This window comes from Synechococcus sp. BIOS-U3-1 (assembly GCF_014279975.1).
Taxonomy (GTDB): Bacteria; Cyanobacteriota; Cyanobacteriia; order PCC-6307; family Cyanobiaceae; genus Synechococcus_C.
Genome location: NZ_CP047936.1, coordinates 113183 through 226815 on the forward strand (window position 1 = coordinate 113183; position 113633 = coordinate 226815).

Below are 113633 nucleotides of genomic sequence, written 5' to 3' on the forward strand. Positions count from 1 at the left end.
GGCGGTCCCGCAGATCCTTGATGAAGCTGGCACCCCCCAGCAGCTTTGTAAGCAGCACCCAACCGTGCTGGGTCTGTTCAGTCGCCGTTTTCTACCGGGATGGCTCAAGCCCAACTGGCTGAAGCGTTATGACCGCTGGTACGTGATGGCGGATCAGAACTACCAGGAGGTGTTTGAAGCGCCCTATCTCAGCGGTTGTTGCATGTTGATCCGCAGTGAAGCCTTCAGCCGTGCAGGCGGCTTTGATGAGCGTTATTTCCTCTATCTCGAGGATGCCGACATCACCCGCAGCCTCGCTCGCGATGGTCAGTGTGTGCACTTGCCGGTCGCCGGCGTGGTGCATGGCTGGGGTCGTGGCAACTACAGCAACCTGGGCCTGATGGCCGTGAATCTCACCAGTGCCTGGCATTACTTCCGTAAGTGGGGCTGGGCGCTCTGGTGATTGAGGTTGTTCTTCCCACTTACAACGGTGCTGCCTATCTCAGGCAACAGATCGCCTCGATCGATCAGCAGACGCTTCGTCCCCAGCGGCTGCTGTTGCGCGACGACGGCTCCAGCGATGGCACTGCGGAGTTGCTCGCTTGCCTCAAGCGTGAGTACGGCGATTGGCTGGAGCTGCTGCCAGCGGACGGCAACCTTGGCTGCACTGCCAATGTGAACAGGCTGCTGGAAGCCACAAAAGCTGCTTATGTGGCGCTTGCCGATCAGGACGACGTTTGGCTGCCTCACAAATTGGAAGCCTCCCTGGCCCTGTTGCAGCAGTTGGAGCGGAGCCGAGGAGATAAGACACCTCTCTTGGTGCACAGCGATCTGGAGTTGGTCGACGGCGAAGGGGCGTCGCTTGGAAGCACTTATCTGCAACGTCAGCGACTGGATCCGTTGCGCACCGCACCGGAGCATCTGGTGCTTACCAATGTGGTGACCGGTTGCACCGTGCTGCTCAATCGTGCACTGCTGAAAAAGGCTTTGCCGATACCTGCGGAGGCCCTGATGCACGACTGGTGGCTGGCTCTGGTGGCCAGTCGTATCGGTGAGATTGGCTTGCTTCCCGAGCCAACGGTGCGGTATCGCCAGCACGGCACCAATGTGCTGGGAGCTCAGGGTCTTGGTCTGAGCTATTGGATGCAAAGGCTGCGGAATTTGTTTGCTGACCCCTCTGCGGGCGGGCATACCCGGGCTGCCTTGCGACAGGCGGAGTTGTTTGAACAGCGTTATGGCCAGCCACTGTCAGCCTTGCCGGCTTTGTTGCAGCTGCCGCGCAGGCGTCGATGGTGGGCTTTGCTGAAGCTTTCATCCGAGCAACGTCCGAGCAAACATGGTCCTTTGCGGACGCTGGGGTTATACGGTCTCCTGGCTTGGCTACCACGATGAAATTCCGCAACCTGATCAGTCGATTGCGCACGTCGTCTCAGGTGTTCCGCGCCGATCCAGGAGCGTTGATGCGGGTGCCCCGCTTTCTATGGCGTGCCCTGCGTGAAGGGCCTGCTGTTAGTGCCGCACGTCTGCGGGAGTTAAGCGACCCTTCACGCTTTGCGCCCGGTTATCAAAGCTGGCTTCAGGAATTTCATGTTCCATCACAGCAGGAAAGTGAAGCGATGGAGGCCTGGGCTCGGGATTGGCTGCATGCACCCAGGATTGCGGTGCTGATGCCAGTTTTTAACCCTAAACCTGAATGGTTGCAACAGGCGATTGATTCAGTGCGTGAGCAGATTTATCCCCATTGGCAGCTTTGTATTGCTGATGACTGCTCCACGGATCCGCAGATTCATCAAATTCTGGAAGCTGCAGCGGCGTCCGATCCACGCATTCAGGTTGTCTTCCGTAACGACAATGGCCATATTTCTGCGTGCTCAAATTCGGCGCTTGACCTGGTTGATTGCCCATGGATGGCTCTGCTGGATCACGACGACTTGCTATCAGTCGATGCTCTGGCCTGGATAGCTCGCGCTATTCATGATCACCCACAGGCTCGCTTGTTTTACTCGGATGAGGATAAAGTTGGTAAAAATGGTGAAAATGTAGATCCCTATTTTAAGTCTGATTGGGACCCTCTTCTGATGGAATCCCAGAACATGTTTTGCCACTTAGGGGTTTTCGAAACCGAACTTGTGCGCAAGCTCGGAGGATTTCGTATTGGCTTTGAGGGTGCACAAGATCATGATCTCGTGTTGCGATGTACTGAGACAGTTCAGAGATCGCAGATTGTTCATATTCCGCGAATTCTTTATCACTGGCGTGTTCATTCGCAAAGTACGGCGTCCGGTTCCAATGCCAAGCCCTACAGCGATGATGCTGGGATCAAGGCTGTTGAAGGCTATCTTCAGCGGCAGGGTCTTCCTGTCCAATCAGTTGAGCGCATCGCAGCAGGAATGCATCCCAAGTTTTCTCTTCCTGTTGATGGACCTTGTGTGAGTGTGATCATTCCCACTCGCAATGGACTCAATGTTTTAAGGCCGTGCCTTCTGAGTTTGATTGAGCAGACTGACTACGCCAACCTTGAGATTTTGGTTGTCGATAATGGTTCTGATGATTCGGAGACGTTGATCTTTCTGCAAGATCTCGAGCAGCAAGGCTCGATCCGTGTTTTGAGAGATCCAAGTCCATTTAATTATTCCGCACTCAACAACAGCGCTGTTGAAAAGGCGACTGGGGACTGGATTTGCTTATTAAATAACGATATTGAAGTCATCAATGCTGATTGGTTGTCGCACTTGCTGTCTTACGCAATGCGGCCCGGGGTTGGAGCTGTGGGAGCGCGCTTGTTGTATCCCAACCGCACGATTCAGCATGGTGGTGTTCTCCTCGGTGTGGGTGGTGTCGCAGGACATGCCCACCATGGTCTTGCAGAGGATGCTTACGGATATTTCAGTCGTGCTCAATTGGTTCAGGAGGTTTCCGCTGTTACGGCAGCCTGTCTACTAGTCAGCAAGACAAACTACCAAGCTGTAGGCGGACTTGACGCGGACAATCTCAGTGTGGCATTCAATGATGTTGATTTCTGCCTCAAGCTGATTGAGAAAGGACTGCATAATGTCTATGCACCATCGGCTGTTTTGCTACATCACGAATCAGTGAGTCGTGGCTATGAAGACACCCCGGAGAAGCAGGCTCGATTCTCATCTGAAGTGGCCTGGATGCAGCAGCGATGGGAAAATTACCTAACTTGTGATCCTGCTTATAACCCTAATCTCGCTTTAGATGGAGAACCTTTCAGGCTTGCGAAGCAGCCTCGTTTGCAGGGCTGGCCTGTTGCACAACCGCTGCAATCTTGAGTTGTTAGAGGGGCCAAATCGCCCGGTCATGGCATTGGGGAAGATCCAGCCAAGGATGTCGCATCTGCAACAGGCGACTGAGTCGGCGTTCCTGCTGAGTTGTACTTTCAGCCCGCATTGAGTTTTCGTGGCTGGTGTAAGTCGCCAGAACCTGAGGGCACAGCACACCGTGCCAGCCTCGGTCGATCAGCGAGCACCAGAAATCAAAGTCTTCCCAGCCGCCTGGGATGTGGGTGTAGCCCCCTACCGCTTTCCATGCTTCATGCCGCACCAAGGCCATGGCATCGATGTAGTTGCCGCCGCGAAACTGTTGCTGCTGCCAGGGGATATCGCTTACCAGCACCCTTTGGTCATCGCTTCCCTGTTCTGGCTTCACGCGCACAAGGCTATGTATGACCGCGCAATGGCAATCGGCTTGCAGAGCAAGATGCCCACAGTGTTTTACAGCGTTGCTGTCGAGAGAATTGTCGGCATCCAGCACAAAGCACCAGGCGCTGCTTGCCGCTTCAAAAGCAGTGTTTCGCGCTGAGGCTAGTCCGCCATTCTCGCTGTGTTGAATCAGCAGGCAGCGACCCAGATGCGAATGATGGTTGTCCATCCACGACTGCACGACGGCGGCGCTGTTGTCGCTCGAGGCGTCGTCGACAACGATTAATTCGATGCGTGCGGCGTCGGTCTGCTCCAGCACACTGTTCAACGCATCGAGGATTCTGGAGCTGTAGTTGTAGAGGCTGACACAAACGCTGATGCCATCAATCAGGGGCTCAGCACCGCTCGTATACAGCAGGTTGGAGCTGGGCTTAGGGGTGTCACTGACCGTGGTTGATGGGCAGCCTTGGCGATACCAGTTCAGTTCTTGAAGCAGCTCTTTAGCGCCGATGGGTTCTTGCAAGATCAGGATCGGTGCGGTCTGTCGTTGGTTGGACTGCACCAGTACTTGCCATGCCTGCCATATGTCTTCCTCCGGCGTCGGCTGCTGTCGCACGATCTCCAGGCCAGCATTTAGACAGCCCTGAAGCCATTGCGCCATCAGCCAGGCTGTTTTTGGATTATTGGATTCAAGACTGTTGAAGCCTGGAATACTCAGCAGTGGGGCCTGCAGGTTTCGGTTGAAACCTGGGTTGGTGTTGCTCAGGCACAGTGTCGAACCCAGATCTTTCAATCGCCTCGGCTCGGCGAGTCCAAGTTCGGTTGCGCAGGATTCCCAGGTTGTCGTTGAAGCTCTCAAGTAGTGGTTCACCGCTCGCGATGGTGTGACCCAGGAGGCGTTAATTCCAAACTGGCGTAGGAATTGCACGCGTTTGCGATCGGGGTCCCAAACCCGCTCCAGTTGAGCGAGGTGCAACAGTTCTTTCGAGCCCTCAGCACCGATGAGCACATCAGCAAGGTTGAGGGCAATCGGGCTGACGCCCTGGCTGCCCATCACCTGGGCTTCAAAGACTTTGCTTGGATCGGAGTCGATCGGACAGTGCTGAATCCAGGCGTGAACGGGCCACTGATTGAGGTCCCCGCCGCGCACCTGAATCGTGATGTTGTCATGGCTTGCTCTCCAGCTTTCAGCGGCAGGAACAGGGCCAGCCAGGGCGGCGATGTGTTCGAGTTCAAAGCTGCGAAACCCATGCGTTTCCCACGAGTGCAGTTGGTGTTCTGCTGCCGGCCCCTGGCTGCCGCACATCACTTCCGCTAGTCGGCCCCATGGGTGATCGGCAACACGATTCGCGGGGGGGAGACCGCGCTTAATTTGCAGGTTGCGTTTGAGTTGGCTACGCCGGCGTGGCAATGGGGCTAGCGCCGGAGGGTCCAGCTGTTTGCTCAGCCACTGCTCCAGGCTTTGTCGATTGGTTGGTTCTAGAGCCAGCTTTGCAAGACGTCGATAGAGCTTTTTCACCGTGCCGGCAACAGGAGCAGGCAGTTGGCTTTGCTGACTACGGCGGTGCTCTGGTCTTATGGCCTTCAAGGCCTGCTGTTGCTGCTCTTTGGAACTCAACGGCGCAAGGTTGCGGACTTGCCTGAGCGCTTTGTCTGGATCAAACCAGTGGCTGTAGCTCAGCACTTGCATGGGAAGATCAGCGCCATCACGCAGCACCTGCGCGTTGTGATGCCACCAGAGGCGCTGAGCCCGCCATCCATCCATCCCGGTGATGGACTGATCCCGACGCACGAGAGACACCATCACCTCAGCAGGATCCCGGATCGCCAGCAGCAGCTGCAGAGGGATGTTCAGGCTTTCGCAGGCTTGCTTCCACAGTGGCAGCAGCAGACTGCTGCGTGGATCCTTGATCGCCCATGGACCTGTCTGAGCCTCCGCTTCTGAGTGCAGAAGTGTCTTGAGATCACCCAAGGCTCGCTGCCCTCGGTTGCTGTCCAGCCACCCTTGCGGCAGTGGCTGCATCCCTCGCGGTGAGGGCCACCAGCGCTCCAGATCGATCAGCAGCTCTTCTTGTAGAGCGGTCACGTCGGCACGTTCGAAGTAGCCCTCGGGGTTATGAGTATCACCGTCCAGCAAGGGTCCCGGCATTGCGATGCCACAGGCTGGCAACAACGACCCCAGCAGGGACGTGCCGCTGCGATGCATGCCGACGACCAGGATGAGAGGTGCTCGCTGATTCATCGTTGCCTCAGCTGTTCAGCGATCAATTCGGCCCAATGGCTGGTGGTGAGGGGGCCGGGATGATTATCAAATGGCTCGAGGTTGTCGCGGGTCCAGAGGCCGCCGCCGCCACGCAGATCCAGAACGGCTACACCCCGTTGCCGGTAGTGGTTGATCACGGCACTGTCGTGATCACCCTGCAGCCAGAGCACCATGGGGGTGGCCTTTAGAACTGCGGTTTCCTGGAGAATGGCATCAACCAGTGCCGTGGTGACCTTGATTTGTTGCTCGCGTCTTGGATCTTCTTCGAGATGATCGTCAAATAAGGGGATCTGGCTCACGGCCAGCGTTCCGTCGATCAAAGATGCTCTGGGATGGGTGTAAGCCTTCGCTAGGGCAGGCTTGCGTTTCAGCTGTTGTTGAAAGGTTCCGCAGCTGGGATTGAAGGTTCTCAGCCGAGAGGGTGCTGCCACGTTGCGCTTGAGGTAGTAATCCGCATGTCCCAGCAGGACGTGTCCTCCCTTCAGTTGCTTTCGCAGCTCTGCCGGGATCAGAGTTTGCTTGTTGTTGGCGTCGCGCAGCATCAGCCATTGATGCACCGTGCCGAATCCACCACCGGCGTAGTTGGCCACGGGTTGATGAGGCAACAGGCTCTGCAGCTGCCAGGCCAGTGAGGCGTTATCCGACAGTCCTGCCCCCAGTACAAAGCTGTCGCCAAGCACCAACACTGCGGGTGCTGTTCCGCTGGAAGCTCCAGCAGCTCGGCTCAACCGTTCACCCTTTGAGCCTGTGCTCAGTGTCCACTGATATCGGTTCACTGCCCCAACGATGCCCATGCGTTGAACGTCCTCGGGCAGCTGAATTGTGGCGGTGTTGATGCTGTTTTTTCTGTACCAGTATCCGAGTGTTGGCTCTGGCACGTAGGGGGATTGCGGAGACCAGCTGGTCTTGCGTTCACAAGCGCTCTTGGCTTTCGGTGCCTGGATTGTGCGTCCGTTTTTGAGTTGACGGGCCAGTCGTACCAGGGCCAGCGGTTCGCCCTTGTGTTGTGCAACCAAGGCTGCAATCACTTCAGCGATGGCCAGCAGGCTGGCCAGGATCAGCAGGTTGACGACCAGAAGTTTGCGCATCTGAGTGGCGTCAGAACAGGCTGTAAATGAAGGGAGCCACAACTGTGCCCTGGGTGAATACCAGAAGTGCTCCCATCAAGACGAGCGTGAGGATCAAGGGCACGAGCCAGTACTTTCTGCGAGCTGCCATGAAGGCCCACAGATCTCCGAGCAGATCAAACAGTGCGGCCATTCTCTGCGGAGCCCAGCTCAGAAAGGTTGTTTGAGATTAGTCCGCCTTCCCTGGACCACTTCGCGATAACTGTCAGTTGATGCATCCCAACGCTTGCGCAGCGGGTCGTGGCCTAGGCATCGCATGATCAGAGCAATCGGTTGCAGCACAAAGACGAACACAACTCCAAGGATCAGATGGCTGTTGATGAACCCAAGCACGTTGCCGAGAGCCATCCAGCCTCGATAAACAAGGCTGAGCCGTTGCGGTGCAACCACGCCCAGCAAGATCAGGAGCACGCCGATGCCCACTGGCCACAGTGGTGCTGAATGGCTGTGTAGAGCAGGTAGAAGCACGCAGAAGAACAGAGGAATCAACACACCCAATAGCAATCCGAATTGCCTTAGCTGCTTGCGTTTCGGGGTTGGTTTGGATGCCATCAATCGAGTTCGAACTCCGTCATCCAGTTGTTGTCACTGTGTTGTTCCGGTTGGTCTGTTTTCAGTAAAAGCTGATTTTCAAGCACCAGGACATCCATTTCGGTGCGCATAAAGCAGCGATAGGCATCCTCGGGAGTGCAGACGATCGGTTCCCCGCGAACGTTGAAACTGGTGTTCACCAGCGTGGGGCAACCCGTGCGGCGATGAAAGGCGGAAAGTAACCCATGGAATCGTGGGTTGGTTTTGGCATGCACGGTTTGCACCCGGGCCGAATAGTCGACATGGGTAATTGCCGGTAAAGAAGATCGCGGCACATTTAGTTTGTCGATCCCGAACAATTGATTCTGTTCTTCCGTCATCGGAATACAGAGTTTGTTGTTTACTGGGGCAACGATCAGCATGTATGGACTGGCTTGATTCAGCTCGAATTGATCATTCACATGGTTGTCCAGCACTGATGGTGCAAAAGGACGGAAGCTTTCGCGATATTTGATTTTCAGGTTCATCACGCTTTGCATCGCCTGGCTGCGTGGATCGCCCAGGATTGAGCGGGCGCCAAGTGAGCGAGGACCGAACTCCATGCGTCCGTTGAGCCAGCCAACAACCTTGCCTTGCTCGAGCAGATCAGCAACGGTCTCGAACAGTGTGGTGTCGTCGAAAGTGTTGAAGGGAATTCCCTTGCTATTCAGATGGCTACAGACCTGGTCATTGCTGAAGCAAGGTCCCAGATAGGTGCCCTGCATCGCGTCATCTCCTGTGCAATGGCGTGGTTGCTTGAAGTGCTCGTGCCATGTCACCAGTGCCGCTCCCAGGGCTGATCCAGCGTCTCCACTTGCTGGTTGAATCCAGATGTCGTCGAACGGACCTTCTCTCAGCAAGCGGCCATTGGCAACACAATTCAGTGCCACTCCACCGGCAAGGCAGAGGCTCTTGGCTCCGGTCTCCTTGTGAATGCTGGTTGCCAGGGCGAGCACAATGTCTTCGGTGACCAGCTGAATTGAAGCGGCCAGATCCATGTGAAATGGTGTTAATTCACTTTCCGGTTTGCGTGGTGGTTGGCCGAATAATGCATGGAACCGGTTGCTGGTCATGCGGAATCCACGGTGAAACTTGAAAAAATCAAGATTCAGTCTGAAGGTTCCATCGTCTTTGACATCGATGAGATTGTCGTAAATCAGATCGACATATCTTGGAGTTCCGTAAGGGGCTAGGCCCATCAATTTGTATTCCCCTGAATTCACCTTGAAGCCGCAGTAGGAGGTGAAGGCCGAATAGAGCAGGCCGAGAGAATGTGGGAAGGAAATCTCCCAGAGGGGATTCAGTTGGTCTCCATGTCCCATCCAGGCGGAGGTGGTCGCCCACTCCCCCACACCGTCCATGCAGAGAATGGCTGATGATTCGAATGGGCTGGGAAAAAATGCGGCTGAGGCGTGCGAAAGATGGTGTTCTGAGAAAAGAAGAGGCGGAATTGTGGCGTCCTGTCCTGCAATCTCTTGCAGGTTCTTTTTCATGATCTGCTTCAGGAAAAGCTTTTCATGCAGCCACGTCTGCATCGCCGCCACGAAAGAGCGCCCGCCACGGGGGGAGGCGCCGATGTAAGTCTCAAGCAGACGCTCAAACGTGAGCAGCGGCTTTTCGTAATAGGTCACTGCCTCCAGCTCGCTGATGCTGAGTCCGGCCTGATCGAGGCAGAAGCGAATCGCGTGGTGTGGGAAGCGTGCGTCGTGTTTTTTGCGGCTAAAGCGTTCCTCTTGAGCAGCACAGATGACGCGCCCATCGATCAGCAGAGCCGCCGCGCTGTCGTGGAAGTAAGCAGAAATCCCCAGGATGGCCTTCATGACGATCGCAGCAGGATCTTGAGTCGTTGCGGCACCTTACCGCTCAGATCACTCTCCCAGAAACTCAAGGATTTCCCTGTCTTTCAGGTTTTGTGAAGCTCCAGCGCAGACCTCGTTGATCGGCTGGTCAGCAGCGATCGCTCGCAGGCATGTCTGCAGTGTTCCCACCTGGTTTTCCAATTGATCAATCCGTTCCATCAGGTTGCGGATCACGTTGGCTTCGGCGTCTGGTAGAGCCGAGTGGGCCAGAGGGTTGATGCGTACACCGCTCTGATGGATCACCCGCCCAGGGATGCCGACAACGGTGCAGTCGGCGTCAACATCACGCACAACCACGGAGCCCGCGCCGATTCGCGTGTTGGTTCCGATTTTCAGAGCACCGAGCACCTTGGCCCCGGCACCCACCACCACATTGTCTTCAAGGGTTGGATGGCGTTTGCCGCTTTTTTTGCCGGTGCCGCCGAGTGTGACCCCTTGGTAAAGCAAGCAGTGGTCTCCAATTTCCGCTGTTTCACCAATCACCACACCCATGCCATGGTCGATGAAGACTCCTCTGCCGATGCTTGCTCCGGGGTGGATCTCAATGCCTGTGAGACCACGGCCCAGTTGACTCAGCAACCTGGACGGCAGTTTGAGCGGCAGACGCGAGTGCCACATGCGGTGGCTGAGACGGTGCAGGGTGAGTGCCTGAAAGCCTGGATAGCAAAGCAGGATCTCCAGCGGGCCGCGCGCCGCCGGGTCACGTTCGCGAATGATCGCCAGGTCGGCTCGGATGTGATTGAACATGCCTCGGAGCCGCGCCCTCAGCGCTTGAAGGCGTCATTTTGGCAGTTGGCAGTCTTTAGTCGCTTTGCAGACCGATCTCCTTGCGCAGTAGTTCGATCGTGTCTCCACTGAGGTAGCTCTGGGAGCAATGCACCTGGGGCATGCGCATCAACTGGGACCGGTTTTGGCGCAGGCTTTGTTCCACAAGAGGCAGGCTGGGGCGATCGCAGAGCACGTGGCTTGAGGCCCTGAGCAGGGCGAGCAGGCGACTGCCGACATCAGGTGTGGCTGTCATCAGCAGGAGCTCGTTGCCGCGCATGCTGTGAAGGATCACTTCTGCGGCCCGCAGAATGCCAGGACTGATGCTCACAAGCCCCACACAACTTCCCTGACGCAGTTCCTTGAGCATGGCGAGCTCTTCTCTGAAGTCATTGAGATCCACGGCCACGGCGCGGACTCCATGACGCTTGGCCAGCTCCTCCACCGGTTGCAGGAAATAACGGCTGGTCACAACGGTGCCATTGCTGGCGCTTTCCAGAACACTTTCCAGCTCCTCCATCGGCACCACTTCAACCGGTACATCGAGGCTGGGTTCGAGTTCTTCGGCGATCAACATCGAGGCACCGATGTCTTCCCTTGGTGTGCTGACCAGGACCCTGGCACCGCAACGCAGACGCCAGTCAATCTCCCGGGTGAGTAGATCCCTGGTTTGCTGCAGGGTGCAGCCCGCATTCAGCAGGCCATCCACACACTTGCGAACTTCACGGTCCACATCGGTGACACCGCGGTTGCGCGGATTCGTTGGGGTGCGCATTTCCCGTGGCTTCTGCTGATCGCGCACATAAATGCCTGATCCCGCCATGGCTTCCACCACACCGTCGGTTTCAAGTTGGCGGTAGACCTTGCTGATCGTGTTGCGGTGCAGGCCGGTCTGCATGGCCAGCTGACGCGTGCTGGGCAGACGGTGACCCGGTGGGTAGTGCCGAGCTGCGATCGCGAAGCAAATCTGGTTGTAAAGCTGGGTCGACGCCGGGATGTCGCTTTCCTGTTGGATGTGGAATCGCACGCCGGTGGGCCAGATCAAGATGCGGCCACCTTAAGGAGTGAACGGCTCGGTGACAATTCCCTGGTTGGTCCGTGTCCATGTGCCGATTGCTGCGAGTGCTCTGATTTCAGGTGTCTCGAGCGTCACGAGGATCTTCCATGTCCCTTCTCCTCCCCGTTGTGGGCGTTCAACCGCAGCTTGCCGGGCTCAGGGCTGGACATCTGGGACAGCACAGTCATGATTTCGTCACGATTTGCCGTTGATTGCGTTTCCTTTTTTGTTGTTTGACGCCAATGGTCGTCAAGGATTGGTGGGCTTATTGGCTCGCGAGTATGTCATCGACAATGACATCGAAGATGTCATTGTTTTGTTGACGTTCTGTTTTGATGAATCACTCGGCAAGTTTTAAAGAGTGGGTGCCGAATGACATTGTTTGTTGATTGGCTTCGTTAGCCGTTTCCCGCAGGCTTGCTGATCTGCCTGGCCGCGGCGCGCGGGGGTGCCGTGATCGTGCGCACGGCTTTGTTCGCAGCCTCTTCCTTTTCGTCTTGCTTTGCCAGGGGCGTTTTGCGCGGTGTGAGGAACATGATCATGTTGCGTCCTTCACGTTTGGGGGGTTGCTGGATCTCTGCAGGCTCCTCCAGATCCTTGGCCATGCGCCTTAGCAGAACCTCAGCAAGAGCTGTGTGTTGAATCTCGCGGCCGCGGAAGATCACGGTGCATTTCACTTTGTCGCCGGCCTTGAGAAAGCGCTGGGCCTGACCAATCCGCACGTCGTAATCGTGTTGATCAATTTTGTATCGCATCTTGACTTCTTTAACTTCGGTCTGATGCGATTTTTTCTTAGCTTCCTTGGCCTTTTTCTCTTGTTCGAACTTGTACTTGCCGTAATCCATGATCCGGCAAACAGGTGGATCAGCTTTTTCGCTGACCAGAACAAGATCCAGTTCCCGTTCTTTGGCCACTGATAACGCTTCTTCCCGGTCAATCACTCCCAGTTGAGTGCCGTCTGCATCCACCACACGAAGCTGTGGGTAGTTGATGCGATCGTTGATGTTGGGGAGCTCCCTGACAGGAGCACGGCGGTCAAAACGAGGACGTGGTGGCATTCAGTGATGAAGAGGCTGCCGGAGAAAAATCTGGGCCCGGCGGGGTTTCTGTCTTCACACTAGACCGGCTTCGATCTGCTGACTGGCATCGTTGAAGGGATCGGTATCACTGAGCCAGTGAGGCTGATGCTGACGTCTGAACCAGGTGCGCTGGCGCTTGGCGAACTGTTGCGTGCGCTTGGTGGTCTGCGCGATGGCGCTGGTTCGATCGAGATGCCCCCCAAGCACCTGAAGTGCTTCCCCGTAGCCAATGGTTTGCAGTAGTGGCAGGTCAGCTCCGTATTGCTGCTTCAGTTGTTGGGTTTCTTCAATCAGTCCCTGGGCATACAACTCTTCGGTGCGCTGGCTGATGCGCTGGCGTAGATCGGCTGGATTGAGCCCGAGTTCGAGCACGCGCCACGGAGGAGGACTGGCACTGGTCTGCGAGCTCATCGCTCTGCCAGTGGCGTAAAGCACTTCCAGTGCTCGTTGGGTGCGGACTGCATCGGCTGCGGAGATCCGTGCGCCTGCCTCAGGGTCTGCGTCCATCAGCAGTTGATGACAAGCCGCCTGACCTAGCTGCGCCAGTTGCTTTCGCAGTGCCGGCTGAGGTGCGACCGAGGGTGGTTTCAGCCCAGCGGTGAGTGCCTTGAGATAAAGGCCGCTGCCACCCACCAGGAAAGCGGCACCTCGCTCGTTCAGGCTGCGGTTCACCATGGCAAGTGCCTCGTCCTGAAATTCGCGCAGGGTGATCGGTTGATCAGGTCGGCGCAGGTCAACGAGGTGATGTGGCACCCGTGCTCTCTGCTTTGCGGTCGGTTTGGCAGTGCCTACATCCATGCCCTCATAGAGCTGCCGCGAATCAATGTTCAAAATCTCGAGCTCGTAGCGTTCCGCCAGCTCGAGGGCCAGAGCCGTTTTGCCACTGGCGGTGGGTCCCAGCAGCACCACCACCAGTGGTGGGAGCTGCGCTGATCCTGGCGCTGCCGGTGGGCTGGGGTCAGACATGGAGCGGAGTAGGGGGTGGACCCCCCGAAAAAATGACGTCTCAGAGGCCTCTGCAAGCGCCTCTGGCATGCCGGTGGTAGATTCAGCCTGACAGGAAGCCTGGTCGACTCAGATCGCATGAGCGAAGCCGCGAAAGTACAGGCGGCCTATGGCGCCGAACAAATTCAGGTGCTGGAGGGTCTTGAACCCGTCCGCAAGCGCCCCGGGATGTACATCGGCACCACCGGGCCGAGGGGTTTGCATCACCTGGTCTATGAGGTGGTGGACAATTCGGTTGATGAAGCCTTAGCAGGTCACTGCACCGAGATTCAGGTGGTGCTTGGCGAGGACGGGTCCGCCTTCATCTCCGATAACGGTCGTGGCATTCCCACTGACGTTCACCCCCGTACCGGCAAGAGTGCACTGGAAACGGTGCTGACCGTGCTGCACGCCGGTGGCAAGTTCGGTGCCGGCGGATACAAGGTTTCAGGCGGTCTTCACGGTGTTGGCGTGTCGGTTGTCAATGCTTTGAGCGAATGGGTGGAAGTCACCGTTCGCCGTCAGGGCAAGGTGCATCGCCAGCGCTTTGAGCGTGGAGCTCCCATCGGCAGTCTTGTTTCTGAAGATCAGCCAGCTAGTGAGAATGGTCTCACTGGCACCAGCGTGCAGTTCAAGCCCGACATTCAAATTTTCACTGTCGGCATCGAATTTGATTACGCGACCCTGTCTGCTCGCCTGCGCGAACTTGCTTATCTCAACGGAGGCGTGAGGATTGTCTTCCGCGACGAGCGGGAGACTGCCCGCGATTTAGACGGCAATCCCCGAGAAGAAATCTATTTCTACGAGGGCGGCATCAAAGAATATGTCGCTTATATGAATGCTGAAAAAGATGCACTACACCCTGAAATCATTTATGTGAATGCCGAAAAGGATGGTGTCTCGATTGAAGCAGCACTGCAGTGGTGCGTTGATGCTTATTCCGACAGTATTCTTGGATTCGCCAACAACATCCGCACAGTGGATGGCGGCACCCATATTGAAGGCTTGAAGACCGTTCTCACTCGCACGCTGAATACTTTTGCGCGTAAGCGCGGTAAAAGAAAAGAGGCGGATGGCAATCTTGCCGGAGAGAATATTCGTGAGGGACTGACAGCAGTGCTGTCTGTGAAGGTGCCTGAGCCTGAATTTGAAGGCCAGACCAAAACCAAATTGGGTAATACGGAAGTTCGTGGCATCGTCGACAATCTTGTCGGTGAGGCTCTCAGTCAGTACCTGGAGTTCAATCCAGGGGTGATCGATATGATCCTTGAGAAGGCCATTCAGGCCTTTAACGCCGCAGAAGCTGCCCGCCGCGCTCGTGAATTGGTGCGGCGCAAGAGCGTCTTGGAAAGTTCAACATTGCCTGGAAAATTGGCAGATTGCAGTTCTCGCGATCCTGCTGAATCCGAGATCTACATTGTTGAGGGGGATTCGGCTGGTGGTTCCGCCAAGCAGGGCCGTGATCGTCGTTTCCAGGCAATCCTGCCATTGAGAGGCAAGATTCTCAATATTGAAAAGACTGACGACGCCAAGATCTACAAAAATACTGAAATCCAAGCTTTGATCACAGCTCTTGGCCTGGGGATTAAAGGGGAAGATTTTGACGCTAAGAATCTGCGTTATCACCGGGTTGTGATCATGACAGATGCAGATGTTGATGGTGCGCACATTCGTACTTTGATCTTGACATTTTTCTATCGATATCAGAAAGAGTTGGTCGAAGGTGGATATATTTATATTGCATGCCCTCCTTTATACAAAGTTGAGCGGGGTAAAAAGCATTCATATTGTTACAATGAGCAGCAATTGCAAAAAACGTTGGACGGATTTGGTGAAAAAGCTAATTACAACATCCAGCGATTCAAAGGTTTGGGCGAAATGATGCCCAAGCAACTTTGGGAAACCACGATGGATCCTTCCACTCGCACCATGAAGCGAGTGGAAGTTCAAGATGCGTTGGAAGCGGATCGCATTTTTACAATTTTGATGGGCGACAAAGTGGCCCCGCGGCGGGAATTCATCGAAACCCATAGTGCTGAGCTCGACATGGCAGAACTCGATATCTGATGAATCACTCCGCAACGGTGATGCTGCGTTGGAGCTGGTTGCTTGGCGTGTCCTTAATCGGTCCTGTCGCTTTACCGGCAGGCGGGGCAGAACGGCGTTTGCCGCAGATTCGTCGCCAGCAGGGCAGCGGCCCTCTACTGAGTGGCAGCGACTGTGTACTGCATTCCAGTCCGCTTGTTGCAGCTCCTGCTTTGCGGCGACTGGAGATCGGAACACCGTTGCAATTGTTGCGTCGATGGCGCAGTGATGACGGCAGGGACTGGATTCAGGTGAAGGTCACCTCTGGACCTGCGCTTACTGATGCTGTAGAGCGGCAGAGAGGTTGGATTCATCACTGAGTCCAGTTTCTATGAGGCGTTGATGGTTGGGCTGGGTGCCATTCCTGGCGCCTGGTTGCGCTTGAGAGTCGTCAATCACTTTGAACCCCTGGTTCCCAGGAAGCACTGGGGAACCTTTGCGGTGAATCTGGTGGCTGCATTCGCCCTGGGCCTGGTGCTCGGTTTGGAGCGAACGGGGCGTTGCGACAACTCCACAGGTGTTTCCGCGCTGATTTTGTTGGTGGGTACAGGATTTTTTGGAAGCCTGAGCACGTTTTCCACCTTTGCAGTAGAGGTTCTTACCACGTTGCGTGAACGCCGTTGGGGAGAAGCCGTTTTGCTCACAAGTGGTTCGGTGATCGCTGGTCTGCTGGTTGCTGCTGCAGGTTTCAGTCTGGGACTTGTCAATGCCTGAACAGTCGCCGTCTCTGTCCAAGGAGCTTCAGGAGCTTGTTTTGGTTGCCGTGGGTGCTGTGCCAGGAGCTTTGTTGCGCTGGCAGACCAGTGCTGTGTTTCATGACCGAGACGTTCTGGTGAACGTTTTCGGTTCTCTGATCTTGGGCTTGTTGCTGGGCCTACCCTATCGGCCGCGGCTTCAGCTGCTGGTTGGAATTGGTTTCTGCGGTTCGTTGACCACGTTCAGCAGCTGGATGGTCAACAGCGTGAATCTGATTGTTTCGGGCCAGCCGTTCGAGGCCCTTGGATTGATTGGCATGACCTTAGGGCTGGGCCTTGGTGGCGCAGCCCTTGGTTTATGGATCGGCCGCAGCGTCGATGCGCTGAAGCTCAAGCCTTCAGAGCCGCCTCGATAGCGCTGTTGAGTTCAGCCTCTTCAGGGGCAACTCCGCTCTTGTAGCGAGAGAGAACCGTACCGTCCTTGCCGACCAGGAATTTTTCAAAATTCCAGGCCACATCTCCAGCAGGCTCCGCCTGATTAAGCGTGCTGTAGGGCTCGGTGGTGCTGCCTGTGGCATGCACCTTGTCGAACAGTTCGAAGCTGGCTCCGTAGGTGGTTGAGCAGAAGCTCTTGATTTCATCAAGGCTGCCGGGCTCCTGGGCTCCAAAGTCGTTGCAGGGAAATCCCAGAACGCAAAGGCCCTGTGCGCCGTACTTGTCTTGCAGGGCTTGAAGGCCGGCATATTGCTTGGTGAAGCCGCAACGGCTAGCCACGTTCACGATCAGCAGCACTTTTCCGGCGTAGTTACCTAATGACTGATCGGTCCCTGTGGAGGTTTTCACCACAACCTTGGAGATGTTGACGGACATTCGGGGAAAAGAGCTTCGCGGCGACCTTAGCTACGTCGTACTCTCCCCTGATCGAAAGGTGGACTCCTGGATCAGTCACCATCGCGCGGCATTTTCTACGAAGGGATTGATCTGTTCCGAGCAGGTGCCGTTTTTCTTGTGCTCTGGTCTCACGCAGGGCCATTACTCCCTGACACCTGGCCGAATGTTCTGTCTGCCAACTGGTTTCGACCTGGCTTTTGGGGAGTCACAATCTTTTTTGCCATCAGCGGCTTTCTGATCATCGGGCAATTGTTGGATGTGGTGATGGACCGGCGCCAGGAAACCATCAAGGTATTTGTGTTGCGCCGCTGGTTTCGGACAGTTCCTACGTATTGGATTCTTCTCGGTCTATTCAGCTGCACTGGATTTGTCATTTGGTTTGGTTGGCGCTCACTGCTACTGAATGCCCTGTTCATTCAGGGACCAATGATTGGGATTCCTGTGCTGTTGCCTGTTTCATGGAGCCTGGTGATTGAAGAGTGGAGTTATCTCCTCTATGCAGTTTTTGCGGCGTTGCTGCTGTTCTGTCGTCGGCGTTATCAGCTGCCGCGTTCGTTGATGGAGCGATCTTTTCTTGTTCTGCTTCTGTTTCTGCCTTGCCTGTCTGGTGCATTGCGTTGGTCTGTGATGGACCAGGGTGCTTCTGTGCAGATGATCAAGCAAGGGCTTTTCTCGCAAATCGATGCACTGTCTTACGGGGGATTGCTGGCTTGGTGGATGCGTCGGTCGCCAGAGAACTTCGATCGATTGGCTCGCTCTGGGAACGTGGTTTTACCTATTTTGATCATCGTGATTTGCGGGGTATCCACATCAGTTCCCGATTTGTTCCGTAATGTGCTGGATCCCCTTCCAGAAGCATCAAGGCTTTGGGTTGCCTTCGGTTTTTATCCGACGGTTGGTTTCCTCGCCTCGGCTCTGATTGTGTCGAGTTGGAAATTCAGGTATTCCTTTCTTCCCGTTTCAATGCGCCGTGCATTTCGGGAACTCAGCCGTTGCAGTTACTCCGTGTATTTGCTGCATATGCCTCTAGCCAGTCTGCTGATGCAGTTCAATATGCCAATCGTCTTGCGTTTGATCACCTATTTCCTGGGTTCCATCGGCATTGGTAGCCTTTGTTGGCAATGTCTAGAGCGACCTTTCATGCGCCTTCGAACCAAAGTGTGTTGAAGCCGCACTTGCATGAGACTGTGTATAGTTATCTGTGATTTACAGATTCTCCATGATTTCTTTTTGAGAAACTCATGATGCCTGTGCCGATCAGAATTATTTAGATTCAATGTACTGATAATTGGTGTAACAAGATTGCTTCGAATTTGATCCTTGCTGAAGACACTTTCATGAAATCACTGTTCCTGAAGATTCGCAGACGTCTAGCCAAGCAAGATCGCCCGGAGGCAGTCCAGCATGAGGTTTTTTCAAGGCGCGACTTTCTTTTGCGGGATGTCAGGAAATCTGAGATAGGTCTCGAAATTGCTCCTTTTTTTCGCCCGCTTGCTCCGAAGGCGGAGGGTTATCGGGTTGAGACCATCGATATTCTTTCAACAGAGCAACTGCGCCAATGGATTCATGATGATTCTTCTTTGCCCAATGAATTAATCAATCAAATTGAAGAGGTTGACCATGTCGGCTCAGCATCTCGGATTAAAGAAACTATTCAATACAGTGGTGAAAAGAAATATGCTTATATTCTCTCAAGCCACAACTTTGAACATCTCCCTAATCCCATTCAATTCCTGAGAGATTGCAATGATATTTTGTCAGAAAATGGCCAGATTTGTATGGCAGTCCCTGATCTTCGCTGTTGTTTTGATCGTTTCCGAATGCCGACGCAGCTTGATGATTGGATGCAAAGTTTTTATGAGCAGAAGTCGTTGCCAAGCGCTTACGATCGTTTCCGTGCCTGGTATAAGCGTTGCAACAATATTGGTGTTTTAGATCATGCTGAATCTGAAATTGTTTTGCATCCAAATCCACTGAAAAATCTCAATACTGCCTTTGCTGAGCTGCAGGAAACACTTGCTAACGGTCATAGTGAGTACAAAGACTGCCATGTTTCTGCCTTTACGCCATCCTCCTTTATTCTCCTTATTAAAGAATGCATCGAGCTCAACCTCATTCATTTAGATGTTGTTGATATGGTTCCCACCATTGGAGACGAGTTTTTAGTCAGGCTAAAAAAAATGACTGATTTGAATCCACTAAGTTCTGAACAGAGGCGCGATTTGTACTTCAAGATGCTTGCTGAGCTTGGTCTTCCCCCTTCTGGGTCAAAATGATGCATTACAGTAAAAATGATTTAAAACTTTTAGTCATTTTTAAAATACTAATTTCCTGTTCTCACGAACTGAGATGAGAGCAGACTTGTTTATAATCACAACAGCGAGGTTTTGCAGCATCGATGACTGAAAAGCCCGCAGCTCCTCTCAATATTGGGCTCGATGCGGACCTCTTGCTGCATGAGCTCCAAGGGTTGTTGGAGATGGGTAATTATGACGCCGTTAAGCCGTTGTTATCTCCCTTGCAGGAGGTGGATATCGCTGAAGTCATTGGTGGTTTGCCTCGGACACTTCAGGCGCTTGCATTTCGTTTACTCAGCAAGGATGAGGCGATCGAGGTTTATGAGTATCTCGAGCCTCCCGTCCAGCAGAGCTTGTTGGAGTTGCTGCGCTCTGGCGAGGTGCTTGAGCTTGTGGAGGAGATGTCCCCGGATGATCGGGTGCGTCTCTTCGATGAATTGCCCGCGAAGGTTGTGCGGCGGCTGCTTTCGCAGCTGAGTCCTGTTGAACGTCGCGTTACTGCGCAGCTCCTTGGTTACGCCAGTGAGACGGCCGGGCGCCTGATGACCACTGAGTTCATTGACCTCAAGGAGGTTCACAGTGCCGCTCAGGCACTCACGATTGTGCGTCGCCGTGCGCGCGAGACAGAAACGATTTACAGCCTTTATGTCACGGATGCTGGGCGGCACCTCACCGGGATCCTGTCATTGCGTGATCTGGTCACTGCTGAGCCCGAAAATCGCATCGGCGATGTGATGACCAGGGAGGTGGTGAGCGTCAACACCGACACGGATCAGGAGGAGGTGGCTCGAGCGATTCAGCGTTACGACTTTCTGGCTGTGCCGGTCGTGGACCGGGAGCGTCGCCTCGTGGGCATTGTCACCGTGGATGACGTGATTGATGTGATCGAGCAGGAGGCCACACGCGATCTTTACGCGGCAGGTGCGGTGGAGGCTGGTGATGAGGACGATTACTTTCAGAGCAATTTGTTCACCGTCGCTCGACGGCGGGTTGTTTGGCTGTCGGTGTTGGTTGTGGCCAGCTTTGTCACCTCCGAAGTAATTGCGGTCAATGAAGAGGTGCTCAAGGAGGTGGTTCTTCTGGCTGCTTTTATTCCGCTGTTGGCAGGAACTGGCGGCAATGTGGGCGCCCAAAGTTCCACTGTGGTCATTCGTGGTTTGAGCACGCAGAGCATCACTTCACTTGGAGAGTTCAGGGCTGTTGCGCGCGAAGCGACCGCCGGTTTGTTGCTTGGCCTTTTGATGATGCTGTTGGTGGTTCCTTTTGCTTGGTGGCGTGGTCAAAGCCCGCTGGTGGGCTTATCGGTGGGCACCAGTCTGTTGGCGATCACAACCTTGGCCGCGACCGCTGGTGCAGCGTTCCCCCTGTTGTTCAACCGATTGGGTTGGGATCCGGCGCTGATGTCCACACCGTTCATCACCACTTGTACTGATGTGGTGGGCACACTCATCTATCTGAAAACCGCCCAGTGGCTCTTGCTGAACATGCCCCAGCTCGTTGCAGCCACAGGTATTTCTACCCAATTACTCGCTGCCATCCATTTCTGAGAGGAAATTTACGTTTCTTAGGAGTACGCTTTACACAACTCAATGAAGCGTCATGGCTCCTGCTATCGCCGCTGCGCCCGTAGCGACTCCTCTCAAGGTTCTTCCTTCAAAATCACCGTCCTCTAAGGGCTCTGCAGGTAAGACAGTTGCTGTTCGTTCAGCAAGTGCCGATGTTGACCTGGTGCGTTCCTACTTGCGTGACATCGGTCGTGTGCCGCTGCTGAGCCATCAGCAAGAGATCACGCTGGGCCGTCAGGTGCAGGAACTGATGGTGATCGAGGCTCAAGAAGCCGAGCTAAGCGATCAGCGTGGTGGAGAAATGGTGCCTCCAGCTGAACTCGCCAAAGCCGTCGGGCTGAGTGCAGCGCAGCTCAAGCGCAAATTGCAGGCAGGACGCCGCGCTAAGGAGCGGATGGTGGCGGCCAATCTGCGGCTGGTGGTGAGTGTTGCCAAGAAGTACACCAAGCGGAATATGGAACTGCTGGATCTGATCCAGGAGGGAACAATCGGTCTGGTGCGTGGTGTGGAGAAGTTCGACCCAACGCGCGGCTACAAGTTCAGCACCTACGCGTACTGGTGGATCCGTCAGGGGATCACGCGTGCGATAGCGGAGAAGAGCCGGACGATCCGGTTGCCGATTCACATCACGGAGATGCTGAACAAACTGAAGAAAGGCCAGCGTGAATTGAGTCAGGAGCTGGGACGGACGCCATCGGTGACCGAACTGGCGGTTTTTGTGGAGCTGCCTGAAGAAGAGGTGAAGGAACTGATGTGCCGTGCGCGTCAGCCCGTGAGCCTGGAAATGAAGGTGGGCGACGGAGATGACACCGAATTATTGGATCTACTGGCGGGTGATGGCGAACTGCCAAGCGAACAGGTGGAAGGAGAGTGCCTGAAGGGAGATCTGGGAGATCTGCTGAGTCAGCTGCCGGAACTGCAGGAACGTGTGCTGCGGATGCGATATGGGATGGACGGAGAGGACCCGATGAGCCTCACGGGCATCGGTCGAGTGATCGGCATTAGCCGCGATCGTGTTCGCAATCTCGAGCGCGATGGATTGGCCGGACTTCGTCGCCTCAGTGATCAAGTGGAAGCTTATGTCGCCTGCTGAATTGTTTCAGCGGTGACTCAGCCTCAGTGTTGTTCATAAAGTTGAAAACAATCTAAACTTCTTTCAATTAATACTTGTCGAGTATTTTGATAAGAATTTCATTAACTTTGCTTGGGTTTTCGTCGTGTGGACAGTGACCTGAGCTAGCCAGTATTGTTAATGAATTAATGCAATTAAAGCGTCTAGCCCATTTTTGTGCTTCCGCAACAGGTTCCCAAGGATCTTTTTGGCCCCAGATTAGATCTACAGGTTGTTGCAGATTCTCCAATAAATCTGGCGCTAAGTAATCATCAAACAGATTGATGAAGCCTCTAAAAGCTTCTGCTGCTCCAGGTCGTTGCGTGGGCTTGTACAAAAGTTCCACCAGCTGATCGTCAACGTTGTCACCGCTGGGATAGGCCTGTTTCAAAACGCTTTTGATCACCCTTGGGCGTGCAGCATTGCGAAACAAGGTGCTGCTCAGCCAGCGCTGGCTGACCAGTGTCTTCAACAGCGGCCGTATCCAAGCCATCCAAGCTGGTTGGCTTGCCAGCTGCTTGTCGTCCATGAGTCGTTGAGCGCAGTCGATCAGCACCACTCCTTTGCAGCGCTCTTCAAGCAATTGTGCGGCGCGTAATGCCACCACTCCTCCGATCGAGTTGCCGACCAGAAGCACAGGACTTTTCACCACTGCGTTGCAGAAGTCGGCAACCTCTTTCCCCCAAAGATCGAAGCTATAGACAAGGGCTTGACTGCTATCAAGTTGCTCTAAAGCAGGTCGATCCCCTGGAAGTAGTGCCTGAGGCTGGTCACTTGCACCGAAACCGATCAGGTCGAGGGCATACGTGTGGGTTTGTTTCCCCAGAACGGGCAGATTGTGACGCCAGTGATTGCTGCTGGCGCCGAAGCCATGAACCAGTACGACAGCAGGAACACTGCTGTCCTGCGCATCTTCCGGAGTGTCTGCATGACACTGCCAGGCAACCTGAAGGCTGCTGCCATCGGCTTGTTTCCAGGTCCAGATTGAATCAGCTGGCACCAGCGATTGATGCATCGTCGCTGCCATCCTGCTGCTTTTGATTGAACAAGCGTGACTCCAGACCTTTGATCACCACATAAAACGGTGGCACCACACCCAGAGACAGCACAGTGGCAACCACAAGTCCACCGAAAATCACTGTCCCTAGCGACTGCTGACTGTGAGCACCAGCGCCGTTGGCCACCACCAGTGGCAGAAAACCGGCCAAGGCCGCGATCGCTGTCATCAGGATTGGGCGCAGGCGCGACTCTGCTGATTCGATCACCGCTTCAGCAGCGGACTTCCCCTGTTCCAGGCGTTGCTCAGCCACTTCGACGATCAGGATTCCATTTTTGGCTGCGAGACCGATCAGTGTCACAAGCCCGACCTGCGCATAAATGTTGAGGTCGATTGAGCGCATTCCCAGAAAGGCCAGTGCGCCCAGCATTGCCAGCGGAACCGTTGCAAGAATCACTACAGGCGTCACGTAGCTTTCGTACTGAGCTGATAGCACCAAATACACGATCAGAACACCGAGTCCAAACACCAAAACGCTGGCACTGCCAGCAGAGAGCTGCAGAGCAGCCAGACCTGTAAAGGCGGAGCCGATGTTGTTGAAATTTTGTTTATTAAAGATCTCCTGGATTGCTGTGAGTGCCTGACCACTGCTCTTCCCAACTGCCTCGGCACCCTGAATCAGAACCGTTCGGTACAGGTTGTAGTGACTAATAACCGTTGGAGCACTGCTTAGATCAGCACTGGCGAACTGCGAGACCTGAACTAAGTCACCGTCTCGACTGCGAACGTAGATCTCGAGGATGTCTTCAATGCTTTTGCGCTGATCAGCTTGTCCTTGCACATAAATGTTGCGGACCTGGCCGCTCTCGTAGGTCAGCCCTGAGTAGTTGCCACCGGCGAGAACAGCAATGGTGTCCATCGCCTCCTGATAGTCGACGTTAAGTGCTCCCATCACGTCTCGATCGATGGAGAGGCCAATGGCGGGGGAGCTGGGATTGAATTGGGTATAGACCTTTGAGAAATCCCCGCTGGCAGTCGCTGTTTTGATCAGATCGCCAGCCATCGCGGAGAGCTCGTTGAAGTTGTAGGCACCATTGCTGAGGTCATTGAATTGGAAATAGAAGCCGCCTTGGGGTGAAAATCCCGGCACAGCGGCTGGACCGATGGCAAACGCGAGTCCTCCGCTTAGTTCGATCAGTTGGGAATTCAGGCGATCGATGATTGCATCAGCACTGTGCTCACTTCCTTTACGTTCTGACAGCGGTTTGAGTCCGAAGAAGAAAAGACCCTGGTCTGGACTGGAACCGTTAAACCCAGAGCCACTGATGATTGACGCGTTCTCGATGTCGTCTTCTTGGCTGAGAACCTGGGCAATTTGAGTGCCGAGCTTTTTGGTCTCGACCAGGGAGGCACCGTTTTGCAGCTGGAAAACACCCAGCCCGTAACCCTGGTCTTCTTCGGGAATGAAGGCACTGGGGATCGCGCTGAAAGCCAGCAGGGTGATCAGGATTCCTGCTCCTAACCCCGCCATCACGAGCTTTCTCGCCTTGATCAATCGCTCCAGAAGATTGGCGTATCCCTTTTGCAGTTGATCAAATCCTGCGTTGAAGCTGCGGAAAATCCTGGTGAGATTGGCACCGGCGAACCCGCCGATGAGAACCCCAGCGATGTAAGTCCAGTTGCCAAACGAGTTGGCGCTGAACTTACCGAAGGCAAGTCCAACGATCACTCCGGCCACGATCCAGCCCCAGCCTTTGGGTTGCCTCGGCTGCTCCCTGGGAAGGATGAGCCCAGACAGCATGGGTGAAAACGTCAGGGCGTTGAACGCAGAGATCGCGATTGAGAAGGCGATTGTCAGCGCGAATTGTTTGTAGATGATGCCGATGCCGCCCGGGTAGAAGGCCACAGGCACGAATACAGCCATCAGCACCAAAGCTGTTGCAACCAGGGCACCGAACAGTTCTCCCATGCAGTCGAGTGCAGCTTGTCGGGGTGTCATGCCCTTTTCGATATTGCTGGAGACCGCTTCGATCACAACGATGGCGTCGTCGACGACCAGGCCAGTTGCCAGCACCAGACCCAGCAGGGTCAGCTGATTGATCGAAAAGCCGAACACGTTCAGAAAGGCAAAGGTGCCTACCAGCGAGATCGGGATCGCCAGGCTTGGCACGATGGTGGCCCTCCAGTTCTGGAGGAACAGGAACAAGATCACCAGCACCAGCACGATGGCCAGTCCAAGCGCATCGATGACTCCATCGACTGAGGCTTCAATGAACTGACCGATGTTGTAAATCTGACTGACTTGAACGCCCGGCGGAACGCTTGCCGCGAACTGTTCCATCTGCTCCACCACCGCGTTGGAAACGTCGAGTGCATTGCTTGATGGCGTCTGGTAGACCGCCACGGTGAGAGCGGGGTTGCTCTTCTTATCGGTGGCCTGAACCGAGTAAGTGTTGGTGCCGTAGCGCACTTCTCCGACATCACGCAGCTTCAGGAGATTGCCGGTCTCGCTGCGGTTGATGATCAGATTTTCGAACTGCTCAATCGAAATCAGATTGCCGTTGTTTTCAACAAGAATCGGGTAGGTAAAAACCTGATCGCCTGCGGCCGGTGGTCCACCGACTAAGCCCCCAACAGCAACACTGTTCTGCGACTGCACCGCAGAAAGCACATCTTCCGAAGTGAGGCCATTGGCGGCCAACTTGTTGGGATCCACGAACAGCCAGAAGGCCGGATTGGCGCCGCCGTAGACAGTCACCGTCGCTACGCCTTCGACCCTCGACAGCGGGTAATACAGCTGCTCGTAGATCAGTCCATTGAGGTAGCCGGCGTCGTATTGGCCTTCACTCGAACCCACCTCGTAGGCCAGCAAGATGGAAGGATTGCTCTGTTTGACCGAGACGCCCGTTTCTGAAACCTGCGACGGCAATTGCGTCATCGCCAGGGACACCCTGTTTTGCACATTGACTTGGTCGATGTCGATGTCCGTTGTTTCATCGAAATAGACGCTGATCGTGCTGTTCCCCTCCATGTCGCTGTTGGAGGAGAGATAACTGATCCCGGGGACGCCGTTGATTTGCTGTTCCAGTGGATTAGTCACCACTTGCTCGGTCACCTCCGCATTGGCACCGCCGTACACGGCTGAAACCAGAATCAGTGGATTGGCGATGTTCGGCAGGTTGGCGATCGGCAGATTCGGAATGCTGATCAGGCCCACGAGCACGATCAAGATGCTGCAAACAGTCGTCAGCACCGGCCGTTTAATGAACTTGTCGGAAAAGGACATCGCTGGTTCAGTCCTTTGTTGTTGCGGAAGAACTGCTTCCATCGCTGGAGCTGGCGGGCGCCACTTTCACTGGCATGCCACTGCGTAGCCGGCTGGTGTTGCTAATCGCCACAACGTCGGCCTGGTTCAGCCCTGACTTCACGGGGTAGACATTGTTTTGAAGTTGACCCAACTGGACGGGTGTCTGAACCACGATCGGGGTGTTGGAGGGCAGCTTTTCGAGTTTCTGCTTCGCTTCGGCAGAAACGGTCGGAGAGGCCTTGATCTTCGGCAGAGCCCTGCTCAAGGGAATCAACTTGTAGACAAAAGGTTGTTCCGCTTGCATCATCACGGCCTGCACAGGCACTGCGAGCGATTCATTGCGGCCGGTGATGATTGCGCTTTTTACGAATTGACCCGTCTTCAACTTCCCGGTCAAATTTGGGAACTCTGCCTTCACCATCAAGGTGTTGGGGGCACTGGAATTGCCGTTCAATCCGAAATAGGGGGAAATGAAGACGACCGACCCCTCGCCCTGCACCGGTGGATTTCCCTGCGAGACCACCTTCACGGCCTGGCCGATTGCCACATCTCCCGCCTGCGTGGCAGGAATTTCCATCAAGGTCCACAGGGTGGAGTTATTCACGATGCCCGTGATCGCTTGCCCAGTTTTGACGTAATCCCCCAACTTCACTTTGTCGAGGTCGCCGATGACGCCGTCGATGGGCGAGCGAACGAATTTGTAGCCGAGGGTTGCTGCCGCGCTGCGCGCCTGATCACGGGAGGCAATGGCCTGGGTTGCGTACTGATCACGCTTTTTTGCTGAGGCCGCCCCGTTCTGATACAGGAATTCGTATCTCTCAGCATTGAGACTGTCGGTCCTGGCCTGCGCCTTTGCGGCATCGAGAGCAGCGCTTTCCTGAACGTTGTCCAGCACAAGAATCGGTTGCCCTGCTTTGACCTGCTGACCGTCCTTGGCCAGCACCTGGACCACTCGACCATCGGTCTCTGGCATCAGGCCCACATTGGTGGTGGACTCCAGAACGCTGATGGCCTGGATGTTGGGTTCAAAGGTGAATTCGGAGATCGTTGCCGTCTGCACTGTCATCATCCGCGCTGCTTGTTTGGGCTTTCCGCAGCCCGCCAGCAGTGCCGCGGCGGCCAGAGCGCACAACACGATTCTCCGCACAGAATTCCATTCGGATAGGCCGGACGTTACTGGTTTTTTTGAGACCGCACTTCATCAAAGAGCATGCCTGCACATTTCTGTTAGACGGTCATCGCGGGATGCGGAAATTGTTGATTCTGGTGGTCTGGTGTGAAGTGATTAGGTGCTGTTAATCGAGATTGTTTTCGGCTTGATCAGGATGTTTTGCACAGTTTTTCCACAGGACTGCGGGGGCAGATCCAAGCTGCGGAGTGGATTTTGCTTGCAGCAGGGGAAAAGTCCTCAATCCCTTGAGCGGAGTTGCAAAAGTCGGTGCTGCTGGTGAAACGTTGCGTTTGTATGCAGTCAAAAGCCTTTGCAGCAAACGCTTATCACGTTCAGCAGCTTTTGTGCGCTGAAACATCACTGTTTTGACAGCCTCTCGGTTGGCGTGGCCTGATGGGTGAATTGACAGCCAATCGTCTGAGTTGCACGAGACCACTCCTGCGATGCGCTCCCACATCAATGTGGAAAATGTACTTGCGGCCATTGCCGGAATCCTGTTTCAGCAGGGTTGTAAGCAGCAATCAGTGCTGCTTCACGACTTCGGCGGTCTGTTGCTTCGGGAGTTTGGCCCGCTTTGAAGGATCGATCCACAGCACTGCCTGAACTTGCTTCGAGGTCTCTGCTGAGCTGGTGGCAGCAGCATGGACGAAGCGATCCAAAGCAGAAGCCCTGGATGTTCAGGGCAGATGGTCGTTGGCCTGCGGCTGAGGAAGGGCTTGATCCTTACCCGATTTGGGTCGCTGAGGTGATGCTTCAGCAAACCCAGTTACAGGTGGTGCTTCCTTACTGGCAGCGTTGGATGCAGGCCTTTCCCAGGCTTGAGGTGCTTGCCGCGGCGTCGGAGCAGCAGGTGTTGTTGCTCTGGCAGGGTCTTGGTTATTACTCACGGGCACGTCGTTTGCACGCCACATCCCGTTTGCTGCTCGCTGAGTTGCAGAGTCATCAAAGAGATGTGAACGCTCCCACGAAGTTCAGTCATTGGCCTGTCGATCTGGAGATCTGGCTGGCATTGCCCGGCATTGGCCGCAGCACAGCCGGCGGCATTCTGTCTTCGGCCTTCAACAGCCCACTGGCCATCCTTGACGGCAACGTGCGTCGCGTACTGGCCAGGTTGCATGCCCACCCTGAGCCGCCCATGAGGGCGCAGCATCAGTTCTGGGCCTGGAGCGAAAGCTTCATTGATGCCGTTCCAGGCCTGAGTCGTGATCTCAATCAGGCACTGATGGATCTTGGTGCCACGGTCTGTACGCCCCGTCGTCCTGCCTGTGAGGTTTGTCCCTGGGATGCACAGTGTGCTGCTTACGCTTCCGGTTCTCCTCAGCAGTACCCCGTGAAAGAGGCACCCCGCGACATCCCCTTTCAAGTTATTGGTGTGGGTGTGGTCCTGAATGATGCAGGTGAGGTTCTGATTGATCAGCGTCTGAACGAAGGACTGCTGGGCGGTTTATGGGAATTTCCAGGCGGCAAGCAGGAATCTGATGAAGCAATTACCCACACCATCCGCCGCGAATTACGGGAAGAGCTGGCCATTGAAGTCAGTGTCGATGACAAATTGATCACGGTGGATCACGCCTACAGCCACAAAAAGCTGCGCTTTGAAGTTCATCTCTGTCGTTGGATTTCAGGAGATCCCCAACCTCTGGCCAGTCAGCAGGTGCGCTGGGTAAAACCGTCCGATCTCGCTAATTACCCCTTCCCTGCCGCGAATGTGCGCATCATCGCCGCACTGCTTGAACGGACTGCTTGAACGGACTGCTTGAGCGCCTTGCTTGATGGGTGTTCATTGCGGGTTCTGCCAGTAAATCGATGACTGAAAGGTTCTTGAAGCTGAACAGCGATTTCGCTGCCTGACGTTGGCGGAATTTCTGGCCACGCTGCTGATAGCCGTTGCAGGTCTGATGTCTGATTCCGCTCCGCAGGTGCTGTGTCTTGGTGAGGCCCTCGTGGATCGGCTCGGGCCATTGGGGTGTGACCCTGCCTTGGCTGCTCCAGTGGATTGTGATGATCGTCTTGGCGGCGCTCCTGCCAACGTGGCTTGCGCCCTGGCTCGACTCGGAACGCCTGTCGCCTTCATTGGTCGGCTAGGTGCCGATGACATCGGCAATAACTTTCAAGAGATGTTGGGCAATCGCGGCGTTGATCTGCGGGGTCTCCAAATTGATCCTCAACGTCCCAGCCGGGTGGTGCTTGTTCGCCGTGATTCCACTGGCGAAAGGGTCTTTCAGGGATTTGCTGGCGACCGCGGCGAGGGCTTTGCCGATCAGGCTTTGAATCAGACCACTCTTGATCCGATCTGGTGTGCTTTGGCAGCAGAAGCTTGCTGGCTTTTGATCGGCACCATTCCGCTGGCCACAGAGGCCTCTGCGGCAACCTTGCGCTCTGCGGTCAGTCAGGCCGAGCGGGATGGAGTGCGGATTGCCATTGATGTGAACTGGCGCCCCACGTTCTGGGATCCGTCTGCGGACCCGCTCGCAGGTCCTCCCCCGCAGGCGCTGGCTCTGATGCAACCCTTTCTTGAGAAAGCCGGTTTGATCAAATTGGCGAAGGAAGAAGCGGAGTGGCTGTTCAGCAGCAGTGATCCCTCCGAGATCAGCGCTTCGTTGCCTCAGCAGCCCGATGTTCTGGTCACTGACGGCGGACATCCGGTGCGGTGGTTCCTGGCTGGCCATAAGGGTTCGATGACTGTTCTGGCGCCATCTCAGATCGTTGACACCACTGGTGCTGGAGATGCTTTCACGGCTGGACTGCTGCATCAACTGGTGAAACTGACTCCTTCAACTGGCCAGCCACTTCAGCTCAGTGCAGCGGTAGTGGAGCAGCTTGTGCGCTACGCGGCCGCCTGTGGAGCATTGGTCTGTTCCGGTGCTGGGGCGATCGATCCGCAGCCTCTGCCCAGCATGGTGGTGGAGTTTCTTGAGCAACTCGAGTCCTGATTGCGTTGGGCTCTGATCTGATCTTTCGTTCAACAGCTGTTTCAGCCAGCAGCTGACTGATCGTTTCTGTTCAAAGTTGCCAGCCTGCCTCCTTCGCTTCGGTGAGACAGCCTCAGTCGCCAGGCTTCCGGCAGGGCCAGGCTGAGTCGTTCCGACCATTCCACGACCAGCATGGCGCCCATCCCTAGCGCTTCTTCCTCCTCCTGGAGGAAGAGGTCATCGGCCGCTGCTGGTAATTCCAGCCGATAGAGATCGAGGTGAACCAGTGGTGGTTTGCCCTGGGAGTAGTGCTGTGCGAGGGCAAAGGTTGGGCTGGTGATCGGCTCGTCGATGCCCAGAGCAGAGGCAATGCCCTGCACCAGTGAGGTTTTCCCTGCACCAAGAGTTCCCTCGAGCAGCAGTAGTGATGGACGCTCGGGCTGTTGCACGAGATACCTGCCCAGGGCACGCGTGGCCTCCAGGTCCTTCAGGATCCAGCTCCGATCGGTAGATTGCTTAATCAGCGAGCCCGAAGCCTCGGCGTCTCCGCAGATATTCAACTCCACATTCCTTTAGGGAGCACCCAAACCATGGTGGCAGCGCCCACGTCCGCAGCTGAGCTGAAGCTTGGCGTCGATTGCGTCATTGCTGATATCAACCAGGCTGATTTCGGCCGCAAGGAACTCGATATCGCCGAGACCGAAATGCCTGGTCTGATGGCGTTGCGTCAGAAATACGGCAGCGAAAAGCCTTTGAAAGGCGCCCGCATCGCCGGTTCATTGCACATGACCATCCAGACCGCGGTTCTGATTGAAACCCTGGTCGAGCTTGGCGCCGACGTGCGTTGGGCCTCCTGCAATATTTTCTCGACGCAGGACCACGCTGCAGCTGCGATTGCTGCCAAGGGAATCCCCGTGTTTGCTGTTAAGGGCGAAACTCTTGAGGAGTACTGGGAGTACACCCACCGCATCCTCGAGTGGGGTGATGGTGGCTCTCCCAACATGATTTTGGACGACGGTGGTGATGCCACCGGCCTGGTGATGCTGGGAAGCAAGGCCGAGCAGGACATCACCGTTCTCGACAACCCCTCGAATGAGGAAGAGACCTACCTCTTCGCCTCCATCAAGAAGAAGCTGGCTCAGGATTCTAGTTTCTACAGCCGAACCAAAGCCCAGATTCAGGGTGTCACTGAGGAGACCACTACGGGTGTGGCTCGTCTCTACAAGATGCAGAAGAGTGGTGAGCTGCCGTTCCCTGCCATCAACGTCAACGACTCGGTGACCAAGAGCAAATTCGACAACCTTTACGGTTGCCGCGAATCACTCGTTGACAGCATCAAGCGCGCCACCGATGTGATGGTGGCTGGTAAGCAAGCTCTGGTGATCGGCTACGGCGACGTGGGCAAGGGCTCTGCCCAGTCCCTGCGTGGACTGGGTGCCACTGTCTGCATCGCTGAGGTGGATCCCATCTGTGCTCTGCAGGCTGCCATGGAGGGCTATCGCGTTGTCCGCCTCGAGGATGTCGTTGGAGAGATGGACATCTTTGTGACGGCCACCGGCAATTATCAGGTGATCCGCAATGAGCACCTGGTGAAGATGAAGGATGAGGCGATCGTCTGCAACATCGGCCATTTCGATAATGAAATTGATGTCGCCTCACTGAAGAACTATGAGTGGGACAACATCAAGCCCCAGGTTGATCACATCACCTTGCCCAGCGGCAACAAAATCATTTTGCTGGCGGAAGGCCGTCTGGTGAATCTGGGCTGCGCCACGGGTCACCCCAGCTTTGTGATGAGTAACTCCTTCACCAACCAGGTGTTGGCTCAGATTGAGATCTTCACCAAGGGCAAAGAGTACGGGAAGGAGGTCTATGTCCTGCCGAAACATCTCGACGAAATGGTGGCTCGCCTGCACTTGGGTCGCATCGGTGCCCAGCTCACTGAGCTCAGTAAGGATCAAGCTGATTACATCAATGTGCCGGTTCAAGGCCCCTATAAGCCTGATCATTACCGCTATTGATTGTTAGACGAACAAGCTTTCTCACTTGTTCTATTTAGCCAGGTCACTGTTGTGATCTGGCTTTTTTATGAGATGAAGGCATCAATTGCAGCTCTGACGCTCCCAATCTGCGCTTTCAGGGTTGCTTCATGGAAGACTTGCCACGACTTCAGCGCCGTCCATGGGGCTCACCGAATTTGTTTCACAACTGCCCGATTGGATCGGCCAAGCCGTAGAAGCCAATCCCTGGGCAGGTTATGCCGCAATCTTTGCGGCCATGTTCCTGGAGAACCTGTTCCCTCCGATCCCCTCGGAGTTGATCATGCCTCTTGGAGGTTTTTATGTTCAGCAAGGCCAGCTGCAGTTGGTTCCTGTCGTGATCGCGGGTCTGCTGGGCACCGTTCTCGGCGCTTTGCCCTGGTATGGCATTGGCCGCCTGATCAATGAAGAACGGATCGAGCAGTGGCTCACTCGTCATGGTCGCTGGATCGGCATCAGCCCTGAGGAGTTGTCACGAAGCCGTCGTTGGTTCAGTCGCTATGGAACTGCCTTGGTGTTTTGGGGGCGCCTGATTCCAGGCATTCGCACTCTGATTTCAGTGCCTGCTGGTATCGAGCTGATGCCGATCACACCTTTCCTGATCTGGACCACTGCCGGAAGTCTGATTTGGACGTTGTTGCTGACTGTCGCCGGCATGGTTCTTGGCGAGGGTTACAGCAACGTCGAGGTCTGGATCGATCCGGTCAGCAAAGTGATCAAGGTGCTGTTGGTGGTTGCCGTGTTGGCAGGGGGGATCTGGTTGGGACTGCGGATTTGGAGGCGGCGTCAGTCCGCCGATTGATGGCGGACTGACCCAATCAGGCAACCCTCAGAAAGGCACTTCTTCTTCGCTGGGACTTCCGCCGCCGAAACTGCCGCCGGAGTCCTGGTTGTCTCGCTTTGAGCCCAGGAGTTCCAGTCGATCAACCCGTACCACAGGTTTGCTGCGCTCTTCTCCACTGTTCCTGTCGCTCCAGCGGTCCAGCTTGAAACTGCCGATGATGCCCAGAAGGGATCCCTTTTTGACGTAGTCCGCTGCCACCTGAGCTTGTTTTCCCCAGATTTCAAGATTGAACCAGTCGGGCTCGTCATCGCGGCTGCGGCGGTTCACGGCGATGGTGAGGTTCGCCACCATGCTTCCTGATTCGAAATACCTGACTTCTGGATCGCGGCCGGCACGGCCGACCAAAGTCACGGAGTTGACACCCATTGAATCTCTCCTGTTTGTGGGTCAATGATGCGCCACGGTTGTCAAAACTGACGGTTGTCGTGGCTGCCTTTTAGAAGTTCCACCCTCAAACGATTCTGTAACAGATGGGGCCTGAGACTGCCCCTATGATTCGCCGAAATGTGTTCTAGCCAGTGCTGTTCCGCCGTTTCCAGCTGTCCCGCGATATCGGAATCGACCTTGGTACCGCCAACACCCTGATTTATGTCTCGGGTAAGGGGATCGTGCTGCAGGAGCCCTCCGTTGTGGCCCTTGATCTCGAACGCGGCGTGACCATGGCCGTTGGGGATGAGGCCAAGCTGATGCTGGGCCGCACGCCTGGAAATATTCGTGCTGTACGCCCCCTTCGCGATGGTGTGATCGCCGACTTCGATGCGGCTGAGCAGATGCTGAAAACCTTCATTCAGAAAGGTAATGAAGGCCGCGGCATCGTGGCCCCTCGTCTTGTTGTGGGTATCCCCAGTGGGGTCACCGGTGTGGAGCGCCGTGCCGTGCGTGAGGCCGGTCTTGCCGGAGCACGTGAGGTGCACCTGATTGATGAGCCTGTTGCTGCTGCGATCGGCGCCGGTCTGCCGGTCACGGAGCCTGTCGGCACGATGATTGTGGATATCGGCGGCGGTACCACCGAAGTGGCGGTGCTCAGTCTCGGTGGAACCGTGCTCAGTGAATCTGTGCGGGTTGCAGGAGATGAAATCAGTGACTCCATTGGCGTCTACCTCAAGAAAGTGCACAACCTTGTTGTGGGTGAACGCACCGCAGAGGAGATCAAAATCCGCATTGGTTCCGCGTTCCCCGACGACGAGTTCGATCAAACGGTGATGGACGTGCGTGGCCTGCATCTGCTGTCCGGGCTGCCGCGCACCATTCAGCTGCAGGCCGGGGATCTGCGTGAGGCCATCGCTGAGCCTTTGAACGTGATTGTGGAGGCTGTGAAGCGCACTCTCGAGCGCACTCCCCCAGAGCTTGCTGCCGATATCGTCGATCGTGGAATCATGCTGGCCGGTGGCGGAGCGTTGGTTCGTGGCATCAGTGATCTAATTAGCCATGAAACGGGGATCTTCACCCACATCGCAGAGGAGCCACTGCTTTGTGTCGTCAAGGGTTGTGGTCAGGTTCTTGAGGACTACAAGCGCTTGCAAAGGGTGCTCGATACGCCTGAATTTGTACGCTCCGCTGCCGCTCTTTGATCGCCATGGGCTCTTCCCAGAGGCCAAAGGGGTCAAGGCTGCGCTCCATCCAGCGGCTTTGGCCATGGTTGGCGTTGCTGCTAGCTCTTGGCTTGGTGCGACTGAGTAAAGGGGCTGGATTTGCTGATGGCTTCGCCTTCTTGAGTCGGCCCTTCTGGCCGGGCTCCGCTCAGCGCGAGTGGATTGAGACTGCCCAACAGCAGGAGCAACTGTCCAGACTGGAGCTGTTGGAGCAGGACAACGCTCGCCTGAGGGGGCTTTTGTCGCTGGATGAGCAGTCGTCTGGGGACTGGCTTCAGGCTGCGGTGATCTCTCGTACAGCATCAGGCTGGTGGCAGCAGTTGCTTTTGGGCAAAGGCTCGGTCGAGGGGGTGGCCAAGGATGATGCTGTGATCGGACCTGGAGGCCTGGTCGGCAGGGTCCAGAGTGTGACGCCCGCCACCAGCAGAGTTCGTCTGCTCACGGCACCTGGCAGTCGCATCGGCGTCTGGTTGCCCCGCACCCAGCAGCATGGGCTGCTGGTGGGCCTTGGAACAGCCCGGCCACAGTTGCAGTTTCTCGATAAGGACATTCAGGTTCGTCCTGGCGATCTGGTCAGTACCTCTCCTGCGAGCACTCTGCTGCCCCCCAATTTGCCCGTGGCAGTGGTGCAGTCGCTCAATTCCAGATCGGTTCCGGCACCAACCGCTCTCGTGCAGTTGATTGCCCCGCCTGATGCCATCGATTGGGTTCAGGTGAAGGTGCGCTGAGGGAATGACGCGCCTGCACCGACAACCGATCTGCGTAGCCTCCGCTCTTCTGGTGCCGATCCTGCAGATGGCAGCACCGTCTTGGATCAATCTTGATGGTGTTCCGCCCAGCTGGGCCATCCTCTGGTTGCTTCCCTGGTCGTTGGTGGACGGTCCGCTTGCCGGTGCAATCGCTGGAGCTGCGATTGGTCTTGTCCTGGATGGTCTCAGTCTTGGGGATGTCAGTCAGGTCCCTGCCCTTGTCTTGATGGGTTGGTGGTGGGGGCGTCTGGGACGTCGTGGTCCTCCGATTCAGCGCAGTCTCAACCTGGGACTGCTTGCCTGGATCGGCTCGCTGGTCCTGGGTCTGTCCCTATGGATTCAGTGGCTGGTGTTGGGGGCATCCGATGGTCTGATCCAGTCATGGGCGCTCCATTCCACCCTCGCGCAGGCTTTGATCACTGGACTGCTGGCACCGTTGGTTGGATCCTGGCAGCTGCTTCTGTGGCGACGGCGAGCACCAGCATGAATATGTCTTTGCGACGGCGCCGGTTTTTGACCGGCCTGGCTCTTTCAAGTCTCTCGGTGTTGATTTGGGGGTGTCGTCCTGGCTCAGCTCCCGAGGGCACACTCCAGCTCTGGACATTGCAGCTGGCCCCAAAGTTCAATCCCTACATGGACGACGTGCTCGGATCCTGGGATTCGCTCCATCCAGAGGCGCCTGTGCGATGGACCGATCTCCCCTGGGGATCGGTGGAGCGCAAGTTGCTGGCGGCTGTGTTTGCACGGACCGCTCCTGATGTGGTGAACCTCAATCCCCCTTTTGCCGCCAATCTGGCCAGTAAGGGTGGCCTCACCGATCTCAATCCTCTTTTGCCGCCTGGAGCAGAGCAGAACTATCTGCCATCGGTTTGGGAGGCAGCCAGGGATCCTGAGGTGGGTCAGATCGCCATCCCTTGGTATCTGACCGTTCGTCTGAGCCTGGTGAATGGCGACCTCCTGCGCCAAGCCGGTCTCTCTAGGGCACCTCGTCGATGGGATGAGGTGCCTGCTTATGCCCGCAGCATCCGCGAGCGAACCGGTCGTTACGGTCTCTTCGTCACTGTTGTTCCTGACGACTCGGCGGAGCTTTTGGAGTCGCTCGTGCAAATGGGCGTGCGTCTTCTGGATGCACGTCAAAGAGCGGCTTTCAATACGCCGGCCGGCCGCAAGGCCTTTGCGTTCTGGACGGATCTGTATCGCGAAGGTTTGTTGCCTCGGGAAGTCGTGAGTCAGGGGCAGCGGCGGGCCATTGAGCTGTACCAAAGCGGTGAGCTTGCATTGCTGGCCAGTGGTGCTGAGTTTCTGCGCAGCATTCAGACCAATGCCCCTGGCGTGGCTGCGGTGACTTCCCCTCAGCCTCCTTTGACCGGTTCGGACGGCACGGCCAATGTGGCCTTGATGACGCTGGCCGTACCTCGGCAGAGCAAGCAGGCTGTTGATGCTGTTGCACTGGCCTTGTTTCTGACCAACGGAACCAATCAGGCTCGCTTCGCCCGCGAGGCGAGAGTCTTGCCTTCTTCTCTGGAGGCTTTAGCTGCTGTTCGTGCGGAGCTTGAGGCTGAGCAGCCATCCGATGCCGCCGCAGCACAAATCCGCGATGCACGACTTCTATCGGCCAAGACGTTGAATACTGCTCGCGTGCTTGTGCCTGCGACCCCGGGGGTGAAGCGCTTGCAGAGCATCATCTACACCCAGTTGCAGCGGGCCATGTTGGGTCAGATCAGCAGTGATCAGGCCGTGCTTGAAGCGGAGCAGCAATGGAACCTTTATGCGAGTGCTCGTTGGCCCTGAAATCACGGGCTGGCCACTGCTTCAATTCTTAAAAGAAGCCAAAACCTGTTCCCGGTTTGGATCCCAGAGCTCGATCCGTTCTCGTCGAACGGTAAGGTTGCAATTCTTACTCGATGGAGTGTATGCCCGAAGACCCATCCCACCAACTTGATGGCGATGGGTCTCTCCAGGGAGCTCCAGAGTCCGTTAAGGCAACTTTGCTCGTCGTGGACGACGAGCCAGCCGTGCGTCGTGTCCTTGTGATGCGTCTCCAGCTAGCCGGTTACCGGGTTGTCTGTGCAGAAGATGGTGAAGAGGCTTTAGAGGTTTTCCATCGCGAATCTCCTGACTTGGTGGTTCTGGATGTGATGTTGCCGAAGCTCGACGGTTTTGCAGTTTGTCGGCGGCTGCGGGCTGAATCCTGCGTCCCAATCATTTTCCTTTCGGCTCTTGAAGCGATCTCCGAGCGAGTCGCCGGTCTCGATCTGGGTGCAGACGATTACTTGCCCAAACCCTTCAGCCCCAAGGAGCTGGAAGCACGCATTGCCACGATTCTCCGTCGCGTAGGCCGTGGTTCAGCGACTGCTGAGCCTCGGGAACTACCGACAGGCCAGGGGGTTGTTCGAGTTGGCGACCTCGTGGTCGACACCAATCGCCGCCAGGTGACGCGAGGCAGTGAGCGCATTTCACTGACTTACACCGAATTCAGCTTGCTCGAGCTTTTGTTCAGGGAACCGGGCCAGGTTGTTCCTCGTGCTGAAATTCTTGAGCAGCTTTGGGGCTACCCGCCTCGCCGTGCAGCTGACCTGCGGGTGGTTGATGTGTATGTGGCTCGCCTGCGCGGCAAGCTCGAACCAGATCCGCGCAATCCTGAACTGATTCTCACAGTTCGCGGAATCGGTTATTCCTCTCAGCGCATGGGCGACAACGCTCCTGCAGCCTTGGCCAGTTGAGATCGTCCTGCTGACGTTTTCAGGCCGATTTCTCGCTTGCAGGCACCATTGACCGGCAGGATGGCGCCCATGTGTGTTCTTTCCCGTGTCTGAACTGCGCGAGACCCGCTTGGAGAAGGCGAATGCCCTGCGGGAGCTGGGTGTAGAGCCGTATGCCCTCCATTTTGATCCAACTGATCGGATGGCTCAGTTGCAGCACGTCCATGCTGATCTGCCCAAGGGGGAAGAGCGGGACCTCAAGGTGGCGGTCGCTGGTCGAGTGATGGCTCGACGGGTGATGGGCAAACTTGCTTTCTTCTCCCTGTCTGATGAGACCGGCACGATCCAGCTGTTTCTGGAGAAGTCGACTCTGGGTGAGGCGTTTGCCCAGATCACGGCGCTCGTGGATGTAGGCGATCTGATCGGTGTGCGCGGAATTCTGCGTCGAACCGATCGTGGTGAGCTTTCTGTGAAAGTGGCCGAGTGGACCATGCTCACCAAATCGCTGCAGCCGTTGCCTGATAAGTGGCATGGCCTTGCTGATGTGGAAAAGCGCTACCGACAGCGCTATCTCGATCTGATCGTGACCCCCCAGTCGCGGGAAACGTTCCGGAGGCGTGCCTTAACCGTGAGCGCTATTCGGCGCTGGTTGGATGATCGCGAATTCCTGGAGATTGAGACACCTGTTCTCCAGAGTCAGCCTGGTGGTGCTGATGCGCGCCCCTTTGAAACGCATCACAACGCTCTCGACCTCCAGCTCACATTGCGAATCGCCACTGAACTGCACCTCAAGAGGCTGGTTGTGGGCGGCTTTGAGCGTGTGTACGAGCTCGGCAGAATCTTCCGTAACGAAGGCATCAGCACTCGACACAACCCTGAATTCACCACAGTTGAGGTGTACCAGGCCTACTCCGATTACCTGGGAATGATGGAGCTCACTGAACAAATGATCAGTGCTGTCTGCCAGGAGGTCTGCGGTTGTCAAACCATCAACTATCAAGGAGCGGACATTGATCTGACCCCTCCCTGGAGGCGGGCCACCATGCATGAGTTGGTGCAGGACGCCACCGGACTTGATTTCTATGGCTTCAGCACTCGGGAGGACGCTGCAGCGGCCATGGAGGCCAGGGGTCTGCACGTTCCTGCGCTGGCCGATTCCGTGGGACGCCTTCTCAATGAGGCGTTTGAACAGGCTGTGGAGTCAACCTTGATCCAGCCCACATTCGTGATGGACTATCCCCTGGAGATTTCGCCTCTGGCTCGTCCGCATCGCAGCAAGCCCGGGTTGGTCGAACGTTTTGAGCTGTTCATCGTCGGCAGAGAGCATGCCAATGCCTTCAGTGAGCTCACTGATCCTGTCGATCAGCGTCAGCGCTTGGAGACACAGCAGGAACGCAAAGCCGCTGGCGATTTGGAAGCGCAGGGTTTGGATGAGGATTTCGTCAATGCTCTGGAGGTGGGTATGCCTCCGACAGGTGGCCTCGGCATCGGCATTGATCGATTGGTGATGCTGCTCACGGACAGCCCCTCAATCCGCGATGTAATTGCTTTCCCGCTGCTTCGTCCCGAGGCATGAGTGCGAGGGGAGGTTGCCTTGTTCCCTCAGGGTGTATAATGGAACACAGTGGCATGTTCCCTTTCCAATGAGTGGTGAGCGCGTAGGTTTCCGCTTCAAGCACGCCGATGCGGTGGTCAAGCGCAATCCCCAGGGGCGTTCCCGCCGCGGCTGGGTGATGGAGCCGGTTGAACAAACCACCAGCAGAGGCACCAAGATGCCCGCCTATCGGATTCGCTGGCGTGACAGCGAGCGTCCGGAGATCGTGCTTCAGCACATGCTGATTGCCGATCCTGATCCAACCCCACCACCCGAGAACGTGAGTCTCGAGCCTCCTGCTCCAAAGGCCTGATCGCCCGCTGGATCAGCTGAGCCCCTGGCGTCGCCTTAGGTCCTCGAGCTCCTGGTGGGCTTCAAATAAGGCCCAGTCTTCATCCAGGCTGCGATGCCCTCGTTGTTGTGAAGCTTTCTGATTGAGACGGGAAATCTGCTGATCTAGATCTCGGAAATTCCCACCCAGCTCATCCAGCTCGCTCCAGAGATCCCTGCCTTGATCCATCAGGCTGGTCACATGCTGTTCAGCGCGCAATGCCAGGTCATTGGCTCCAGCGTTTCGGGCCTTTCTGGTGCGCTCTCCCCAGGCTTGGACCTGCTCAGCGAGTGAAAGCAGTTGACGTCTCAGGTCTCTGGCCTGGATCTGCATCAGATCGCGGCGACTACTCAGATCGCGCTGTCGATCCTGTAGATGCTGTTCGTGCAGCAGGAGGTCTTGATCGGGATTGGAGCGCAGGAATGCATCCAACCGCTCTTCCAGATTCTGTTCAAGCTGATCCAGCCATGTCGGCGACATCAGTCAGTCCTGCCAGCTTTGCTCACATTCATGGTGATGCTCGGGGCTCGACATGTCTCTGTTTAGTCTGCCGCTTCCAGCCAGTGCAGGGAGAGGTCATCGGCGGGATCATGCCAGCGGCGGCACCAGCGCCAGCCTGCGTCTTTTGCCAGTTCACGGGCCATTTCCATTGTGTACTTGACGCTGTACTCGGTCACAAGCGGTTGTCCGGCGCTGAAGGTCCAGGGCTCACCAGCCACCGACACCGTCTGATGGCATTCGCTGATCAGACCCATGCGGACGCGGCTCTCCATCTCCTGCCAGACGGCCTCATAACGGAATTGATCTGGATTGAAATCGGCGCCCAGATCGCTGTTCAATCTTTGCAGCAGGTTATGGGCGAAGGCGGCGGAGATTCCTGCGGCATCGTTGTAAGCGGCCTCAATTCTGGTCTTTGATTTGGGCTGGTCAAGGCCCAGTAATAGCGGTCCTCCATCGAGCAATCGCCTGAATCGGCGCAGCAGTGCAATGGCCTCATCGCGAGTGAAGTTGCCGAGGGAACTGCCTGGAAAGAACCCCACACGCCTTGCCCCACGGATCAAGGGATGGTTTGGAAGGGCATCAAGCTGACTGTGATCGCAGCAGATTCCTAGCATCGGCACCTGAGGATGTTGGGCCTGAAGTGCTGCCGTTGACTGGACCAGGTGGTCCGCGCTGATATCGAGAGCCACATAGGCGGCAGGGCGCATCGCTTCTAGCAGTGGCCCGACCTTGCGGGCGCTGCCTGCGCCGAATTCGACGATCACCCCTGATCCAATGGCACGGGCCATGTCCGCGGCTGATGACTTCAGCAAGGCGATTTCCGTTCGGGTGAGGCTGTACTCCGGTTGCTGGCAGATCTGATCAAACAGTCGAGACCCCTCCTTGTCGTACAAGAACCACGCTGGTAACTGGCGGGGTTCGCGTTGCAGACCGTCTTGTACGAGTCGATGCATGTCCGCGCTGGGAGGATGCAGATCGATCAGCTGGGGACGCGCAGACGTTTGGGTTGTCATTGGGCCAGGCGCAGACCTGCCGCCATCCAGCGGCTGGCCGGGGTGAAAAAGTTCCGATAAGTGTCGCGGGAATGCCCTCTGGGTGTGAGTTGGCTGCTGCCCCGCAGCACGAACTGGGAGCTCATGAATTTGCCGTTGTATTCGCCCACAGCACCAGCCGCAGCTTGAAAGCCCGGGTAGGGGCGATAGGGGCTTGAGGTCCATTGCCAGAGCTGGCCATGGCTCTGTTGAAGTGATGCGCCATGTTCACAGCTGGCCAGCTCCCATTCCGCTTCACTCGGTAGGCGAGCTCCGGTCCAGCGTGCATAGGCATCCGCTTCGAACCAGCTGAGGTGGCGCACGGGCAAATGATCCTCCAGTGAGCTGCGGCCAGCGAGGGTGAACTCCCACTTCCAGGGACCTTGTCCGTCGCGATCGCGTCGCCAGTAGCGGGGTGCATCCCAGTTGCGCTGACTGCGCACTGCCCAGCCCTCGCTCATCCAGAGCTCAGGACGCTGGTAACCGCCATCGTCGATAAAGCACCGGTAATCACCATTGCTCACCAGTCGAGCAGCAATGCTGAAGGGCTCCAGCCAGGTTCGATGCCGTGGCCTCTCGTTGTCGAAGTGGAAGGCATCACCGCTGTGGCCGACTTCCACTAAGCCCCCACCGCAGTTGAGCCAGGGTCCATGCCTGAGTGAACCGCTTGCTTTGGCGGTTGTGATGGGTTGAGGGTCAAACGGTTCAGACCAGTCGCTGCGATAGGCCGGTTCGAGTGGCTGACGGCTGAATCCATCCAGCAGGTCCATCAGCATCAGTTCCTGATGCTGCTGCTCATGGTGAAGGCCCAGTTCCACCAGGTCCAGCCACGGTGCTTCGCTATTGCGCTCCAAAAGCTGTTCCAGAGCCAGATTCACCCGTTTCCGCCAGGCGGAAACCTCATCCATCGGTGGGCGGCTGAGCAGTCCTCGTTGGGGTCGCGGCTGGCGTGGGCCAACAGCGTCGTAATAGGAGTTGAATAGGTAACTCCAGCGAGGGTCCGCGGGGACATAGTCGGGATGGTGGGGCTTCAGCACGAAGGTTTCGAAGAACCAGGTCGTGTGAGCCAGGTGCCACTTGGGTGGACTGGCATCGGCCATGCCTTGCAGATTGAGGTCTTCGGCATGGAGGGGCTCAATCAGTTCCTCACTGGTACGACGCACCTCCATCAGTCGATTCAGGAGTGAGCCGCAGGCCATGGAGGGAAATCATGCTGGCGGTGACGTTAGTGGGATCCCCCTCGGGTGTCAGCGCAGCACTGCCCCTACCATCGGCCCAAATCGCAGCTCCTTTGTGATCGGCACGTTGCTGGCCGACCGGTATCGCCTGGACCGTTGTCTGTCCTCTGATCCGGACCATCCCCAGGGGACTCTCTGGCGTGCCGCTGACCAGTTGGCTGGCGATGCACCCGTTGCGTTGCGGCAACTCAACGAGCAGGCGACTCAGGATCGCTTTCGCCGTCTGTGGCCGTCGATGCAGTCACTGCTGCATCCCCAGATTCCACGTTTTGGAGGGCTGCTTGAGGAACAGGGTTGCCTATGGCTGGTGCGTGAGTGGCAGGAGGGCTCAAGTCTGAGTCAGATCCAGACTCAACGTCTCCAGCGTCAATTGGTGTTTGGCGCAGGAGAGGTGCTGCTTCTGATGAGGCAGCTGTTGCCACCTCTTGCGGTGCTGCATGGTCAGGAGCTGGTCCATGGCGATCTCAATCCCCGCAATCTGCTGCGGCGCGATCAGGATTGTCTGCCTGTGTTGTTGGATTTTGGGTTGCTGCAGCGCTGCGGTCAGCAGCCTCTGACTGCAGCGACACCGGCCTTTGCGCCTCGCGCCCAGGTTCGGCAGGACCCTGCAGCTGCGTGGATGGATCTGCATGGTCTCGGTGTGTCGGCTCTGACTCTGCTCACCGGCCGTCCCCCTGCGCAGTTGTTGCAGGCTGATGCAGAGGCCTGGCAACTCCCCAACGATCTCGACTTGGAACCTGCTTACCGGCAGGTGTTGGAACGGTTGCTCTCAGAGCAGCCTGAACGCCGTTTTGAGGTGGCTGCTGATGCCCTCCAGGCTTTGCAGGCTGTATCGATGCCTGAAACAACTGGTCCCCAGGCCCGGGCTGAGCGCACCCTGGTTTTGGCTCCAGCGGTGCCTGATGACTCACCGCCCGTGGTGAGTGGCTCTCCAGATTTGCCAAGGATCGTCACTCCGTCAGGGCAGGAATCCCGGCGCCGCCCTTCTGCAGAGCAGCGCCAGCTTGCGGCGGAAGGCCGCTTATGGCCCGTTGTCGGAGCACTGTTGATTTCGGCTCTTGTGGGAACAGCCATCGGTTGGTTTCTGCTCACTCGCGGCAATCCTCCCGCTGGTGCTCCCTCCACGGAGCGCGATGTGATCGGTCGTTCCCCTTCCGCGAGTCTTCCTCCGGCGGAAGTGGATCAACGACAGCAACTGCTCAGTCGTCTGCGAGCTTTGCAGGTCGATCGCAGTTGGTTTCTGCAGTTGGTGGATGCAAGCCTGATGGCTCGTTTCCCGGAGCGTGGCGGTCGCCTGCCCAGTGACTCACTTGAGGATGCCCCTTTAAGGAGTGTCTGGAATGAACTCGCCGAGGAGTGGCTGGCCAGGGTGGAACAACTGCCGCCGGTTCTGCGCAGTCGCCTGGGACAGCTCAAACCTGCTGACTGGCAGAGGCAACGCCAGGCCCTTGTGTCGCAGGGTGTGAACAGCAAGGTGGTGGAGCAACTGGTCAGCGCTTCGGCACAGGCGTTGCTTCCGGGTGTGCCGCCAGGAGTGAAGCCGCCTGAGCCTTTCCGTCAGTTGTGGATCGCCGCAGCATTGCGCAGCCTTGAGGAGGTGCGAATTGAGCAGGTCAAAGCGCGTGCTCAGGCGCCCACGGTGTTGTCTAGTCGTGTGTCCGCGGGCGGTGCGCGCCTGATCTCAATCTCGGTCCCAGCAGCTCGCCGCCTGGTGTTGGGCATCAACGGCACGCCTTTGATGCAAATGACTGTTTACGGAGCCAATGGGGAGGTGGCTGCCGATCGTGGACCACTGCGCGTCGTGACTCTGCCTGTGGAGGCAGGCTCGCCTGTGCAGGTGCTGGTCACCAACGATGGAGTGTCTTCCGGTTTGTTAACGCTCTCCTGCCGTGCCGATGCACCAGCACCAACGCCGCTGCCAGAGGTGGACCTCAACCCGATTCCCGATCCCGCTACTGGGGCGGAGGGCCCTGTCGAGGCGCTTCCAGAACCTTCCGGCCCCCGGCCTGCAGGTGCTGAGGATCCTCCTGTTGAAGAGACCGACATGCCCAGCGCATTGCCCGGTGAATCCACCCCTGAACCCACCTCTTGAACCCATTGCACCGTCGCAGGAGCAATGCAATCAGGACCCTTGAGGCGGCAGTGATTCAGTAGCGGGCAATGGCAGCTCGGGTCTCTTTCTTGATTTGTTTGTCCTTTGCGGCAGCGCGCTTGTCATGCAACTTGCGCCCTTTCCCTAGACCGATGGTGAGCTTGATCCACGATCCCTGCAGATGCATGTTCAGCGGGATCAGCGTCAATCCTTTCTGATCAAGTTGCCCACGTAATTTGTCGATTTCGCGCCGGTGGGCGAGCAACCTTCTCACTCGCAGCGGATCGTGGTTGAAGTACCCGCTTGCATGGGTGTGAGGTGAGATATGCACGTTGTGCAGCTGCATTTCACCGTGGCGGATCAGGCAGAAACCATCCCGGAGATTGGCCTGGCCGGCTCGGATGGATTTCACCTCGGTGCCCACCAGCTCAATGCCAGTTTCCAGCGTTTCCAGGATGTCGTACTGATGCCTGGCCAGCCTGTTGTCGGCCAGTAAGCGGTTGGCCGCGGCTCGAGCCGCCGCGTTTTTCTTGCCTCCACCTTTGGCCATTGCCTGTTTGGCCTCGCGGCCGCTTGATGCTCCGACCCTATCCAGGGCTCGGTACTCTTCCCACATGGCCATTGTTTCCTCTAGCGCCGGATCCCCACGTCCACGCAAGGAGCGTGAGCCCAATCGAGTGGTCGACGCAGTTCGGCAGCCAGGAGACGATCACGATCCAGCGGCGCTGACGTCTCGTGACGACGGCTTAAGGCCCAAGTGTCTGAAGGACTACATCGGTCAGCGTGAGCTCAAGCAGGTGCTTGGCATTGCGGTGCAAGCCGCGCTGGGTCGCGGTGATGCACTCGATCATGTGCTGCTGTACGGCCCGCCCGGTCTTGGCAAAACGACCATGGCCATGGTGTTGGCTGAGGAGCTGGGGGTGAAATGCCGCATCACCAGTGCTCCCGCTTTAGAGCGCCCCCGCGACATCGTTGGTCTGTTGGTGAATCTGCAGCCACGGGAGCTGCTGTTCATTGATGAAATCCATCGACTCAGTCGTGTGGCCGAGGAGTTGCTCTATCCGGCTATGGAGGATCGTCGACTCGACCTCACCGTGGGCAAGGGAAGTACCGCTCGAACTCGTGCACTGGACTTACCGCCGTTCACATTGGTCGGTGCCACAACCCGCGCAGGTGCGCTGAGTTCACCACTGCGCGATCGCTTTGGCTTGATTCAACGGCTTGAGTTCTACGGCTTGGAGGACTTGCAGTCGATTGTGGAGCGAGCCGCTGGTTTGCTCGAGCTCGATCTAACGGCTGATGCTTGCGCTGAGATTGCACTCCGCTGCAGGGGGACGCCTCGTATTGCCAACCGACTGTTGCGCCGGGTGCGAGATGTGGCTTGTGTCCGGGACTGCTCCGGAGCGATCGACCGTGGGTTGGTCGATGAAGCCCTCACCTTGCATCGGGTCGATGGCCGGGGTCTGGATGCGAGTGATCGCAGGCTGCTGGAGCTGCTGCTCCAATCCCATGGAGGCGGTCCCGCCGGACTGGATACGCTTGCGGCGGCCCTTGGAGAAGATCCCACCACCTTGGAGTCAGTGGTTGAACCGTATCTACTGCAGCTCGGCTTCCTGCAGCGCACGCCCCGTGGCCGGGTGGTGACGGCTGCTGGTCGTGACCACCTTTCAGCAGCTTGATACTGACTTTTTTAACTCTCAGCCTTCTCACTGAGCCAGTCGGGCTCGATACGCTGACGGGAGCTTTCAACGACCAACCAGGAGCCGCTTAGATGAGGTGGAAGGAACTCCTGTTTGGCTGGTCCCTGTCTCTGCTCGTTCTTCTGGTCCCTTTCTCGGCAGAAGCCGCCGAGGTGGATGCGCTACCTCAGCTGTTCGATCGTGCTCTTGCTCTCAGCCGTGCCGGAGATCCGCAGCAGGCACTTCCGATCTGGGATCAGGTTCTGGAAATCGCTCCAAACGATGCGGCGGCTTGGAGCAACCGCGGCAATATCCGTTTGATGCTGGGTGATCCAGAGGGAGCCATCGCCGATCAAACCCGCTCCATGGAGTTGGCCCCCAATGATGCTGACCCCCATCTCAATCGCGGTACCGCTGAAGAGGCTTTGCAGCGTTGGTCTGATGCCGCAGCTGATTACGACTGGATTTTAGAAAGAGACCCCAGCGATGCTTCAGCCCTCTACAACCTCGGCAATGTGCGTGGATCCGAGGGTGAATGGCAGGAAGCCCAGCGTCTCTATCGCTTAGCGGCCGATGCAAGGCCAGGATTTGCGATGGCCCGGTCGAGTGATGCTCTAGCTCTTTACCAGCTCAATGATTTGAAAGAAGCAGAACGAAACCTGCGCAATCTGATCCGGCGTTACCCACTGTTCGCCGATGCGCGGGCGGCCTTGAGTGCTTTGCTCTGGAGTGAAGGGTCGCGTGGTGAAGCGGAAAGCCATTGGGCCGCTGCCTCAGGCCTTGATCCCAGTTATCGCGATGCTGCCTGGCTGGCCGAGGTGCGTCGTTGGCCGCCACGACCGATTGCTGATCTACAGCGCTTTCTTGCTTTGGAGGTGTCATGAACCTCACTGCCACCTGGTCCGAGCGACTCGACGCCCTGTTGCCTGACTTGATTGCGTTTCGTCGTCACCTGCATGCTCATCCTGAGCTCAGTGGGGAAGAACACCAAACGGCTGCGCTGATTGCTGGCGATCTGCGTCAAGCCGGTTGGCGCGTTCGCGAAGGCGTTGGACGCACGGGTGTGGTGGCTGATCTTGGCCCCGAGCAGGGGCCGAAACTCGGCTTGCGCTTGGATATGGATGCTCTGCCCATTGAGGAGAAAACAGACTTGCCCTATGCCTCCCTGCGGCAGGGAGTGATGCATGCTTGCGGGCACGACCTGCACAGCACGGTGGGCCTGGGGGTGGCCAGATTGCTGGCGGCTGAGCCGCATCTACCTGTTGGGATGCGCTTGTTGTTTCAGCCAGCGGAGGAAATCGCTCAAGGCGCACGCTGGATGCGCGAGGCAGGAGCCACCGATGGCCTTCAAGCGCTGTTCGGCTTGCATGTTTTCCCCTCCCTTCCTGTAGGCAGCGTGGGTTTGCGTAGCGGCAGCCTCACAGCGGCGGCGGGCGAGCTGGAAATCGAGATCAACGGCCAGGCTGGCCATGGTGCCAGGCCTCATCAGTCGGTGGATGCGATCTGGATCGCCTCGAGGGTGGTCACCGGCCTTCAGGAAGCGATCAGTCGCAGGCTTGATGCTCTGCATCCGGTAGTAGTGAGCTTCGGGCGAATCGAAGGAGGCAAGGCGTTCAACGTGATTGCTGATCGGGTCACCCTGCTGGGTACGGTGCGCTGCCTGTCCAACGATCTGCACGATCATCTGCCCCGTTGGATCGAGGACACGGTGCGAGCTCTTTGCGAGGGTTTCGGTGCCACGGCAACAGTGCGCTACCGCTGTATTGCTCCACCCGTTGATAACGACGCCAGACTCACGGCTCTGCTCGAGCGTTGTGCGATCGAGCAGCTTGGCCCGGATCAAGTCTTGCGATTGGAACAGCCCTCTTTGGGCGCCGAGGATTTTGCTGAGTTGATCAGGGATGTGCCGGGAATGATGTTTCGGCTCGGTGTGGCGGGTTCTGAGGGATGTGCACCGCTTCACAACGGCCATTTCTTACCTGATGAACGCTGCCTGGGGGTCGGTATTCGGGTGCTCACAGCAGCGATGCTGGCTTGGGAGCCGACGCCATGAATCGTCCGCCTCGCACCCATCTGCATGTCTTGTTGTCTTTGGCAGCTCCTTTGCTGGTGTGTCTGGGCGTCTTAGCGCTTGTCCAGAGGGAGGGCACCGAGCGTTGGCAATCTGTTCCTGCCATCCTGGTCGGTTCCGGCTTGGTGATTCACGCAGTGGTGGGTCGTCGTCGTCGGCGGCACAAGCTGCTAGTGGCTTTGCGAAGCAGTCGTTTTCAGGAGGATTGAGTTGATGGCATCCACACCGCAGCAGCCTCAGGGAGGTGAACCTGATCTCAATGCTCTGAAAGAAGCAATCGGTTCAGGTGATCCATTGCAAGCCATGCCGGCTCTCACCCAGTTGCGATTCTGCAGTGATGAGGATGCTGTTCCTCTGTTGGTGCTGGGCAGTGAGCAGGAGGCGTTCATGGTGCGCTCCTTGAGCTGCAGTGGTTTGGGCTACAAACGCACGGAGCAGGGTTGGACCGTGTTGGAGCGGCTGCTGCGCAGTGACGGTGATGCGAATGTGCGTGCCGAAGCGGCCAACGCCCTTGCCAGCTACGGCGTTGTCCGAGCCTGGCCCTTACTCAAGGCAGCATTTGATGCTGACAGTGCATGGCTGGTGCGCTGCAGCATTCTTTCGGCTTTGGCGGAACAGCCTGAGATCGATTTTGGTTGGCTGCTGGATTTGGCCAGTGCCGCGATCAAAGATGGTGACGGAACGGTTCGCGTCAGCGGAGCCGAGATTCTGGGGCGGATTATTCGTGAAAGCGTTAATCAGCCGATTGGTGAGCAAGCCAGAGCTCTGTTGTTACCACTCCAGCAAGACGGAGATCACCGTGTTGTGGCAGCTGCCCTGAACGGATTGCAGCTGAGTTGACGGTCTGTTCTCAACGGCGTTGCTAGTAATTGGACACCACTAGGGGTGCCTTGGATCGTTCGCGATCCTCATGGCTGAGATCACACCCTCTGAACCTGATCCGGGTCATTCCGGCGATAGGGAAGTGACCAATGTGATCCTCGGTCGACTGGCCGGCCCCTGGCAGTTCCTTCGCTGAATGGATCATGCGTGCCTCCTGGGTTCAGTCCCGTCGCGGACAGTCCAACGTTTCCCAGATGCATTTCGCCCGTCAGGGCTTGGTGACCGAGGAGATGGTCTACGTGGCCAGAAGGGAGAACCTCCCCGAGACCTTGGTGATGGAGGAGGTGGCTCGGGGTCGCATGGTCATCCCCGCCAACATCAACCATGAAAACCTTGAGCCCATGGCGATTGGGATCGCCAGCAAGTGCAAGGTGAATGCCAATATCGGCGCTTCCCCGAATGCCTCAGATGCCGAGGAAGAGGTCAAAAAGCTGACTCTGGCGGTGAAATACGGGGCCGACACCGTGATGGACCTGTCCACAGGCGGCGTCAACCTGGATGACGTTCGCACCGCAATCATCAAGGCTTCACCCGTGCCGATCGGCACGGTTCCCGTCTACCAGGCGCTGGAAAGTGTGCATGGCTCCATTGAGCGCCTCTCGGAAGATGACTTCCTCCACATCATCGAGAAGCACTGTCAGCAAGGTGTCGACTACCAGACCATCCACGCTGGCCTGCTGATCGAACACCTGGTGAAGGTGAAAGGCCGGATTACTGGCATCGTCAGTCGCGGCGGGGGCATCCTGGCTCAGTGGATGCTTTATCACCATCGTCAGAACCCCCTCTACACCCGTTTCGACGATATTTGCGAAATTTTCAAGCGCTACGACTGCACATTTTCACTGGGTGATTCACTGCGTCCGGGATGTCAGCACGATGCTTCAGATCCAGCTCAGCTCGCCGAGCTGCACACCCTGGGTGAGCTCACCCGCCGTGCCTGGAAGCATGATTTGCAGGTGATGGTGGAAGGTCCTGGGCATGTGCCGATGGATCAGATTGAGTTCAACGTCAAGAAGCAGATGGAGGAGTGCAATGAGGCACCTTTCTATGTTCTTGGTCCCCTGGTGACGGATATCGCGCCTGGTTACGACCACATCACGTCGGCAATTGGAGCAGCGATGGCTGGCTGGCATGGCACGGCGATGCTCTGCTACGTGACTCCAAAGGAGCACCTTGGTTTGCCCAATGCCGATGATGTACGTGAAGGCTTGATCGCTTACAAGATCGCAGCGCATGCGGCTGACATCGCTCGTCATCGTCCAGGCGCCCGTGATCGCGATGATGAGCTCAGTCGGGCACGTTATGCCTTTGATTGGAACAAGCAGTTCGAGTTGTCCCTCGATCCCGAGCGAGCTAAGCAGTATCACGATGAAACGCTGCCTGCGGACATCTATAAACAGGCTGAATTCTGTTCGATGTGTGGCCCCAAGCACTGCCCGATGCAGACGAAGATCACCGATGAGGATCTTGAAGGTTTGGAGAAGGTGCTGGAAGTGAAAGGTGGTGTTGAATTATCTGGAGTGAAGATGGATAAGGCTGAATGAATGAGTTCTAGGAGCAAATCATCACCAAAAGTCATTCACTCTGCCTTTTGGTGATGATGCATGGGGTGCCAGGTTTAATCGGCTTTCCGTTCGAGTGCCTCTCGGAACCAATCAATCGTAGGTTGAAGACCTTCTTCTAGAGAAATCTTGGGTTCCCAGCTAAGTCCCTGCCTGGCAAGATCAATGACCGGTTGACGTTGGAGTGGATCGTCCTGGGGGAGGGGCTTGTTGATCAATTCCAGGTTGGGATTGATGCGATCGCGTACGAGTTCCGCCAACTGGCGAATGGTGAATTCATTGGGGTTGCCAATGTTGATAGGGCCGGTTTTGTCGCCATTCATTAGTCGGATCATGCCTTCAATCAGGTCATCCACGTAGCAGAAAGATCTGGTTTGACTGCCGTCTCCATACAGCGTTAGTGCTTTTCCTTGGAGAGCTTGAACAATGAAGTTGCTAACAACCCGTCCATCGTCTGGAAGCATGCGAGGCCCATAGGTGTTGAAGATGCGCATCACCCTGATTTCCGTGCCATGCATGCGCTGATAGTCGAAACAAAGGGTTTCGGCAATGCGTTTTCCTTCGTCATAACAGCTGCGAATTCCGATTGTATTGACACAGCCTCGGTAACTTTCTGGTTGAGGATGAATCTCTGGATCCCCGTAAACTTCGCTAGTGCTGGCAAGTAAGAAGCGCGCTCCAACGCGCCTTGCAAGGCCCAGCATGTTGTAAGTCCCCAAAAAACTTGTCTTGGCTGTTTTGATTGGGTTGAACTGATAGTGAATCGGCGAGGCGGGGCATGCCAGATGCCAGATTCGATCAACTTCTAGCTTGATTGGCTCTGTGACATCGTGGCGAATGAGTTCAAAATTGGGATGTCCAATCCAGTTTCTAATATTTTCTTTTCTGCCTGTGAAGTAATTGTCCAGGCAAATCACTTCTTCGCCAGCTTGCATCAAGCGATCAGTCAAGTGGGAGCCGAGGAATCCGGCGCCGCCTGTGATCAGATTGCGAGTGCTGGACAAGGGAAGCCGGGTGCAGGTGAGCTGAAGGTATCAGGCATGGCCTACCGGATGGTTTTCAGCGTCGTGTGAATGGACCCTGGATCAACTGGCTCAGGCCTGCAGCTGCAGTAATCGTCCAGATTGTGAGCACCCTGCGCAGGATGGCGATCGGTAGGGCAATGAGCACGTCAATTCCAGCGTCTTGAAGCAGAAGAGTGGTTGCGGCTTCGTTGACGCCGATGCCACCTGGGCTGTTGCTAATGAGCCCCGCTGTGCCTGACAACAAATAAATGCCAATTCCTTGGAGTGGACTGATCGATGTGGGCGACAAAATCATCACGAGCAGCCAGAGAATCAGGCCTTCCACAGCCCAGAAGATCAGGCTCAAAACCAGTGCGGGTAGGCAGGCGCGCGCCATGGCTCCACGGGGTCGATGCTTCTCCCAGGCCTTGCAGAGGGTTTGCCATCCAGAGCGAAGCATGCGCTGACGGCGAAGGCTGAAGCTGATCAGAATCAATCCAGCGATGATCAGTAACCACCACCAAGAGGGTTCTGCCGGGGGCAGCAGCTGGGCGAGCATGGCCGGTGTGATCACCCCCAGCCAGATCAGCACCGCGGCACCATCACACAGACGCTCAGCGACAAAGACGTGGGTCAGCGGTAAGCGTGGATAGCCAAGTTCGACATGTAACTGCTCGACTCGACTGAGTTCTCCCAGTTTTCCCGGTGTGGCTGTTAGTGCGAATCCTTGAAACCAGCCCAAGGCATCGGCCCAGCTCCAGTGACCGATCTGAACCGAGTGCAGGAGAGCTCGCCAGCGGCAGTAACGCCCGAGGTAGCTGAGAGTGAGAAGCGCATAGATGACCGGTAACCACGCCAACAGCCGAGTGAATGCTGCAACCAGTTGCGATGTCGTTTCGCTTGGAAGACTGAACCAGGTCTGCACTCCAAGACCCAGCAATAACACTGCTAAGCAGGGCAGCAGCCGTTGCAGCCACGAACGGGATTGGCGGTAGGCCCGGGGTTCAGCGGCAAAGCTGCGGTAATGCGGCCGCCCACTGGCCTGGAGAAGTTCGCGATCACCAGAGCTGTCTCCATAGGCCTCTAGCGTTTCTGGGCTCGGCATTTCACCAAGCGCAAATTCCAGTCGTTTGAGTTTTTCTGGTCCTTTGCAGTTCGCGGATAGAAGCGCGAAAGGCTGGTTTGGGCTCACCTCCAAAGGATCCTGGCAGCGGGTCCCAATCAGTTCGATCTTCAGAAACTCCGCGAGGGGGCGGATGAACGGTTCTGGAGAGGCTGTAACAATCATGCAGCGGTCGCCTTGTTGGCGATGCCATTGCAGTCGTTTTAGGGCTTCAGGTCTTAGTTGCGATCGCAGCTGAATGGGCAGTTGTTCTTCCAGAACTCGCTGCCGATGGTTCCGTGGTGTGGCCTGGAGCACGACATCGAGAAGGATCTCCTTCATTCGCCCAGTGCTGCAGCGCTTCAACTGCCAAGCAACCAGATGCGGCAGAAGCTTGGGCATCAGCCGCAGGAGTCCGAATGGGCCTTGCAGAAGAAGCAAACAACAGCGTGTGGCGTCTCCCCGGATCAGGGTCCCATCACAGTCAAATGCGGCGATTGCTGGAGACATCACGGAAACTTACGTATTTGTGTCCGAAGAAGCTTGTGACCACAGGAACGACCACTCCGAAGCTGTGAGCAATCAAGTCAACGAGTGCAGCTACTCCGATGATGGGAAACAGCCAACTGCGGATTCCGATGCTCACTAACCAGGTTTGAAGCACGGCCGCGAGATTGATCAATGCAAATGCTGCGAAGGATCGTTTGACCGATTGTTGGGTTTGCAAGAACACATAACGTCGTGCCAACACGTAAGCAGTCACCATTCCGATTGCGTAAGCCGCGAGTACGGCGAGCTCGAAACGAAGCACCTGAGAAAACCCGATGCGGCTTGTGATGTTGATGAGGGCAGCGATTCCGCCCGTGATCAAGAAAAGAACAAATTGACGTTTTGGTGAAGAGTGTTTTGGGCTGTTCATGGCGCGGCTGCCGCGGCATTGGCCAGAACGCGACGCGCCAGCGATCGGCCGTAACCAATGCTCTCACTGATGCCTCGGTCCTCTGGGTAATAGACGGTCGTGTCTGCGGTGATCACGCCGGGGTACGGCTCCAGAGGTGGAAGTGTGCTTTGAAAGTTGATACGACAGACCGGCTGGGCAAACCGGTATCGGCTGCAATGACTTGCCAGCCGATGTTCATCTTGCAAATCGGGATTGATGGCTTTGAGGCAATTCCAGGCATCGTCGATGAAGGCTTGATTGCTTCGCTGGTAATCAGGATGATCGGCGGGGATATAAAAAGGCACGTAGCTCACATGTGGTGATAGCGGCCGCAGGTTGCTCATTTCGATCACTCCCGGAATGGCAAAACGGTCATCGTTGACATTTGTCCAGAAATTTCCAGTGATCGCGCGGTCGGTTTGTAGCACCACACAGGCACAAGCTACGGACGGTTGGCTGCTGTACTCGCTCACGAGCATGGGGTCACTTCCCCCTGCTTCAAGCATGGGAGCTACCAGGGGTAACGGCACCGTTGAGATCACGTGATCAAAGTGCTGAACACCATTTGGTGTCTGCAACATCGCTCCGCCTTGTGGACTGGGGCGGATCACTTGGACTGGCGAGTTGCAACGGATCTCACCTCCGTTATGTCGGATGGAGGTTTCCAGGGCATCCACTAGTTGTTGAGATCCCCCTTGCAAAAACCCAAGGGTTTCTTTCAGTTTCTTGCGAGATTGCCCCAGGCGACGCACTCGGCTCCAGATCCAAGCTGCAGAAATTTGATCACTAAACTGGAAGAATTTAAAGGCAAAAAGTTTATGCCAAAGCAGCTGATAGCCACGCTCACCAAGCCATTTTCGAAGCCATGTTGTGGCAGTGATCGAATCGAGTTCTCTCCAGTTGCGGATGGTTAGACAGCGTGCTGCGTGGAGCAGGTATCGGAATCTGGTCAGCAGAGGAAGGTGGCGGAACGACAACACCCCACTCACAGAGCCCCAGGGGTAGAGGCGATTGTTGAAAAAGAATCCCATTGTTGTTTGCCGCCATGACAGCTGATCGCTGAGACCGAGCTCTTCCAGAACTTCGAAGAATGCGTGGTCGTTGAGGCAGTGAAAGTGGTAGTAACGCTCTAACTGAACACCTTCAAAGTTAAAGCTGGCGGCCATTCCCCCTAAACGGTCATCGGCTTCGAGCAGAACGGGGGTATGACCTTGGAGGCAAAGTTCATAGGCGACAGCCAGGCCCATGGGGCCGCCACCAATCACAGCGATGGATGACATCAGAACGGCATCTCCAGTTGGGAATAACGCGGATCTTGATAGGTGATCCTCAGCGCATCTGCCAGGGGTGTTGGTGTCACCTGAAAGATGTCTGGCCAGTCGATCACATCAAATTCATCACCAGCTGTCAGGGCTGTGAGCTGGGAGCGGGTGAAGGCAGGTTGGCGGGAGATTAACGCCCAGCATTGGAGCAGAAATCCGAACAGTGGGATCGGCAAGTGAATCATCCAGGTGCGAGCCCGAACAGCCTGCCTGAGTTGGCGCATCAAGCTGATGTAACTCACTTTTTCCAACCCGGTGATGTCATAGCTGCCGTGTAGCTCGGGAGACTCAAGACATCGTTCGATCAAAGCGCAGAAATCTCCGACGTAGAGCGGCTGGCGAATGAACCGACCAGATCCTGGAATTGGAAACACCGGCAGTTTGCGCATGAACCGTGCGAGCCATCCAAGATGCTTCCGGTCAAACCAACCGAACATCAAGGTAGGTCGTAGAACCACAGCATCTGGCCGAGCGTCGCGCACTAACTCCTCTTGTTGTCGTTTCGTACTGGTGTAGAGGTCTGTTGCCACGGAGTTGACGACAGAACTGCTGATGTGAATGAGTCGAGGGATGGGATGACGCTTGAGGGCTTCCAGCACCGTGAGCGTGCTGTGCACGTTGTTGCGCTCGAACTGGCTGCTGTCGGTATTGCCAATCTCAGCTTGGAGCATCACGCAGGCTGAACAACCTTGAAGTTGCAGAGGCCAATCCTGTCCTTCCAGACAACACAGGTCTTCCTCTAAAAAGGTGACCTTTGGGAATAAATTCTGCGCGATCGCAACAGCTTCTCTTTTCTTGTCGACCACAATCAAATGCCAGTTTGGGTGATCGTCTTGCAGGCGGGCGATCAGATTGAGGCCGACGAGTCCGGCACCGCCGGGAATGAAGATCTTCATAAAAGGGCTGAAAAATCAGATCGCCAGACGGCGGGATAGGTCGGATTCGAACACATGGCGTGGATCCAATTGGTCGCGTTCTCGTCTCCAGGCTTCCAGTCCGGGATAAGAGCGGGCAAACATCGTTGCTGATTGTCTGGAATCCTTCGCGAGGTACAGCCGACCGCCGGCATCAGCAACCAGTTGATCTAGCTCGTCGAGTGTTTCCATCAGGCCTGGAACGGCTGCGGGGACGTCTGCCGCCAAGGTCCATCCCGGCATGGGAAAAGACAAAGGTCCTTGATTGCCCTCGCCGAAGCGTTTCAGCACAGTCAAGAAACTGGGAGCACCAATTTTGCGTAGTGCAGCGAGACAACGACCTACAAGATCTCCAGCACTGTCTGGAACAACAAATTGATATTGAAGAAACCCACTAGGTCCATAAATGCGGTTCCAGTTGTTCACTCCGTCGAGAGGATGAAAAAACGGTGTGATGGCTTGTAGCTCCCCTTCTCTTCTTCGCGGTGCTTTGCGGAACCAAGCTTCGTTGAAAGCCCGTACTGTCCAATTGTTGAGCAGACCACCCGGCAGCAGCGATGGAGCGGTCCCCAAAGCCTTGGGGTCATAAAAAAGAGGGTTTTCGCTGGTTGATTTCTGGTCGTTCCATTGATCCAGGTTGGCGTGATCCCCTCGTGTCAGGACGCCTCGACCAGGTCCATGCAAGCTGTCGACCCAGGCCACGCTGTAGCGGTAACGGTCATCGCCCTCAACCATTGCTGTCATGAGGCTTTCAAGATCCCCATAGCGCTGCGTGTCCACGCTGATCAGTGATGTCGTGATCGGGATGAGCTCAAAGCGTGCCTCAACAATCACTCCGGTGAGCCCCATTCCACCGCAAGTGGCCCAGAAAGCAGCTGAGCTGTTTGGGTCGTTAGGGCGAAGCAGCCGTTCATGCCCTTCACCGTCTAGGAGCTTGACCTCCAGTACATGGCTGGCGAAGCTTCCTTCGCGATGATGATTTTTGCCATGAACGTCGGCGGCGATTGCGCCGCCCACAGTGACAAAGCGTGTCCCTGGGGTCACTGGTAAAAAGAAGCCTGCAGGCACAATCACCTGGAGGATGGAGTCAAGACTGGCTCCACTTCCCGCCAATAGGGTGCCGCTCTCGGTGTCCAGTTGGATGTGGTTCAACTGGGCCAGATCAATGACAGTGCCTGCTTCGCACTGTGCGGGATTGCCGTAGGCGCGACCGAGTCCTCGGCTGATCACGCTGCGGGGAGGTGCGTTTTGAAGTAGGTGGCTGATTTGATCAAGCCGTTCCGGTTGCACTACTTCGGCAGTCGTGGCGTCTGTGCATCCCCACCCAGTGAGGGTCTGTTCCTTTGCTGGAAGGCTGCTTGTCATGGAAGGCCGCTGGTCATGGAAGGCGTGTGTAGGAATCAGAGTTTGGAAGCCAATGGAGCTGGTAGACGACGAATCAGTTTCATCACCGGATCCCACCACCATGGGATGTATTCGATGCCTCTGCGTTGCGGCTTGCGAAGGAGATCTTTAGCAATCTTTTCTGGAGCTGTGCAGAGCAAAGGCGGTGCTTTGCCGTCTGTCATCGGGGAGGTGATGAAGCCCGCTTTGAGAATGCGAATTGAGAAGGGATGACCCTGACAGCGCAGAAGCAGACCCTCACAGAACCGGGTTAATCCTGCCTTCGCAGCGCCGTAGTGGTAGTTGGAGGGGCGACCTCGGTCAGCTGCAACGGATGAAAAAATCCAGAGAGCACCCGGTTGTCGTATACGATCTTCGCTCACGATTGCTGTGAGCCAGGGAATTAATCCTGTGTAATTGACTTGTGTGATCAGCTGAGCCTGTGTGCTGTTGACTCGGGCAAGATCTGCATTCCCCATGCATCCAGCCGTGATTAAGTAAAGGTCGAAGGAAGATGGCGGATCGATTGGAGTGGACGAAATGTTCCCAAGATCAACATGTTCGGTCGTGATGTTGATGAGATCATTTTGTGTGCTCAGTTCTTCAGAAAATGCCTGATTACGTTCAGTGTCACGAGCTATTAGGTGAAAACGTAAGCAGCCCTGCCTGGCCAGTTCGCGGATGATTGCTTGAGCAGTTGTACTCGTGCTGCCAAGGATCCATGCTGATTTAAACGTCATGGCAGCATCCCGAATCTGTCTAGTAAGTTAACACTTGTAGTGGTAATTAGCCAGCCTATTAGGGTTAGCTGTATTCCCCTATCGTTGAGTAGTATCTCTTCAGGCTTTTCAGTTGTCTTGTCAGGTGAATCTTGAAAGCGTCTCTCAGACTCTTCTGGGTCGCTCAGCAATTGATAGCGAAAAATTCCTGCAAGAACGAATGGAATGCTCAGGAGCATCCAACTGGTTTCGGCACCGTTGAGGGCGGGGCCGGCGCTCCATAGTGCATAGGCCATGAAGCTGCTGCTGGCGACGATTGATTCGAGCCTCTGCAGTAATGGCAATGAATAGCGTAGAAGAACCTTGCGTGTGATTACACCGCGATCGAGAGCTGTGCGAAGTTCGGCTTTCCGTTTCTCAACCGCTAAAAATAATGCCAACAATCCAACGGTGAGCAAAAACCACGGAGACCAGGTGCCAGAGGCTGCGGCAACACCTGCAATTGCACGCAGAAGGAAGCCCGATGCGATGCAGAAGAGATCAATGAGTGGTTGGCGTTTCAGGCCAAAGCAGTAACCGAGCTGAACGAAGCCATAGAGAACGATGCTGCCAACCACGCCCCAATTAACTGACCATGCAAGCAGCAGGCTGGCGACGCACCAGCCCATTGACAGAATGACAGCAGTCTTGATTGAAAATTTCCCTGATGCAATGGGACGGAATCGTTTGATTGGATGATTGCGGTCGGCATCCAGATCGAGGATATCGTTGAGGAGATAAATTGAACTCGATATAAAGCAGAAGCTTAGGCAGGCAAGTCCGCATGACCACCAAATATCGAATGATTGCTCACGACTAAAAATAGCCGCCGCGAAAACGAGAAGATTTTTACTCCATTGCCTTACTCGACTGGCTGATGTTAAAATTGTTATGGAAGTCATGGAGATTGAGGGTTAATCTGCAGAGCAAAGATCTCGATAAATGTTGTTTTTTGAATTTGACAGTAGAGGTTTAGGGTGAAGCCATTTTGGCATGAGACAAAGTGATGCAGTAAAACATTTTCACTCATGAATTATTTTTTTGTGCCAGCCTTTCGGTTTGATTGCTGTATTGCCTTTAAAGTATTCAAGGGCTATGTCTTTGTGATGAGGACCATCCGGGCAGGTATGCTCAATTCCCTTTTTTATTAGAGATGCTTTTTTGCCAAGGCATTTAAAGTTAGCTCTTCTTGTTTCTTGAAAAGTTCTAGCGTTTTCCCATTGGTCTCTGAAGTCTTGAGCGAAGCTATTAAAATTTAAGGAAGAAAATGCTAGTAATGTCAATACGCCGGGCCCTACGTTTAATAGCTTGACCTGGCTACTTCTTTTCTGAAGACATAGGGCAACAATCATAATGCAAGAAAGTCCAGCCATTAAACTGTGACTCACATATCGAGAAGTATTAGCTTGATCGATTCCAAATCCTGATCGCGAGAAAGTAGTCATTCCAGCAAAAACAATGCTGAAAAGGAATGGCATTAAAGCTGCTCCAGCGATTCTCAAAGGAATTTTTATGGCCTTGTAATTGATTGCCAGAACTACAGCGCTAGTAACGATTAAAAATGCTAATCCCTGCCATGATCCTCCAGTTAATATTTTCAAAAAGTAATGTGGATTGAATTGATAATCTGGATGGTAAGCGGGTTTTTGGTAATCGAGTAAATAATAAGTACTAAGCAATGCGGAAGTGAAGGAAGCTGTAGATATCAATCCAAGCCTCTTACTATTGGTCCAAGAGCATATGCATAAAGCCAGCCCTAATGCAATTCCTTGCCCTGTGCTGAATATTGCAATCCAAGGTATTGCCGCAACCAGAATGTCTTGAAGCGTACTGGCAACAGGACTCATGGCTTTTTCCCCGAATGTTATAACGACTGCTGAGAATAAAGTCAAAGTGTTGATGAACATCCACGGGGTCTGAAATTCCCACCCAAGATTTTCATATTGCCAGGGATTTAAGATTAACGCACTGCCTGCTAATGAAGTGATGAGCCACAATGTCTTTGATTTGAGGATTTTACCTGATAAATATGCCCAAATGCCGCAAGATAAAAGTAAAAGTATTAATGTTTGAATCAGAGCCGTTTGCCCGGGTGGGATATTTAAAACATTCGTCTCGAAGAGCGCCGCAGCCTTGCTGAAAACAATTCTGTGCTCGTTGTGTTGAGAGAGGAGGCTCTGTATTGTTGCTCCTTCTGTTGTTTTTGTTATGGCGAATGTCCAGCTATCTCCATATAGTATTGGTTCATTCCACTGAGAAATTGATAAACATAATATCTCCCAGAGGTTTTTAGCAATAACAAGAGATAGCGCTGTGATGACGCTAATGGCGACCGTTTTGTAAATTATATTTTTACTACTCATGTTTAAGTTTGTAGTGCGTTCGTCAGGATGAATCCCTGATTTTTCTGATCAAGTTGAGCGAAAAAGTGTCTTGCAAGTGGCGCTTTTTCGCTCTTGTGTGATGGCCAAAGACCTCTTGAGCCCTTCAGCTCAGCAGCGCTTTGGATTTGGCAACAACATTGTCCACTGTGAAGCCGAACTTCTCCATGCAAGTACCGCCGGGTGCTGATGCACCGAAACGATTCATCGTGACGCTGTCACCGTCGAGGCCGATGAAACGGTGCCAACCAAAGGATTCTGCTGCCTCTACGACGATGCGCTTGCGAACAGACCCGGGAAGAACTTCTTCTTTGTAAGCATCGCTTTGCTCATCAAACAGTTCGACGCAAGGCATGGAGACGACCCGTACTTTTTTGCCATCAGCGCTGAGCTGTTTGGCGGCTTGCACGCAGAGGTCAAGTTCGGTGCCGGTACCGATCAGGATCAGATCAGGAGTTCCATCACAGTCTTCGAGGATGTAGCCACCAAGTGCCACTTTCTCAATTGAGGAATTGGCTTGATTAGCCATGCCTTGTCTGCTGAGGCAGAGCGCACTCGGACGGTGGCGATTTCCGATGGCCAGTTTGTAAGCGCCACTGGTCTCATTGCCGTCGCCGGGTCGGAACACCAACAGTCCTGGCATGGCCCTCAGTGAAGGGATGGTTTCGATCGGCTGGTGTGTGGGTCCGTCTTCGCCAACACCGATCGAGTCGTGGGTGAGCACGTAGATCACGCCTAGCTCACTCAATGCCGAGAGGCGCATAGAGCCGCGCATGTAATCGGCGAAGACCAGGAAGGTGCCGCCGTAGGGGATCAGTCCACTGTTGTGATATGCGATGCCGTTCAGAACAGCGGCCATCGCATGCTCTCTCACGCCAAAGTGCAGATACCGCTTCTCGGGTGTCTCTGGCTGGTATGAGCCAGTTTCGCCCTTGATGTCGGTGTAATTGGAGTGGGTGAGGTCGGCAGATCCACCAATCAGCTCCGGCAGATTGGGGCCCAAGGCACCCAAGCAGATCTGTGAATGTTTACGGGTGGCGAGGCCTTTGTCGTCTGCTGTGTAGGTGGGAAGATCTTTATCCCAGCCTTGGGGAAGTTCGCCGCGCAGCATGCGCTCAAACTCTGCTGATTCCGTCGGGTACTTGGAGCGGTATGTCGCCAGTGTTTGGTTCCATTCGGCTTCAAGGCTTGCACCGCGATCGATGGCCTGGCGGAACTGGTCGTATGCGTCTTGCGGAACCTCGAAGGGTCCGTAATTCCATCCCAGCTGCTTGCGTGTCAGTTCTGTTTCTTCGTCGCCCAGGGGGGCGCCGTGCACACCGGCGGTGTCGCTCTTGTTGGGTGAGCCGAAACCGATTGTGGTTGTGATCTTGATGATCGAGGGCTTATCGGTGACAGCTTTGGCAGCTTCGATTGCTTTGGAGATGGCATCGACATCGGTGTTGCCATCAGCGACGTGCTGTACGTGCCAGCCGTAGGCCTCATAGCGCTTGAGTACATCCTCTGTGAAGGACACGTTCGTGCGTCCATCAATGGTGATGTGGTTGTCGTCGTAGAGGGCAATCAGCTTGCCTAGCTTCAGGTGGCCGGCCAATGAAGCTGCTTCGGAGGACACACCCTCCTGATTGCAGCCGTCACCCATGATTACGTAGGTGAAGTGATCAACAACAGTGGCTTCCGGCTTGTTGAACTTCGCAGCAAGGTGAGATTCGGCGATGGCCAGGCCCACAGCATTGGAAATACCAGCACCCAGGGGGCCGGTGGTCACTTCAATGCCAGGAGTTTCAAAGGTTTCAGGGTGTCCAGGCGTTTTGGAGCCCCATTGCCTGAACTGTTTGATGTCATCGATCGTCACCGAGTCGTAGCCGGTGAGGTGCAGCAGTGCGTACTGCAACATGCAGCCGTGACCCGCCGACAATACAAATCGATCTCTGTTGAACCACTTGGGGTTCTTGGGGTTGTGGTGCAGGAACTTGTCCCAAAGCGCATAACCCATCGGTGCACAACCCATGGGCAGGCCGGGGTGGCCGCTCTTGGACTTGTTGATTGCATCAACGGCCAGCATGCGAATGCTGTTGATGCAGAGAGTGTCGAGAGAAGCGGGCGCGGCGACCATGGCGTGAGATTCGAGAGCAGTAAGGAGTTGGATCAGTCTGAAACAGCATGGTCAGAGTCACCGAAGGTGAAGCTGACCTCAGGATTCAGTTCATGCGCTGGAAGGCAAGACAGACGTTGTGGCCTCCGAAGCCGAACGAGTTGGATAACACGGTCCCAAGTGTGTGTTCGCGGGCGGAGTTAGGCACCACATCCAGATCACAGTCGGGATCGGGATTGGTGTAATTGATGGTTGGGGGAACAACATTGTGCTGTAGGGCAAGTACGCAGGCCACAGCCTCGATGCCACCAGAGCCACCCAGTAGGTGGCCCGTCATCGATTTAGTTGAGCTCACAGGGATTTTGTCGGCGCGTTGGCCAAGGGCACTTTTAATCGCTGCGGTTTCGTTGCTGTCATTGGCCGGTGTGCTGGTGCCATGGGCATTGACGTAGTCGATGCTGTCAGCACTCAGGCTTCCGTCCTCGAGAGCGAGGCGCATGGCGGCTGCCCCGCCGACACCACCGGGCGTTGGTGAGGTGATGTGGTGCGCATCACAGGTGGTTCCATAGCCCACAATTTCGGCCAGGATTGTTGCGCCACGGGCCTCGGCATGGCTGAGGGTTTCGAGCACCAACAAGCCCGATCCCTCACCGATGACAAAGCCGTCGCGTTCCTTGTCGAACGGTCTGCTTGCGGTGGCTGGATCATCGTTACGGAACGACAGTGCCTTGGCACTGGCGAAACCAGCCACTCCCAGAGGGGTGATGGCTGATTCTGCACCTCCGCAAATCATGGCGTCAGCCTTTCCCATCTGTAGAAGACGGAAAGCATCTCCAATGGAATTAGAGCCGGCGGCACAGGCCGTGGAGACAGCTGAGCTAGGCCCTTTAGCCCCGAGTGCGATCGCCGCCAGGCCTGTGGCCATGTTGGGAATCATCATCGGGACGGTGAATGGACTCACGCGGCCTGGCCCCTTGCCCTCAAGCACATGGGCTTGGGTTTCCATCGTGAGCAGTCCGCCAACGCCGGAGCCGATGCTGACGCCGATCCGCTCGGCGTTGGCTTCGGTGATCTCCAGGCCTGCATGGGCAAGAGCCTGTTTGGCGGCGACAACACCGAATTGGCAGTATCGATCCCAGCGCTTCGATTCTTTGGGCTCAATGAACCCCGTCGGGTCGAAGTCCTTCACTTCAGCTGCAAAACGACAGGCGTGCCGAGAGGCATCAAACAGGGAAATTGATGCCACCCCGCTCTTGCCAGAGGTGAGACCGAACCAATAGTCGGCAACGCTATTGCCGATCGGTGTTACCGCGCCGAGGCCAGTAACCACGACGCGTTGGAGACCCTCCACCATGCTGCCGATCCTCAGGCTTGCTTGTCTTCGATGTACTTGACGGCGTCGCCAACGGTGGTGATGCCTTCGGCAGCTTCGTCTGGAATTTCGATGTCGAAGGCTTCTTCCAGTGCCATCACCAGCTCGACGGTGTCGAGGGAGTCCGCGCCTAGATCATTTTGGAAATTCGATTCGGGCTTGACTTCGCCGGCGTCGACGCTGAGCTGCTCCGCCACGATCGAACGGACTTTTTCGAGGATCGCTTCCTGGGACATGGCCGTGAAGACGGGACGCCGCATCTTACGAGCTGGCCTCAGCCTGTCCAATCTTGGTCCCCGAATAATCCACTGGCGTTAACAACGGTGACGGCCGGGCGTGCGCTCGGCCTCAGTGTCACCAAGCCCCGGTAACTTATTTCCAAGTCACCTGCTTTCAGAGGGATTCATGTCCCACGCTGTCAAGATCTACGACACCTGCATCGGCTGTACTCAGTGTGTTCGGGCCTGCCCTTTGGATGTGCTCGAAATGGTCCCCTGGGATGGCTGCAAGGCTGGCCAGATTGCTTCTTCTCCCCGCACGGAAGACTGCGTGGGTTGTAAGCGTTGTGAAACCGCCTGCCCAACTGATTTCCTGAGCATCCGTGTTTATCTCGGAGACGAGACCACGAGGAGCATGGGCCTCGCGTATTGATCAGCTGAGTTCGTTTTTTAGCCCAATAACCCATAAGCTCTGCCCGGCATCGCCGGGCTTTTTTGTATGTGCGGAATCGTTGCGGTGATTGGCTCCAGAGAGGCAGCACCGCTGCTTCTTGAAGGGCTGCGACAACTGGAATATCGCGGTTACGACTCCGCCGGTATCGCCACAATTGAAACTTCGGTTTCCGATGCAACAACCCAGTTGCACTGCATTCGAGCCAAGGGCAAGCTCGTGAATCTCACCGCAAGGGTCGATCAGCACGGGGCGCCAGGTTTTTGTGGAATCGGCCATACCCGATGGGCGACCCATGGCAAGCCGGAGGTCCATAACGCCCATCCCCACTGCGATGGTGCTGGTGATGTCGCTGTGGTGCAGAACGGCATTATTGAAAACCATCGAGCCCTGCGTGAAGAGCTCACTGGCGTCGGGGTCAGCTTCCGTTCAGACACCGACACCGAGGTGATCCCGCATCTGGTTTCCGCGGAGCTGCAGCAACAGTGTGCAGCTGGCCAGCCTGCCGATGGCAACACTCTGTTGCGTGCTGTGCAGGCCGTGTTGCCAAGGCTTCAGGGTGCCTATGCCTTGGCGGTGTTATGGGCAGAGGTCCCTGGGGCTCTTGTGGTCGCGCGTAAGGCGGCACCCCTGCTGATTGGTTTGGGGGAAGGCGAATTTGTCTGTGCCAGCGATACGCCTGCACTGGCTGGGTTTACGCGCACAATCCTGCCGATGGAGGACGGAGAGGTGGCGTTGCTCAGCCCTCTTGGGATCGAGCTTTACAACGATGTCGGGGAGCGTCAGCAACGCAGTCCGTCGCTGCTCAACGGACAGGAGCATGTGGCTGACAAGCGCCATTACCGCCACTTCATGCTTAAGGAGATCCATGAGCAGCCAGAGACGGCACGTTTGTGGGTGGAAAGGCACCTGCCTTTGAATCTGAAGGCTGCTAATCCCGTGGCATTGCCCTTCGACGATGCGTTTTACGCCGACATTGAGCGCGTTCAGATCCTTGCCTGTGGGACGAGCCGACACGCTGCGCTCGTGGGGGCCCATCTGCTGGAACAGTTTGCGGGGGTGCCAGCAAGTGTGTATTACGCCAGTGAGTTTCGCTATGCCCCCCCGCCGCTGGCTCCCAACACGCTCACGATTGGTGTGACCCAATCCGGTGAAACGGCCGACACCCTGGCAGCTCTGGCCATGGACGCTGAACGAAGAAAGGCTCAAGCGGATCCTGCTTACGCCCCTCGTCAGCTAGGCGTGACCAATCGAGTGGAGAGCTCTTTGGCTCGCCAAGTGCCCTACATCCTTGACATCGGAGCTGGCATCGAAGTGGGCGTTGCAGCCACCAAGACCTTCCTCGGTCAGCTTCTAGCTTTTTATGCCCTGGCCCTGGCCTTTGCAGCCCGGCGCGGCAGTCGAAGCGAGGCCGAGATTGCTGAACTGGTTGATGAACTGCGCGGTCTTCCTCAGCAACTCGATGCGCTGATCGCGCAACACGATCAGCTTTCAGAGGCGATGGCCCATCGTTTTGCTGAAACGCAGGACGTGATCTTTCTTGGTCGGGGCATTAACTACCCGATCGCACTGGAAGGGGCTCTGAAACTCAAGGAAATCAGTTACATCCATGCCGAGGGTTATCCCGCAGGTGAGATGAAACATGGTCCGATCGCCTTGCTCGATACGCATGTTCCTGTGATTTCCATCGCAGTACCAGGCGTGGTGTTCGAAAAAGTGCTCAGCAATGCCCAGGAGGCCAAGGCAAGGGATGCTCAGTTGATTGGTGTTGCCCCCATCTGTGCAGACACGGAATTATTCGATGAACTGCTGCCGGTCCCGGAGGTGAGCGAGTGGATCAGTCCTTTGCTCACAGTGGTGCCGATGCAACTGCTCAGCTATCACATTGCAGCTCATCGAGGCTTGGACGTGGATCAGCCTCGTAACTTGGCGAAGAGCGTCACTGTGGAGTGATCAAGGCCTGGGCTGCAGCAGCTGCTACGACGCTGCGGCCATAGACATCGTCGAATCGCACGATGTCGTCTTCACCTAGATAGGCCCCGCTCTGCACTTCGATCAGCTCCACTGGAATCCGGCCGGGGTTGCTGAGACGGTGCTTGCAGCCCATTGGGATGTAAGTGCTTTGGTTCTCACCGAGCAGTTGTGATTGGTTGTCGCGTTCGACGACCGCTGTGCCTTTCACCACGATCCAATGCTCGGCACGGTGGTGGTGCATCTGCAGTGAGAGGCTGGCACCTGGCTTCACGGAAATGCGCTTCACCTGCCAGCGGCTGTCTTCCACCACGCTTGTGTAGTGGCCCCAGGGGCGATAGATCTTGCGATGCGCCTTGCCTTCCGGGCTGCCATCAGCCTCCAATTGCTTCACGATCGTCTTCACGTTCTGTGCCTGACTTCGGTCGGCGATCAGCACGGCGTCGTCGGTTTCGACCACAACAAGATTCTCAACGCCGAGGCCCACCACAAGTCGGTGTTCGCTGCGCAGGTAGCAGTTGCGGCTTCCCTCACTGATCACCCTGCCGCGCAGCACGTTGCCGTCGTCATCGCGGTCGGCGGTGTCCCAGAGGGCACTCCAGCTGCCGACATCACTCCAGCCTGCAGCCAGGGGAATCACTGATCCGAGCTGGGTCTGTTCCATCACAGCCACATCAATGGCCACGTTGGGACATTTGGCGAAGGCTTCGCGCTCCAGTCGCAGGAAGTCGAGGTCTGCCACATCCTGCTCGAGGGCAGCTCGACAACAGCTCACCACTTCAGGTGTCAGGCGTTCCAGCTCCGAAAGCATGGCGCTCGCCCTGAACAGAAACATGCCGCTGTTCCAGGTGAAGCGTCCGCTGGCCAGGAACTGTTCGGCGGTGGCCTGGTCTGGCTTCTCAACAAAGCGTGCGATCGGTACCGGCATGAGAGTGCCGGTTTGCAGGGATTCGGCGGCCTCGATGTAGCCATAGCCAGTTTCTGGAGCCGTTGGCACGATTCCGAAGGTCACCAGACGGCCTGCCTCGGCTGTGCTGCGGCCGGCTTCGATGGCGCGACGAAAGTGTTCGGCGTCCCGAATCACGTGGTCAGCAGAGAGCACCAGCAGAAGAGGATCCTCTCCGTTGGCTGTGGCTTGCAATGCAGCAACCGCCACCGCTGGAGCTGTGTTGCGCCCCATGGGTTCCAGCAGAATGGCACCAGGTTGAATGTCGATCTGACGCATCTGCTCGGCCACGATGAAACGGTGGTCGTCGTTGCAGATCAGCAGTGGATCTCCTAACGCTCTGATCCCTTCAAGACGTTGCTGGGTCTGCTGAAGAAGGGTTTCATCGCCGTTGCCGCCCAAGGGCCAGTACTGCTTCGGATAACTCGCTCGGGAGAGGGGCCAGAGGCGAGTGCCTGTGCCACCGCAGAGGATCACCGGAATCAGAGGGGTGGTCACGGCAGACACACGCTCGGTGTTTCGCGCCCATTGTTGCGCAGCTATTTCACTGATGTCACTAGGGCAGGAGTCACAGCTCCAGCAGTCCTGGCGGGGGTGTGATTAGCAGCCAGCCTTCTGCTTGATGCACCTCTGGAACGATCTGATCCACAAAGGGAATGAGCAGTTTTCGCCCGTCTGGCCGTGTGATTTCCAGTAGGTCGTTGCCTCCGCTGATCAGATCGCTCACGGTGCCGACCACATTGTTGTTGTTCGAATTCAGACGAGCTTCTAGGCCAACCAGGTCGAGCAGGTGGAACTCTCCCTCCTCAAGCTTGGGTCGATCTGTGCAACTCACGAGAAGCTTCTGGCCCACCAGAGCTTCTGCAGCGCTGCGGCTGTCGACCCCCTTGAAACGCACGACGAACAGACTCCTGCCCGGGAGTTGGCGACCGCTGGTCAGCATCATTTCCTGTGGAGTTGCGCCTTTGTGCTGCAACCAACGAGGCCCTGGCTTGGTGAAACGTTCGGGAAAATCACTGGCTGGGTTCACGCGAAGCTCGCCGTTTAAACCCTGCGCAGCCACCACCGTGCCAACGGCCAGCCAGTCCTCGTCTGCTGATGCAGTTTTGAAATCGGAGTCTGAGGCCACGGATGACAGCTCTTGAGGCGTTTGTCGATAATGGCCTGACGACCGACCTGCGATTTCATGACTTCCGCTGCTCCGATCCTGCCCGGTGCCACGGTGACGGTTGTGGATCAGCGCTCCATCTACAACGGCTACACCGGTTTCGTGCAGCGCATCAGTGGGGACCGGGCCGCGGTGTTGTTTGAAGGAGGTAACTGGGACAAGCTCGTCACCCTGCGCCTCAAAGATCTCAGCGCTGACTGACGCTGATGGAGGTCGCTCTGCGCCAGAGGCTCCGGCGAGTCGTTCTTGATTCAGATACCCGTCCAGGCAGGATCTACAACCTGGTGATTTTCGGGACGATCCTGCTGAGCGTGGCAGGTCTGTTGGTTGAACCGCACCCGATGCGTGTTGCGACCCCTGGTGAAATTCCGTCTTGGGTGGACGAGCTGGAGCGTCTCTGCCTTCTGGTGTTCATGGCGGATTATCTGCTGCATCTGTGGGTTTCACCAAAGCCCTTGGCCTATGCGCGCAGCTTTTACGGGTTGATTGATCTTTCGGCTGTCCTGTTTTTTTTCGTGCCACAGATCCGCAGTGGCCTGGTGCTGTGGATCTTCAAGTTTGCCCGCGTGTTGCGTGTGTTCAAGCTGCTGCGCTTTATGGATGAGGCGCAGATGTTGGGCAGGGCCCTACGTGCCAGTGCCCGCCGCATTGGCGTGTTTCTGTTTTTTGTGGTGATGGCGCAGGTTGTGCTGGGTTATTTGATGGTGGTCATTGAAAGCAGTCACCCCAATACCCAGTTTCAGACCGTTGGACAGGGCGTGTACTGGGCGATTGTCACCATGACCACGGTTGGTTACGGCGATTTTGTGCCACAGACCGTGCTTGGCCGTCTATTAGCAGCGGTGGTGATGTTGCTGGGCTTCGGCATCATCGCCATTCCCACAGGCATCGTCACGGTGGAATCCATTCAACAAGCCCGTCAGGACAGGCGTACTTGTAACAGTTGCGGTCATCGTGACCATCGCCGCGAAGCAAGCCATTGCGATCAGTGCGGGGCTGATCTGGAGGTGTCCGCACCGATATCAGCCAGCTGATCCAGGGCGGCCCTGGCGGCTTGCTGCTCGGCGTCACGCCGTGAGCGGCCCCATCCTTCTGCTGCCAGATGTGGCGGCAAGTTCACGCTGCAACGAAAGCGGCGCGGGTCACCATGCAGTTGGCTCATTTCTTTGCTGGTGTAGGTAGGCAGGCCAAGGCCTTCACCCTGACTCCACTCCTGAAGGGCGGATTTGCAATTGCCGCGGTGCGGGTCTGAGAGCACCGCTTCAGCACTGCTCTGCCAGTGAGGAGTCAGCCATTGATGCACTGCTGTCAGACCGTGAATCCTGTAGACCGCGCCGATCAGTGCCTCGCTGAGTTCTGCGCGGATCGTGACGGCTGCAGTGCTGTCGCCGCTGGCTTTGGGGCCGATCTGCCACCAGTGCTCGATCTCAATCTTGGAGCCCAGCTCGGCTAACCATCGATCGCTCACCAGTTGTGCCCTGAGGCTTGAGCGTTCGCCCACGGGCATGCGCGGATAGGCAGAGGCGATGAATTCACTAGCCGTAAGACGCAGCACCGCATCTCCGAGAAATTCCAGTTGCTCGTGATGAGGGTTCAGACCGCTGGAGGTGTGAGTGAGGGCTTCTTGTAGTAGGGCAAGGTCTTGCTTCCCCAGGGTTTTGGAGGACTGAGTGAGAGTCGCCCAGAGCTGCTCCAGTGGCCGTGATGGTTGGCTCATATTGTTTAGTCAATCGCCACTACGGCAATTCTCACCATCGCCACAGATAGCTTTCAGAATTAGTTTTGGGAAAGGATTTGGTTGAGAGGTTGATTGGACGCTCCGGTTGAGTCAGTAGAGGAGCCGATCCTGGTTTCGGGCGATGCCGCTCAGGTTTCAGAAGATTCTGCTGCAACGCCTCAAGATGCTGAACTTGGATTGGACGCGGATGTCGGCAGTAGCTCCATCAGTGTCGCTGAGTCGGCAGTCGACGCAGCCGATGCAACAGCTGATGATCTGAACAAGGCTCTGGTACATGAGCCTGTGCTGCATGCGGCTGGATGTGCCTGTGCCGCCTGTTCTGGTCGATCAGCTGATTCAACGGGGGGTTCCGGTGCAGGGTCTGGAGGTGACTTGTCAGCCGCCTCGTTAGGAACCCTGGATCAGCTGGCTGATTATCTGGAAACGCAGTTTTGGACCGACTTCTCCGGAGCCAACAGTAACCGTAATTTCAATCTTTCCGATACTGGTACTTTCGCCAAAGATGGAGATCTCACTTACAACACCAGCGGCAATTCTCAGGATTCCGATGGTTTGAGCTCAGGTCGTGCGGACCTAGTGGATGAAGCCTTCAAATTATTTGAAGCCATCCTTGGTATTGACTTCCAGAAAACAACAACCAGTGGAGCTGATTTTCGTTTTGGTGATCAATATAGCGGTGCCTACGCATCGAGTACGCGAAGTGGTAGCACCATAAGTTATTCAAAAATCAATGTTGCTTCCAGTTGGTTCGGCGGGAATACATCATTAGGTGACTATGCATTTCAAACAATTCTCCATGAGATTGGCCATGGTCTTGGTTTAGGCCATCAAGGACTTTATAACGGTTCTGGGGCTTATTCAACGGATGCTGATTTCACGAATGATTCGTGGCAGGCAGCGATGATGTCATACTTCCCTCAGGACAATAATGCATATTTCTATAACTCATCTACAAATACTTCTGTCGATGCCAGCTTTGCCTTTCTGTCCACACCCATGGTGGTGGATTGGATTGCCTTGGATGATCTGTATGGTGCTCAGGGTTATGGCATCAGTAATGCTTTCGTCGACGACACAACCTATGGATTTAATACAACAATCTCAGCAAGTAAAAGTAAGGTTTTTAATGAGCTGAAGGACTTGATTCCCACAACGGCCTTCACGGTGGTGGATGGTGGAGGAGCTGACACGCTTGATTTCAGTGGGTTCTCTTCCACCCAGCTGATTGATCTTCGGCCGTCGGATGAGTCTGCGACCAATGTTTATGCCTCCAATATCGGTGGCAAGACCGGCAACCTCACGTTTGCACCTGGCACTCTGATTGAGACAGCGATTGGTGGCTCCGGTGCCGATACGTTTCGGGGGAATAGTGCCAATAATAGCTTTGATGGCGGCGGCGGCACTGATGCAGTTCTGTATGGCGGTGCGCTCACTGATTACAGCTTGTCGCTGTCAGGCAGCAGCCTGCAGATCACTGATCTGCGCAGCGGTAGTCCGGATGGCACGGATATGCTCAGCAACATTGAATCAGTTGATTTCAATGGAGATACGCGCAGCTGGGCCACATTGCTTGGTCTTGTTAACAGCGCGCCTTCGATCAGTGGACCATCTGGGAGTGTAGGAGACGCAACTTCAGCTGTTTCAGTGAATGAGAACATCACATCAGTGACGACATTCAGTGCGAATGAAAGCGTGACTTGGAGCTTGTCTGGAGGAGCTGATCAGGCGCAATTTAGTATCAATAGCTCTAGCGGCGCGTTGGTATTCGCTAGTGCTCCTGATTACGAATCACCGCAAGATTCAGGCAGTGATAACAGCTATGTGGTGACGGTACGTGCGACGGATACCTCAAGTAATACGTCGGATCAAACGGTCACGGTGAGTGTGCAGGATGTGAATGAATCTTCCGGCGGCGGCGGCGGCGGCGGCGGTGGTGGTGGCGGAGGAGGAGGAGGAGGAGGAGGTAGTAGTACTCCTAGTGGTGGTGGCGCCACCAACGTCGTGCGGTCTATTGAAAACACGGTCATCAACGGTCGCCGGTATTTCAGCAATGGTGCTGAACGATTAGTGGGTCAATCAACGATCAATATTGGTATGTTGGGTGGGAATGATTTTCTTGAAGTTGTCGGTGGTGCGAATAATTTTGCCAATGGTAATAACGGTGAAGATCACATCGTTTTGCGAGGCGGCAAGGGTCGATACCTGGGTGGTGGAGACAATGACAGGATTGAGGTGTTCAGCTCAGGTGCTGGATCCTGGGTGAATGGAAATAATGGGAATGATGTAGTGATTGGTTCTGTCGATGGCATGGTCTACAGGGGAGGTGCCCACAATGATCAACTTTTAGTGAGTGCTGGATTGGTGTGGGGTGATAAGGCTGCAGATACCTTCCACGCTGTAGCTGGCGCAGGAGTAGCGCAAATTCAGGATTACACCATTGGAGAAGATGTGATTCAAGGTGTGGCTGGAGGTGGCTTCACTTGGACTGAGAAGGGTCTGTCCTATGGAGTCGGAGATGACCAGATGCTGCTGCTGTTAGGAGTCTTTGATCAAGTCACAGTGATTTGATTTGACGTATTACTGGCTGACGATTCAAAGTAGATTCTGGAATAGATCATCGCGGATAGAATTAATCTGCGCGAATCGTTCAGTTTGACTGCAAATAAGCTGCATTTTTTCTTTCTCATTATTTATAAAATCTTGTTATTGGCTGAAGCATTTTTTGCTATCTTGGCTGTGAGGATGCAGCGTTGACGAAATGTCTGTAGGAAATGTTTCCGCATCGGACCTGTCTGGCGAAATCCTTGATGGATTCAGGCTCAATAGAGCTGAAGACTTTTCACGGAGTATTCTAGGATTATCGATTGATTCAGAATATTTTTTACCCAATCACCTTTCAGCACGTTGTGGATGTTTTGCCTGCAGGAATGGTCAGTTTCTTAGCAAAGGGATCGGGCAGCCTCCACCTAGAGATGCAGAGCCTTGGGCTACTGAAAGCAGCGATGTAGAGAGTAGTTCTCCTGACTCAAGGCTTTCATCAACTCCTGCTAACACAGGCTTTTACTCGAAAAATGCTTCGCAGATAACAGCGTTGACTCTAGATAGTCTTGCTGCGCTTAATAGTCCGTATATCGCTGGTACTTTTGTCGGAGCAAAATGGGGGTCAATTGATCCAGACTCGGGCACTGCCACTGAGCTGTCTTATTACATCGCTCCAGCCAATGAAACGCTCTCAGATGGAAGTACGTCCGTTGCATCAACATCTGCAGAGCAAAGTGCAATAGCGATAGCAAATGCGGCATTTACTGATGTCGCTAACTTGACTTTTACGGAGATAAGTACTGATTATTCAAGCGCAAACTTTAGGTGGAGTTTCGCTTCAGGGGGTTACCTGGGTCGGGCTGATTTTCCTGGATTACGTGGCAGTGTGACAAGCGATGTCATCACCTACAGCAACCAATATTCAGGCAATTCAGGGGCGATGAATGCTGGAGGTTTTTACTACATAACCCTTCCCCATGAATTGGGTCATGCGCTTGGGCTGGCGCATCCTCACAATGGAGGTGGAGCTTGGAATTACTCACCCTATAACGGAAACTATGGGAGCGAATACTATCCAGGAGTAACGGGCAGCTCGAATGGGGGAGATAACACATTAAATTCCACACCTTACAGTGTGATGACTTATAACGATGCAACTTCTTACTTAACTTCCCCGAATTCACAAGGTGTTGAAAAAAATGTTACTCCTCGCTCTTATGCTAACTATGGATACAACGAGGGAATAGGAGCTTTTGATATTGCGACAATCCAGTACTTGTATGGGCCAAATACTTCAAAGGCTACCGGAGATGACACCTATTTATTGGACACCTCTACTCTTAATGGGTATCAAACGATTTGGGATAATGGCGGTACTGACACGATAAGTGCTGTTAATTCAGGGGCTGCTGTTGTTATCGATCTGAGGAGTGCCACCCTTCTCAACGAAGCCGGCGGTGGCGGTTATCTATCAAGAGTAGATGATCAATATATCGGATACACCATTGCCTATAACACCACAGGAACGGCGCATATTGAAAATGCGATTGGTTCCAGCTCGGCTGACCGCATCACAGGTAATTCAGTAGACAACACACTTGATGGTGGTTCCGGTAACGACACCCTTGATGGTGCTGCTGGTAATGACACACTTGATGGTGGTGACGGCACCGATACTGTCTTGCATGGCGGTGCGCTTAGTGATTACAGCTTTTCTCTGTCAGGCAGCAGTTTGCAGATCACTGATCTGCGCAGTGGCAGTCCTAATGGTACTAATACGCTCACGAATATCGAATTCGTTGATTTCAATGGCGATACGCGTAGTTGGTCAGCTTTGCTTGCTCTCATTGACACTACAGCGCCTTCGATCAGTGGACCATCTGGGAGTGTAGGAGACGCAACTTCAGCTGTTTCAGTGAATGAGAACATCACATCAGTGACGACATTCAGTGCGAATGAAAGCGTGACTTGGAGCTTGTCTGGAGGAGCTGATCAGGCGCAATTTAGTATCAACAGCTCCAGCGGCGCGTTGGTATTCGCTAGTGCTCCTGATTACGAATCACCGCAAGATTCAGGCAGTGATAACAGCTATGTGGTGACGGTACGCGCGACGGATGCCTCAAGTAATACGTCGGATCAAACGGTCACGGTGAGTGTGCAGGATGTGAATGAATCTTCCGGCGGCGGCGGCGGCGGCGGCGGTGGTGGTGGCGGAGGAGGAGGAGGAGGAGGAGGTAGTAGTACTCCTAGTGGTGGTGGCGCCACCAACGTCGTGCGGTCTATTGAAAACACGGTCATCAACGGTCGCCGGTATTTCAGCAATGGTGCTGAACGATTAGTGGGTCAATCAACGATCAATATTGGTATGTTGGGTGGGAATGATTTTCTTGAAGTTGTCGGTGGTGCGAATAATTTTGCCAATGGTAATAACGGTGAAGATCACATCGTTTTGCGAGGCGGCAAGGGTCGATACCTGGGTGGTGGAGACAATGACAGGATTGAGGTGTTCAGCTCAGGTGCTGGATCCTGGGTGAATGGAAATAATGGGAATGATGTAGTGATTGGTTCTGTCGATGGCATGGTCTACAGGGGAGGTGCCCACAATGATCAACTTTTAGTGAGTGCTGGATTGGTGTGGGGTGATAAGGCTGCAGATACCTTCCACGCTGTAGCTGGCGCAGGAGTAGCGCAAATTCAGGATTACACCATTGGAGAAGATGTGATTCAAGGTGTGGCTGGAGGTGGCTTCACTTGGACTGAGAAGGGTCTGTCCTATGGAGTCGGAGATGACCAGATGCTGCTGCTGTTAGGAGTCTTTGATCAAGTCACAGTGATTTGATCAATTTCTCCTGGATAGCAGTCGTTCAGACCGTGTTATCTATAAAAATATTGGAAGTGTAGCAGTATGAATCTAATAATCTGCAGCAAATAAGTGATAATAAGTAATCTTAAATCATTTTTATTTGCTATATATAAGTTTTTGGATTATTTGCTTTTACAGGATCGATGTGATTAAACGTGATTGATTTATGCTGATTCCCTTTTTAGGGATGGAGGTGTTACTGCGCGGGCAGAGTGTTTGAAGCATTTTAGTGTTCAGCTTAGAATGTTCTAGTGCTGTAAGGACCTATTAGATTATTCTTGGATTTTGTGGAATTGCAATCTAAAGTTTGAATTTCGCGAAATAGCGAGAAACGTTTATTAGTCTGGAAATCTGAAATATTGCCCATCAAAACATATTATAGCTCAATGTGTTCAATCATTCCGTAATCTGCTTAGTGCTTTGCATTGATGTAATGAGGCGAAGTCAGCCCGCAATCGATAAGAGCAAAGATTGATTGGGACTGGCTCTTCGCAAGCTTTTGTTGATTACCTGATCAATAATCAGGATAAAATTTTTCTTCGGTAAGGGGCGATCCATAGGTTGTATTTATTTTTCTTTTAAGAGAAGCTCGAACATCATTTTGTTGATACACGGATCTCGCTAAGTCAATAAATCTCTCTCCAAACCTTTTTTGGCGTTCTTCGTTTCTTATATCATCTTCTATTTCCCAAAGTTTTTGATTGACTTGCATCAGTTGTTGAATGAGTATTGGATCAATCTTCGATTCAAGATTGTCTAGAATCGATTCTAGTCCACTAAGTTCCTTTTTGACATTGTCTAGAGCTGATCCTCTCAGATGCTTGGCCTTAATGTTTAAGATGGTAATTTTGTCGATTAGTTCTCCTAGTGAGATAGGTGCAAGGATGTCTTTGGTCTTCTTAGTCATGCTTTCCGATTGAGATTTCAGTCCATGTTCAATTTTAGTTGAATATAATTAGAAATGAAATTTTATCGCTTTTGCCACCCTCTCAAGGACCTTGTCCCAGTCGCCATGCTTGCTCTGGCGGAACAGTCTCATTGAGGGGTACCAGAATGTTGTGTCACCTTCTAGGCCCCACCTCCATTCTGGAACTTTCTTCAGTAGCAGCCAAGTGTTTTTGCCCATTCCTCCTGCCAGGTGTGCAATAGAAGTGTCACTCGTAATGATCAGGTCACAGTTGGATATGATGGCAGCAGTCGATAGGAAATCCCACGTTTCACTAACTTCTTCCTGGCAGTTGACGAAATGATCTTTGAAGGAGCAGGTGTCCAGTTGTTCACTTCCATAGCCCTTCTGGAGAGAGAGCAATGTTGAGTTGGTTTCGCGCGCGATTGTTGAAAAGCTTGTAAGCGGTATTGACCGGCCCATCGAGCTAGTCTTTTCGTGATCTGGATTCCCTTGCCAGTTGATCCCGATGATTGGTCGTTTCTCGCTTGACAGTAATTCAGCCCATTTTAAAATGAGTTCGTCACTGGTTTTGATATACGGCTCAGTAGCGATTGGGTTTTCTGGACTGACTTCTAAATGTTTTGGGATGCTTAGCAGTGGTAACCATTTACCTTGTGTCAGTTTATTTGCTTGTTGTGGAGTCAGTGGATCAGTGTCAATGCCTGAGATTTTGATTAGGTCATGTAGCTTGGGTTGAGCACATATCGAAGTTGGGATGCCCTGATTTCGAAGAACAGTCACGTAACGCATGAACTGTAGTGTGTCACCAAGGCCTTGTTCGCTTACGAGAAGTAACTGCTCGCCTTTTGATAGTGCTTCTCCGCTCCACATTTCACAAGATGGAGCTGCACTGAGAATGCCATTATCTTTCTTGCAACAAAAACGGTATTCGTATCGTAGCCAACCATTTTTATAATCCCCTTTCAGTAGCTCAGCCATTGATAGATTCTTGTTAGTTTCCGGGCAGTCGGATCTGATTTGAATAGAAATCTTGTAGATTTCGATTGCCTTGTCAACATTTCCAAGGTCTTGGTATATTGCTCCCAAGTTTATATGAGCTTCAGAGCTGTCAGGCTTTAGTTCGAGAGACTTGAGAGTTGAAGAAAGAGCCTTGTCAAGATTTCCTTTGTCTTGGTATATAGCCCCTAAGTTCATATGAGCCCCAGAGTTGTCCGGTTTTAGTTCGAGAGACTTGAGAGTTGAAGCAAGTGCATGATCGAGATTTCCAAGTTCTTGGTATATAGACCCTAGGTTCATATGAGCCTCAGGGTTGTCCGGTTTTAGTTCGAGAGACTTCAGTGTCGAAGAAAGGGCTTGATCAAGGTTGCCTATGTCTTTATGGATGTTTCCCAGGTTTAGGTAAGAATTGGGGTTATTGGCTTTTAGCGCTATGGCTTTGGTCGTTGCTTCAAGAGCATTCTCTAATTCTCCTGCTTTCCAAAGTAGATGACCGATCCTTTCTAAATAATTGCTGTTGTTTGGTTTCATGGCTATAGCTTTTTTTGATAAATTAATCGCTTTTTGCAGGTCTTTCTCTTGTAATAATCCTGAGTAGTTGTGAAGAATGTCAGGGTGCTCTTGGCTAATATTTATCGACACTTCGAACAGTTGCGAGGCTCTTTTATGGTTGCCTAGCGCTTTTTCAATCGTCGCAAGGATGCCTAGTAAAAAGCTATTTTCTTGATCAAGTCTTAATCCATTTTTGGCTAATTTTTTTGCTTTCTGGAGATCGCCTTCTTGGTATGCAGTAAGTGCTTTGCTTATTATTTCTTCTGTCTGTGATTCCTTTGGTCGTTGTTTTGACCTGAGATTTTTTGCAGATTTCTTAAAGCCCGCCATTTGCTGTTGGATCTTTTCATGATTTTAAGTTATCCAGAGCCCTTTGCTGCCTCATTATCAAGAATTAATGTTTGATTTCGAATTTGCGTAGAACTTGATCTATGACTCCTAAGCTGCAAGTGCTTTCTGTTCGAGCTGTTGTCCTTGCTGAAGTAACACCTGATTTTCGATTTGTGGATTATTGAGATAGTTGTCTTGTGTGGAAACATTGCTGGTGGTTGTTGTTGTCAAGGTAAATGTGAGCTTTTCATTCCTCTCTTTGAAAGTTCATTGTCTTATTGATCCATAGCCCATTCAGTGCGACATTCATTTGCCAGTGGTGAGCTAGCATACTTTGCCTTCTACGCCTGTGATATGAGGCATAAATATTTTGCTAGTCGTGATGACTGTTCTGGATTTGCAGTCAAGATTTGCCGCCCATAGATATCGTATTTCGAGATTTATCCTCTGACTGGTATTTATTGTGTTGGAAACTGCCTTCAGAATCAACTGTTGGTAGATGTGGTTTTTAGTTTCTCCTGTGATTCTTTTGTTTTGTTGGTGTGAAAGCAGGTCATAAGCCGGGTTCTGTTCTCCCTTGTGAAAGGGGGGCGATCATCTATCTGGGACCGTCGTCTCCGGCGGCCTCTAGCGGCTCACTTATCGGAACGGGACAGATGGCCAGTCGTCGTTCCTTGGCCTTGCTCCCAGCCGGGGTTTACCTAGCCAGCACCTCTCGATGCTGCTGGTGCGCTCTTACCGCACCCTTGCACCCTTGCCTGTGCCGGCGAACCGGCCATCGGCGGTGTGTTTCTGTGGCACTCTCCTCACGGTCACCCGCACTGGGCGTTACCCAGCAAGCCTGGCCATCGGGGAGCCCGGACTTTCCTCAACCGGATCTCAGCACGGGGCTGGTCTTCGGTTGCGATCACCTCTCCTGCTTTCAAACCCCATAATGACTTCTTAGGGGGCTGTAGCTCAGCTGGATAGAGCGACGGTTTCCTAAACCGTAGGTCGTGGGTTCGAGTCCCGCCAGCCCCGTGATTCAGTTTTCCTTGCTTGCAGTGCGAGTGATCTGCGGGTCTGTTGTTCAAGGCTTGGAGCGGTTTTAGATCTGCCCTTTGAGCTGTGATCGAGAGTCGGGCGCTATCCCTGGGAGCGCGCAAACGTCTAGTGGTAGTTAACACTACATTTAGTGGGGTAGCCAGGCTCGACGCCCTCGCTAGCGTTGCATTAGTGAATCCGGCTCCATGACCCAGCTTCACGATCTACGGCTTCAACTTCTTGTGCAGCAGGAAAGCGAGCGCATTGCCGACTCGCAGCCCACTGAACTCGATCTCTCTGTGGTTCAGGCGCGTTGCCTGTGTTGGTTGGCCTTACTGGCTGAAGCGCACGATGATCAAGCCAGTGACGCTGAACGACGCGGCGACACAGAGCAAGCGATGGGTTGGTTTGCGGATTCCATGCGCTTGAGAGACGTGATCCAGGTGGTGACGTCGATCGAAATCCCTTTGCCTGGTCTCACTGAGGGAGATGCTGACAGCCGTTTTGATGGTGGCGGTGATAGTGACGGTGGGTTTTCGTCTGAGCCGCCACTTGCAGCCTGATCAGATGTCATGATGGTTCTCGAGCTCCGGGTTCCTAGTGCCAGAAGAACCCTGCCAATGCCCAGACTGTCAACGCTTCTATAGGGAGCACGATCGGCTGATTCGCGAGAACCCCACCCTCCGGCAGCAACAGGAATTGAGCTGGGCAGCTCTGCAAGCGTTCCGCACTCTCTCTGGTCGGGTGCTTGAGGACTTGCAAAAGCAGCATGGCCCTCGCTCGAGCGAAGGGCAGGTTCATGCCACGCCAGTGGGCAGTGCTGATGAGCCCACGGACGCGCTCCAGCAGGCGATGGCTGATATGGAGAACATCAATGCGCACCTCTTCTCGATTGAGGCGTTGATGGAACGCATCTTTGATGTCCGGGTTCCTGATGATATTGAGCAGAAATTCCGTGAATTGGCTGGTGAGTTGGCGCCTGATCCTCTGAATGCTGATCGGCTGCGGCTAAATCGGATTCTCCACCAAACGCCTGATCTGCCTGATCACAATTGAGAATCTGAACAAGACACTGTTTGGACGCAAACCGTTTGAAGGCCCTGATTGTTGATCAGTGCCTTCTTGTTATCTGACATCTCAGTGGATGTCGCAGGTGATCTCCACGGGCATCGCTTCCACCTTCCAGATTTCCCTGCAGTAATCCCGGATGGAGCGATCAGAAGAGAAGAAACCGGTGCGAGCCACGTTGAGAACACTCATCCGGTTCCAGTGCATCCGATCCGTCCAGGCGCGGCTGACGGCATCCTGGGCTCTCATGTAGGCCGCGAAATCGGCCATGACGAAGAAGGGATCGTTACCGGTGAGATTGTCCAGCAGTGGTCTGAACAGTTCGCCGTCGCCATTGCTGAAGTGACCCATCTCAATCAGACGGATAGCTTCCGCAAGCTCAGGCGTTGATGCGATCACGTCCCAGGGGCGGTAGCCACTCTGTTTGAGTGCAGCGATTTCCTCGACGGTCTTACCGAACAGGAAGAAGTTCTCCGCTCCGACTCGCTCGAGGATCTCCACATTGGCGCCGTCGAGTGTGCCAATGGTGAGAGCCCCATTCATGGCGAACTTCATATTGCCGGTGCCAGAAGCCTCTTTACCGGCAGTAGAGATCTGTTCGGAGAGGTCAGATGCTGGATAGACCTGCTCACCCAGCTTCACGTTGTAATCCGGAAGGAAAACCACCCGCAGGCGCCCGTCCATGTCGGGATCGGCGTTGATTGTTTCGGCAATCCCGTTGATGAACCGAATGATCAGCTTGGCCATGTAGTAGCCAGGTGCTGCTTTGCCGCCAAAGATCACCGTTCGGGGTGCAAGGCCGTCGGCTTGCCCGTTCTTGATGCGTAGGTATTGGGTGATGATCTGCAGCGCGTTGAGGTGCTGACGCTTGTATTCGTGGATGCGCTTCACTTGCACGTCGAACAAGCTGGAGGGGTCGACCAAAACACCTGTGTTGCGGTGGATGTAGCCGGACAACTTGCGCTTGACCGACAGTTTGGTTTTTTCCCAATGCTCAAGAAATTCATGGTCATGTTGACGCTCCTCGAGGCGTCGCAGCTGATCCATGTCGGTGATCCACTCAGGGCCCACGTGCTCATCGAGCAGCGATGAGAGCTCTGGGTTGGAGAGGGCCACCCAGCGACGGGGTGTGACGCCATTGGTCACGTTTGTGAATTTTTCAGGCCAAAGCGCTGCGAATTCCGGCATCAGCTGTTGCTTAACCAGGTCGGAGTGAAGGGCAGCGACGCCGTTCACATGATGAGCACCGATGGTGGCGAGGTGGGCCATGCGCACAGCCTTGCCGCCCTCTTCATCAATGATCGATAGCTTGCGCTGGATGGCGTCGTTGCCCGGGTAGCGCAGGCGTACCTGTTGCAAGAAACGACGATTGATTTCGTAGATCAGTTCGAGGTGCCGCGGCAGCAGGCTGCTGAACAGGTCCAGGTCCCATTTCTCCAGTGCTTCCGGCAGAAGAGTGTGGTTGGTGTAGGCCACAGACCGGTTAGTGATCTCCCAAGCTTTGTCCCATTCCAGGTGGCGATCGTCGATCAGCAGACGCATCAGCTCCGCCACGGCGATGGCGGGGTGGGTGTCATTCAGCTGAACCGTCCAGTGCAGAGCGAAGTCCTCCACCGGCAGGCCTCGGTTATCGAGGCTGCGAAGCATGTCCTGCAGTGAGCAGGACACGAAGAAATGCTGTTGCTTCAAGCGCAGGCGACGTCCCTCATCGGTGCCGTCGTTGGGGTACAGCACCTTGGAGAGGGTTTCGCTACCCACCTTTTCTTCCACGGCGCCGTAGTAATCACCGATGTTGAAGGCATAGAAGTCGAAGCTCTCTGTTGCATCCGCCCGCCACAGACGCAGGCGATCGCAGGTATTAACGCGGTAGCCCAGCACAGGCACGTCATGGGGCACACCGATTGCATGTTCCGAGGGGATCCAGCGAGAGCGATAGTTGCCTTTGTCGTCGATGTAGCTCTCTGTGCGGCCGCCAAAGCCGACGAAGCAGGCTTCATCGGGTTGGGGTAGTTCCCAAGGCCAGCCGCCCTTCAGCCACTTGTCGGTGACCTCCACCTGCCAACCGTCGCGGATGAGTTGATCGAAGATGCCGAACTCGTAACGAATGCCGTAGCCCGTGGCAGGAATTTCAAGGCTGGCAAGTGATTCCATGTAGCAGGCCGCAAGACGGCCAAGCCCGCCGTTGCCCAGGCCAGGTTCTTCCTCTACTTCAAGAATGGGCTGAATCGAATCGATCCCGAAGCGCTTGAGGGCCTCTTCCGCTTCCTTCTGAATCCCCAGATTGAGCAGATTGTTGGCCAGCTGTGGGCCGATCAGAAACTCTGCCGAGAGATAGGCCACTGTTTTCTGTGGCCTGGCACGGATCGCTTCCTTGCTGGCCAGAAAGCGCGTCATCAATCTGTCGCGCACCGCGTAGCTCAGCGCCATGTAGAGGTCATGGGGGCTTGCTGAAGGAGCGAGCTTGCCGAGCGTGAAGAACAAGTGTTCGGTCATTCCGTCAAACACGGAATCGGCATCGAGCCCTGCGCGTTCAGGATCCACGGAGCATCCCGGAGTCGGTAATCGCAGGTCGAGGGGCTCGGAGGTGCTCATCGCTTCTCGGGAGATCAACAGAGGTTGGCTCGGATCGCACCTGGAATGCAGGAAATTCAGCGTTTCCAGTCAGACCGAGTAGCCGTTGCGGCGGAAGTTTGCAGACAATTGGTGCTGTGCAGCTGCACTCTCAGGATCAGCCCATGGCGGGATACCCCTGCTGAAGCTTCAGCGTGAGCATTGCGGCAACCCGTTTAGGGATAAGGTCCCACCGAGAGGAATCCACATTGCTGATGCTCGCTGCTGCGATGCCCCCACTGCTCACGCCGATGCTGGCTGAGGTCTCTGCTCACGACTTGGAGATGGCGGAAACCCTGATCGGGGTAGCCAGATTTGTATTGATTTTCGTGGCAGCCCGCATTCTCGCGGAAGTGCTGGTGCGCCTGCAGTTGCCCACGATCCTCGGTGAGCTGCTGGCTGGTGTGCTGATCGGTGCCTCCGGACTGCATCTGTTGGTCCCCCCAGAAACCCAGGTGGAGCTCAGTCAAGGGCTGGTCGGCCTGGTGAGTGGTCTTGTGAATGTGCCACCGGAAGTGGTTCCGGAGATTTACAGCGAAAGTTTTCCCTCGCTGGAGTCCGTGGCTGAGCTGGGTCTTTATGCCCTGTTGTTCCTCACCGGTCTGGAAAGTGAGCTGGAAGAACTGATCGCTGTCGGCGGCCAAGCGTTCACCGTGGCCGTCGCTGGTGTGGTGCTGCCTTTTGCCTTTGGCACCTGGGGCCTGATGGGAATTTTTCATGTGGATGCGATTCCGGCGATCTTTGCCGGTGCCTCCATGACGGCCACCAGCATCGGCATCACAGCCAGCGTGTTCGGTGAGCTGGGCTTTCTTAAGACCCGTGAGGGTCAAATCGTGATCGGCGCTGCCGTTCTGGATGACATCCTCGGCATCGTGATCCTGGCCATTGTGGTGGCCCTGGCTGGTGGTGGCTCGCTGGAGATCGGCCCGATCGTGAAACTGGTGGCTGCTGCAGCCGTGTTCGTGGTGGCAGCCATCGGTCTCAGCCGCAGCGCCGCGCCGGCCTTTGACTGGTTGATCGACAAGCTGAAGGCTCCTGGGGAAGTGCTGGTGGCCTCATTTGTGATTCTTGCCATCAGTTGTTTCACGGCAACGGCCATCGGTCTGGAGGCGGCCCTGGGCGCATTCGCTGCCGGTCTGATTCTCAGCAGCTCGAAGCACAACCGCGCGATTCAGGAGGCAGTCCTGCCGATCGTGACGCTGTTTGCCACCGTGTTTTTCGTTCTGGTCGGTGCGGGTATGGATCTCTCTGTGATCAATCCCTCCGATCCATCCAGCAAAACGGCTCTGATCATTGCTGGCTTTTTGTTGGTGGTGTCGATCATCGGCAAGATCGCTTCGGGCTGGGCCTTTGTGAGTAAGCAACCCACCCGTCGTCTGGTGGTGGGCCTGGGCATGATGCCTCGCGGCGAAGTCGGCCTGATTTTCCTGGGGCTTGGCACTAGCGCCAAGCTGCTCTCTCCCTCTCTTGAGGCGGCCATTCTGTTGATGGTGATCGGCACAACCTTTCTGGCTCCTGTGCTTCTGCGTCTGGTGATCGGAGATGACAAGCCAGACGATGACGACATGGTTGATGACGAGGTGGCCGCCGATCCGGTTGGTCTGCTGTGAACTTCAGTCTTTCCGCGCCAGTGACAGAAACAGACTCCAGCCGATGGTGATCAGCGCCAGGCTTGAGGCCCAACCAGGTCCCAGAGCCCATCCCAGCAGCAGTTGGATCACCACGCCAACGGTGAGGGAAAGCAGCAGGCTGCTGATCACCAACGCGGCCTGACGCCATGGTGCGCTGAGAGGACTGCTTTCGAGGCTCGCTTCAAAGCGGCTGAGTGGTGTGCTCAGCGGCAGATAAAAGGCAATGGCCCAGAACAAGCCACCGCTGAGTGTGCTGCTCTGCAGAAGCAAGCCTGTGGTCTGATCGAGCATCGCGGCGAAATCGGCCTGGCAGGTCGATGACGAAAAAGGATGCTTAGCATCGCCGCCCAAAGCAAAAGTTGTGGTGAGCGAGGCGCAGCAGCCCTGGTGGCAGTTCCAAGGTCATGCAGTGCACGGTCTCTGCGTAGGACCTGGTCCAGATTCAGGCCATCTTGACCGTCCTGCCGTGCTTCTTGTACATGGTTTTGGCGCTTCCACCGATCACTGGCGCCACAACATTCCAGTGCTGGCTAGCACTCATGAAGTTCATGCCATCGATCTGCTTGGTTTCGGCCGCAGTGCCAAGCCGGAGGGTTTGGCGTATGGCGGTGCTCTTTGGCGTGATCAGCTGGTGGCCTATGTGCGTGAACGCATTGGCCGGCCCACGGTGATCGCGGGCAATTCACTGGGTGGTTTCGCCGCTCTTGCCGCTGGGGCTGAGCTGGGTGATGAAGCGGCTGGTGTTGTGCTGCTGAATGCCGCTGGCCCTTTCAGCGATGAGCAGTCAGCGAAACCCAAAGGCTGGTGGCCGAGTACGCGGCGCTCGATCAGCTCAGCACTGCTGAAGAATCCCGTTCTGCAGAGGCTGCTGTTCGAGAATCTCAGGCGACCAGCCACGATTCGACGCACCCTCAATCAGGTGTACATCGATAAGACCAACGTCGATGACGAGTTAGTCGAAGCCATTCGGCGTCCCTCTCTGGATGCCGGAGCTTTCGGAGTGTTTCGCACGGTGTTCGATATCCCCCGCGGACAGCCGTTGGATGAGTTGTTCGCTTGTCTGAAGTCGCCCTTACTTTTGCTGTGGGGGATCCGCGACCCCTGGATCAATGCTGCAGGTCGTCGGGCTAGCTTCCAGCGCCATGCTCCAGAGGCCACCACTGAGGTGGTTCTTGAAGCCGGTCACTGTCCGCATGATGAGGTTCCTGATCAGGTGAATGCGGCATTACTCGAGTGGTTGTCGACCCTTGCCGGGGAAAACAAGCGGGATCTGCAGCCTTCCCGGTAGTTTCTGGCCAATCTTGAGTGTCCCGGTCCTGTGACCATGACCTTTCGCCAACAGTCCGCTCCCTACGCCCACTGGGAGTTTGTGCATCCCAGCAGTGGGGATCGCTTACGGGTGGTGCCCGAGCGAGGTGGACTGGTCACGGAATGGCTGTGCAACGGCCGTGAAATGCTCTATCTCGATCGGGAGCGCTTCGCTGATCCAGCCAAAAGCCTCAGGGGTGGCATTCCGGTGTTGTTCCCCATCTGCGGCAATCTGCCGAATGATTGCTTGCCGCTTGTTAGTGGTGACTTCACCCTGAAGCAGCACGGATTTGCTCGTGACTTGCCTTGGCAGATCGCGTTGCTGGCTGATCAGAGTGGAGTGATGCTTACGTTGACGGATTGTGCCGATACCCGAAAGGCTTACCCCTTCGGATTCAGGCTCCAGATGGAGATCAGGCCGCTCAGTGCTGCGCTCGAGATCACTATCACCATCAGCAACACCTCTGAATCTGAGAGTGAGCCGATGCCCTTCAGCTTCGGGCTTCACCCCTACTTCAATGTGAGTGATCTCTCCAGCAGCGCAGTGGAAGGTCTGCCTGGCCGTTGCTTCAACCACCTGGAGATGGCTGAAGCGGAGACTGCCGCTCAGTTGAGCCGCCTGGCTCAGGGGGTCGACTTCCTCGCGCACGCCGCCGGACCTGTGACGCTGGTGGATGAACAGGCAGGCACCCGGCTGCAGCTTCAGCATCAGGAGCCAATGGATCTCACGGTGGTTTGGACCGATCCCCCTCGAGCCATGGTTTGCCTTGAGCCCTGGACAGGCCCTCGGCAGGCGCTGATCAGCGGTGACCGAAGGTTGGCGCTGGCCCAAGGCGAGAGCACCACACTGTCTTGCCGCTATAGCGTCATCTGAAGCATGTTTATCCGCAGCCACAGGCTTTGGCCAAGCCCAAGTCCGACGGCCACAGGTAGAACGCTGTCGTGAGCGCAGCCAACGCTGCAGCGGCTGAGGGTGGCCGGAAGATTGTGGTGATAGACGACGATCCCACCGGGTCTCAGACGGTGCATAGCTGCCCTTTGCTGCTGCGCTGGGATGTGCAGACCCTGCGTCTAGGACTACGTCACCCTTCTCCGCTGCTGTTCGTGTTGGCGAATACCCGTGCTCTGTTGCCGGAGGCCGCGGCTGAGCGCAATCGTGAAATCGTTGCTGCGCTCGAGCAAGCTCTTGCAGCGGAGCGGATGAGTGATCAGCAACTGCTGCTGGTCAGCAGGGGTGACTCCACCCTTCGCGGTCATGGGGTGCTTGAGCCCGCTGTTCTGGCTGAGGAGCTTGGTGATCGCTTCGGTCCGGTGCACGCCACCCTGCATGTGCCCGCCTTTCTCCCCGGTGGACGCACCACCGTGAATGGGGTGCACCTGCTTCATGGTCAACCGGTCCATACGACTCCCTTCGCCAGCGACCGCAGCTTTGGTTTCAGCACCAGCTGTCTCGATGCCTGGCTGGAGGAAAAGAGTGACGGTGCCATCCAAGCTGCTTCGGTGCTGCGCTTGCAGGGGCAGCAGCTCGACCGCGCTGCTGTTCAAAGGAAGGGCGAACCCTGCGCTGATGGCTCGAACGGTTTCACTGCGCTGGTGAACTGGCTTGAAGCGTTGGATGGCAATTGTTCTGTGATCGTGGATGCTGAGAGGCAGGAGCAACTGGATGCACTCGGGGCGGCAGTGCAACAGCTGCAGGGCAGGCGTCGCCTCCTGTTTCGATCTGCTGCGAGCCTGATCAATGGGCTGGTTGACGGCGGCAGACAGCCCATCGGTCCGCAGCCTCTGGAGGTTCGTGACCTGGTGAATCTGCGTCGCTGTGATCCAAGCGGCAATTGGCTTCCTGGGCTCGTCTTGGTGGGATCTCATGTTCCTCTGGCAGACCAGCAGCTAAGGGCCTTACTTGGCGAGTCAGGTTGCAGCGGACTCGAGCTGCCGGTGGCCCGTATTGCCAGGGTGCTTGAAGGGAGTACCCCTGATTGGCTGTTGGCTGACCTGGAGCTCGAATGGTTGCAATCGATACAGGAGGTTTTGGGTCGGCAACAGACACCCGTGCTCTACACCAGTCGTGGAGAGCTTCATTTCGGAGAGGGGCAGGCCGCTGATCGTCGTCGTTTGCGCTTTGGCCTGGCTCTTGCCCAGCTCACAGCACGGCTGGTCGCAGCGTTCGCCCCACAGCTTGGCTACTTGATCAGCAAGGGGGGGATCACTACAGGCAGCCTTCTCGCTGATGGCCTGGGGCTGGGGACAGTGCTGCTGGAGGGACAGTTGATGCTGGGGCTTTCGATGGTGCGGCCGTTGCCTGACGATGGCATCTCTGGTGTGGCGGGTCTTCCTGTGATCACATTCCCCGGCAATCTTGGTGATGGCCAAACACTCGCGCAGGCCTGGAGATTGATGGAACAACTTGAAGCTGGCTGAAGATCTCTTGCTGCATTCATGATTCGTATGAGTTCAAGCTATTCATGCTGGAGATCAGACCCTGTGACGGGATGGTGTTTCTTCAGCACTCCCAGGATTTAGGACATTGAATGTAGGAATGGTCAAGCTTATGAACCGAATCGCAGCCCAGTAATTTCATGGTTCTGATGATGTCTGTTTTCAAGATTTCGATGGCACGTGCAACGCCAGGACCGCCTCCAGCAGCAAGGCCGTAGGCATAGGCTCTGCCGATCAGCACTCCTTTGGCCCCCAGGCAATAAGCCTTGACGACGTCACTACCTCGTCGGATTCCACCATCCATCAAGACATCTATCTCCCCGTTCACGGCCTTCACGATTTCAGGCAGAACACGAATGGTTGGTGCAACGCTGTCTAACTGTCGAGCACCATGATTGGACACAACTACTGCATCGACTCCAAGGTCGACTGCTTTGCGTGCATCGTCACCGATATGAACTCCCTTGATAATTAATTTGCCTCCCCAGGCTTCGCGTATCCATTTGAGATCGTCCCAAGTGACAACAGATTGCTCCAGCGCTGGTCCAATCTCGGTGTATCCCATCGGTCCATTCTCAAGGACCACATTGGGGAAATTCATTAACCCTCCATCTCCAAACCATTGACTCAGCCAGCAAGGCTTTGCCAACATCTGCGGCAGAAATGGCAACATCGTCAGAGGGTTCTGAGATAACAGTTCTTTGGTTCCGTTGCGAACATCGAGCTCACGCAAGCCAGAGACCGGTGTATCGATTGTGAGCACAATCGCTGAGAATCCCGCAGATTTTGCGCGTTCAATCGTTTTGAGAGCGACGTCGCGCCCGCCAAGCAGGTAAAGCTGGTACCAGGCAGGACAATCAGTGGCCTGCTTCACATCTTCCAGCCGGCATCCTGACAGTGTCGAAAGGGTATATCCAGTTCCTGCTTTGCCTGCTTCTCTGGCGGCAACGACTTCACCTTGAGGATAAAACATTCTGCTACTGCCCACAGGGCCAAGCAAAAAAGGCAAGTTGAAATTCTGCCCCAAAACTGAAATTTTTAACTCAACTTCAGGTGTTGCAACTGCACACCGAGGTCGGAACAATATTTCATTGTAAGCGCTGCAATTCTGTGCCAATGTCTGTTCTCTATCGGCACCACTATCGATGTAGCCAAAAACCATTTTTGGCAAACGCTTTTTAGCTAAATCTCGAAGATCGGAAACATTGACGACTCGTGGGGCGGAAACATTTTGATTCATCCCAGACAGTCGATAAAATTAATTGCCATTATTTTAACCCTTGACTCGGAATTGGTCATAATCAGATTAAGTTCTGCATATTTGTCACTGCATCAGCTCGTCGAATTGGAGTCCGGCCTTACCGGTAATCTTTGAGCTTTGACATTTTGCCAATTCCAGGGTTGAAGCTGTTGGTTGGGTCGATCTTCTTGTAAAAATTTGACAGATCTGTTTCGGCTTTGTATAAGTGACCAACATTATGTTCAGCAGGATATTTAGCACCTGATTGATCGAGAAGCTCTAAAATTTGCTTTTTTAGTTTGGTTGCATCGACCCCTTTCTTCACAACAAAGTCCCAGTGAAAAACCATGCAAAGGAAATGTGCCATTTGGAATGATTCGGCCATCTGGGAGAGGATGTCCTCAGGAAGAATGTCGTGCCACGTTTCGCAATTGCGGGGCAAGGCCACATCAAGCGGCAGCAGTTCTCCAGAGCCTTCCTTGTTTAAGATCTGGTAACGAGCTGGTGCATTCCCGGCAACATAACGATGGAGTAAAGCTGCTTTCCCTTCGGATTCGCTGCACTCAAAATAAGATCTCTCATCTTGACCTTGCCAGTTTTGTTCAAGCAATGTCTGGGTTTCTTGGATGGATTGGTCACTGGCTAAAATAATCATGTGGTGTTCGTATTGACTGCGAAAAGCTCTCATTCTGGACGGCAGGTGGTCTGGTGCAAGTCGAGCGATGCAATGCAGAGATCGATCAGAAAAGTGATCTGGAAATAGTGAGCTTGACCATTGTGAGACGACTCGATCAACGTTTCTCTTGATTCCGAACAACTTGGGGATAAAGCCTGTGCCGAAATATTTGATTGCAAGAAAGGCATCCTTGCAGTAAAGATCTGCACCATCAAAATAACTACGGTGGAGATACTCGCCCATGTCTGGAAGATGTGTGAAATTCTTGAGAATCTTTTTGCGCAGCTCGGTTAGGTGTTTCGGATTATTTGTTCCTAGATAAAACACTTTTTCCTGCTTGGGCTTCGGGAATGTGTCCAGCCTGACTGCAAATACCGCAAGCTTTCCTGCGCAACCACTCGCTTCGCGTAGGCGTCGTTGATCAGCATTGAATCGTGCCGGGATTGGAGAGGTGATCTCACGGACCCGCTTCTGGTACTCCTGGTCAGATGCCAATCGTTCACAATCTGCCAAGTCTTCTGTGTTGAAATCAGTTTGTTGAAGAGTGGCCAGAATCTCTTCAGGGCATGTGCCAAGTTCGATGCCGAGATGATTCACGAGCTCTAGTGTTCCGTTTTGATTGAGCCGTGCAAATAGTGAGTATTCTGTGTAAGCCGGGCCGCGATTGACCAGATTTCCGCCTGAGTTATTGCAGATGCCTCCAACCACAGATGCGCCAATGCATGATGAGCCGATCACCGAATGAGGTCCTCTCCCAAGTGGCGATAGCTTTTCTTCTAGTTGATACAAACTAGATCCTGCAAATGCGACTACTTGTTCACCTCCTTTTAAGAGAATGACTTTGTTTAGATTCAACGTGTTGATAATCACAACATCTCTGTCGTAGTCATTGCCGTCAGGCGTTGAACCCCCTGTGAGGCCAGTATTCGCGGCCTGAATAATGATGATTTTGTCGAGTTTCACGCATAGGTCTAGGGTTTGCCAAAGCTGCAAAAGGTTGTTTGGCATGACCACTGCGCAGGCCACACCGTGCCCTACACGGATGCCTGTTCTGTAAGGCTTTGTTTGTTCACTGTCGGTCAACACCTGCTGTTGCCCTACAAGGGCAATCAACTCATGCTCCAATTCCTGTAAACGGTCCTGTCTCATTGCGTAGCGGCTTCGGGCTGCAATTGGAAACGCTCATCGACGAATCTATTGGATTGGAGCTTCTTTCATCGTTTTCTTCAATCCCATCGATTGAAGCGGTGAGGGCCCATCCCGTCTGAGAGCGCCCGATGTCTTATCCAGAACGTGTTCGCAGTTACTGATTCAAGCGATTGAACCATTGGATCGATGAATGGATGTACTGCTCGTAGGTTCGTGTGTTGTGATGATGCGTTGGTGGCCCTGCCCACGCCCCAACGGCTGTCGTTTTAATTCGTTGGTGTTGTTTGATTTGATCTTTCAGCTTTCAATTCTCCGTTTGATCGCGAAGGTATGTAGGCAAAGGATATGACTAAAAAGGCGGCCAACCAGATGTAATACTGTGCAAATATAACAGCGTTAAATTGAAGGAATAGCAGCAGTGTGACTGTACTTGCATGCCAGAAATTGACCTTTTCTTTGGCTTGGGCTAGCCAGTTAATTACGATGAGTGCCACCATCAACAGTCTTGTGCCATCAACTCCCGTCAAAATGATTCTGGTTCCTGTCGCCTTGCCATGATCACTGAAATCTCGAGTGGTAGAGAAGAGCATGTTAAGGGTGAATCCTAAGGGCTGATCCAATAAGAAAGGCAGAGAGATAACTAGTGGAATGGCTAGTGCAATGACGCTGTATATGAGGATCTGTTTTCTTTTAAATGTGTTGCCTTTTGCAGCAAGCTTCGCGTTCAGTTCGATGAGAAAGTTGGGCAGCAGAATGATGCCAACATGCTTGATGCTGAGTGATAGACCAAAGAGTAAGGCTGAGAGTTTGGGTTTGTGGTGAAGTTGATTGCCGGCAAGAAGTATTGGCAAAATCGCAATAAATTCCAGGTGCTGAACATTGATGATGTATGAGCTCCATCGCCCTAAAAGCAGAATTCCGCAGGCAACGAGGCCCGAAACTATTTTGTGCTCATGTTTGTAAACGTTGATGATGAGAATGCCGATGCATAAGTGGCAGAATAGATTGATCAGTCTCCAAACTTTGACAAAGTCATCAAATTCCTTGATTCCAAGTCGATCAAAAATGGCGACCGCGTAATAGCTCAGTGGTAAGTATGTGGGGTATTTATCGTTGTCTCGAATTGAATTTCCAATAATTCTTGCGTAGGGGTTGATTCCGTTGGCTAGCTTTTTACCCTCCTCCCAGACGTAATAGATGTCACGGTCGGTTAGTCTCCCGGCCCCTTTGAGGCTCCAGAGTAGATGAACGGCGATGGTCGCGATAAATAGTGCAATTCCTAGTGCTAAAAGGATATTTTTCTGAGAGTTGGTCATTGTTTTAGTTTTTAGCAGGGTGTTAATTGTTGGAGCGGTTTATTGATTTAATGTCAATTAAAGTGTTGATCGGCAAGTGCTTTGTCTGGCGGCTGAAGCAGCTTTGGTCTGTTGAATGTGTCGATCCCATTAAGCTATTGATTGTCTCCCTGGCGCAACATGCTGTCTAAGCTATTTCCTTGAATTGATGATGTTTTGCTCGTTTTCTGTTAGCGCTGGTTACGTCAATTTTCGCCAATGGTGCTTGTCTTGATGATGCAGTTAATTTCAGAAGCGTTGGATGATCGCATCGGCAAAGCCGCTGCAGCTCACAGGATCCACCTGCGGTTCCATTAATCTCGCAAGATCGTAGGTCACTTGTTGATCTGCGATTGCGGCGCTTAGCCCTTGAATGACTAAATTAGCGGCTTTTTGCCAACCTAGAAATTCCAGCATCATCACACCGCTGAGAATTACCGAGCCTGGATTGATGCGGTCCAGACCGGCATGTTTAGGGGCTGTTCCATGTGTGGCCTCAAATACTGCAGCGTTTTCGCCAATGTTTGCCCCAGGAGCCATTCCTAGACCGCCCACCATTGCGGCAGCGGCGTCAGAGATGTAATCGCCGTTGAGATTGAGTGTTGCCAGGATTGAATATTCCTGCGGTCGTGTCTGGATCTGTTGAAAGATGCTGTCAGCAATTCGATCGTCCACCATCACCATCTGCTTCCATTTCCCAGCACCATGACTTGCGCCGATGCTGTCAATTACAGCTTGCACTTCAGCATCAATTGAACCTTTCTTTTCAGGGGTGAGGCTGTCGTAACCGGGCTCAATCATGCGTGCGTTTGCCTGCGCACTCAAGCTCGGATCCTTCTCCAGATTGCCGAGAATCCAGCTTTCTCGTTCAGTGATGCAGACATCACGGAATTCAGTGGTGGCCAGCTCGTAGCCCCAGTCGCGGAAAGCACCTTCCGTGAATTTCATGATGTTGCCTTTGTGCACCAAAGTCACGTGGCGCTTATCGCCCTCCAAGCGCATCGCATGTTGAATTGCCTTGCGGATGTGGCGTTGACTTCCGTGCTTGCTCACTGGCTTGATGCCGATCCCTGCACCTTCCGGAATCTGACGTTTGCCCAGTTTGCCGTTGGCTGGGATCACCACCTCATTGAGGTGTCTGCGCAGCTCCTGGCCAACTGCATCGTCGGCTTCCCACTCCACGCCCATATAGATGTCTTCGGTGTTCTCCCGATAGACGATCACGTCGAGATCCTGAGGACGCTTGTGGGGGCTGGGAGTTCCTGCGTAATAACGGCAGGGACGCACACAGGAGTACAGGTCAAAGATTTGGCGCAGTGCCACATTCAGTGAGCGGATGCCTCCACCAACGGGGGTGGTGAGGGGGCCTTTGATGGCAACGCCGTAGGTGCGGATCGCTTCGAGAGTGTCTTCTGGCAGGTATTGGTAGGTCCCGTAGCGATCACAGGCCTCATCGCCGGCGTAGACCTTGAACCATTCGATTTTTTTGGCGCCCGCATAGGCCTTGGCTACCGCAGCATCCAGCACTTTCTGCGTTGCGGGCCAGATGTCCACGCCTGTTCCATCGCCGCGGATGAAGGGAATGATTGGGTTGTCGGCCACCACGGGCTGACCATTCTCGAAGCGGATCGTCGTCCCCTCTGTGGGGGCTGTGAGCTTCTCGAACTGAGCCATGGCTTGGTTGCCGCAGGGCGACATCACATTGTCGCGAGCCTATGACTTGAAGGGCGATCTCTAAAGTCATTTCGATCCGACCTCCATCACATGCCGAAGTCAGAGGGTGTCTGGGTGGTGGCGGCCTGCTTCAACGAAGAGGATGTGATCACGCGGTTTGTGGAGCGTGTGCTTGCAGTGCCAGGCGTGGACCAGCTGGTGCTCATTGACGACGGATCCTCCGACGCAACCGTGGAACGCATTCGCGCCTGGTTGCAGAGTCATGCTGGTTCGCGTGTGACTTTGCTGGAACTCACACGCAACTTCGGCAAGGAAGCAGCGATGCTTGCCGGCCTTGACCATGTCAACGGCCGTTGCGCTGCTGCCGTGCTCATCGACTCAGATCTTCAGCACCCTCCGGAGCTGATTGAAGAGATGGTGAGTCAGTGGCGTGCCGGAGCTGAAGTGGTCACGGCGGTGCGTGATGACCAGGATCAGGAATCGCGCCTGAAGGTTGCCAGTGCCCACTGGTTTTATCGGGTGTTCAACAAGGTGGTGGATTCGATTGAGCTCCAGGAGGGGGCTGGTGATTACCGCCTGCTTGATGCCGCTGTTCTGGATGCGGTCACCCAGTTGCGCGAGTCCAGTCGATTCTCCAAAGGCCTTCTTCCTTGGACCGGCTATTCAAGTGTGGAGTTGCCTTATCAGCGGGTGAGCCGCGTGGGAGGGCAGACCTCGTGGAGTCCGCTCAAATTGTTCGGTTATGCATTCGATGGGATCTTTTCGTTCTCCGTCCTGCCTCTGAAGATGTGGACAGGGATCGGCATTTTGGTGTCCTCCCTCAGTCTTTTTTATGCGTTGCTGATCATCCTGCGCACAGCCTTGTTTGGAGTTGATGTAGAGGGTTATGCCTCACTGATGGTGGCGGTGCTGTTCATCGGTGGGATTCAGCTGATCGGCATCGGCGTCCTCGGGGAGTATGTCGGTCGGATCTATGTGGAGGCGAAGTCACGTCCCCACTACTTCATACGGCGAGTTCACAAGTCCTGAAGAGCGCGCCATTCACGTTGTCTCCAGGGTGAGGCGGCGAAGGGTTGAGACACGGCAAAACCTTTTGTGGAGAGGTCGATGTCGAGGGGAGCACTGGGGTGGGCCAACAGAAGCGGTGGCGTACATCCTTGTTTAGGTCGTGCGCTGCTCAGATCTCTTAGGGCTGCATTGAGTGGATCTCCTGCCATTTGTCCGGTGAACAGAACTCCGGCGAAGCTCTGATTGCTGGCAACTCCGCAGCGCCGGATGGCCGGCCTAGCTCTGCGGCTGAGCAGTTGGAGCACCAGCCACTTCAGCAGTCCTAAATGACGGATGGCCGTCCCCCAGCAGCGCATGGGCAGGCCAGTGGGTAGAGGTTCCTCGGTTAGGCGCATCCAGGTGATGCCGTTGTCGTCAGCTCTGGCCAGAGCGGCCCTCAGCACGATCGGGACCAAGTGAATGTGCTGATGGCCATCCAGATGAATGGGTGCATCACCGCAGAAGCTGCGGAAGCGTTGGATCTGGGCGTCCACTTCTAGTCCAAGTTGGTCTTCGATCCGGCGGCGAGAAGGATGTCGGCGCGGTACCAGCGAGAGCAACAACCACTGTCCAAAGGATCGCCTCAGATGACCGTGGCAATCCACCAAATCAGGAACCAACGCTGGGTCAGCGCTCGGAGGTCCTTCGGTGAGGCAGAGGTGCAAACAGAGTTGCAGTTGAGGACGAGTGTTTGTCAGTTTCTGCCAGGCATGAAAGCCATCGGTCGCCACAGGCCCATTCACCAGCAGGCTGCTGCTGTCCAGCTGGCCCTGACTGGCGAGTTCAAGAATGGCCTGATTGGTGGCAGGGCTCAGCCCGAGATCATCGGCGTGGCGTCGTGGGGTGACGAGGCAATCCCTCCGCCGCTTGCTGAACCGTGCAGCCCGTGACCAGATCAGGGCATTCAGTGCTGTGGGGGTGAACACCAGGATCGCGACGCGCACGGGCTCGCCCAGTGCGTTTGGCAGGACGAGAGGCAAGACGCCACTCACTGTGAGATTGACTATGTATTGAATGACGAGCCAGCGTCGAGCGAAGCGTTGCCCACCGGTTTCGGGGCGGAAGGTGAAGCGAGCGTGCCCCAAATAGCCGGCCAGTGAGGCGGCCATAAATGCCAATGGATTCGCCAGCCACAGCGGCATCAACAAGCCCAGTGCCAACAACACCAGGGCATGCACAGTTGCGGCTGCCACTCCCACCAGCCCATAGAGGCTGAGTCGGGATCTGAGAGTGCTCGGAATCATGGTCGCAACCGTAACGGTCACTGGCGCTTCGGGTCAGCAGCCTTCAACCTGTGGGCATCGACGATGAACTGGTGAACGCAGGAGAAGCGGTTGATAGCGTGCAGCTCGCCCAGGCTCTGGCTTCAGCCGTGACCCTGGTGAGAGATCGTTTCCCTGCCGCGAGCGTCAATCTCAATCCCTGGCGTGATGATCCCCAGACGCGCCGCTGGCAGGAGGATCAGAGCCTTGACCTGGCCTTTCACTTCCCCGGTTGGAGTCCTCGTCTCGAGTGCCGCAGTCTGCTTCTGCAGTTACGGCTTCAGCAGAAGTCTGATGCAAGTGGATCTTCTTCGGCCCCGGATCTGCTGGGGGTTTTGATGCGAGGTATGACCTACGACGGTGAACGGTGGCGTCTGGTAACGATGGGCAATTGGCAGCCAGAGGGTTCGCACCTGCCTCAGCCTGAGCAGATCCAACAGCTGCGTGGAATCTGTCGGGACTTGTTTGATTTGTTCGCCGATCCGGCAGCGACGGGCACAGCGGCGTAACCCTTCGCAACCCTTCGGTGTCTCAAACCAGGATCGATTTTATGGTTGCCTACACCGATCAAGTGTTCATCCCATGTCCGTAGCTCTGGCTGCTCAGCTCCGTGAAGGCACCAAGAAAGCTCACACGATGGCCGAGAACACCGGTTTCGTTAGCTGCTTCCTCAAGGGTGTCGTCGATAAATCCAGCTATCGCAAGCTCGTTGCTGACCTCTACTTCGTTTACTCCGCTATGGAGGAAGAAGTGGATCAACTCAAGGATCACCCTGTGGTGGGACCCGTGGCGATGGAGCAGCTGAACCGTCGTGAGTCTCTTGAGAAGGATCTTGTTTATTACTTCGGTGAAAACTGGAAAGAAGAGATCCAGCCTTCTCCCTCCGCCGTCTCTTATGTCGGGCGAATCCATGAAGTGGCGAAGGAGTCACCCGAACTGCTTGTGGGTCATCACTACACCCGTTATATGGGTGACCTCTCCGGTGGTCAGATCCTCAAGAACATCGCTCAGAAAGCGATGAACATGGATGGAGATGACGGTCTGCGTTTCTACGTGTTCGACGAAATCGCTGACGAGAAGTCTTTTAAGACGACCTATCGCGCCACCATGGATGAGCTGCCGATCGACCAGGACACCGCGGATCGCATCGTTGAGGAGGCGAACAACGCTTTTCACTTGAACATGCATATGTTCAAGGAGCTTGAGGGAAATCTTGTTGCGGCCATCGGCAAGGTGCTATTTGGCTTTCTGACTCGCCGTCAGCGCAGTGGCAGCACAGAAACTGCTGCTGCTTGATGGGATTGGCTGAGCCTTCCCCTGGGGGCTTCAACTCCATTCGGGTTCTGGTGCCTGGCATCGGAACCCGTTTTCGATGTGGCGGCTTGAATGTTGCTCTACAGACGGCACGTCTGCTTTCAACCCTCTTACCGACCGAGGTGGTCACCTACAGGGAACGAAGTGAGCAGCATCCCTTTCTCAATGATCTGATTCGCGATGAATCAGCACCGGGTCAGGCCCTTTGGGTCGTGAGCTGGGGTTTTGATGTGCCTCGTTCACTAGCGCGTTTGCGAGGACGACCTGTCGTTTATCAGGCGCACAGCAGTGGATATGGATTTGTGTTGCCACCAGGCATACCGGTGGTGGCTGTCAGTCGTAACACCCTTGGCTATTGGGGTGACCGTGCCCCACGCAACCCCCTGTTCTGGGTGCCCAACGCTCTGGAGCCTCAGTGGTTGGAGCGGGGCGCCCGTCCATCGTCATCCGACCGTGATGCAGTCACAGCCCGGCCGATCGATGTGCTGGTACAGAAGCGGAAGAGCAGTCCCTATGTGCTGAACCAGCTGGTGCCAGCACTGAAGGCGCAGGGTCTGAGAGTGGAGGTCCAGAACGGCTGGGTGGAGGACCTGGTTGATCTGTTCAATCGCTCCAAGATCTATCTCTATGACTCGGCCGAGTACTGGCGAGGTCATGGTGTGAGTGAGGGCTTCGGGTTGCCTCCGCTGGAAGCCTTGGCTTGTGGTTGCGTGGTGTTCAGCAGTTTTAATCACGCGTTGGCAGACACCCTGACGCCCGGTGTGACGGCCCATCAGATCGGTCAGGGGACCTTAGAGAATGATCTGGTGCGGATTCGTTCCGCTGTTGATTGCCCAGATCATTGGATTCCAGCGGCGGAAACGCTCGATGCGCTTTTGGCTGAATCCAGTGAGTCCAGTTGGTGTCTGCGCTGGTCTCGAATCCTTGCTCAGTTGAGCGATCTCAGGGCCCATGGAGCTCTGGGCCTCACATCCGACTCAGTGTTGAGCTCACCCTCCACCCGTCGTTTGCGTTGGTTGCAGCGACGGGATCGCCTGCGCGCCAAGGTGGTCAATCGGTTGTCCGGCTGGCCATGGCGTGTTGGCTAAATGTTGGCCGCGAATTAGGTTTTGCTCATCTGAATTGTGCCTTGAACGCTCAAGGTTGAATGCTGGGGGCGTCAATGCCGTTTCAAAGTCAGACCTTGGCAAAGCTGCGCAGGTTGCTGGCTTATCTGCCACGCCGGCGTCATAGGCAGTTAGTGGTGGTGATGGTCGCTGCCTTCTTTCAGGGGGTCGTTGATGTTTTTTTGGTGGCTCTGCTGGCCCGCTTGGTCGGTTTGCTTGCCGGCAACAATCTGCAAGACAAAATTCCTGGAATCAAGGTTTTTGGAGGAGCTTTGCTTGATCAGGCGGGCTGGATTATTGGCCTTCTGATTCTTGTGTTCTGGTTGACGTCTGGTGTCCGCTTCGGTGTTTCGTTGATGCAGAGTCTGCTTAGCGCAGAAATTTGGAACGACCTTGTTAATCGGGTTTATCTCACACTCATGCGTCAGAAATATGAGTTTTTTGTGGGAAGTAAATCTAAGGGAATTGCCCTGCAGTTCAATCGAATTTTTGATAATGTATCAACAGGAGTCATCGCTCCGTTGATCACGAGTGCTGGAAGTCTGATTTCAATACTCGCACTTCTTGTTGGAATTATCATTGTTCTTGGGCTGAAAGCATTTGTTGTTTTCTCTTTGATGGTGATCTCTTATGCCATTGCCTCAAGGATAATCACGCCTTATTTGCGTTTGGCCACTAAACAGCGCATTCGCTATAAAAAACGTATTTCGATCATTTTAAACGAGTCGATTGGCTCGATGCGAGAAGTTCAGCTTTATGGGGCTGAGCTGCATTTTGCTTCTAAATTCTCGAGAGATGGAGGGATTGCTAAAAGGTACGATCGCATTGGTCGACTTTTGCCAGATATTCCACGGCTTGTGATTGAGCCTGCTGGCATTACGATCCTTTTTGCTGTGTTTGTTGGCCCAGCCCTGTTTCAAGGAAATGTTTCGTCTTTTCAGGAGATCTTGCCTGAGATTTCGGCGCTCCTGATTGCTTTGTTGAGGATCTCCGCTCCCTTGCAGGCCTTGTTCCGCGGGGTGAATCGCCTGCGTGGTGGTCTGCCGCAGATCCAGGAGGCTCTTGATCTGCTTGATTTGAATGCTGACCGTCTGCTGCTTGATTCCTCTGGAGTTCCTTCTCCCAGTGGTTTGATTCCACAAAGATTTATTCAGCTTAAAGGAGTTAGTTTCTGTTTCAGCCAGTCTGAAGCTGGTGTGATCCACAATATTGATCTCACCATTCCTAGTGGTTCTCGGATCGCTTTTGTTGGTAAAACGGGCAGTGGCAAAACAACACTTGCTCACTTGATTCTTGGCTTATATCAGCCTTCTGCTGGCACGCTTTGCATCGATGGCATTCCGGTTACGGATCAGGAGCTTCCTGCTTGGCAGGCCAATTGTTCATTCGTTCCTCAGAGCGTCAGGCTTACGAGTGGGAGCGTGAGAGACAACGTAGCTTTCGGTCAAGACTCTGAAGTGATCGATGATGATCGGGTTTGGTCATCTCTTGAGGCCGCTCAGTTCGACGATGTGGTGGCTGGAATGCCCTACGGCCTTTACACAATGGTGGGGGAAGATGGGGCGAAATTGTCGGGTGGCCAAAGGCAAAGATTGGCTCTTGCTCGCGCTTTTTATCGCGATGCCAAGGTGCTTGTTCTTGATGAGGCCACGAGCGCTCTCGATAACAAAACTGAGCAAGATGTCATGCAAGCACTCGACATTGTTGGCAGGCGTTGCACGACAGTTGTGATTGCGCACAGGTTATCCACAGTGAAAAAGTGCGATCGCATCTATGAAATTGAAAATGGCAGGATTGTTGCCAATGGAACCTTCGCAGAGCTCTGTGACCGTTCCGAAAGTTTTCGCGAGATGACTTTATTTGAGGCGACCTGATCCGCTTCATGTCTGATTTTGTTGTCCTCGCAACTGCCGACTGGGACCACCCCCTTTGGACCAACAAACAGCATGTGGCCGTTGCTCTGGCTGATCTGGGGCATCGTGTCCTCTATGTCGATTCGCTTGGAGTCCGTGGACCACGTGTAGATCGTTCCGATATGGGAAGGATTTTGCGGCGGCTCCGACGTGGTCTTCGGCTGCCCAGGAAGGTGCGCTCTGGGGTCTGGGTTGTTTCACCCTTGGTGCTTCCAGGACAGTCTCGCGGCCTCCAGGGTCGATTCAATCGTTGGAGCCTGAACTTCAGCCTGTTTTTGGCTGATTGCGTTTTGGACCTTCGTCGACCTCTGTTGTGGACCTTCAACCCTCAGACACTTGCTTATTTAGGGCTGAAAAGATTTCACGCATTTCAGGCCGCGGTTTACTTCTGCGTTGACCGAATCCAGGCTCAACCAGGCATGCCCGTACAGCAACTGGAAGATGCGGAACGGGATCTCTGCGCGCAGGCCAGTGCACTCTTCACAACCTCGCCCAAGTTGTTGGCAGCTCTTGGGCCGCTGAATGCCGGCAGCCATGGGTTCGGCAATGTTGCAGATGCGGACCATTTCGGACAAGCGCTGACCCCTCCGATCCAACGGCCTGATGACTGGCCTCAAACCAGTGGTCCGGTGTTGGTCTTTATTGGTGCAATCGATTCCTACAAGCTTGATCTGTCCATGCTTGAGGTGTTGATGGAAAGAACGCCGTACTGGACTTACCTCTTGATTGGTCCAGTCGGTGAAGCCGATCCGAGCACGGACGTCAGCAGTTGGCGTCGATTTGAAAATGTCCATTTGCTCGGAACGAGGGATTACAGCGCCCTGCCCGCCTATCTGGCCTACGCCGATGTTGCTTTGCTGCCTCTTCAGCTCAATGAGTACACGCGGCATATGTACCCAATGAAATTTTTTGAGTACTTAGCGGCCGGTCGCCCCGTGGTTGCCACTGCGATTCCCTCTCTTCAAGATCAGTCGGATGTGGCACTGCTCTGCCCTCCCGACGCTGTGTCGTTTGAAGCAGCGATTCGTTGTGCTTTGGCAGGAGAAGGCCCCACTCTTGAACAGCGTCTGCGGCGTGCAGGTCTGCAGACCTACCGCACGCGAACCGAGGCGATGCTCGATTGTTTGGATCGTCACGGTCTGATGCCTGATTTGCCTCTCGCACCTCAGGCTCCTCCACTTCACCGAGTGCGTGTTCAGTTCAGCCGTCGAAAGCTTTCTGCCCAGTTTTGTTTGTTAGGGCTGCGTCTGTTGGAGCTCTTGGGCTGTTCTGAGATGAGCCAGCACATCCTGGGCTCCTTGCTGGCGCATCAGCCCACCAATATCACCCTTTTGAGTGCACTAGCCAGGAAGCGCCTCGCGGTTGGAGATCACAGCGGTGGATCTGCATTGATTGAAAGGATCTGGCATGAGGACGGTGTTGTTGATGTCCTTCATCAGTTGTTGTTCCATCGTCACTCTCGCCCTGGTGGTCGCCATGACCAGCTGCACATGTTTGAGGCACTGGCCTCGAGCACTGCTCTTCCTCTTCATTACGCCGGCTATTGCACGGTGGTCAGCACCTATCTGGCGATGGAATCCAATGATTCAGAGGCGTTAAGCCGTGGTGTTGATGCTCTTGGGAACATCCTGGTCACCTTGCAGGCAGATCCTGATCTATACAGATGTTTGAAGCAAAATCATGAGAACAGGGTTGAGCTGCTGATGTCGGCTCAACTCGCCCGTCTACGGGCTTTGATAGCTCTCCAGGACACGCAAGCGCTCCACTTGGCTGCGATCGAAGTGCTGGCAATGACGTGTCGTTATGACCCTTTCGCGATCGACTGCACCACTGTTGCGCGCAGCATGTGCACAATCATGCGCAGTCTCACGGTCGCGGCAGTCATGGCCTGGCATGCGGAGGATGCCTCCTGTTTTGATCATGTGGTCAATGAGATGGAGCGTCTCAGCAAGGCCTTCCATGCTGAGCGTTTTGATCATGTTTTGAATGAATCTCAGGCAAGCCATCGCCAGTTTGCTGACGCGGTGGTGGCGATGCTCCAGTCCCGCTGCTGGTCTTCAGAAGACGTGGAGGTACGTCCAGAGTTGGAATGGTTGGTGGCTCCTCTGGACTTCGTTGATGTTCTGGATTACCGCTATGAGCGGTCCGACCGAGCCAGGAGCTTTCTTCAGTCGCTTAGGCACTTGTAATGCTTGAGGTCCGGGTTGCTTTCACCATTGATTCCCTGAAGCTCGGAGGTGCTGAACGAGTTCTTTTGCAGTGGGCAAGCTGGTGTCGCCAGGAGGGTTGGCAGGTGCTGATCGTTACTCGACAGGCACCTCAGTCGGATGCTTACCCCTTGCCTGAGGGCATTGAACGCGTGGTGGAGCCGCCCCTGCCTCGACAGCTCAGCTGGTTGGGTTGGTTTGCCTTTCCTTTTCGCGTGCTTGCGTTGCGTCAGTTGCTGCGTCTCCACCGCATTGATCTGGCGGTGGGAGTCACCACACTCCCAGCGGTGAAGCTGCTGCTCGCCACCGTTGGCCTTTCAACTCGAACCGTGGTGTCTGAGCGCAACTACCCACCGGCAAAGCCCATCTCTTTGCCTTGGCGTTGGCTACGTCGCCTGACCTATCCATTAGCTGATCTTCATCTGATACAGACCAGGGAAACAGGGCTCTGGCTCCGCGAGAACTGTGCTGTTCATAGGCAGCAGCTTTTACCGAATTCCGTGACCTGGCCGCTGCCCGATCGCGAGCCCGTACTCGAGCCCTCTGAATTCATTGCACCAAGGCAGCCTCTGATTCTGGCTGCTGGCACCAAGGCACATCAGAAGGGTTTCGATCGCCTCATGCCGGTGTTTGCTGAGTTGGGTCGATGCGATCCTGATCTGCACTTAGCGCTGCTTGGACTGGCGCCGGGGCAATACCACGGATTTGATCAGCAGAGATGGTTGCGCCAGTTGCTCGGCCAGGACTCCGATCTGCAGGAACGCTTGCTGATGCCAGGTGTGAGCGGGAGCATGGCGCGTTGGTACACCAGGGCCACTGTGTTTGTGTTGCCTTCGCGGTATGAAGGCTTCCCGAACGTGTTGCTGGAGGCCATGGCTGCCGGATGTGCCTGCATTGCCAGCGACTGTCTGACTGGTCCGGCAGATTTGATCCTTCACGGAGAGAATGGCTTGCTGTTGTCTTCACAGGCGACATCCGATGACTGGGGTGCGGCCATCGCTGGCTTGCTGGCAGATCCCGGTCAATGCCTTCGCTTGGGTGAGAGGGCTGCGCGGGTGAGGGAGCGTTATGACGCCGCATGTCTGCGCAATGAGTTTCTAGAAGCTCTGCTCCGGTTGCGCCATGGATGATCTTTGGGTTGTGCTCCCTCATCTCGGTGCCGGCGGTGCGCAGAAGGTTGGACTCCTCGCCGCAGAGCACTTTTCGGCTCAGGGTTATCGCGTGAAAGTAGTCACCCTCATTCATGGTCATCCCGTGCGGCATGCCATTCCTCATGGTGTGATCCATCAGGAACTCGGCCCTGAATCCAACTCGCATCCCCTGTTGCGTGATGGTTGGAATCGCTCTTGGATGGCCCGGGCAAGACGTTTTGGTGTTGCTCAGTTCCTTAAAGCGCATCGCTTACTGATCAGAGCTCAACTCCTGCTCCTGAGTCCCTGGTTTGAGTCGAGAATTCGACCTGGCAGTGATGGTCTCGCCTCCACGTTGTTCTCTCGAAGGGCCAGCAGTTTGGGCGCAGAGCGATTGTGCAGTTTGAAAGTGCTGATCGAAGAGGAGCGTCCTCAACGTTTGCTGTCGATGCTCACTAGGACCAATATTTTGTGCTGCTTGGCAGCTTGGGATCTTCCGATTCACTTGGTTGTGTCGGAGCGTAATGACCCTGCACTGCAGCGCCTGGATCGAGTCTGGTCACTGCTCCGGCGGCTTTGTTATCGCCGAGCTGATGTCGTTACAGCCAACACTGATGGTGTGATTCAAGCTCTCAAATTGATGGGGCAATGGCAGCGCCTGGAGCTGCTGCCTAACCCAGTGCCCACCAGTCTTGAAGTGTCGGAGCAGCAGCTGACATCAGACCGGCGCCAGCAAGAGATTCTTGCTCTTGCGCGATTACAGCCTCAAAAAGGCCTTGATCTGTTATTGCGTGCCTTTGCCTTGATAGTTCCCTCCAGTCGCAATGGCTGGAGGCTGACGCTGGTTGGTGAGGGGCCTGAAGGCACTGCACTGAAAAGGCTCAGCGCTGAACTTGGGCTTGATGACGTGGTGTCTTTTGAAGGATTTCGTACTGATACCCAAACCTTTTTTCGTAGGGCCAGCATCTTTGCTCTGCCATCAAGGTTTGAGGGGATGCCGAATGCCCTTTTGGAAGCCATGGCCTTTGGTTTGCCATCTGTGGTGAGCGATGCATCCCCGGGCCCTCTCGAGATGGTGCGTGATGGTGTGGAGGGATTTGTTGTGCCGTCTGAGAATGTCGAAGCCCTAGCCCGCGCTTTGGAGCGGTTCATCCTGGATCAGGGTTTGCGCGAGCGCTGTGGTGCCGAAGCACGATCCACTTTGGCAGCGATGGATTGGAGCGTGCTTGAGCCATGTTGGCGCTCCGTTTTGGCGTTGCCGAAAGAGGGATGAGCAGATCGAAGAGGCCCACTTTGCTTGTGTTTGCTCCAACCCGTCGGGCGACGAGTGAGACCTTCATTCGTGCCAATCTCGCAGGATTGCCCATGCGCTGCATCGCCTATTTCGGCGATGAGTGGTCTCTCCTCAGGCCTTGGCAGTCGCTATACGCCACTGCGATTGTTATGAGCAAGCTGTTGACGCAACTCGGGATGGTTCGTGCTGCTTCTTGGCCCGCAGCACTCGTTGCCTGGTTACTGATCCGTCGAGATCGCCCGGATGCAGTGCAGGCTGAATTTGGTTTTGAGGCGGTGCGTGTGATGGAAGCTTGTGCCTGGAGCGATGTTCCGATGCTGGTGCATTTTCGAGGATCGGATGCATCCTCTCGTCGTCGTTTGGATGTTCTGAAGGAGAGATATTGCCGCTTGATGTCGATTGCTGACGGCGTAATTGTGAAATCGCGACCGATGGCTGACACCTTGATGGCACTAGGGGCTCAAGCGGAGCGCATTTTGATCAGTCCTTCAGGAGCGAACACCGATCTGTTCCATGGCAGTGCTCCGGCGGCCGCTCCCCCGGTGCTGTTGGCTGTTGGGAGGTTTGTGGCCAAAAAAGGTCCTCTACACACCATTCGTTCCTTCTCCCAGCTTTGCGGGGAGCTGGGCGAGCGGGAACCGACGTTGGCCCTATGGATGGTGGGTGATGGTCCGCTGCTGAAGCCGGCGCAAGCTTTGGTGATTGCCCTGGGTCTGCAGGATCGTGTGCATTTCTTCGGCGTTCAACCTCAGGCGACAGTGGCTGAATTGATGCGTGAGGTACGAGCTTTCGTCCAGCACTCGCTGGTGGCTCCAGATGGTGACAGTGAAGGCAACCCTGTGGCCGTGATGGAGGCGCAGCTCAGTGGGTTGCCCGTGGTTGCCACCCGTCATGCGGGCATTCCCGATGTGGTTCTTGAGGGAGAGAGCGGCTATCTGGTGGATGAGGGGGATGAAGCAGCTATGGCTCAAGCAATGGCCAAACTTATTCTGAACCCAGAATTAGCGGCAACGCTTGGAGATTGTGGGCGCCGTCGAATTGAGGAGAGATTCACCATTAGTCATCATCTCAACCAAATCTCTGAGCTCATCCATCAAGTCATCACGCGCAATCGCTAGTGTCAATCATCATTGATTGAATCGATTCGTTGAGGTGGAAAGCTTTGTTGGTGTTTCAGGGCTGCAATCTGTAAATAGCTCCGCTGTCGTCGGTTTTGTTGTGCCTGTAAAGCTGCTCGTGAGAACTGTTAGAAAAAATTGGCTTTAAACTATAAATTGACTTGTCAATATTGAGGATTAAATCTCCAGGTAGAGGAGTGTATTGGGCTCCTCTATCGATTCCATCTTCGATTCGAAGTGAGTTGTCGTCTGGGTCGAATCCAATCAGGCGATCATAATTAATTTTGCCTAGATGTCTTTTTCGCGAAAACCAAGAATTGCTATTATAGATAATATTCACTGGTTCTCCTTTTTGTCTGATTTCTCTCGCTATTTCATTGACTCTGATGTAAGCTCCAAGCCAAGAAGATTGTCGACTTTTAATCCATTGGACTGTCTTGATGAATGATGGTTGGCCTTGATTTGATTCAAGGATTAGAACAATCACAGCTGCAGTTGTGCCGATGGCAGCGGTGATTCGCCATGGAAGTTTTCGATTGATTTGTGGGGCTAATGCGGAGCTCCAGATCCAAACAACGTTCAGGGTTGTCACGAGGTGTACGGGGAGGCTTAGGTATGAGTAGCTTTTAAAGCTCACCAGGATAAAAAGAGCTCCTGCGTAGCTGATTGAAGCGATGTTTAAAGCATCCAATAAGTGGAGTCGTAGACGTCCAAGTCCAGCCATGATTAAACGGCTGGTGGTGAGAAGGATTAAGAACGTGAATCTCCAGTCAAACTCAATACTGCTTTCTGATTTGTCAGAATATGATCCTTGACTAATGTAGGAGCTTGGCAGAAGCGAGAGATAGCTATAGCTGAATATAAAAATTGAAATAAGCGTTAGAAGCCATAATTCAAGACGGTAGTCCTTGAGGAATTTTTTTGTGCTTTTCAGGCTCCATTGATCATGGTTTTTGTCCCAGCCAAGAAACCCGAATGCGATTGAAGCGATTGGGGGAATGATGAATAGTATGGCTGCAATATCTTTGATAAAAATACCAATCAATCCGAACAAAAAAGTGCTATAGAACGATGCATTACTGTTGGTTTTCTGATAGTGAAGGTATGATGAAGCGTAAAGAATGAAGACAAGCGTAAGAAGTCTTTCGCAGTAAATCAGCTGAAAAAATCCCTCTGCAGTTGAAGGATGAATCATTAAAAGCAAAGCCGTAATGATCAGTATTCCCGCACCCTGCTTGTCATCGATGGAGCTCAGTCGCCTGACAAAGCGAGTGGAAAGCACCACGATTGCAATGAGTTCTGCTGCGCTGACAAGCATCCAGACTTTGACGTAGGCGGTGAACCAGCTCAGGACATGAAGATCTTGATGGGCGAGAGGGAAAAAGCGAAAATCTCTTCGCCGCATGGTTTCGCTGATGAACTCGGAATGGAATGAAAAATTATTGAGTAGGTGATCGCTCACTACATCGCTGTACCAACCCACCAGCTCTGGGTAAAGCCAGGTTGTGCCCTGAACCATGGCTACGGTGTAGGCCGCAAAAAGGCTTAAAGCAATGGGTTGCTCTTTTGCAAAATCAAATAAGGCCTGCAAAGGGGGTTTTTGTAATCGTCCTGTTTCGGTGGCTTCGTTTCGTTGAAATTTCGATATCAACCTCACCAGGAGAACCGCGGTTATTGCCAAAAGGATCAGAAAGATGTCGTGTGCTGTCGCCAGGTACTGTCCCAGTAATCGTTGGCTGGCTTCAGTTCCAATAGCAGGAAGATTGTCCCGATTCTTGAGCATCCATCCCCACAATCCCAAGCCAATTAGGCTTAAAGGGATGGTGATGCCACAAATCCATTTCAGAGGTTTAAGGCTGGGGGCATCTGTGGACTTCAAAGATGTCTTGCTCATCGAATGCTGAGTGCTGGCAGGGACTTCACTAGGTCGTCAATAGCTTTGATCTGGATTAAAAAAGGCTTCAGCTGGGACAGTGGCAGAGCGCTCGGTCCATCGCATCGGGCCTGAGCTGGATTCGGATGTACTTCAAGAAATAATCCAGCAAGACCTATGGCCATCGCAGCCCTGGCCAGTTCCACTACTTGGCTGCGTCGACCGCTGGACGTTGCTCCTCCCGGTTCTCGACACTGCAGAGAGTGGGTGACGTCGAAAATCAGTGGCAGCTGATCGCAACTTCGGTTCATCACCCCGAAGCCCAGCATGTCCACCACAAGATTGTCGTAACCGAAATTGCTGCCGCGTTCGCAGATCAGCAGCTTCTCATTGCCGCATTCACGGAATTTCTCCACCACGTTGCCCATCTGGGATGGGCTCAAGAACTGGGGCTTTTTGATATTGATCACTGAGCCGGTGCGGGCCATTGCCCTGACCAGATCTGTCTGACGGGCCAAGAAAGCTGGAAGCTGAATGATGTCGCATACCTCTGCCGCAGGGGCTGCCTGCTCCGGGGTATGAACGTCCGTGATCACAGGGATTCCGTGAGTCTCTTTGACTGCCTGGAGGATCTTGAGACCCTCCTTTAAGCCAGGCCCCCGGTAGGAGTGGATGGATGACCGGTTGGCTTTGTCGAAGGAGGCCTTGAACACCAGAGGGATCTCCAGTTGTCGGCAGATGGCTGCGAACTCACCTGCGACGTCCAAGGTGAAATCCTTGGACTCCAGCACGTTGATGCCACCGATCAATACAAAGGGAGCATCGTTGGCAAAGGTGATTGATCCGAGGGCAACCTGCCTTGCAGGCATGGAGTCTGAGCTGAAGGTGAAAGCTTAGGTCTCATCCCTGGCCCCGCCGTAACCTATGCCCAAGCGATGGAAATCATTGGTGGCGCTGTGTCCAGTTCTGCTCTTGATTGGCAACGACCCGCAACACCAGACTATTACCAACGTCTTCAATGTTTTGATCAAAAGTTGTGCTCAGCAAAGTTCTCCCCTAACAGCGATCACCTCAATGGATGCTCCGCAGCTGAAGACCCCGAAACGACTCGGGCCGCTGATTTTGATCAAGGTGGGTCACACAATCGCCACCTACATTGTTGAAAACAGCTGTTCACAAACCGATTCAGATGAGCAGCAGAAGCAGGTAGGGCGAATGACTTTCCTATAGACAGACCATGACACGCGTTTCTGCGTCAGCTCTCCCGGGTATCCCCCCTGATCTCATTCCTTCTCTGGTGGCGCAGGTGAAAGGAAAGGCTCGTCTTGCTCTTGTCGGCGGCGCGGTGCGTGATGCCCTGCTCCATGACATGCATCAGGCTCCTGGCCAAACGCTGCCTGATCTCGATCTTGTCTACGAGGGGTCTTGTTCCCAGCTTGCTTCTGGTCTTCAGGAGACTCTTGGTCTGGTTCGTGTAACTGATCTGCGTCTGCATGATCAGTTCGGTACCGCTGAACTGGTTCTGGATGGTGTTCTGCTGGATCTAGCAGCTGCTCGCACTGAGATCTATCCCGCTCCAGGACAAAACCCCCTGGTGCATAACAGTTTTTTAGAAAAGGATCTGGCTCGTCGGGATTTCACGGTGAATGCCATGGCGCTGGTGTTGGAGGCTGATGGCAATCAGATTCTGTTGGATCTTTTTGATGGGCAGCAGCATCTGGCCATGCGTCAGCTCGCTTTCTTGCATGAAAGAAGCGTTGAGGATGATCCGACTCGCGTGTTGAGGGCGGCCCGTTACTGCGCTCGTCTTGGTTTCAGCCCTGCTCCCACAGCATTGCTCCAAATGCATTCCACGATCGGCTTGTGGCCTTGGGCTTGGCGTTTGGGTGATCCCGTTGATTCTGTGCCTCCTGCACTCGGAACCCGGTTGCGGATGGAGCTGGAGTTGTTGCTGGATCGTGAACCATGGGCAGAAGCCTTGGGCTTGCTGCGGTCCTGGTCCGTGATGCCTCTGTTAGATCCCTGCTTGCAGAGCGATCCCAGGCTGATCCGTCGTCTGCATCAGGCCTCGAGATTGGGCCTTCCCGCTCTGGCCGCTTTAGTGGCAGCCGCTTCAGATCCTCGCGAGCTCGCTTTGAGACTGCAGATCCCAGGCCAGCAGCAGCGCTGGCTTGAAGCGTTGCTTGAGTTGCGTCGTTGGATTGTGCTGGATGTGTTGCCACAGCCTTGGGGCAGCTGGGGGACCTTGGAGTGGACAAGGCGCCTGGAACAGGATCGGTGGCCTGCTGAGGTGGTGGCCTTGGCCGTCGTCGACAACCTGCCTTGCTGGCGTCCGTTGTTGCGTTGGTGGGGGCGCTGGCGTCATGTTGGGGCAACTGAAAGCGCGAGGGAACTGATCGCTCAGGGCATCTCTCCCGGCCCCCAACTTGGCGAGGCTTTACGTCTTTCGCGTGATCAGGCGTTGATGGGCATCAGGTGAGACGTCCTGTTTGTCCAATACTTGCGCGGCTGTGATCGGTTCTTTGCTCAGACGTTCTGATCCCGCCAACCGTGGCGTTGCAGTGCTGCCCAGTAACCTCGCGCCTGCAAAATTCGCTCCGCCAGTTCGCGCACGGCTCCATGCCCCCCGCGTTGGCACAGCACAGCATCAGCTTGGTGGCGCATGGGTTGGCAGCCATCAAAGGGTGTGAGCAGTAGACCAACGTGATTGCGTACTGCAAGGTCGTTGAGGTCATCACCCACAAAGCAGGTCTGTTCAAGAGTCACCTGCAGTTGCCGTTGGAGTGCCACGAGTGCCTGGGGTTTGTCGTGGACTCCCACGAGGCAGTGTTGGATGCCCAGTTGTTGTGCACGTCGTTCAGTGGCCCCGCCTTGTCCGCCGCTTAGAAATGCCAGTGAAATTCCAATTTGTTGAAGCAGGCGTAGGCCCAGCCCATCGCGCACATCAAACCGCTTCTGAAGCTCCCCATCCTGATTTAGCCACAGGCCTCCATCCGTCAGTACGCCATCAACGTCAAGCACCAAGAGTTGAATGTCAATCAGCTTCTTATGGTGTCGGTGCCAGTGCCATTCGCGAAGCAGACTTCGCATCGTGATGTCCTCCTTTCAAGTCAGCTTGGTTTGGACTGGCTAACGAAAACGCAACAGGCTTTCCAGTTTGATGGAGGGACCGAGCAGAAGCATTCTGAGATGGTCTTGTATGGGAGTGTTCTTTAGTCCTGATGGTGTCATCAAGTGTTGGGCGTCATTGGGGGATGTGAATAGGCATTCAGGAGTGATTGAGTTCAGTATAAAAACCCAGTCGATTGTGTTTTGAGCTGAAGTCTAGGGCTACACCATTGCCGCGTTATTGATCAATTGACGTTTGGCTTTCAATAACACCTGTTGTGTTGTAGAGGCTTGATGGTGTTGATCGATAACTATTTTTTTCTGACAAGCTTTTTGCCATTTGATGCGTTGCCGAGGCAGACATGGCTTTGTGACGGTTCTAAGCTATTTCCGCATGATTGTGATCATGGCTATTTTGCTGTGTGGGGATGTTGTTGCAGGGGCATTTTGCTTGCAAAATGTTTGAAACAATTGTTGAATAGTTGCCATTTGCCTGTATATTTGCTTTCAAAGCTGTTCGGTTGGTCAGCGTGACGTTTGCCTATCTCTTCGCTCGCTTTCCATCGCTGACGCAAACATTTTGTTTCCGAGAAGTTGAGGAGATGTCAAGGCAGATGGGAGCAATGCCTATCTGGTCGTTGCGCTATCCGGATGACTTCTCTGAGGATTGTCCTGTTGAACTTGCCGCTAGAACGCGTTATCTACCGGATCGTGATCAGTTGAAGCAGATGTTCTGTTCAACGCGAGCTATGCTTGGTGATTTTCCTTTATCCGTCATTTGGCAGGTGAAGCGTTGGGGTGAAAAAAAGGGCAAGTATCGGCTTTACGAAGCTGCCTGGTTGGGTCGCGAATTGAAGGAGCAAGGTATTACGCA

102 protein-coding genes, 1 tRNA gene, 1 other RNA gene and 1 riboswitch (2 of these 105 running past the window's edge) are annotated in these 113633 nt (G+C 54.8%); of the genes, 56 read left to right on the forward strand and 48 right to left on the reverse strand.

The window, feature by feature from the left end; all coding sequences use genetic code 11:
* From SynBIOSU31_RS14635 to SynBIOSU31_RS00530, 3 genes are all read left to right on the forward strand, one after another.
* A protein-coding gene (locus SynBIOSU31_RS14635; RefSeq protein WP_255477289.1) for a glycosyltransferase family 2 protein crosses the window boundary here: on the forward strand, positions 1–442 show its final stretch. It extends 821 nt beyond the left edge of the window; only the last 442 of its 1263 coding nucleotides appear in the window; the start codon falls outside the window, past its left edge; the stop codon is at positions 440–442.
* Complete coding sequence (locus SynBIOSU31_RS00525) at positions 421–1371, forward strand: glycosyltransferase family 2 protein (protein ID WP_186491299.1); 951 nt, start codon at positions 421–423, stop codon at positions 1369–1371. The genes SynBIOSU31_RS14635 and SynBIOSU31_RS00525 overlap by 22 nt, the downstream gene beginning before the upstream one ends.
* A 275-nt stretch (positions 1372–1646) precedes the next feature.
* A complete protein-coding gene (locus SynBIOSU31_RS00530) occupies positions 1647–3272 on the forward strand; it encodes a glycosyltransferase family 2 protein (RefSeq protein WP_255477465.1) in 1626 nt (541 codons plus the stop codon).
* A gap of 4 nt (positions 3273–3276) precedes the next feature.
* Here the strand turns inward: SynBIOSU31_RS00530 and SynBIOSU31_RS00535 are convergent, their stop codons facing one another.
* From SynBIOSU31_RS00535 to miaA, 9 genes are all read right to left on the reverse strand, one after another.
* Positions 3277–5883: a glycosyltransferase gene (locus SynBIOSU31_RS00535; RefSeq protein ID WP_186491301.1), complete on the reverse strand. Its 2607-nt coding sequence runs from the start codon at positions 5881–5883 to the stop codon at positions 3277–3279.
* Positions 5880–6992 (reverse strand): SGNH/GDSL hydrolase family protein, encoded by a 1113-nt coding sequence (locus SynBIOSU31_RS00540; protein ID WP_186491302.1) that lies wholly within the window; start codon positions 6990–6992, stop codon positions 5880–5882. The genes SynBIOSU31_RS00535 and SynBIOSU31_RS00540 overlap by 4 nt, the downstream gene beginning before the upstream one ends.
* A 10-nt stretch (positions 6993–7002) precedes the next feature.
* A complete protein-coding gene (locus SynBIOSU31_RS00545) occupies positions 7003–7164 on the reverse strand; it encodes a DUF5989 family protein (RefSeq protein ID WP_186491303.1) in 162 nt (53 codons plus the stop codon).
* 17 nt (positions 7165–7181) lie between these two features.
* The gene (locus tag SynBIOSU31_RS00550; RefSeq protein ID WP_186491304.1) at positions 7182–7583 is read right to left on the reverse strand and encodes an SxtJ family membrane protein; all 402 of its coding nucleotides are present in this window, start codon (positions 7581–7583) and stop codon (positions 7182–7184) included.
* A complete protein-coding gene (locus SynBIOSU31_RS00555; RefSeq protein WP_186491306.1) occupies positions 7583–9421 on the reverse strand; it encodes a carbamoyltransferase family protein in 1839 nt (612 codons plus the stop codon). Before SynBIOSU31_RS00555 ends, SynBIOSU31_RS00550 begins: the two co-directional genes overlap by 1 nt.
* A gap of 48 nt (positions 9422–9469) precedes the next feature.
* Positions 9470–10207 carry a serine O-acetyltransferase EpsC gene (epsC, locus tag SynBIOSU31_RS00560; protein ID WP_186491308.1) on the reverse strand — a complete coding sequence of 246 codons (738 nt, stop codon included), beginning with the start codon at positions 10205–10207 and terminating at the stop codon, positions 9470–9472.
* A gap of 55 nt (positions 10208–10262) precedes the next feature.
* Positions 10263–11252, reverse strand: coding sequence for a GntR family transcriptional regulator (locus SynBIOSU31_RS00565; RefSeq protein ID WP_186492742.1), 990 nt, complete (start codon positions 11250–11252; stop codon positions 10263–10265).
* A gap of 428 nt (positions 11253–11680) precedes the next feature.
* Positions 11681–12340, reverse strand: a complete 660-nt coding sequence (gene infC, locus SynBIOSU31_RS00570; protein ID WP_186491310.1) for a translation initiation factor IF-3 — start codon at positions 12338–12340, stop codon at positions 11681–11683.
* 54 nt (positions 12341–12394) lie between these two features.
* Positions 12395–13327, reverse strand: a complete 933-nt coding sequence (gene miaA / locus SynBIOSU31_RS00575; RefSeq protein ID WP_255477290.1) for a tRNA (adenosine(37)-N6)-dimethylallyltransferase MiaA — start codon at positions 13325–13327, stop codon at positions 12395–12397.
* Positions 13328–13444: 117 nt separating this feature from the next.
* On the opposite strand from miaA, the gene gyrB reads away from it, so the two are divergent.
* The 4 genes from gyrB to SynBIOSU31_RS00595 are packed head-to-tail and all read left to right on the forward strand — an operon-like array spanning position 13445 to position 16541.
* On the forward strand, positions 13445–15412 hold the full coding sequence (gyrB, locus tag SynBIOSU31_RS00580) for a DNA topoisomerase (ATP-hydrolyzing) subunit B (protein WP_186491315.1): 1968 nt from the start codon (positions 13445–13447) through the stop codon (positions 15410–15412).
* Positions 15412–15750 carry an SH3 domain-containing protein gene (locus tag SynBIOSU31_RS00585; RefSeq protein WP_186491317.1) on the forward strand — a complete coding sequence of 113 codons (339 nt, stop codon included), beginning with the start codon at positions 15412–15414 and terminating at the stop codon, positions 15748–15750. The genes gyrB and SynBIOSU31_RS00585 overlap by 1 nt, the downstream gene beginning before the upstream one ends.
* A gap of 22 nt (positions 15751–15772) precedes the next feature.
* Positions 15773–16144, forward strand: coding sequence for a fluoride efflux transporter FluC (locus SynBIOSU31_RS00590; RefSeq protein ID WP_186492743.1), 372 nt, complete (start codon positions 15773–15775; stop codon positions 16142–16144).
* Complete coding sequence (locus SynBIOSU31_RS00595) at positions 16137–16541, forward strand: fluoride efflux transporter FluC (protein ID WP_186492744.1); 405 nt, start codon at positions 16137–16139, stop codon at positions 16539–16541. Before SynBIOSU31_RS00590 ends, SynBIOSU31_RS00595 begins: the two co-directional genes overlap by 8 nt.
* Here SynBIOSU31_RS00595 and SynBIOSU31_RS00600 read toward each other — a convergent pair.
* Positions 16516–16995 carry a glutathione peroxidase gene (locus tag SynBIOSU31_RS00600; RefSeq protein WP_186491319.1) on the reverse strand — a complete coding sequence of 160 codons (480 nt, stop codon included), beginning with the start codon at positions 16993–16995 and terminating at the stop codon, positions 16516–16518. The genes SynBIOSU31_RS00595 and SynBIOSU31_RS00600 overlap by 26 nt on opposite strands.
* A gap of 111 nt (positions 16996–17106) precedes the next feature.
* Between SynBIOSU31_RS00600 and SynBIOSU31_RS00605 the strand changes: the two genes are divergently transcribed.
* The 4 genes from SynBIOSU31_RS00605 (at position 17107) to SynBIOSU31_RS00620 (ending at position 21971) form a co-directional block, all read left to right on the forward strand.
* Positions 17107–18183: an acyltransferase family protein gene (locus SynBIOSU31_RS00605; RefSeq protein ID WP_255477466.1), complete on the forward strand. Its 1077-nt coding sequence runs from the start codon at positions 17107–17109 to the stop codon at positions 18181–18183.
* 170 nt (positions 18184–18353) lie between these two features.
* On the forward strand, positions 18354–19292 hold the full coding sequence (locus SynBIOSU31_RS00610; protein ID WP_186491323.1) for a methyltransferase domain-containing protein: 939 nt from the start codon (positions 18354–18356) through the stop codon (positions 19290–19292).
* A 122-nt stretch (positions 19293–19414) separates the two neighbouring features.
* A complete protein-coding gene (gene mgtE, locus SynBIOSU31_RS00615; RefSeq protein WP_186491326.1) occupies positions 19415–20860 on the forward strand; it encodes a magnesium transporter in 1446 nt (481 codons plus the stop codon).
* A 52-nt stretch (positions 20861–20912) separates the two neighbouring features.
* The gene (locus tag SynBIOSU31_RS00620; protein ID WP_255477291.1) at positions 20913–21971 is read left to right on the forward strand and encodes an RpoD/SigA family RNA polymerase sigma factor; all 1059 of its coding nucleotides are present in this window, start codon (positions 20913–20915) and stop codon (positions 21969–21971) included.
* A 67-nt stretch (positions 21972–22038) separates the two neighbouring features.
* Here SynBIOSU31_RS00620 and SynBIOSU31_RS00625 read toward each other — a convergent pair whose 3' ends face one another.
* The 4 genes from SynBIOSU31_RS00625 to SynBIOSU31_RS00640 all read right to left on the reverse strand — a co-directional run bounded on the left by SynBIOSU31_RS00625 (position 22039) and on the right by SynBIOSU31_RS00640 (position 27822).
* Complete coding sequence (locus SynBIOSU31_RS00625) at positions 22039–23004, reverse strand: alpha/beta fold hydrolase (protein WP_186492746.1); 966 nt, start codon at positions 23002–23004, stop codon at positions 22039–22041.
* Positions 22979–26272: an efflux RND transporter permease subunit gene (locus tag SynBIOSU31_RS00630; protein WP_186491328.1), complete on the reverse strand. Its 3294-nt coding sequence runs from the start codon at positions 26270–26272 to the stop codon at positions 22979–22981. The genes SynBIOSU31_RS00625 and SynBIOSU31_RS00630 overlap by 26 nt, the downstream gene beginning before the upstream one ends.
* Before the next feature lie 7 nt (positions 26273–26279).
* On the reverse strand, positions 26280–27362 hold the full coding sequence (locus SynBIOSU31_RS00635; protein ID WP_186492747.1) for an efflux RND transporter periplasmic adaptor subunit: 1083 nt from the start codon (positions 27360–27362) through the stop codon (positions 26280–26282).
* 226 nt (positions 27363–27588) lie between these two features.
* Positions 27589–27822, reverse strand: coding sequence for a hypothetical protein (locus SynBIOSU31_RS00640; RefSeq protein ID WP_186491330.1), 234 nt, complete (start codon positions 27820–27822; stop codon positions 27589–27591).
* Between the two features lie 85 nt (positions 27823–27907).
* Between SynBIOSU31_RS00640 and SynBIOSU31_RS14640 the strand changes: the two genes are divergently transcribed.
* The 3 genes from SynBIOSU31_RS14640 to SynBIOSU31_RS00650 all read left to right on the forward strand — a co-directional run bounded on the left by SynBIOSU31_RS14640 (position 27908) and on the right by SynBIOSU31_RS00650 (position 30397).
* Positions 27908–28042 carry a hypothetical protein gene (locus tag SynBIOSU31_RS14640; RefSeq protein WP_255477292.1) on the forward strand — a complete coding sequence of 45 codons (135 nt, stop codon included), beginning with the start codon at positions 27908–27910 and terminating at the stop codon, positions 28040–28042.
* Positions 28039–29211 carry an 8-oxo-dGTP diphosphatase MutT gene (gene mutT / locus SynBIOSU31_RS00645; protein ID WP_255477293.1) on the forward strand — a complete coding sequence of 391 codons (1173 nt, stop codon included), beginning with the start codon at positions 28039–28041 and terminating at the stop codon, positions 29209–29211. Before SynBIOSU31_RS14640 ends, mutT begins: the two co-directional genes overlap by 4 nt.
* Before the next feature lie 151 nt (positions 29212–29362).
* Positions 29363–30397: a carbohydrate kinase family protein gene (locus tag SynBIOSU31_RS00650; RefSeq protein ID WP_186492749.1), complete on the forward strand. Its 1035-nt coding sequence runs from the start codon at positions 29363–29365 to the stop codon at positions 30395–30397.
* Positions 30398–30438: 41 nt separating this feature from the next.
* Here the strand turns inward: SynBIOSU31_RS00650 and tsaE are convergent, their stop codons facing one another.
* Entirely contained in the window at positions 30439–30936 is a 498-nt protein-coding gene (tsaE, locus tag SynBIOSU31_RS00655; protein ID WP_370593724.1) for a tRNA (adenosine(37)-N6)-threonylcarbamoyltransferase complex ATPase subunit type 1 TsaE, read from the reverse strand.
* A gap of 30 nt (positions 30937–30966) precedes the next feature.
* Between tsaE and ahcY the strand changes: the two genes are divergently transcribed.
* Together ahcY and SynBIOSU31_RS00665 are read left to right on the forward strand one after the other, a co-directional pair.
* The gene (gene ahcY, locus SynBIOSU31_RS00660; RefSeq protein ID WP_186491339.1) at positions 30967–32397 is read left to right on the forward strand and encodes an adenosylhomocysteinase; all 1431 of its coding nucleotides are present in this window, start codon (positions 30967–30969) and stop codon (positions 32395–32397) included.
* A 160-nt stretch (positions 32398–32557) separates the two neighbouring features.
* A complete protein-coding gene (locus SynBIOSU31_RS00665) occupies positions 32558–33217 on the forward strand; it encodes a DedA family protein (RefSeq protein ID WP_186491341.1) in 660 nt (219 codons plus the stop codon).
* A 27-nt stretch (positions 33218–33244) separates the two neighbouring features.
* On the opposite strand, the gene SynBIOSU31_RS00670 is transcribed toward SynBIOSU31_RS00665, so the two are convergent.
* Positions 33245–33625 (reverse strand): single-stranded DNA-binding protein, encoded by a 381-nt coding sequence (locus SynBIOSU31_RS00670; RefSeq protein ID WP_186491343.1) that lies wholly within the window; start codon positions 33623–33625, stop codon positions 33245–33247.
* Between the two features lie 152 nt (positions 33626–33777).
* Here SynBIOSU31_RS00670 and SynBIOSU31_RS00675 point away from each other — a divergent pair, with 152 nt between their 5' ends.
* From SynBIOSU31_RS00675 to SynBIOSU31_RS00705, 7 genes are all read left to right on the forward strand, one after another.
* The gene (locus SynBIOSU31_RS00675; RefSeq protein ID WP_114993680.1) at positions 33778–34830 is read left to right on the forward strand and encodes a rod shape-determining protein; all 1053 of its coding nucleotides are present in this window, start codon (positions 33778–33780) and stop codon (positions 34828–34830) included.
* Positions 34831–34835: 5 nt separating this feature from the next.
* Positions 34836–35579: a rod shape-determining protein MreC gene (mreC, locus tag SynBIOSU31_RS00680; RefSeq protein ID WP_186491345.1), complete on the forward strand. Its 744-nt coding sequence runs from the start codon at positions 34836–34838 to the stop codon at positions 35577–35579.
* A gap of 4 nt (positions 35580–35583) precedes the next feature.
* Positions 35584–36087 carry a rod shape-determining protein MreD gene (locus SynBIOSU31_RS00685; RefSeq protein ID WP_186491347.1) on the forward strand — a complete coding sequence of 168 codons (504 nt, stop codon included), beginning with the start codon at positions 35584–35586 and terminating at the stop codon, positions 36085–36087.
* Positions 36088–36089: 2 nt separating this feature from the next.
* On the forward strand, positions 36090–37391 hold the full coding sequence (locus SynBIOSU31_RS00690; protein ID WP_370593725.1) for an extracellular solute-binding protein: 1302 nt from the start codon (positions 36090–36092) through the stop codon (positions 37389–37391).
* Positions 37392–37513: 122 nt separating this feature from the next.
* Positions 37514–38323, forward strand: coding sequence for a response regulator transcription factor RpaB (gene rpaB, locus SynBIOSU31_RS00695; RefSeq protein ID WP_186491349.1), 810 nt, complete (start codon positions 37514–37516; stop codon positions 38321–38323).
* Between the two features lie 85 nt (positions 38324–38408).
* The gene (gene lysS / locus SynBIOSU31_RS00700; protein WP_186491351.1) at positions 38409–39878 is read left to right on the forward strand and encodes a lysine--tRNA ligase; all 1470 of its coding nucleotides are present in this window, start codon (positions 38409–38411) and stop codon (positions 39876–39878) included.
* Positions 39879–39945: 67 nt separating this feature from the next.
* Positions 39946–40209 carry a hypothetical protein gene (locus tag SynBIOSU31_RS00705; protein WP_006042532.1) on the forward strand — a complete coding sequence of 88 codons (264 nt, stop codon included), beginning with the start codon at positions 39946–39948 and terminating at the stop codon, positions 40207–40209.
* A gap of 12 nt (positions 40210–40221) precedes the next feature.
* Here the strand turns inward: SynBIOSU31_RS00705 and SynBIOSU31_RS00710 are convergent, their stop codons facing one another.
* The 3 genes from SynBIOSU31_RS00710 to egtB form a co-directional block, all read right to left on the reverse strand.
* Positions 40222–40707, reverse strand: coding sequence for a hercynine metabolism protein (locus SynBIOSU31_RS00710; RefSeq protein WP_186491352.1), 486 nt, complete (start codon positions 40705–40707; stop codon positions 40222–40224).
* A gap of 62 nt (positions 40708–40769) precedes the next feature.
* Positions 40770–41741 (reverse strand): L-histidine N(alpha)-methyltransferase, encoded by a 972-nt coding sequence (gene egtD / locus SynBIOSU31_RS00715; RefSeq protein WP_186491354.1) that lies wholly within the window; start codon positions 41739–41741, stop codon positions 40770–40772.
* Positions 41738–42958 (reverse strand): ergothioneine biosynthesis protein EgtB, encoded by a 1221-nt coding sequence (egtB, locus tag SynBIOSU31_RS00720; protein ID WP_186491356.1) that lies wholly within the window; start codon positions 42956–42958, stop codon positions 41738–41740. Before egtB ends, egtD begins: the two co-directional genes overlap by 4 nt.
* Here egtB and SynBIOSU31_RS00725 point away from each other — a divergent pair.
* A complete protein-coding gene (locus SynBIOSU31_RS00725; RefSeq protein WP_186491358.1) occupies positions 42957–45089 on the forward strand; it encodes a protein kinase domain-containing protein in 2133 nt (710 codons plus the stop codon). The genes egtB and SynBIOSU31_RS00725 overlap by 2 nt on opposite strands.
* 55 nt (positions 45090–45144) lie before the next feature.
* Here the strand turns inward: SynBIOSU31_RS00725 and smpB are convergent, their stop codons facing one another.
* Positions 45145–45639, reverse strand: a complete 495-nt coding sequence (smpB, locus tag SynBIOSU31_RS00730; RefSeq protein ID WP_186492752.1) for an SsrA-binding protein SmpB — start codon at positions 45637–45639, stop codon at positions 45145–45147.
* Positions 45640–45703: 64 nt separating this feature from the next.
* On the opposite strand from smpB, the gene ruvB reads away from it, so the two are divergent.
* From ruvB to thiC, 6 genes are all read left to right on the forward strand, one after another.
* The gene (gene ruvB, locus SynBIOSU31_RS00735) at positions 45704–46768 is read left to right on the forward strand and encodes a Holliday junction branch migration DNA helicase RuvB (protein ID WP_186491360.1); all 1065 of its coding nucleotides are present in this window, start codon (positions 45704–45706) and stop codon (positions 46766–46768) included.
* Between the two features lie 92 nt (positions 46769–46860).
* On the forward strand, positions 46861–47652 hold the full coding sequence (locus SynBIOSU31_RS00740; RefSeq protein WP_186491362.1) for a tetratricopeptide repeat protein: 792 nt from the start codon (positions 46861–46863) through the stop codon (positions 47650–47652).
* The gene (locus SynBIOSU31_RS00745) at positions 47649–48821 is read left to right on the forward strand and encodes an amidohydrolase (RefSeq protein ID WP_186491364.1); all 1173 of its coding nucleotides are present in this window, start codon (positions 47649–47651) and stop codon (positions 48819–48821) included. The genes SynBIOSU31_RS00740 and SynBIOSU31_RS00745 overlap by 4 nt, the downstream gene beginning before the upstream one ends.
* Positions 48818–49048, forward strand: a complete 231-nt coding sequence (locus tag SynBIOSU31_RS00750; RefSeq protein WP_186491366.1) for a DUF3188 domain-containing protein — start codon at positions 48818–48820, stop codon at positions 49046–49048. Before SynBIOSU31_RS00745 ends, SynBIOSU31_RS00750 begins: the two co-directional genes overlap by 4 nt.
* A gap of 4 nt (positions 49049–49052) precedes the next feature.
* Positions 49053–49679 (forward strand): HEAT repeat domain-containing protein, encoded by a 627-nt coding sequence (locus tag SynBIOSU31_RS00755; RefSeq protein WP_186491368.1) that lies wholly within the window; start codon positions 49053–49055, stop codon positions 49677–49679.
* 31 nt (positions 49680–49710) lie between these two features.
* Positions 49711–49819: riboswitch (TPP riboswitch) on the forward strand.
* Positions 49820–49864: 45 nt separating this feature from the next.
* Positions 49865–51265 carry a phosphomethylpyrimidine synthase ThiC gene (thiC, locus tag SynBIOSU31_RS00760; RefSeq protein WP_186491370.1) on the forward strand — a complete coding sequence of 467 codons (1401 nt, stop codon included), beginning with the start codon at positions 49865–49867 and terminating at the stop codon, positions 51263–51265.
* 74 nt (positions 51266–51339) lie between these two features.
* On the opposite strand, the gene SynBIOSU31_RS00765 is transcribed toward thiC, so the two are convergent.
* Positions 51340–52218: a UDP-glucuronic acid decarboxylase family protein gene (locus SynBIOSU31_RS00765; protein WP_255477410.1), complete on the reverse strand. Its 879-nt coding sequence runs from the start codon at positions 52216–52218 to the stop codon at positions 51340–51342.
* Here SynBIOSU31_RS00765 and SynBIOSU31_RS14645 point away from each other — a divergent pair.
* Entirely contained in the window at positions 52114–52356 is a 243-nt protein-coding gene (locus SynBIOSU31_RS14645; RefSeq protein ID WP_255477473.1) for a hypothetical protein, read from the forward strand. The genes SynBIOSU31_RS00765 and SynBIOSU31_RS14645 overlap by 105 nt on opposite strands.
* Here SynBIOSU31_RS14645 and SynBIOSU31_RS00770 read toward each other — a convergent pair.
* The 11 genes from SynBIOSU31_RS00770 to acpP all read right to left on the reverse strand — a co-directional run bounded on the left by SynBIOSU31_RS00770 (position 52343) and on the right by acpP (position 64790).
* On the reverse strand, positions 52343–53899 hold the full coding sequence (locus SynBIOSU31_RS00770) for an HAD-IB family phosphatase (protein WP_186491372.1): 1557 nt from the start codon (positions 53897–53899) through the stop codon (positions 52343–52345). The two genes, SynBIOSU31_RS14645 and SynBIOSU31_RS00770, sit on opposite strands and share 14 nt — an antisense overlap.
* Positions 53874–54260, reverse strand: coding sequence for a GtrA family protein (locus SynBIOSU31_RS00775; protein ID WP_255477294.1), 387 nt, complete (start codon positions 54258–54260; stop codon positions 53874–53876). Before SynBIOSU31_RS00775 ends, SynBIOSU31_RS00770 begins: the two co-directional genes overlap by 26 nt.
* 44 nt (positions 54261–54304) lie before the next feature.
* Positions 54305–55609, reverse strand: a complete 1305-nt coding sequence (locus tag SynBIOSU31_RS00780) for an NAD(P)/FAD-dependent oxidoreductase (RefSeq protein ID WP_186491374.1) — start codon at positions 55607–55609, stop codon at positions 54305–54307.
* Positions 55609–56547: an NAD-dependent epimerase/dehydratase family protein gene (locus SynBIOSU31_RS00785; protein ID WP_186491375.1), complete on the reverse strand. Its 939-nt coding sequence runs from the start codon at positions 56545–56547 to the stop codon at positions 55609–55611. Before SynBIOSU31_RS00785 ends, SynBIOSU31_RS00780 begins: the two co-directional genes overlap by 1 nt.
* A 15-nt stretch (positions 56548–56562) precedes the next feature.
* Positions 56563–57930, reverse strand: coding sequence for an FAD-binding oxidoreductase (locus SynBIOSU31_RS00790; RefSeq protein WP_186491376.1), 1368 nt, complete (start codon positions 57928–57930; stop codon positions 56563–56565).
* Positions 57931–57965: 35 nt separating this feature from the next.
* Complete coding sequence (locus tag SynBIOSU31_RS00795; protein ID WP_186491377.1) at positions 57966–58688, reverse strand: SDR family NAD(P)-dependent oxidoreductase; 723 nt, start codon at positions 58686–58688, stop codon at positions 57966–57968.
* On the reverse strand, positions 58685–59608 hold the full coding sequence (locus SynBIOSU31_RS00800) for a decaprenyl-phosphate phosphoribosyltransferase (RefSeq protein WP_186491378.1): 924 nt from the start codon (positions 59606–59608) through the stop codon (positions 58685–58687). The genes SynBIOSU31_RS00795 and SynBIOSU31_RS00800 overlap by 4 nt, the downstream gene beginning before the upstream one ends.
* 120 nt (positions 59609–59728) lie before the next feature.
* Positions 59729–61069: a hypothetical protein gene (locus SynBIOSU31_RS00805; RefSeq protein ID WP_186491379.1), complete on the reverse strand. Its 1341-nt coding sequence runs from the start codon at positions 61067–61069 to the stop codon at positions 59729–59731.
* A 124-nt stretch (positions 61070–61193) separates the two neighbouring features.
* Positions 61194–63203, reverse strand: a complete 2010-nt coding sequence (gene tkt, locus SynBIOSU31_RS00810; RefSeq protein ID WP_186491381.1) for a transketolase — start codon at positions 63201–63203, stop codon at positions 61194–61196.
* Between the two features lie 85 nt (positions 63204–63288).
* Positions 63289–64536 carry a beta-ketoacyl-ACP synthase II gene (gene fabF, locus SynBIOSU31_RS00815; protein WP_186491383.1) on the reverse strand — a complete coding sequence of 416 codons (1248 nt, stop codon included), beginning with the start codon at positions 64534–64536 and terminating at the stop codon, positions 63289–63291.
* A gap of 11 nt (positions 64537–64547) precedes the next feature.
* Positions 64548–64790 carry an acyl carrier protein gene (acpP, locus tag SynBIOSU31_RS00820; protein WP_007099572.1) on the reverse strand — a complete coding sequence of 81 codons (243 nt, stop codon included), beginning with the start codon at positions 64788–64790 and terminating at the stop codon, positions 64548–64550.
* A gap of 169 nt (positions 64791–64959) precedes the next feature.
* On the opposite strand from acpP, the gene psaC reads away from it, so the two are divergent.
* Both psaC and glmS read left to right on the forward strand, forming a co-directional pair.
* Positions 64960–65205 (forward strand): photosystem I iron-sulfur center protein PsaC, encoded by a 246-nt coding sequence (gene psaC / locus SynBIOSU31_RS00825; protein WP_006850103.1) that lies wholly within the window; start codon positions 64960–64962, stop codon positions 65203–65205.
* A 66-nt stretch (positions 65206–65271) separates the two neighbouring features.
* A complete protein-coding gene (glmS, locus tag SynBIOSU31_RS00830; protein WP_186491384.1) occupies positions 65272–67176 on the forward strand; it encodes a glutamine--fructose-6-phosphate transaminase (isomerizing) in 1905 nt (634 codons plus the stop codon).
* Here the strand turns inward: glmS and SynBIOSU31_RS00835 are convergent.
* Both SynBIOSU31_RS00835 and rimM read right to left on the reverse strand, forming a co-directional pair.
* Positions 67163–68638 carry a mannose-1-phosphate guanylyltransferase/mannose-6-phosphate isomerase gene (locus SynBIOSU31_RS00835; RefSeq protein WP_186491385.1) on the reverse strand — a complete coding sequence of 492 codons (1476 nt, stop codon included), beginning with the start codon at positions 68636–68638 and terminating at the stop codon, positions 67163–67165. The genes glmS and SynBIOSU31_RS00835 overlap by 14 nt on opposite strands.
* Positions 68639–68708: 70 nt before the next feature.
* Positions 68709–69278, reverse strand: a complete 570-nt coding sequence (gene rimM / locus SynBIOSU31_RS00840; protein WP_370593696.1) for a ribosome maturation factor RimM — start codon at positions 69276–69278, stop codon at positions 68709–68711.
* A gap of 48 nt (positions 69279–69326) precedes the next feature.
* Here rimM and SynBIOSU31_RS00845 point away from each other — a divergent pair, with 48 nt between their 5' ends.
* On the forward strand, positions 69327–69509 hold the full coding sequence (locus tag SynBIOSU31_RS00845) for an NAD(P)H dehydrogenase subunit NdhS (RefSeq protein ID WP_186491389.1): 183 nt from the start codon (positions 69327–69329) through the stop codon (positions 69507–69509).
* A 5-nt stretch (positions 69510–69514) separates the two neighbouring features.
* The gene (locus SynBIOSU31_RS00850; protein WP_186491391.1) at positions 69515–70342 is read left to right on the forward strand and encodes an ion transporter; all 828 of its coding nucleotides are present in this window, start codon (positions 69515–69517) and stop codon (positions 70340–70342) included.
* On the opposite strand, the gene rnc is transcribed toward SynBIOSU31_RS00850, so the two are convergent.
* Complete coding sequence (gene rnc / locus SynBIOSU31_RS00855) at positions 70294–71025, reverse strand: ribonuclease III (RefSeq protein WP_186491393.1); 732 nt, start codon at positions 71023–71025, stop codon at positions 70294–70296. The genes SynBIOSU31_RS00850 and rnc overlap by 49 nt on opposite strands.
* Positions 71026–71418: 393 nt before the next feature.
* Between rnc and SynBIOSU31_RS00860 the strand changes: the two genes are divergently transcribed.
* Together SynBIOSU31_RS00860 and SynBIOSU31_RS00865 are read left to right on the forward strand one after the other, a co-directional pair.
* Positions 71419–73614, forward strand: a complete 2196-nt coding sequence (locus SynBIOSU31_RS00860) for a M10 family metallopeptidase C-terminal domain-containing protein (protein ID WP_186491395.1) — start codon at positions 71419–71421, stop codon at positions 73612–73614.
* Between the two features lie 190 nt (positions 73615–73804).
* Positions 73805–76426 (forward strand): hypothetical protein, encoded by a 2622-nt coding sequence (locus tag SynBIOSU31_RS00865; RefSeq protein WP_186491397.1) that lies wholly within the window; start codon positions 73805–73807, stop codon positions 76424–76426.
* Positions 76427–76964: 538 nt separating this feature from the next.
* Here the strand turns inward: SynBIOSU31_RS00865 and SynBIOSU31_RS00870 are convergent.
* The 3 genes from SynBIOSU31_RS00870 to rnpB form a co-directional block, all read right to left on the reverse strand.
* Positions 76965–77357 carry a DUF6165 family protein gene (locus SynBIOSU31_RS00870; RefSeq protein ID WP_186491398.1) on the reverse strand — a complete coding sequence of 131 codons (393 nt, stop codon included), beginning with the start codon at positions 77355–77357 and terminating at the stop codon, positions 76965–76967.
* Between the two features lie 48 nt (positions 77358–77405).
* Positions 77406–79238 (reverse strand): tetratricopeptide repeat protein, encoded by a 1833-nt coding sequence (locus SynBIOSU31_RS00875; protein ID WP_186491399.1) that lies wholly within the window; start codon positions 79236–79238, stop codon positions 77406–77408.
* Positions 79239–79778: 540 nt separating this feature from the next.
* Positions 79779–80162: RNase P RNA component class A (rnpB, locus tag SynBIOSU31_RS00880), an RNA gene on the reverse strand.
* 22 nt (positions 80163–80184) lie between these two features.
* Between rnpB and SynBIOSU31_RS00885 the strand changes: the two genes are divergently transcribed.
* From SynBIOSU31_RS00885 to SynBIOSU31_RS00895, 3 genes are all read left to right on the forward strand, one after another.
* A tRNA-Arg gene (locus tag SynBIOSU31_RS00885) sits at positions 80185–80258 on the forward strand.
* Positions 80259–80467: 209 nt separating this feature from the next.
* Positions 80468–80824 carry a hypothetical protein gene (locus tag SynBIOSU31_RS00890; protein ID WP_186491400.1) on the forward strand — a complete coding sequence of 119 codons (357 nt, stop codon included), beginning with the start codon at positions 80468–80470 and terminating at the stop codon, positions 80822–80824.
* 37 nt (positions 80825–80861) lie between these two features.
* Entirely contained in the window at positions 80862–81317 is a 456-nt protein-coding gene (locus SynBIOSU31_RS00895; RefSeq protein ID WP_186491401.1) for a hypothetical protein, read from the forward strand.
* 81 nt (positions 81318–81398) lie between these two features.
* On the opposite strand, the gene SynBIOSU31_RS00900 is transcribed toward SynBIOSU31_RS00895, so the two are convergent.
* Positions 81399–83921, reverse strand: coding sequence for a glycogen/starch/alpha-glucan phosphorylase (locus tag SynBIOSU31_RS00900; protein ID WP_186491402.1), 2523 nt, complete (start codon positions 83919–83921; stop codon positions 81399–81401).
* Positions 83922–84154: 233 nt separating this feature from the next.
* Here SynBIOSU31_RS00900 and SynBIOSU31_RS00905 point away from each other — a divergent pair, with 233 nt between their 5' ends.
* Positions 84155–85549 carry a cation:proton antiporter gene (locus SynBIOSU31_RS00905; RefSeq protein ID WP_186492753.1) on the forward strand — a complete coding sequence of 465 codons (1395 nt, stop codon included), beginning with the start codon at positions 84155–84157 and terminating at the stop codon, positions 85547–85549.
* 3 nt (positions 85550–85552) lie between these two features.
* On the opposite strand, the gene SynBIOSU31_RS00910 is transcribed toward SynBIOSU31_RS00905, so the two are convergent.
* A complete protein-coding gene (locus SynBIOSU31_RS00910; RefSeq protein ID WP_186491403.1) occupies positions 85553–85861 on the reverse strand; it encodes a hypothetical protein in 309 nt (102 codons plus the stop codon).
* A 70-nt stretch (positions 85862–85931) separates the two neighbouring features.
* Here SynBIOSU31_RS00910 and SynBIOSU31_RS00915 point away from each other — a divergent pair, with 70 nt between their 5' ends.
* The 3 genes from SynBIOSU31_RS00915 to SynBIOSU31_RS00925 all read left to right on the forward strand — a co-directional run bounded on the left by SynBIOSU31_RS00915 (position 85932) and on the right by SynBIOSU31_RS00925 (position 89296).
* A complete protein-coding gene (locus SynBIOSU31_RS00915; protein WP_186491404.1) occupies positions 85932–86858 on the forward strand; it encodes an alpha/beta fold hydrolase in 927 nt (308 codons plus the stop codon).
* Between the two features lie 36 nt (positions 86859–86894).
* Positions 86895–87752, forward strand: a complete 858-nt coding sequence (locus SynBIOSU31_RS00920) for an aldose epimerase family protein (RefSeq protein ID WP_186491405.1) — start codon at positions 86895–86897, stop codon at positions 87750–87752.
* A 68-nt stretch (positions 87753–87820) separates the two neighbouring features.
* The gene (locus SynBIOSU31_RS00925; protein ID WP_186491407.1) at positions 87821–89296 is read left to right on the forward strand and encodes a four-carbon acid sugar kinase family protein; all 1476 of its coding nucleotides are present in this window, start codon (positions 87821–87823) and stop codon (positions 89294–89296) included.
* Between the two features lie 82 nt (positions 89297–89378).
* Here SynBIOSU31_RS00925 and SynBIOSU31_RS00930 read toward each other — a convergent pair whose 3' ends face one another.
* From SynBIOSU31_RS00930 to SynBIOSU31_RS00945, 4 genes are all read right to left on the reverse strand, one after another.
* Positions 89379–90554 (reverse strand): alpha-hydroxy acid oxidase, encoded by a 1176-nt coding sequence (locus SynBIOSU31_RS00930; RefSeq protein WP_186491409.1) that lies wholly within the window; start codon positions 90552–90554, stop codon positions 89379–89381.
* Positions 90555–90672: 118 nt separating this feature from the next.
* Positions 90673–92379, reverse strand: a complete 1707-nt coding sequence (gene dld, locus SynBIOSU31_RS00935) for a D-lactate dehydrogenase (protein WP_186491412.1) — start codon at positions 92377–92379, stop codon at positions 90673–90675.
* A 266-nt stretch (positions 92380–92645) separates the two neighbouring features.
* Positions 92646–93695, reverse strand: a complete 1050-nt coding sequence (locus tag SynBIOSU31_RS00940; RefSeq protein WP_186491414.1) for a hypothetical protein — start codon at positions 93693–93695, stop codon at positions 92646–92648.
* Positions 93696–93962: 267 nt separating this feature from the next.
* A complete protein-coding gene (locus tag SynBIOSU31_RS00945) occupies positions 93963–95387 on the reverse strand; it encodes an NADP-dependent isocitrate dehydrogenase (protein ID WP_186491416.1) in 1425 nt (474 codons plus the stop codon).
* A 90-nt stretch (positions 95388–95477) separates the two neighbouring features.
* Here SynBIOSU31_RS00945 and SynBIOSU31_RS00950 point away from each other — a divergent pair, with 90 nt between their 5' ends.
* Complete coding sequence (locus tag SynBIOSU31_RS00950) at positions 95478–96416, forward strand: glycosyltransferase family 2 protein (protein WP_186491418.1); 939 nt, start codon at positions 95478–95480, stop codon at positions 96414–96416.
* Here the strand turns inward: SynBIOSU31_RS00950 and SynBIOSU31_RS00955 are convergent.
* Positions 96404–97678 (reverse strand): ChbG/HpnK family deacetylase, encoded by a 1275-nt coding sequence (locus SynBIOSU31_RS00955; RefSeq protein WP_186491419.1) that lies wholly within the window; start codon positions 97676–97678, stop codon positions 96404–96406. The two genes, SynBIOSU31_RS00950 and SynBIOSU31_RS00955, sit on opposite strands and share 13 nt — an antisense overlap.
* Before the next feature lie 71 nt (positions 97679–97749).
* On the opposite strand from SynBIOSU31_RS00955, the gene SynBIOSU31_RS00960 reads away from it, so the two are divergent.
* From SynBIOSU31_RS00960 to SynBIOSU31_RS00995, 8 genes are all read left to right on the forward strand, one after another.
* Positions 97750–98205, forward strand: coding sequence for a hypothetical protein (locus SynBIOSU31_RS00960; RefSeq protein ID WP_186492754.1), 456 nt, complete (start codon positions 97750–97752; stop codon positions 98203–98205).
* Positions 98206–98278: 73 nt separating this feature from the next.
* On the forward strand, positions 98279–98992 hold the full coding sequence (locus SynBIOSU31_RS00965; RefSeq protein WP_186491421.1) for a biliverdin-producing heme oxygenase: 714 nt from the start codon (positions 98279–98281) through the stop codon (positions 98990–98992).
* A 5-nt stretch (positions 98993–98997) separates the two neighbouring features.
* Positions 98998–100098: a glycosyltransferase gene (locus SynBIOSU31_RS00970; protein ID WP_255477295.1), complete on the forward strand. Its 1101-nt coding sequence runs from the start codon at positions 98998–99000 to the stop codon at positions 100096–100098.
* Between the two features lie 74 nt (positions 100099–100172).
* The gene (locus SynBIOSU31_RS00975) at positions 100173–101990 is read left to right on the forward strand and encodes an ABC transporter ATP-binding protein (protein ID WP_186492755.1); all 1818 of its coding nucleotides are present in this window, start codon (positions 100173–100175) and stop codon (positions 101988–101990) included.
* Positions 101991–101998: 8 nt separating this feature from the next.
* Entirely contained in the window at positions 101999–104218 is a 2220-nt protein-coding gene (locus SynBIOSU31_RS00980) for a glycosyltransferase (RefSeq protein WP_186491425.1), read from the forward strand.
* The gene (locus tag SynBIOSU31_RS00985; RefSeq protein ID WP_186491426.1) at positions 104218–105366 is read left to right on the forward strand and encodes a glycosyltransferase; all 1149 of its coding nucleotides are present in this window, start codon (positions 104218–104220) and stop codon (positions 105364–105366) included. The genes SynBIOSU31_RS00980 and SynBIOSU31_RS00985 overlap by 1 nt, the downstream gene beginning before the upstream one ends.
* Positions 105359–106639: a glycosyltransferase gene (locus tag SynBIOSU31_RS00990; RefSeq protein WP_186491428.1), complete on the forward strand. Its 1281-nt coding sequence runs from the start codon at positions 105359–105361 to the stop codon at positions 106637–106639. Before SynBIOSU31_RS00985 ends, SynBIOSU31_RS00990 begins: the two co-directional genes overlap by 8 nt.
* Positions 106636–107778: a glycosyltransferase gene (locus tag SynBIOSU31_RS00995; RefSeq protein WP_186491430.1), complete on the forward strand. Its 1143-nt coding sequence runs from the start codon at positions 106636–106638 to the stop codon at positions 107776–107778. The genes SynBIOSU31_RS00990 and SynBIOSU31_RS00995 overlap by 4 nt, the downstream gene beginning before the upstream one ends.
* A gap of 55 nt (positions 107779–107833) precedes the next feature.
* On the opposite strand, the gene SynBIOSU31_RS01000 is transcribed toward SynBIOSU31_RS00995, so the two are convergent.
* Both SynBIOSU31_RS01000 and kdsA read right to left on the reverse strand, forming a co-directional pair.
* Complete coding sequence (locus SynBIOSU31_RS01000; protein WP_255477296.1) at positions 107834–109672, reverse strand: hypothetical protein; 1839 nt, start codon at positions 109670–109672, stop codon at positions 107834–107836.
* Positions 109669–110520 carry a 3-deoxy-8-phosphooctulonate synthase gene (kdsA, locus tag SynBIOSU31_RS01005; protein ID WP_186491432.1) on the reverse strand — a complete coding sequence of 284 codons (852 nt, stop codon included), beginning with the start codon at positions 110518–110520 and terminating at the stop codon, positions 109669–109671. Before kdsA ends, SynBIOSU31_RS01000 begins: the two co-directional genes overlap by 4 nt.
* 55 nt (positions 110521–110575) lie before the next feature.
* Here kdsA and SynBIOSU31_RS01010 point away from each other — a divergent pair, with 55 nt between their 5' ends.
* Both SynBIOSU31_RS01010 and SynBIOSU31_RS01015 read left to right on the forward strand, forming a co-directional pair.
* A complete protein-coding gene (locus SynBIOSU31_RS01010) occupies positions 110576–110881 on the forward strand; it encodes a hypothetical protein (protein ID WP_186491433.1) in 306 nt (101 codons plus the stop codon).
* Between the two features lie 7 nt (positions 110882–110888).
* The gene (locus SynBIOSU31_RS01015) at positions 110889–112130 is read left to right on the forward strand and encodes a CCA tRNA nucleotidyltransferase (protein WP_186491434.1); all 1242 of its coding nucleotides are present in this window, start codon (positions 110889–110891) and stop codon (positions 112128–112130) included.
* A 47-nt stretch (positions 112131–112177) separates the two neighbouring features.
* Here SynBIOSU31_RS01015 and SynBIOSU31_RS01020 read toward each other — a convergent pair whose 3' ends face one another.
* Positions 112178–112741, reverse strand: coding sequence for a KdsC family phosphatase (locus SynBIOSU31_RS01020; RefSeq protein ID WP_186491435.1), 564 nt, complete (start codon positions 112739–112741; stop codon positions 112178–112180).
* A gap of 548 nt (positions 112742–113289) precedes the next feature.
* Between SynBIOSU31_RS01020 and SynBIOSU31_RS01025 the strand changes: the two genes are divergently transcribed.
* A protein-coding gene (locus SynBIOSU31_RS01025) for a glycosyltransferase (protein ID WP_186491436.1) crosses the window boundary here: on the forward strand, positions 113290–113633 show its 5' end (the start). 844 nt of this gene lie beyond the right edge of the window; the window shows 344 of its 1188 coding nt (coding positions 1–344); the start codon lies at positions 113290–113292; its stop codon lies off the right edge, out of view.

Excerpts from the sequence above, each read along its gene's own strand:
- SynBIOSU31_RS00530 (WP_255477465.1), top strand. The coding sequence starts at position 1,647 with ATGCCAGTTTTTAACCCTAAACCTGAATGGTTGCAACAGGCGATTGAT.
- SynBIOSU31_RS00535 (WP_186491301.1), bottom strand. The coding sequence starts at position 5,883 with ATGAATCAGCGAGCACCTCTCATCCTGGTCGTCGGCATGCATCGCAGC.
- SynBIOSU31_RS00540 (WP_186491302.1), bottom strand. The coding sequence starts at position 6,992 with ATGCGCAAACTTCTGGTCGTCAACCTGCTGATCCTGGCCAGCCTGCTG.
- SynBIOSU31_RS00545 (WP_186491303.1), bottom strand. The coding sequence starts at position 7,164 with ATGGCCGCACTGTTTGATCTGCTCGGAGATCTGTGGGCCTTCATGGCA.
- SynBIOSU31_RS00550 (WP_186491304.1), bottom strand. The coding sequence starts at position 7,583 with ATGGCATCCAAACCAACCCCGAAACGCAAGCAGCTAAGGCAATTCGGA.
- SynBIOSU31_RS00555 (WP_186491306.1), bottom strand. The coding sequence starts at position 9,421 with ATGAAGGCCATCCTGGGGATTTCTGCTTACTTCCACGACAGCGCGGCG.
- epsC (WP_186491308.1), bottom strand. The coding sequence starts at position 10,207 with ATGTTCAATCACATCCGAGCCGACCTGGCGATCATTCGCGAACGTGAC.
- infC (WP_186491310.1), bottom strand. The coding sequence starts at position 12,340 with ATGCCACCACGTCCTCGTTTTGACCGCCGTGCTCCTGTCAGGGAGCTC.
- miaA (WP_255477290.1), bottom strand. The coding sequence starts at position 13,327 with ATGTCTGACCCCAGCCCACCGGCAGCGCCAGGATCAGCGCAGCTCCCA.
- gyrB (WP_186491315.1), top strand. The coding sequence starts at position 13,445 with ATGAGCGAAGCCGCGAAAGTACAGGCGGCCTATGGCGCCGAACAAATT.
- SynBIOSU31_RS00585 (WP_186491317.1), top strand. The coding sequence starts at position 15,412 with ATGAATCACTCCGCAACGGTGATGCTGCGTTGGAGCTGGTTGCTTGGC.
- SynBIOSU31_RS00590 (WP_186492743.1), top strand. The coding sequence starts at position 15,773 with ATGGTTGGGCTGGGTGCCATTCCTGGCGCCTGGTTGCGCTTGAGAGTC.
- SynBIOSU31_RS00595 (WP_186492744.1), top strand. The coding sequence starts at position 16,137 with ATGCCTGAACAGTCGCCGTCTCTGTCCAAGGAGCTTCAGGAGCTTGTT.
- SynBIOSU31_RS00600 (WP_186491319.1), bottom strand. The coding sequence starts at position 16,995 with ATGTCCGTCAACATCTCCAAGGTTGTGGTGAAAACCTCCACAGGGACC.
- SynBIOSU31_RS00610 (WP_186491323.1), top strand. The coding sequence starts at position 18,354 with ATGAAATCACTGTTCCTGAAGATTCGCAGACGTCTAGCCAAGCAAGAT.
- mgtE (WP_186491326.1), top strand. The coding sequence starts at position 19,415 with ATGACTGAAAAGCCCGCAGCTCCTCTCAATATTGGGCTCGATGCGGAC.
- SynBIOSU31_RS00620 (WP_255477291.1), top strand. The coding sequence starts at position 20,913 with ATGGCTCCTGCTATCGCCGCTGCGCCCGTAGCGACTCCTCTCAAGGTT.
- SynBIOSU31_RS00625 (WP_186492746.1), bottom strand. The coding sequence starts at position 23,004 with ATGCATCAATCGCTGGTGCCAGCTGATTCAATCTGGACCTGGAAACAA.
- SynBIOSU31_RS00630 (WP_186491328.1), bottom strand. The coding sequence starts at position 26,272 with ATGTCCTTTTCCGACAAGTTCATTAAACGGCCGGTGCTGACGACTGTT.
- SynBIOSU31_RS00635 (WP_186492747.1), bottom strand. The coding sequence starts at position 27,362 with ATGATGACAGTGCAGACGGCAACGATCTCCGAATTCACCTTTGAACCC.
- SynBIOSU31_RS00640 (WP_186491330.1), bottom strand. The coding sequence starts at position 27,822 with ATGTTTCAGCGCACAAAAGCTGCTGAACGTGATAAGCGTTTGCTGCAA.
- SynBIOSU31_RS14640 (WP_255477292.1), top strand. The coding sequence starts at position 27,908 with ATGCGCTCCCACATCAATGTGGAAAATGTACTTGCGGCCATTGCCGGA.
- SynBIOSU31_RS00650 (WP_186492749.1), top strand. The coding sequence starts at position 29,363 with ATGTCTGATTCCGCTCCGCAGGTGCTGTGTCTTGGTGAGGCCCTCGTG.
- ahcY (WP_186491339.1), top strand. The coding sequence starts at position 30,967 with ATGGTGGCAGCGCCCACGTCCGCAGCTGAGCTGAAGCTTGGCGTCGAT.
- SynBIOSU31_RS00665 (WP_186491341.1), top strand. The coding sequence starts at position 32,558 with ATGGGGCTCACCGAATTTGTTTCACAACTGCCCGATTGGATCGGCCAA.
- SynBIOSU31_RS00670 (WP_186491343.1), bottom strand. The coding sequence starts at position 33,625 with ATGGGTGTCAACTCCGTGACTTTGGTCGGCCGTGCCGGCCGCGATCCA.
- mreC (WP_186491345.1), top strand. The coding sequence starts at position 34,836 with ATGGGCTCTTCCCAGAGGCCAAAGGGGTCAAGGCTGCGCTCCATCCAG.
- SynBIOSU31_RS00685 (WP_186491347.1), top strand. The coding sequence starts at position 35,584 with ATGACGCGCCTGCACCGACAACCGATCTGCGTAGCCTCCGCTCTTCTG.
- SynBIOSU31_RS00690 (WP_370593725.1), top strand. The coding sequence starts at position 36,090 with ATGTCTTTGCGACGGCGCCGGTTTTTGACCGGCCTGGCTCTTTCAAGT.
- rpaB (WP_186491349.1), top strand. The coding sequence starts at position 37,514 with ATGCCCGAAGACCCATCCCACCAACTTGATGGCGATGGGTCTCTCCAG.
- SynBIOSU31_RS00705 (WP_006042532.1), top strand. The coding sequence starts at position 39,946 with ATGAGTGGTGAGCGCGTAGGTTTCCGCTTCAAGCACGCCGATGCGGTG.
- SynBIOSU31_RS00710 (WP_186491352.1), bottom strand. The coding sequence starts at position 40,707 with ATGTCGCCGACATGGCTGGATCAGCTTGAACAGAATCTGGAAGAGCGG.
- egtD (WP_186491354.1), bottom strand. The coding sequence starts at position 41,741 with ATGACAACCCAAACGTCTGCGCGTCCCCAGCTGATCGATCTGCATCCT.
- SynBIOSU31_RS00725 (WP_186491358.1), top strand. The coding sequence starts at position 42,957 with ATGGAGGGAAATCATGCTGGCGGTGACGTTAGTGGGATCCCCCTCGGG.
- egtB (WP_186491356.1), bottom strand. The coding sequence starts at position 42,958 with ATGGCCTGCGGCTCACTCCTGAATCGACTGATGGAGGTGCGTCGTACC.
- smpB (WP_186492752.1), bottom strand. The coding sequence starts at position 45,639 with ATGGCCAAAGGTGGAGGCAAGAAAAACGCGGCGGCTCGAGCCGCGGCC.
- ruvB (WP_186491360.1), top strand. The coding sequence starts at position 45,704 with ATGGCCATTGTTTCCTCTAGCGCCGGATCCCCACGTCCACGCAAGGAG.
- SynBIOSU31_RS00740 (WP_186491362.1), top strand. The coding sequence starts at position 46,861 with ATGAGGTGGAAGGAACTCCTGTTTGGCTGGTCCCTGTCTCTGCTCGTT.
- SynBIOSU31_RS00745 (WP_186491364.1), top strand. The coding sequence starts at position 47,649 with ATGAACCTCACTGCCACCTGGTCCGAGCGACTCGACGCCCTGTTGCCT.
- SynBIOSU31_RS00750 (WP_186491366.1), top strand. The coding sequence starts at position 48,818 with ATGAATCGTCCGCCTCGCACCCATCTGCATGTCTTGTTGTCTTTGGCA.
- SynBIOSU31_RS00755 (WP_186491368.1), top strand. The coding sequence starts at position 49,053 with ATGGCATCCACACCGCAGCAGCCTCAGGGAGGTGAACCTGATCTCAAT.
- thiC (WP_186491370.1), top strand. The coding sequence starts at position 49,865 with ATGCGTGCCTCCTGGGTTCAGTCCCGTCGCGGACAGTCCAACGTTTCC.
- SynBIOSU31_RS00765 (WP_255477410.1), bottom strand. The coding sequence starts at position 52,218 with ATGCAAGCTGGCGAAGAAGTGATTTGCCTGGACAATTACTTCACAGGC.
- SynBIOSU31_RS00770 (WP_186491372.1), bottom strand. The coding sequence starts at position 53,899 with ATGTCTCCAGCAATCGCCGCATTTGACTGTGATGGGACCCTGATCCGG.
- SynBIOSU31_RS00780 (WP_186491374.1), bottom strand. The coding sequence starts at position 55,609 with ATGTCATCCATCGCTGTGATTGGTGGCGGCCCCATGGGCCTGGCTGTC.
- SynBIOSU31_RS00785 (WP_186491375.1), bottom strand. The coding sequence starts at position 56,547 with ATGAAGATCTTCATTCCCGGCGGTGCCGGACTCGTCGGCCTCAATCTG.
- SynBIOSU31_RS00790 (WP_186491376.1), bottom strand. The coding sequence starts at position 57,930 with ATGACAAGCAGCCTTCCAGCAAAGGAACAGACCCTCACTGGGTGGGGA.
- SynBIOSU31_RS00795 (WP_186491377.1), bottom strand. The coding sequence starts at position 58,688 with ATGACGTTTAAATCAGCATGGATCCTTGGCAGCACGAGTACAACTGCT.
- SynBIOSU31_RS00800 (WP_186491378.1), bottom strand. The coding sequence starts at position 59,608 with ATGACTTCCATAACAATTTTAACATCAGCCAGTCGAGTAAGGCAATGG.
- SynBIOSU31_RS00805 (WP_186491379.1), bottom strand. The coding sequence starts at position 61,069 with ATGAGTAGTAAAAATATAATTTACAAAACGGTCGCCATTAGCGTCATC.
- tkt (WP_186491381.1), bottom strand. The coding sequence starts at position 63,203 with ATGGTCGCCGCGCCCGCTTCTCTCGACACTCTCTGCATCAACAGCATT.
- fabF (WP_186491383.1), bottom strand. The coding sequence starts at position 64,536 with ATGGTGGAGGGTCTCCAACGCGTCGTGGTTACTGGCCTCGGCGCGGTA.
- acpP (WP_007099572.1), bottom strand. The coding sequence starts at position 64,790 with ATGTCCCAGGAAGCGATCCTCGAAAAAGTCCGTTCGATCGTGGCGGAG.
- psaC (WP_006850103.1), top strand. The coding sequence starts at position 64,960 with ATGTCCCACGCTGTCAAGATCTACGACACCTGCATCGGCTGTACTCAG.
- glmS (WP_186491384.1), top strand. The coding sequence starts at position 65,272 with ATGTGCGGAATCGTTGCGGTGATTGGCTCCAGAGAGGCAGCACCGCTG.
- SynBIOSU31_RS00845 (WP_186491389.1), top strand. The coding sequence starts at position 69,327 with ATGACTTCCGCTGCTCCGATCCTGCCCGGTGCCACGGTGACGGTTGTG.
- SynBIOSU31_RS00850 (WP_186491391.1), top strand. The coding sequence starts at position 69,515 with ATGGAGGTCGCTCTGCGCCAGAGGCTCCGGCGAGTCGTTCTTGATTCA.
- rnc (WP_186491393.1), bottom strand. The coding sequence starts at position 71,025 with ATGAGCCAACCATCACGGCCACTGGAGCAGCTCTGGGCGACTCTCACT.
- SynBIOSU31_RS00865 (WP_186491397.1), top strand. The coding sequence starts at position 73,805 with ATGTCTGTAGGAAATGTTTCCGCATCGGACCTGTCTGGCGAAATCCTT.
- SynBIOSU31_RS00870 (WP_186491398.1), bottom strand. The coding sequence starts at position 77,357 with ATGACTAAGAAGACCAAAGACATCCTTGCACCTATCTCACTAGGAGAA.
- SynBIOSU31_RS00875 (WP_186491399.1), bottom strand. The coding sequence starts at position 79,238 with ATGGCGGGCTTTAAGAAATCTGCAAAAAATCTCAGGTCAAAACAACGA.
- SynBIOSU31_RS00890 (WP_186491400.1), top strand. The coding sequence starts at position 80,468 with ATGACCCAGCTTCACGATCTACGGCTTCAACTTCTTGTGCAGCAGGAA.
- SynBIOSU31_RS00900 (WP_186491402.1), bottom strand. The coding sequence starts at position 83,921 with ATGAGCACCTCCGAGCCCCTCGACCTGCGATTACCGACTCCGGGATGC.
- SynBIOSU31_RS00905 (WP_186492753.1), top strand. The coding sequence starts at position 84,155 with ATGCTCGCTGCTGCGATGCCCCCACTGCTCACGCCGATGCTGGCTGAG.
- SynBIOSU31_RS00910 (WP_186491403.1), bottom strand. The coding sequence starts at position 85,861 with ATGCTCGATCAGACCACAGGCTTGCTTCTGCAGAGCAGCACACTCAGC.
- SynBIOSU31_RS00920 (WP_186491405.1), top strand. The coding sequence starts at position 86,895 with ATGACCTTTCGCCAACAGTCCGCTCCCTACGCCCACTGGGAGTTTGTG.
- SynBIOSU31_RS00930 (WP_186491409.1), bottom strand. The coding sequence starts at position 90,554 with ATGAATCAAAATGTTTCCGCCCCACGAGTCGTCAATGTTTCCGATCTT.
- dld (WP_186491412.1), bottom strand. The coding sequence starts at position 92,379 with ATGAGACAGGACCGTTTACAGGAATTGGAGCATGAGTTGATTGCCCTT.
- SynBIOSU31_RS00940 (WP_186491414.1), bottom strand. The coding sequence starts at position 93,695 with ATGACCAACTCTCAGAAAAATATCCTTTTAGCACTAGGAATTGCACTA.
- SynBIOSU31_RS00945 (WP_186491416.1), bottom strand. The coding sequence starts at position 95,387 with ATGGCTCAGTTCGAGAAGCTCACAGCCCCCACAGAGGGGACGACGATC.
- SynBIOSU31_RS00950 (WP_186491418.1), top strand. The coding sequence starts at position 95,478 with ATGCCGAAGTCAGAGGGTGTCTGGGTGGTGGCGGCCTGCTTCAACGAA.
- SynBIOSU31_RS00955 (WP_186491419.1), bottom strand. The coding sequence starts at position 97,678 with ATGATTCCGAGCACTCTCAGATCCCGACTCAGCCTCTATGGGCTGGTG.
- SynBIOSU31_RS00965 (WP_186491421.1), top strand. The coding sequence starts at position 98,279 with ATGTCCGTAGCTCTGGCTGCTCAGCTCCGTGAAGGCACCAAGAAAGCT.
- SynBIOSU31_RS00975 (WP_186492755.1), top strand. The coding sequence starts at position 100,173 with ATGCCGTTTCAAAGTCAGACCTTGGCAAAGCTGCGCAGGTTGCTGGCT.
- SynBIOSU31_RS00980 (WP_186491425.1), top strand. The coding sequence starts at position 101,999 with ATGTCTGATTTTGTTGTCCTCGCAACTGCCGACTGGGACCACCCCCTT.
- SynBIOSU31_RS00985 (WP_186491426.1), top strand. The coding sequence starts at position 104,218 with ATGCTTGAGGTCCGGGTTGCTTTCACCATTGATTCCCTGAAGCTCGGA.
- SynBIOSU31_RS00990 (WP_186491428.1), top strand. The coding sequence starts at position 105,359 with ATGGATGATCTTTGGGTTGTGCTCCCTCATCTCGGTGCCGGCGGTGCG.
- SynBIOSU31_RS00995 (WP_186491430.1), top strand. The coding sequence starts at position 106,636 with ATGAGCAGATCGAAGAGGCCCACTTTGCTTGTGTTTGCTCCAACCCGT.
- SynBIOSU31_RS01000 (WP_255477296.1), bottom strand. The coding sequence starts at position 109,672 with ATGAGCAAGACATCTTTGAAGTCCACAGATGCCCCCAGCCTTAAACCT.
- kdsA (WP_186491432.1), bottom strand. The coding sequence starts at position 110,520 with ATGCCTGCAAGGCAGGTTGCCCTCGGATCAATCACCTTTGCCAACGAT.
- SynBIOSU31_RS01010 (WP_186491433.1), top strand. The coding sequence starts at position 110,576 with ATGCCCAAGCGATGGAAATCATTGGTGGCGCTGTGTCCAGTTCTGCTC.
- SynBIOSU31_RS01015 (WP_186491434.1), top strand. The coding sequence starts at position 110,889 with ATGACACGCGTTTCTGCGTCAGCTCTCCCGGGTATCCCCCCTGATCTC.
- SynBIOSU31_RS01020 (WP_186491435.1), bottom strand. The coding sequence starts at position 112,741 with ATGCGAAGTCTGCTTCGCGAATGGCACTGGCACCGACACCATAAGAAG.